This is a genomic window from Marmoricola sp. URHA0025 HA25 (assembly GCF_054059435.1).
Genome location: NZ_JBSSCD010000001.1, coordinates 1,854,659 through 1,967,383, shown reverse-complemented (window position 1 = coordinate 1,967,383; position 112,725 = coordinate 1,854,659). Strand labels below are relative to the sequence as shown.

The following is a 112,725-nucleotide window of genomic DNA, read 5'->3' as shown; positions in this document are numbered from 1 at the left end:
GCTTCATCGGCGCGATCGCGGTCGGGCCGGGGTGGTTCCGCTGGGTGCTGGTCGCCGGAGCCTTCGTGCTGCCCTACGTCGCCGTGGTGATGGCCAACAGCGCCACCCCGCGGATCGAGGGCACGCTGCCGCCCGGACCGCCGCACGGAAACCGGGAGCTGGGTCCCGGGCGGGACTGACTGGCCGGAGACGCCGCCAAGTGAGCACTAACGTGGGAGAATCGGACTCGACCGGCACGCCATCCCCCGGGCAGCCGGTCCAGGTGCCGGGCGATTCACCCCCAAGGTCGTCCGGCACCGCCCTTGTCCGAGCCGAAGACGTGACTCCGGGCGTGCACCCGGACGTGACCCGGACGGGTCGAGACCAAGGAGAGCCGCCGTGAGCGACATCTGCTCGGCGAAGGGGTGCGCGGCCGCGGCGACCTGGGAGCTGCGCTGGAACAACCCCAAGCTGCACACGCCCGACCGTCGCAAGGTCTGGCTCGCCTGTGACGACCACAAGGCCTCACTCGGCGACTTCCTCGCGGCACGGTCGTTCCTCCGCGACGTGGTCCCGCACCCACCACACCCCCAGTAGCGCGAGCGGGAAGAAGAGCTCCGACTCGGTACGCCGAGCGGGCAGAAACGCACCGCACCGGTACGCCGAGCGGGCAGAAACGCACCGCGCCGGTACGCCGAGCGGGCAGAAATGCGCCGGTCGTACGGCGAGCGGACACAGAAGCTGCCCGCCTGGCGATGTCCGGCGACGCGTGCCAGGTAGCGTTTGCGCCCTCTCAGAACCGTGCCAGGCAGCGTTTCTGCCCTCTCAGGACCGTGCCAGGCAGCGTTTCTGCCCTCTCAGGACCGTGCCAGGCAGCGTTTCTGCCCGCTCGGCACCTCTAGAGGCAGCGTTTCTGCCCTTTCGGCGGTTGCGCTCAGCCGCCGATTGCGGACATCGGCCGCGTGGGCTGGAGGAAGGTCGGGTCGTCGATCCCGTGCCCGGGAAGCTTCGCGGCCATCGCCGCGACCCAGCGGCGCGCGATCTCCTCGTCGTCGGCGCCTGCCCGCAGCGGCGTCCGCAGGTCCGACTCGTCGCGGGCGAAGAGGCAGTTGCGCACCTGTCCGTCGGCGGTGAGGCGCACGCGGTCGCAGTCGCCGCAGAACGGACGGGTCACCGACGCGATCACGCCAACGGTGAAGGGGCCCCCGTCGACGACGAACTCCTCAGCCGGCTGGCTGCCTCGTGGTTCGCCGGCCTCGGTGAGCGTGAACGCCTGTCCGAGCGACTCGAGGATCTCGTCGGCCGTCACCATGTCGGAACGCGTCCACCCGTGCTGCGGGTCGAGCGGCATCTGCTCGATGAAGCGCAGGTGGTAGCCGTGGTCGAGGCACCAGCGGAGCAGCTCAGGCGCCTGGTCGTCGTTGATGCCGCGCAGGAGCACCGCGTTGACCTTGACCGGCTCGAGGCCGGCGGCGCGGGCCGCGTCGAGGCCCTTGATCACGTCGTCGAACCGGTCGCGCAGCGTGATCCGCGCGAAGTCCTCACGGCGCACGGTGTCCAGGCTCACGTTCACCCGGTCGAGGCCCGCATCGCGCAGCGCGCCGGCCACGCGGCCCAGCCCCAGCGCGTTGGTCGTCAGCGAGACCTCGGGGGCCGGCGAGAGCTGCTTGGTCCGGCGTACGACGTCGACCAGGCCCTTGCGGAGCAGCGGCTCACCCCCGGTGAAGCGCACGGCCGTGATCCCGAGCCGCTCGACGCCGATGGTGATCAACCGGACCACCTCGTCGTCGGTCAGCACCTCGTCGTTCGGCAGCCAGTCGAGCCCCTCCGCGGGCATGCAGTAGCTGCACCGCAGGTTGCAGCGGTCGATCAGGGACACCCGCAGATCGGTCGCGACGCGACCGTGCCGGTCGGCGAGGGGTTGGGTGCTCACCCTGCACAGCCTACGTCCAGGGAGCGCGACTAGCCTCGGCGCGTGATGTTCCTGCTGAGCCGGCGGTGGCTGCTGTTCGCGCTGACCGTCGCCGCGCTCGCGTGGGGTGCCAACCTGCTGGGGCAGTGGCAGTTCCACCGGCTGGACGAGCGGCGGGCGGAGAACCGCCTGGTCGCGACCAACCTGGACCGTCCGCCGGTGCCTCTCGACGACCTGCTCGCCGTCGGACGTCCGGCACCGAAGCACGACGAGTGGCGCGAGGTGGTCGTCCACGGCACCTGGGACGACGCCCGCACCATCGTGGTCAAGTACCAGACCCGCGACGGCGCACCGGGCGTCGACGTGGTGACTCCCCTGCGCACCGAGAGCGGTGCCGCCGTGCTCGTGGACCGCGGCTGGCTGTCGACGGAGAACTCCGGTGGCACGAGGCCCAAGCTGCCCGCCGCGTCGACCGACCCGGTCACGGTGCTGGGCTGGGTCCGCGTCGACGGGACCGGCGGATCCACCACGGTGACCGACATGGCGGCCAGGGCGATCTCGAGCCGTGCGGCCGCCGAGGTCGTGCCCTACCCGCTGTACGGCGGCTTCGTCGACCTGCACACCGAGAGTCCGTCGCCCGCGAAGCCCCTCCAGCCGATCGAGCTGCCCGACGACACGAGCGAGGGTCCGCACTTCTTCTACGGGCTGCAGTGGTGGTTCTTCGGAGCGCTCGCGGTGATCGGGTTCGGGTACCTCGCCTACGACGAGTGGCGCCGGATCCGCGAGGAGCGTCGGTCGCCGGGTGTGCCCAGGAACGACTCAGAGAGCACGCAGCATGCCGCCGTCGACGGGCAGCATGACTCCGGTCACGAATGAGGAGACCGGGCTGAGCAGGAACACCGCCGCCGCGGCGAACTCCCCCGGTTCGCCGTACCGACCGAGCGGGATCCCCTCGATCGCCTTCGCCTTCGCGGCCGCCGCATCACCGGTGGCGGCGTCGAGCTCGTCCACGCGCTCGGTCCCGATCCGGCCCGGCAGCAACCCGTTGACGCGGATCCCGCGGGGACCGAGCTCGTCGGCCATCGTCTTCGCCGCCATCGCCAAGCCGGGGCGGAGGCCGTTCGAGACGGCGAGGTTGGCCAGCGGCGCTCGCACCGAGCTCGACAGCACGAAGGCGATCGAGCCCGGCCCGTCGATGGCCGCGGCGACCGCACGCGCCACGCGCAGGGCGCCGACGAAGACCGACTCGAAGGCGGCGGACCAGGTCTCGTCCGGGGTCTCGAGCACCGTTCCGGTCGGCGGGCCACCGACGGAGATCAGGGCACCGTCGACGCGGCCCCACCGGTGCACGGCCGCGCGGACCACCGCGTCTGCCGAGCCAGGGTCGGCGTTGTCAGCCGTGACGCCCAGAGCGCTGTCGCCCAGCGCGGCGGCTGCCTCGTCGACGCGCGCCTGGTCGCGCCCAGTCACCACGACCCGCGCTCCCGCGCCCACCAGCAGCTCGGCGGTCGCGCGGCCCAGGCCGCGCGTGGCGCCGGTCAGCACGAAGACCTTGTCCTCGACGCCCCATCCCAGTCGTTCGCTGTCCATCGCTCCAACCTAGGCCACCCGGGATGCCGTTCAATCCGGTGTCCTGGTGCCTCGCGCGCTGGCTACGGTGGGCGACATGTACCTCGAGAACGTCGTGGTCGACGCCGCCGACGCCCAGCGGCTCGGCCGGTTCTGGGAGGCCGTGCTCGGTTCCGAACGCCTGACGGACGCGCCCGGCATCTTCGAGACCCGGCTCGAGGTCGAGGGCGGACCGCTGCTCGACCTGTGCTTCCAGCAGGTCCCGGAGCCGAGGCCGGAGCGGCCGAGGCTCCACCTGGACCTCTTCGGCGGGACCCACCAGGCACAGGACGTCGAGCGGCTGATCGGGCTCGGCGCGCAGTACCTCGACATCGGTCAGGGCGAGGTGCCCTGGGTGGTCCTGGCCGACCCGGAGGGCAACCCCTTCTGCGTCATGGAGGACCGCCCGGCGTACGCCGGCACGGGACCCCTCGCCGCGCTCCCGCTCGACTCCGCCGAACCGGACCGCGATGCCGCGTTCTGGTCGTGGCTGACCGGGTGGACCGAGGTCGCCGGCGTCGCGCCGAGGTCACTGCGGCACCCGTCCCTGCTCGGGCCGCTGCTGGAGCTCTGTCCCGAGGCCGCGCCGAAGGGTGCCACCAAGAACCGGCTGCACCTCGACGTCCGGCTCGAGGCCGGCGAGGATCCCGACGACGTCGCTGCCGGCATCGCCGCGCACGGTGGCCGGGCGGTCGACTTCGGGTGGGGTGAGCTGCCCTGGCGGTCCTACGCCGACCCGTCCGGCAACGAGTTCTGCGTGCTGCCGGCGTCGTCGTGAGCCGTCAGGCCGGGGCTGGTTCCTCGCCCCGTCGTGGCTCGGAGAATTGCGTCGCGTACAGGTCCGCGTAGACCCCGCCCTCGAGGAGCAGCTGGTCGTGGGTCCCGCGCTGCACGATCCGGCCGTCCTCGACGACCAGGATCTGGTCGGCATTGCGAACCGTCGAGAGCCGGTGCGCGATGACCAGGGCGGTGCGACCCTCCAGGGCGCTGTCGAGGGCGCGCTGGACGGCGTACTCGGACTCGGAGTCGAGGTGAGCGGTGGCCTCGTCGAGCACCACGATCCGCGGCGCCTTCAGCAGCAGCCGCGCGATCGCCAGGCGCTGGCGCTCGCCGCCGGAGAGCCGGTAGCCACGGTCGCCGACGACGGTGTCCAGGCCGTCGGGCATCGCGAGCACCAGCGGAGCGATCTGCGCAGAAGCCAGGGCCGCCCAGATCTCCTCGTCGGTGGCGTCCGGGTTGGCGTAGCGGAGGTTCTCGCGGATGGTGTCGTGGAACATGTGCGCGTCCTGCGTGACGTAGCCGACCGCGTCCTCGAGCGACTGGAGCGTGACGTCACGCACGTCGTGCAGGTGAGCACTGTCGCCGACCCGGACGACGCCCGACGTGGCGTCGTAGAGCCGGGCGACCAGGTGCGTGATCGTCGTCTTGCCGGCGCCGGACGGGCCGACGAGGGCGATCATCTGACCGGGCTCGGCAGTGAAGGAGATGTCGTGGAGGACCTGTCCGGAGTCGCGGCTCTCGACCCGGGCAACGGTCTCGAGGCTCGCCAGCGAGACGTCCTCCGCCCGCGGGTAGGTGAAGGCGACGTGGTCGAACTCCAGGCGCGCCGCACCCGGGTGGAGCGTCACTGCGTCGGGCTTCTCCTGGATCGTGGAGGGCAGGTCGAGCACCTCGAAGACCCGGTCGAAGCTGACCAGCGCGGTCATCACGTCGACCCGGACGTTGGAGAGCCCCTGCAGGGGCCCGAGCAGGCGTAGCAGCAGTGTCGCCAGCGCGGTGAGCGTGCCGATCGTGAGCGTGGAGCTGATCACGAGATGGCCGCCGATGCCCCAGACCAGCGCCGTCGCCAGCGCCGGGATCAGCATCATCGTCGCCGCGAAGATCCTCGTGACCAGGGAGATCCGGACACCGAGGTCGCGGACCACGCCGGCCTTCTCGGCGTACCGTGCGTCCTCCTCGGAGCGGCGGCCGAACAGCTTGAGCAGCAGCGCGCCGCCGACGTTGAACCGCTCGGTCATCATGTTGCCGAGGTCGGCGTTGCCGTTCATCTGAGCCCGGGTCAGGCCGCTGATCTGGTGGCCGACCCAGCGGGACGCGAGCAGCAGCAGCGGGAACAGCGCGAGGCACGCCAGGGTGATCTGCCAGGAGAGCACGACCATCGCGACACCGACGACGACCACCGAGATCGTGTTCGACACGGTGCTGGACAGCGTCGAGGTGAACGCGCGCTGGGCGCCGATCACGTCGTTGTTGAGCCGGGAGACCAGGGCACCGGTCTGGGTGCGGGTGAAGAACGCCAGCGACATCCGCTGGACGTGCCCGAAGACCTTCGTGCGAAGGTCGAAGATGAGGTTCTCGCCGATGCGCGAGGACAGGTAGCCGCTGGCCACCCCCAGGGCGGCGTCGAACAGGGCGACGCCGACCATGGCGAACGCCAGCGCGGTGACCAGCCCGCCGTCGCCCTTCCTGATGCCGTCGTCGAGCAGCGCCTTGATCAGCAGCGGGTTGACCACCACCAGGGCCGCGTCGATCACCACCAGCACGATGAACGCGCCGAGCAGCCGCGAGTGGGGCTTGGCGAAGGCCGAGATCCGCCGCAAGGTGCGCCGGGTCAGCTTCTGGTCGACCACGGAGCGGTCGGTGCGCAGGGACCGCATCGCGGCCCCCATGGGGTGCATGCCACTCATCGGCCACTCCCCTTCCTTCGTCGTTCGGCTCTCAGGCGACCAGCTCGCGGAAGCGTCTCAGCTGGGCCTGACGCTCCCGCAGTCTCTGTCCGTCCAGATCGGTCTCGGTCGCGGACTGGAGAAGCGCCTTGGTCTCGCTCACGGCCCCCGCGGCGTTCGCGAGGATCGCCGCGCACAGGTCGGCGGTGGTGGCATCCAGGTCAGCTGCAGGTACGACGGCGGTCGCGAGCCCGACCTCCCGGGCCTCGTCGGCCAGGACGTACCGTGCGGTGGCGCAGATCTCCAGTGCCCGCGAGTAGCCAACAAGCTGGACCAGTGGTTTTGTTCCGGTCAGGTCCGGCACCAGGCCGAGCGCCGGCTCCTTCATGCAGAACCTGACGTCGTCGGCGACGACGCGGAGGTCGCACGCCAGCGCCAGCTGGAAGCCGGCGCCGATCGCGTGACCCTGCACCTGGGCGACGGAGACGAACCGCGGGTCACGGAGCCAGGTGAACCCGCGCTGGTAGTCGTCGATCGTCTGCAGCACCACGTCGTCGGGCCGGCTCATCAGGTCCGAGACGGCCTCCTCGCCGGGCGCGCCCTGGCCGGTGAGGAGGCCGACGTCGACTCCGGCGGAGAACGACGGCCCGGCGCCCTTCACGACGACGATGCGGACGTCGCCGGGCAGGTGGGCTCCGATGTCGGCCAGCGCGCGCCACGTCGCCGGCGTCTGCGAGTTGCGCCGCTCCGGGCAGTCGAGCGTGATCGTGGCGACGGCACCGTCGAGCGCGAGCGAGAGTCGTGCGCGGGCCAGCGTGGCGGAGTCGGGAAGTCCGGTCATGGGCCGAGGCTATCCCCGGCCACCCCCGGCCACAGTCCGCCCTAGGCGAGCGAGACCAGGTCGGCGTACTCCGGGGACCAGAGGTCCTCGACCGCGTCGGGAAGGATCAGCACCCGGTCGGGCTCGAGGGCGTGGACCGCGCCCTCGTCGTGGGTCACCAGCACGATCGCTCCCTGGTAGGAGCGGATCGCACCGAGGACCTCCTCGCGGGAGGCGGGGTCCAGGTTGTTGGTGGGCTCGTCGAGCAGCAGCACGTTGGCCGACGAGACCACCAGGGTCGCCAGCGCCAGACGGGTCTTCTCGCCGCCGGAGAGCACCCCCGCCGGCTTCATGGCGTCGTCGCCGCTGAACAGGAAGGAGCCGAGCACCGACCGGGACTCGGAGTCGGTCAGTTGCGGCGCCGCCGTGCGCATGTTCTCCAGGACGGTGCGGGACACGTCGAGGGTCTCGTGCTCCTGGGCGTAGTAGCCGAGCTTGAGACCGTGGCCCGGGAGCACCCGGCCCGTGTCGGGCTGGTCGATCCCGGAGAGGATCCGCAGCAGGGTCGTCTTGCCGGCACCGTTGAGCCCCAGGATGACCACGCGACTGCCGCGGTCGATCGCGAGGTCCACGTCGGTGAAGACCTCGAGCGATCCGTAGGACTTCGACAGCTCCTCGGCCATCAGGGGTGTCTTGCCGCAGGGCGCCGGCTCGGGGAACTTGATCCGGGCGACCTTGTCGGCCTGGCGCTCACCCTCGAGCCCGCCGAGCATCTTCTCGGCCCGCTTGATCATCGACTGTGCGGCCTTGGCCTTGGTCGCCTTGGCGCGCATCTTGTTGGCCTGGGCGAGCAGGGTCTCCGCGGTCCGCTCGGCGTTCGCCCGCTCACGCTTCCGCCGGTGCTCGTCGTTCTCGCGCTGCTGGAGGTAGTTGCGCCACGTCATGTTGTAGACGTCGACCTCGGCACGGTTCGCGTCGAGGTGGAGCACCTTGTTCACGCACGCCTCGAGCAGCTCCACGTCGTGGCTGATCACGACGAGCCCGCCCCGGAAGGTGCGCAGGAACTCCCGCAGCCACACGACCGAGTCCGCGTCGAGGTGGTTGGTCGGCTCGTCGAGCAGCAGGATGTCGGCACCCGAGAAGATGATCCGGGCCAGCTCGACCCGGCGACGCTGACCACCGGAGAGCGTCCTCAGCGGCTGGGCGAGGAGCCGGTCCTCGATGCCCAGGCCCGACGCGATCTGGGCGGCCTCGGCCTCGGCGGCGTACCCACCGGCGGCGTGCAGGGCTGCGTCTGCCGCCTCGTAGCGCCGCATGCCGCGGTCGCGCACCGCCGGATCCTCGGAAGCCATCTCCTTCTCCGCGGCGCGGAGCCGCTGGACGGCCTCGTCGAGGCCGCGCGCCGAGAGGACCCGGTCGCGGGCGAGCACGTCGGGGTCACCCGTGCGCGGGTCCTGGGGCAGGTAGCCCAGTGAGCCGGAGTTCGTCACCGAACCGGACGCCGGGAGCGCGTCACCGGCCAGGATCTTCGTGAGCGTGGTCTTGCCGGCGCCGTTGCGTCCGACCAGCCCGACCTTGTCGCCCTTTGCGACCCGGAACGACACGTCCTGCATCAGCAGACGGGCGCCGGCGCGGACTTCGAGTCGATGGGCGGTGATCACGGAAGGAATAGTCTACGAGGCGCCGGACACTGCCCTGCACCGAGGAGGAGTTGGCGGGATGCGCTTCAATCCGAAGGCCCGGGTCGACAGCAGCCAGGTCGAGCACCGTGCCGACAGTGGCGGGGGCCTCGGCGGCGGGCTCGGGGGCGGCGGGATGCGGCTGCCGATACCGAGCGGCGGTGGCGGCCGGATCGGCCTCGGCACGATCGTCGTGATCGTGCTGTTCGTCGTCCTGCAGACCTGCACGGGCAACGGCGTGATCCCGGGGGGTGGCAGCGACACCTCGAACAACGCCACCGGTACGACGGGCGACACCTCCTGCAAGACCGGCGCGGATGCCAACGCCTCGCAGGACTGCGCGATCGACCTGATCACGAACTCCGTGCAGAACTACTGGGCCCAGGCCTTCGAGCAGCAGGCCGGCCGGCCCTACGTGGACGCGAAGACCGTGAAGTACTCCGGCCAGACGTCCTCAGGCTGCGGCACCGCCAGCTCGTCGATGGGCCCGTTCTACTGCCCGACCGACACAAGGGTCTACATCGACACCAGCTTCATGAAGGACATGCTCGAGGGGCAGCTCGGAGCCAAGGGCGGCCCGTTCGCGCTGGCCTACGTGATCGCCCACGAGTACGGCCACCACGTCCAGGACATGCTCGGGATCCTGGGCAAGATCCGGACCCAGCAAGGGGCCAAGAGCGACTCGGTGAGGACCGAGCTGATGGCCGACTGCCTCGCCGGGATGTGGGCCAAGAGCGCCCAGCAGACGACCGACGCGAGTGGCAACCGGATCATCGAGGACCTCACCCAGGACGACATCGGCCGGGCGATCGACGCCGCCCAGGCCGTCGGTGACGACCGGATCCAGAAGCAGTCCTCCGGGCGGGTGAATCCTGATGCGTGGACGCACGGGTCATCGGAGCAGCGGGTGCACTGGTTCAATGTGGGCCTGAAGGAGGGCTCGCTCGACGCGTGCAACACCTTCGCGCCGGGCGCCCTGTGAGCCCCCTGACCCCCCGAGGAGACCGATGACTGCCGAGGTTTCGACAGACTCGACCGTGGAGACCGCTTCGACAGGCCCGACCACGGAGCGGGACATCCTCGCCATCGCCCGCGCTCAGGTGCTCGAGCGCGGCGTACCTCTCGACGAGGAGCAGATCCTCGCGGTGATGCGCACCGGCGACGACGTGCTCCCCGACCTCCTGACGCTGGCCCACGAGGTGCGGATGAAGTGGTGCGGACCCGAGGTCGAGGTCGAGGGCATCGTCTCGATCAAGACCGGCGGCTGCCCCGAGGACTGCCACTTCTGCAGCCAGAGCGGCCAGTTCACCTCGCCGGTCCGCTCGGTGTGGCTCAACGTCCCGGAGCTGGTGAAGGCCGCCGAGCAGACCGCGGCCACCGGCGCGAGCGAGTTCTGCATCGTGGCGGCCGTGCGGGGGCCCGACGAGCGGCTGATGGCCCAGATGCGCGAGGGCGTCAAGGCGATCAAGGAGGCCGTCGACATCGAGGTCGCCGCGTCGCTGGGCATGCTCAGCCAGGAGCAGGTCGACGACCTGGTCGACATGGGCGTGCACCGCTACAACCACAACCTCGAGGCGGCGCGCAGCTACTTCCCGCAGGTCGTCACCACGCACTCGTGGGAGGAGCGCTGGGACACGTGCCTGATGGTCCGCGAGTCCGGCATGGAGCTGTGCTGCGGCTGCCTGGTGGGCATGGGTGAGACGGTCGAGCAGCGCGCCGAGCTGGCCGCCCAGCTGGGCGAGCTGCAGCCCGACGAGGTGCCGCTGAACTTCCTCAACCCGCGTCCGGGCACCCCCTTCGGCGACCTGCCGCTCATGGAGAGCTCTGAGGCGCTGCGCACCATCGCGGCATTCCGGCTGGCACTCCCCCGCACGATCCTCCGGTACGCCGGTGGCCGGGAGCTCACCCTGGGCGACCTCGGCACCCGCGACGGCCTCCTGGGCGGGATCAACGCGGTCATCGTCGGCAACTACCTGACCACCCTGGGCCGCGACCCCGCCGAGGACCTCGCGCTCCTCGACGACCTCAAGATGCCGATCAAGGCGCTCAGCAGCACCCTGTGAGTGCCCCCGTGGATGCCCTGACGACCCGGTACTGCGGGCACTGCGGCGTGGCACTCGATGAGGCGGACCACGCCGCCTGCGCCGAGCGCCTGCGGCTCGAGCCGCCCCGCTTCTGCGGGCACTGCAGGCGGCGGATGGTCGTCCAGGTGACGCCGACCTCCTGGACGGCGCGGTGCGTCGAGCACGGCGACCTGTCCTCGTCATGAGCGAGCGAAGCGAGCGACCGGGCCAAGACCGTCGACCCGGTCGCTCAGGCGCGTCCGATGCGAAGCGAGGGCGGGCGTGAGCGACTTGCTGGACTTCGACCGGGACCACCTCTGGCATCCGTACTCGTCGATGACCTCGCCGGGCACCGTGTACCCGGTCGAGTCGGCGTCCGGCGTCCGGCTCCGGCTGCGGCGCGGTGACACGGCGGTCGAGGTCGTCGACGCGATGTCGTCGTGGTGGTGCGCGATCCACGGGTACGCCGTACCGGAGCTGGATGCGGCGGCCCGCGACCAGCTGGGCCGGATGAGCCACGTGATGTTCGGCGGGCTGACCCACGAGCCGGCGGTCCGGCTCGCCGGCCAGCTGCTCGACCTCGCGCCGAGAGGCCCGGCCGGCTCCCCCGTGCTGGACAAGGTGTTCTTCGCAGACTCCGGCTCGGTCTCGGTCGAGGTCGCGATGAAGATGGCCTGGCAGTCCCATGCCGCCGGTGGCCTGACCCGCACGAAGTTCTTCACGATCCGCGGCGGCTACCACGGCGACACGTTCTCGCCGATGAGCGTGACCGACCCCGACGGCGGCATGCACGCGATGTATGCGGGGTTCCTGCCCGAGCACGTGTTCGCGGAGCGCCCGCCCGCGGCCGGCGAGCCGCTGGACGGCTGGCGAGCCGCGACCACCGCTCTGTTCGAGCAGCACGCCTCCGAGATCGCCGCGGTGATCGTCGAGCCGGTCCTGCAGGGCGCCGGTGGCATGCACGTCTACGACCCCGAGGCCGTGCGGCTGCTCGCTGATCTCGCCCGGGCGCACGGAGCGCTGGTCATCTTCGACGAGATCGCGACCGGGCTCTGGCGCACCGGGGAGCCGTGGGCCGCCGATCACTGCGACGTCGTCCCGGACGTCCTCTGCGTCGGCAAGGCGCTGACCGGCGGATACCTCACCCTCGCCGCCGTGCTCACCACCGCCGAGGTGGCCGCAGCCGTCGACGCGAGCCCTGCCGGCGCGATGATGCACGGCCCGACCTTCATGGCCAACCCGCTCGCCTGCGCGATCGCCTCCGCGAGCCTCGACCTGCTCGCGTCGTACGACGCCCGCGGCACCGTCGAGCGGATCAGCCGGGCCCTGCTCAGCGGCCTGGCGGCGGCAGAGGAGCTCGCCTCGGTCCGCCAGGTGCGCAGCATCGGCGCCGTCGGCGTGGTCGAGCTGGCCGGCCCTGTCGACGTGCCCGCTGTGACCGCGGCGGCGCTCGACCGAGGCGTGTGGGTGCGACCGTTCCGCAACCTGGTCTACACGATGCCGCCCTACGTGACGTCCGACGAGGACGTCGCCACGATCACCGCCGCGCTGGTCGGCGCGGTGCAGGAGGTGCACGGATGAGCGAGTTCACCCGCTGGCTGGACGAGAGAGCGGCCGCGCGAGAGGAGGCCGGCCTCACCCGCCGGCTGTTCGCCAGCGACGCCGGCGACCCGATGATCGACCTCGCGGGCAACGACTACCTCGGCCTGTCGCGCCATCCTCGCGTGGTCGCGGGTGCAGTCGACGCCGCGACGCGCCACGGCGCCGGCGCTGGGGCCTCACGCCTGGTCACCGGCACCCTGGGCGTCCACGAGGACCTCGAGCGCGAGCTCGCTGCGTTCACCGGATTCCCGGCTGCCCTTGCCCTGTCGACCGGCTACCACGCCAACCTCGCGGTCGTCTCCGCGCTCGGAGACGCCGACACCCTGATCGTCTCGGACGCCCACGTGCACGCCTCGATGATCGACGCGTGCCGGCTCTCCCGCGGCACGGTGCAGGTGGTGCCGCACAACGACGTGGGCGCCGTCGAACGATTCCTGGCCGGGCGGACCCAGCCCCGCGCCGTCGTGCTGGTCGAGACGATCTACTCCGTGCTCGGTGACGCGGCCCCGGTCGCTGAGCTGGCCGACGTCTGCGCTCGCCACGACGCGTTGCTTGTCGCCGACGAGGCGCACGCGCTCGGCGTCTGCGGCCGTGAAGGACGCGGCCTCCTCCACGAAGCCGGGCTGGCCGGCAATGACCACGTCGTCGCCACGCTCACGCTGAGCAAGTCGCTGGGGTCGCAGGGCGGTGCGGTGCTCGCCACGCCTGCGGTCCGCGAGCACCTGGTCAACACCGCGCGACCGTTCATCTACGACACCGGGCTCGCCCCGGCCGCCGCCGGCGCGGCCCTGGCCGCCCTCGCGGTCATCCGCGACGAGCCGGAGCGGGTCGACCGGGTCCGCACGGTCGCGCGCGCGCTCGCCAAGGCGGGGGGTGTGCCGGAGGCCGACGGCGCCGTCCTGGCGATCGCGATGCCGGGTCCCCGCGAGGCGGTCGAGGCCGTCGCCCAGGCGGCCGACCAGGGGGTGCGGATCGGCTGCTTCCGGCCGCCGTCGACGCCGGACGGCATCTCGAGGCTCCGGCTCACTGCCCACGCCCACCTCACCGACGCCGACCTCGAGCATGCGGTCGGGGTGCTGGAGACCCTGCTCCGGTGACCGCGACGTTCGTCACCGGCACCGACACCGGCGTCGGCAAGACCGTCGTCACCGCGGCACTCGTGCTCGCCCGCCGCGCAGCCGGCGGCTCGCCGTACGTGGTGAAGCCCGCCCAGACCGGCGTGATCGACGACGAGCCCGGCGACCTCGACGAGGTACGCCGACTGGCGGGCGGCGTCCCCGGTCACGAGGGCGTGCGCCTGCGCGAGCCGCTCGCGCCGGACACGGCGGCGCGGCTGCAGGGTGTCGACCTGCCCGGGCTCGCCGAGCAGCGCGACGCGGTCCTCGGGCTGGCCGAGCAGCACGACCTGCTCATCGAGGGCGCCGGGGGCCTGCTGGTGAACCTCGGGGCGCACTGGAACCTGCTCGACCTCGCCCAGTCGGTGATCCATGCCGGGCAGCCGGCCGGGTTCGTGGTGGTCGCGCGGGCCGGGCTCGGGACACTGAACCACACCGCGCTGACGGTGTTCGCGATCCAGCAGCGCGGCCTGCACGTCCATGGCGTGGTGATCGGGTCGTGGCCCGCTGATCCCGACCTCGCAGCGACCCAGAACCTCCTCGACCTGCCCGTGATGACCGGGGTGCCGCTGCTGGGTCGCGTCCCCGAGGGCGCGTCGACCCTGCCGCGCGAGCAGTTCGCGGCCGGCGTACCTGACTGGCTGGTGCTGCCCGAGGACTGACGCCCGCGATCTGGCACCATGCCGCCATGGCGACGATCGCGGAGAGCCCCACCCTCGTCCGGTCCGACAAGACGATCCTGGGCAGCTCCGCGGCACTGTGCGTGCTCGCCGGGGTGGCGCACTACGGCGACTGGAACTCCGTCGTGGCATTCGTCGTGTCCGCGGCGGCGGTGTGCCTGCTCGCAAGCCTCGTCGGCCGGAGTGTCGAGCAGCTCGGCGACCGGTTCGGACCGGGCGCCACCGGCGTGCTCCAGTCGGCACTGGGCAACCTGCCGGAGCTCTTCATCTGCATCTTCGCGCTCCGGTCGGGGCTGGTCGACGTCGTCCGGGCCGCCCTGGTCGGCTCGATCCTCGCCAACCTCCTGCTCGTGCTCGGGCTCGCGTTCCTGGTCGGCGGCCTGAAGCACGGCACCCAGCAGCTCGGATCCGAGCGCGCCCGCACGGTCGTGGTCCTCATGCTGCTCTCGGTGACCGCGATGGCGATCCCATCGATCGCCCACGAGGTGCACAGCCCGGCCGGAGCGCACGAGGTGGCGTTCTCGGTGATCGTCTCGATCGTGCTGCTGGTCCTGTTCGGGCTGTCGCTGCCGTTCTCGCTGCGCAAGGACGACACCCCGGAGGCGTCGACCGAGACCGAGCCCCCTCGATGGCCGCTCGCCCTCGCAGTCGGCCTGCTCGCTGCAGCGGGAGCGCTCGCGGCGTTCGTCTCGGACTGGTTCGTGGCCGCGCTCCAGCCGGCGATGGACTCGATGAACATCTCGCAGGTCTTCGCGGGCCTGGTGATCGTCGCCATCGCGGGCAACGCGATCGAGAACGTCGTCGGGGTCCAGCTCGCCTTCCGCGGGCAGTCCGAGTACGCGTTCTCGGTCATCCTCAACAGCCCGTTGCAGATCGCCCTGGTGCTCGCACCGGTGCTGGTGCTGGTCAGCCAGATCTTCGGCCTGGCCTCCTTCACCCTGGTGTTCGGGCCGATGCTGGTGGTCGCGCTGATCCTCTCGATCCTGCTCGCCGCGCTGATCGCGATCGACGGGGAGTCGACCTGGCTGGAGGGCGCCACCCTGATCGCCCTGTACGCCGTCATCGCCACCAGCTTCTGGTGGGGCTGAGACTTCACCCGAGGAGGGCCTCCACCTGGGCCAGCTGGCGCTGCAGCGCCCGCAGGTACGGCGCGACACTCGGGTGGTTGAACTTCCCGTGCAGCGCCCCCTCGCCCGGCGCCACCCGGGACAGCGCCCACTCAGCCCGGCTGATCGCGGAGTAGATGCAGATGACCGTCGCGGCGACGCGGACCAGGTCGTCCCCGACGTCGGCTCGCACTGCGTGCACGCCGTCCAGGAAGGCGTCGAGCAGCACGTCGAACTCCTCACGGGTGGAGAGCGCGTAGTAGCCGACGTCGCTGCCGATCGGCCCGATCCCGAACCCCTGCCAGTCGACGGCGACCACGTCCTCGCCCCGCCCTGCGGGGAAGTTCGCCGGGACGGCATCCCCGTGGAGCCGGCCCGCGGGTGCGGCGGCGTACTCGGCGAGCCAGTGGGTACGCCGGCTCCAGAGGTGTTCCGCGACGTCGGCGAGCTGTGTCCGGGCGAGCGTCGGCCAGCCGCCTCGCGCCTCGGCCATCGCCAGCCGGTCGACGAGCGTCCGTCGGGCGGCCCACGGCACCTCGTCGTACGGCGAGGCAGCGAACCGCCCGAGCGCGTGCGCGACCTGCAGGGCAGGAGGCGGCTCAGCGAGGACCTCCTCGGACCAGAGGGTCACGCCCTCCTCGTCCTCGTCGACCCGGACGTAGCCTGGCGGCCTCAGCCCGGGACCGTCCACCACCGCGGTCGAGAGCGCCACCTCCGCTTCACGACGCCAGTACCCGGCGTGCGTCGGGTCCGCGAGGACCGCCGGGTCGTCGTCTCCCGGGCGGCGCAGCCGTTTGATCACCACCGAGCGACCGAGGTGCCCGGTCCGCCAGAGCCCGACCGTCGAGGCGCCACCCCCGGGACGCAACGGCGTCCAGCCGGGCTCGGGCTGCCACATGGCGTCTCCGCTCGTCGTTCGGACGCGGTGTCGTCGAGGACGATCCTGACAGACCCCGAGACCCCGCCGACGGCGGTTGGCGTCCACTCCGTGGCCTGCCCTCGCCGAAAAGGTCCGCGCCGCAGCAAAATGAGCCCCAGTCTCGGCGGCCATCCGGCGTGCCCGGATCTACAGGCCCCACTACACGGTGCGCGGCGAGGTGCGGCCTGCCTCAGGCGTTGACGACCTCGATGCTGACCGAGCAGGCGCTCCGGATCGCCCCTTCCAGGACGCCACGACGCGGGTCCGGCACGGTCAGGAACGAGCCCTTGACGGCCTCCACCAGGCGCACCAGCCGGGTGTCCTCCAGAACGGCTGTCACTGCTGCGTGGTCGCCTCCGACGACGAGGAGCGGCACGCCGGCGATGATCCGCGCCGCGTGGTCCGCGGCGGCCTCGTACGCCGCCCGTGCCTGGTTGTCGCGTCGGCGGGCGAAGCGCTGCTGGCTCTGACCGCCGGCCTTGGTGCGTCCCTGCACGTGCCGCTGGCCGACCTTCGACTCGACGGCCTTCTCTCCCGCCAGCCGAGCGACCGCGAACCCGCCCTTGCGGACGAGCAGGATCCCCCAGTCGTCAGGGGGCGAGGACGCAAGCTCGAGTGCCTCGAGCGTCGGTGCGTCGACGAGCCGGTCGAAGGGACCCGCCGCCTCGAAGGCCGACCCGTCCTCGGCCTCGCCACGAAGGTGTCCAGCCGCGATCGTCAGGGAGGTTCGGCCGTGGCTGCCCTCGAAGTTCTCGAGCCATCGCCGCAGGCGCTCGCGGGGAACGAGCACCGTGGACACGCGTCTGACCGTAGCGGACCTCATCCGTTGCTACGCCAGGGCTGGCGAACGGGCTGATCGGGAGCGCTCTCGTCGCATTCGACGGTCGGATGAGGTCTCGACCCGCCGATGCGGGTTCGCAAGCTCACCCGCAGGCTCGCTCGACCTCTTCGCGTCGAGGGTGAGCTCGTTCCTCGCTCACCCTCGGCTCAGACGTTGAAGCCCAGGGCCCGGAGCTGTTCGCGGCCGTCGTCGGTGATCTTGTCCGGGCCCCAGGGCGGCATCCAGACCCAGTTGATCGTGACGTCGCCGACCAGGCCCTCGAGGGCGCTGTTCGTCTGGTCCTCGATCACGTCGGTGAGCGGGCACGCCGCCGACGTCAGGGTCATGTCGAGCACGAGGTTCGAGGACGCGTCCAGGTTGACGCCGTACACCAGGCCCAGGTCGACGACGTTGATGCCCAGCTCGGGGTCGACGACGTCCTTCATCGCCTCGAGGATGTCCTCGTCCGTCGCCGTGGCGGTGCCACCGCCCGCGGGCACGTCCGGAAGGTCGCTGTGATCAGGGCTGCTCATGACTTCACTCCTTGGGCTTGCAGGGCGGCGTCCTTGAACGCCATCCACGACAGCAGCGCGCACTTGATCCGCGCCGGGAACTTCGCGACACCGGCGAAGGCGATGCCGTCCTCGAGCACGTCCTCGTCGGGCTCCACCTGACCCTTGCCCTGCATCAGGGCGAGGAACGTCTCGTGCTTGGTCAGTGCCTCCTCGAGCGACTGCCCGATGACGAGGTCGGTCAGCACCGACGCGGACGCCTGGCTGATCGAGCAGCCCTCCGCGGCGTACGAGACGTCGGAGACGGTGCCGTCGGCGAGGTGCACCCGGAGGGTCACCTCGTCGCCGCACGTCGGGTTCACGTGGTGCACCTCGGCTTCGTACGGCTCCCGAAGCCCCGCGTGGTGGGGGTTGCGGTAGTGGTCCAGGATGATCTCCTGGTACAGGCTGTCCAGATCCATGGTGGTCTAACGTCACCCGACCTTGAAGTAGTTCTTGGTGTGCTCGAGCCCGTCGACGAGCGCGTCGATCTCGGCCGGCGTCGTGTAGAGGTACGACGACGCGCGGGTCGAGCTCTGCACGCCGAAGCGCTTGTGCGCGGGCTTGGCGCAGTGGTGCCCGGCGCGTACGGCGATGCCGCGGCTGTCGAGCAGCTGGGCCACGTCGTGCGGGTGCACCCCGTCGACCTCGAAGGCGACCGCGCCACCGCGGGCCGCCGGGTCGAGCGGGCCGAGGACCTTGACGCCGGAGACCGTGGCGAGGCCGTCGAGCAGGTAGCCGGTGATCGCCTGCTCGTGGGCGTGGATGTTGTCCAGGCCGATGTGGCTGATGTAGTCGATCGCCGCTCCGAGCCCGACCGCCTCGACGATCGGCGGGGGTGCCGGCCTCGAACTTGTGCGGGATGGGGGCCCAGGTCGACTTCTCCATGCTGACGGTCGCGATCATCTCGCCGCCGCCGAGGAACGGCGGGAGCGCGTCCAGCAGCTTCGTACGTCCCCAGAGCACGCCGATGCCGGTCGGGCCGGTCACCTTGTGCCCGGTGAAGGCGAGGAAGTCGGCGTCGACCGCCTGCACGTCGATCGGCAGCTGCGGCGCGGCCTGCGAGGCGTCGAGCACGACCACGGCGCCCACCTCGTGGGCGCGGCGGGCGATCTCGGCGACCGGGTTGATCGTGCCGAGCATGTTCGAGACCCAGGTCAGCGCGACCACCTTCGTCGCCGGCGTGAGCAGCTCGTCGATGTTCGACAGGTCCAGCTGGCCGTCGTCGGTGAGCCCGAACCAGCGCAGCTCTGCTCCGGTGCGCTCGGTGGCCAGCTGCCACGGCACGATGTTGGAGTGGTGCTCCATCTCGGTGATCACCACGCGGTCGCCGGGTCCGAGCGGGAACGTGCGGGCGACCAGGTTCAGCGCCTCGGAAGCGTTCTTGGTGAAGATCACCTCGTCGCGCGACGGCGCATTGAGGAACGCCGCGACCTTGTCGCGCGCGCCCTCGAACGCCTCGGTCGACTCCGCGCCCAGCTGGTGCATCGCGCGGGCGATGTTCGCGTTGTGGCGCTCGAGGTGGTCGACCATCGTGTCGATGACCACCTGCGGCTTCTGCGAGGTGTTGGCGCTGTCGAGGTAGACCAGCCGGTGCCCCCCGGCCATCTCCCGCTCGAGGATCGGGAAGTCCTTGCGGATGACCTCGAGGTCGGTCAGGAGTCCGTCCATGTCAGACCTTCGCTGCCCCGACGTACTTGTCGTAGCCGCTGGCCTCGAGCTCGTCGGCCAGCTCGCGGCCGCCCTCCTCGACCATCCGGCCGTCGACGAAGACGTGCACGAAGTCGGGCGTGATGTAGCGCAGGATGCGCGTGTAGTGGGTGATCAGCAGCACGGCCTTGTCGCCGCCCTCCTTGAACCGGTTGACGCCCTCCGAGACGATCTTCAGCGCGTCGATGTCCAGGCCGGAGTCGGTCTCGTCGAGCACGGCGACCTTCGGGTCGAGCAGCTCGAGCTGGACGATCTCGTGGCGCTTCTTCTCACCACCGGAGAAGCCCTCGTTGACGTTGCGGGTGGCGAAGGCGGTGTCCATCTTGACCCGGTCCATCGCGGCGTTGACGTCCTTGACCCAGGTGCGCAGCTTCGGGGCCTCGCCGTCGACCGCGGTCTTCGCCGTGCGCAGGAAGTTCGAGACGGATACGCCGGGCACCTCGACGGGGTACTGCATCGCGAGGAACAGGCCCGCCCGCGCGCGCTCGTCGACGCTCATCGCCAGGACGTCGGCACCGTCGAGCGTCACCGAGCCGCTGGTCACGTCGTACTTGGGGTGCCCCGCGATCGAGTAGGCGAGCGTCGACTTGCCGGACCCGTTGGGGCCCATGATGGCGTGCGTCTCGCCGTCGCGGATGGTCAGGTTGACGCCCTTCAGGATCTCCTTGGGACCGTCTTCGGTGCTGACCGAGACGTGCAGGTCCTTGATCTCCAGCGTTGCCATGTCAGTTGTCTCCTGTGGTGGACGTCAGGTCGATGAGTACGTCGTCGCCGGTGACCTGCACCGGGAAGACGGGGACCGGCTCCGTGGCCGGGGGTCCGAGGGCCTTGCCGGTGCGAAGGTCGAAGCGCGAGCCGTGCATCCAGCACTCGATCTCGCAGCCCTCGACGTCACCCTCGGACAGGGCGACCGCGGCGTGGCTGCACTCGTCCTCGATGGCGTAGAGGTCCTCGCCGTCGCGGACGATCGCCACGTCGAGGCCGTCGACCTCGACGCGCAGCGCCTGCCCGTCGGCGACCTCGCTGGCCGCACAGGCCCTGACGAACGCCATCAGGCACCCGTGAGGACGGTCTTGGCGAGCTCGGCCTCCACGGTGCCGCGGAGCTGGTCCTCGAGCGCGGGTACGCCGATCCGGCGGATCAGGTCGTTGAAGAAGCCGTGCACGACCAGGCGCCGGGCCTCGGCCTCCTCGATCCCGCGCGAGCGCAGGTAGAACAGCTGCTCGTCGTCGAACCGGCCGGTCGCCGACGCGTGTCCGGCTCCCTCGATCTCACCGGTCTCGATCTCGAGGTTGGGCACCGAGTCGGCCTGGCAGCCGTCGGTGAGCACCAGGTTGCGGTTCTCCTCGAAGGTCTCGATGCCCTCGGCGACCTTGCGGATCAGGACGTTGCCGATCCAGACGGTGTGGGCGCCCTGGCCCTGCAGCGCGCCCTTGTAGACGACGTGGCTCTTGGTCTTCGGCGCCGTGTGGTCGACGAAGAGGCGGTGCTCGATGTGCTGGCCCTCGTCGGCGAAGTAGAGGCCGAGCATCTCGACCTCGCCGCCCGGGCCGGCGTACTCGGCGGTGGTGTCGTGGCGGACCAGGTCGCCGCCGAAGCTGACGTCGACGTGGCGGAAGGTGGCGTCGCGGCCGACCTTCGCGTGCCGATGGCCGACGTGCACAGCGTCGTCGGCCCAGTCGTCGATGCTCACGACGGTGAGCTGCGCCCCGTCGCCGACCACGAACTCCACGTTGTCGGCGAGCGTCGCCGTGCCCACGAAGCGGAGCACCAGGGTGGCCTTGCTGTGCGCGCCGGCGGTCACCACGAGGTGACCCGCGGTCGCGGCGCTGTCGCCGCCCGTGTCCTTGCCGGTGAGCGTGACCTGGACCGGCTCGGACGGAGCCGCCTCGGGGGCGATCGTGACCGCCCACACGCGGCTGGCCTCGGCCCACACGCGCGCGGCGATCCGGTCGGTCGGCACGAAGCCGCTGGACCCGCGCAACGGACTGTCGGTCGGGACCAGCTCCACGGTCACGCCCTCGGGCGCGTCGGCCTCGGCGCCCACGCCGTCGCCGTCGAGCGGCGCGGAGTCGTGGAGCCCACGCAGCCGCTTGAGCGGCGTGAACCTCCAGATCTCCTCGCGGCCGGTCGGGACGGGGTGGTCGGCGACGTCGAAGGAGCCCTCGGGGTGCAGGTGGCTGGAGACCTTCTCGACCTCCAGCGCGTCCGCCACGTGCTTCGCAAGTGCCGACTCGGCAACTGCGGTCATCCGACGGCCCCTTCCATCTGCAGCTCGATGAGGCGGTTCAGCTCGAGGGCGTACTCCATCGGGAGCTCCTTGGCGATCGGCTCGACGAAGCCGCGCACGATCATCGCCATCGCCTCGTCCTCGGCCATGCCGCGCGACATCAGGTAGAACAGCTGGTCCTCGGAGACCTTCGAGACGCTCGCCTCGTGGCCCATGGACACGTCGTCCTCGCGGATGTCGACGTACGGGTAGGTGTCGGAGCGGCTGATCTGGTCGACCAGCAGCGCGTCGCAGAGCACGTTGCTCTTCGAGCCGTGGGCGCCCTCGTTGACCTGGATCAGGCCCCGGTACGACGTACGGCCGCCGCCGCGTGCCACCGACTTCGACAGGATGCTCGAGGAGGTGTGCGGTGCGGCGTGGACCATCTTGGCGCCGGCGTCCTGGTGCTGGCCCTCGCCCGCGAACGCGATCGACAGCGTCTCGCCCTTGGCGTGCTCGCCCATGAGGTAGATCGCGGGGTACTTCATGGTGACCTTGGAGCCGATGTTGCCGTCGACCCACTCCATGGTCGCGCCCGCGTCGCAGGTCGCGCGCTTGGTCACCAGGTTGTAGACGTTGTTGGACCAGTTCTGGATCGTCGTGTAGCGGCAGCGACCGCCCTTCTTCACGATGATCTCCACGACCGCGGAGTGCAGCGAGTCGCTGGAGTAGATCGGCGCCGTGCAGCCCTCGACGTAGTGCACGTAGGCGTCCTCGTCGACGATGATCAGCGTGCGCTCGAACTGTCCCATGTTCTCGGTGTTGATCCGGAAGTAGGCCTGCAGCGGGATGTCCACGTGGACGCCCTTGGGCACGTAGATGAACGAGCCGCCCGACCACACGCTGGTGTTCAGCGCGGCGAACTTGTTGTCGCCGACCGGGATCACGGTGCCGAAGTACTCCTTGAAGAGCTCCTCGTGCTCGCGCAGGGCGGTGTCGGTGTCGACGAAGATCACGCCCTGCTCCTCGAGGTCCTCACGGATCGAGTGGTAGACGACCTCGGACTCGTACTGCGCCGCCACGCCGGACACCAGGCGCTGCTTCTCGGCCTCGGGGATGCCGAGCTTGTCGTAGGTGTTCTTGATGTCGGCCGGGAGGTCGTCCCAGGTCGCCGCCTGCTTCTCGCTGGAGCGGACGAAGTACTTGATGTTCTCGAAGTCGATGCCCGACAGGTCGGAGCCCCAGGTGGGCATCGGCTTGCGGTGGAAGAGCTTGAGCCCCTTCAGCCGCAGGTCGAGCATCCACTGCGGCTCGCTCTTCTTCGAGGAGATGTCGCGCACGACCTCCTCGTTGAGACCGCGTCGGGCGGCTGCGCCCGCCTCGTCGCTGTCGGCCCAGCCGAACTGGTAGCGGCCGATGCCCTTCAGCTCGGGGTTCAGCTCTTCGATGGAGGTCACTTCGCGACCTTCCTCTCGTCGGTGGTGGAGGCGGAAACAGGACCGGTGGTCGACCCTGTCGAAACCTGGTTCGGGATGCAGGTCGTGCAGACGCCGTCGCCGTGCGCGATCGTCGCGAGCCGCTGCACGTGACTGCCGAGCACGCGGCTGATCGCCTCGGTCTCGGCCTCGCACAGCTGCGGGAACTCGTGGGCGACGTGGGAGACCGGGCAGTGCTGCTGGCACAGCTGGGCGCCCATCGGGAGGTCGCGGACCGAGGCTGCGTAGCCCTCGCCGGTGAAGACCTGTGCCAGGGCCTCGGCCGGGGTGAGCTCCGGGTTGTCTGCGACCACGCCGCCGAACTCGTTCTCGATGAACGCGACCCGGCGCTCGGCGAAGGCCCTCACGGCCTCTTCGCCACCGGTCTCCGCGAGGAAGCGGAGGGCCTGGACGGCGAGGTCGTCGTACTGCTGGGTGAAGTAGTCGTGGCCACCCTCGGTCAACGCGAAGACCTTCGCAGGCCTTCCCCGCCCACGCACGGAGGCCGCACGCGGCTCGCGGGCCTCGACGGCGCCCTCCGCCAGCAGGTGGTCGAGGTGCCGGCGTACGGCGGCGGGGGTCAGCGCGAGCCGCTCGGCCAGCGCCGCGGCGGTCGACGGACCGTTCTCGAGGATCGAGCGAGCGACCCGCTGACGGGTCGGCGCGTCGAGCTGCTCGATTTCCACAACACCAGTGTGCCGTTAATGGTTTGCGGGTTTCAACTAAGGCTGGCCTAACCCGCCCTCGGCTGGTGCTGAACGACATCTATGTCCGTTTTGTTCACATATTGGGAGATTTCTGCTTCACTCGTTCCACCCCCGTCCGCGCGGCCGGGGCGGAGAGGGAACGATGTCACTGCGCGCCCTTGTGCAGTCTCGGACCGTGCTGGTGCTCGGCACGGCGATCACCGTCGCCGTGCCCGCGCTCACCGTGCCACACCTGCCGTCGGTCAGCCCGTGGCCGATCCTGCTGGGGCTGATCCCCTGGGTGTTCGGGAAGTACGTGCTGTGCCCCCTGCGCTGGCGAGTGCTCACGGCCGCCTGCCCTGACGGCCGGCGCAGCCGCGGGTGGTTCCTGCGCGCGTCGGCGGAGTCCGAGCTGCTCGGCCTGCTCACACCTGGTCACGTCGGTGCGGACGCGTGGCGCTACCACCGGCTCACCCGTGGTGGCTGGACGCGTGGGGACGCCTTGACGAGCATCGGCGCCGACCGGGTGGTCGGAGCGATCGGACTCGCCGCCTTCGTGCTCTTCGCCGCGAGCTCGCTCCCGTCGCGGATGCTGGTCCTCGCCGGTGTCATCGGCGTCGCGATGCTCCTCACCGGTCTGGTCGTGCGGCGGATGCGGCCAGACCTCCTGCGGTTCGGCCCGATGCCGCGTCCGCGCCAGCTGCTCGCCGCCCTGCTGCTGGCCGCGGCGTACCAGCTGACGATCGCCGGCCTGCTGCTCGGCGCGGTCGACGCGACCGGGCACTCGCTCTCCCCGCTGTCCCTCCTGGGCGCGTTCGGCGCCAGCCAGGTGGCCGCGGTCGTGCCGGGACCGAACGGCGCCAGTCCACGCGACGGTGCGCTCGTGGTGGCACTCGTCGCCCTGGGGCTGCCCTGGGTCGCGGCAGCCGCGGTGGTGACGCTGAAGTCCCTGCTCGCCTGGCTGCCGGCACTGGCTCTCGGAGGCCTCAGCCTGCTGCTGTGGCGACGCCAGTCGCGGGCGGTCGAGCTCGCCGCCTGAGCCATCCCTAGACTTGGCCGGTGCCCGCCCGCCCCGCCGTCGAGGTCTCCGGCCTCGTGATGAGGTACGGCGAGAAGGTGGCCGTCGACCAGCTGGATCTCACCGTCGAGGCGCACACCATCACCGCGGTGCTGGGCCCCAACGGAGCCGGCAAGACGACCACGCTCGAGACCTGTGAGGGCTACCGCAGACCGCGCGCGGGCACGGTGCGCGTCCTCGGTCTCGACCCCGTCGCCGATCGGCGCGAGCTGCTCCCCCGGATCGGCGTGATGCTGCAGGGCTCGGGCGCCTGGTCTGGTGCGCGAGCGATGGAGATGCTGCGGCACATCGCATGGCTGCACGCCCATCCGCTCGACGTGGACATGCTGGCCGACCGGCTCGGGCTGCACGACTGCGGACGGACGCCGTACCGGCGGCTCTCCGGCGGCCAGCAGCAGCGCCTCGGCCTCGCCATGGCAGTGGTGGGGCGTCCGGAGGTCGTCTTCGTCGACGAGCCGACGGCCGGCATGGACCCGCTCGCCCGGCGGACCACGTGGGAGCTGCTCGAGGAGCTGCGCGCGGACGGCGTGACCGTGGTGCTGACCACCCACTACATGGACGAGGCCGAGCGCCTCGCCGACCGGATCCACATCATCGACGGCGGCCGGATGATCGCCTCCGGCACACCGGCCGACCTGACGCGCGGTGGCACCGCAACGATCCGGCTGGTGGTGACCAAGCCGTTCCCCGACGGAGCGCCCGCCTCACTGCAGGCGGAGCTCGGCCCTCAGGTCACGGTGACCCCGATCAGCGACATCAGCCTGCTCATCGCCGGGCCGGCGGACAGCACCACCCTCGCGACGGTCGCGCGCTGGTGCGAGCAGCAGGGCGTGCTGCCCGAGTCGCTGAACCTGGGCCAGCGCAACCTCGAGGACGTGTTCCTCGAGATCACCGGGCGGGGGCTCGGCCATGACTGAGGCAGTTGCCCGACCGGCCGGGGGCACGTTCGCGCCGATGCCCGGCGCTGCGCCGCTCCTGCGGCAGGTGCTCGCGCAGGCCTCGATGGAGGCGCGCCTGATGGTGCGCAACGGCGAGCAGCTGCTGCTGGCCGTCGTCATCCCGGTGCTCGTCCTCGTCGGCGGTGTCGCCGGCGCCGACCGGGTCGGGTTCAAGCTCGACGAGCGCGCGGTCGACGCGCTGACCCCGGGGGTCCTCGCGCTCGCCGTGATGTCCACCGCGTTCACCTCGCTCGCGATCGCGACCGGCTTCGAGCGGCGTTACGGCGTGATCAAGCGGCTCGGCGCCTCCCCCCTGCCCCGGTCCGGGCTGCTCATGGGCAAGGTCGGCGGCCTCCTGGTCGTCGAGGCGATGCAGCTCGTGGTCCTCGTTCCGGTCGGCCTCGCCCTCGACTGGGACCCCCGGTGGTCGCCGGTCGCCCTGCTCGGTGCCCTCCTCGCGTTGTTGCTCGGCACCTTCGCCTTCGCCTCGCTCGGCCTGTTCCTGGCCGGCGCGCTCCGCGCAGAGGCCACGCTCGCGGCGGCGAACCTGGTGTATCTCCTCCTTCTTGCCGGTGGTGCGGTCGTGCTGCCGGCCGATGCCTACGGCGGAGCGGGCCATGCCCTCACCTGGCTGCCGTCCGGTGCCCTCGGCGAGGCGATGCGGTCGGCACTGACCGATGGCAACGTCGCGGTTGGTCGGCTCGCACTGCTCGCCGGCTGGGGTGTCCTGGGCACCGTCCTCACCGCCAGGACCTTCACGTGGGAGTGATCCAGCAGTACCTGCGTCCGCTCGCCTGGGCCACGCTCGTCGCGAACTGCGTCCTGGTCGTGACCGGCGGCGCGGTCCGGCTGACGGCCTCCGGCCTGGGGTGCCCGACCTGGCCGCGGTGCACCGAGGCCGGCTTCACCCCGCACGGCGCGCTCTCGCTGCACTCGGCGATCGAGTTCGGCAACCGCACGCTCACCTTCGTCCTCGCGGTGATCGCGATCGCGACCTTCCTCGCCGCCTGGCCCACGGGGCGAAGGGACCTGCGCGTCCTGGCCCTCCTTCTCGGCCTGTTCATCCCCCTCCAGGCGGTCATCGGCGGCATCACGGTCCTGACCGACCTCAACCCGTGGGTGGTCTCGTTCCACCTGCTGTCCTCGATGGCGATCATCGGGCTGGCGGTGCTCTTCCTGCGACGGCTGGACGGCCCTGGACCCAGACCGCGGACAGGACCCGTGCCGGCGATGGCGTGGGCGATGTTCGGCGTCGGCTGGGCCGTGCTCTACCTCGGCACCGTCGTCACCGGTTCGGGCCCGCACGCAGGCGACATCAAGGCACCCCGCAACGGCCTCGACCCGCTCCAGGTGTCCCAGCTCCACGCCGACCTGGTGTTCCTCTTCGTCGGACTCACTCTCGGCCTCGTCTTCACGCTGCCCGCCGTGCGCGCCTCGGCCGAGGCCATCCGGGCAGCACGCGTGCTGCTCGGCGTCGAGGTGCTGCAGGGCGCGATCGGGTTCGTCCAGTACTTCACCGACCTGCCCGGCGTCCTCGTGGGCTTCCACATGCTCGGGGCTGCCCTCGTCTCGGCCACGATGACCTGGGTCGTGCTCGCGGTGCGCGAGCAGGCCGTGGTCGGTCAGGTCGCTGTCAGCGGGTGAGCAGCGGGTCGAGCGCGACCGCCACGAAGAGCAGCGACAGGTACATGTTCGACCAGTGGAAGAGCCGCATCGGCCTGATCTCGCTCAGCTCGTCGCTGGAGCGGGCGCGGTGCCACATCAGGTGGGCCTCGGCCAGGAAGGCCGCCCCGAGCACCACCGCGGCGATCGGGTAGACCACCCCGGTGCCGGCGACCGGCCACAGCGCGAGCGACACGGCGACCATGGCCCACGAGTAGGCCACGATCTGGCGCGCCACCGCCTCGCCCGAGCGGCGTACGGGCAGCATCGGGACGTCCACCGAGGCGTAGTCCTCGCGGTAGCGCATCGCCAGCGCCCAGGTGTGCGGCGGGGTCCAGAGGAACACGACCAGGAACAGCACGACGGGCGGCCAGGCGAGCTCGCCGGTGACCGCCGTCCAGCCGATGAGCGCCGGGAAGCAGCCGGCAAGGCCACCCCAGACGATGTTCTGCGTCGTACGACGCTTGAGGACCATCGTGTAGACGAACAGGTAGAACGCCGAGGCAGCGAGCGCGAGCCCGGCGGAGAGCCAGTTCACGAAGAACCCGAGCACGAACGTCGACACGACCGCCAGCACGACTCCGAAGACGAAGGCGGCCGTCGGCGAGACCATGTGCCGAGGGAGCGCCCGGCGCCGCGTCCGGCGCATCTGCTCGTCGATGTCCCGGTCGTAGACGCAGTTCAGCGCGTTGGCGCTGCCTGCGGAGAGCGTGCCGCCCAGCACGGTGGCGACCACGAGGCCCAGGGGCGGCACGCCCCGCTGGGCGAAGAACATGACCGGCACCGTGGTGAGCAGCAGCAGCTCGATCACCCGGGGCTTCGTCAGCCCGACGTAGGCGACCACGACGTCACGCAGGGTCGCCGCCCGGGTCTGCGGTCGGGAGACCGAAACCTGGGAGTCGAGCGCGGTCACGCAGGGACCTCGATTCGGGGGACGACGGGTGCACAGCCAGTGCGTGCATGAGGGACCGCACGGGTGGTACTGGCTCGCTGAGTCTAACGGTCCCTGAGTAGTCTCGGTGTCGGTGGCCGAACCGGCCGCAACCGCCGTCTGACCCGAGCAGAGGTCGAGGGAAATCGGCCGAGAGGAAGCGCTGCCTTGAGCGACACCCGCACCCCGTTGGAGTGGACAGATCTCGACAAGCGTGCGGTGGACACCGCGCGGTGTCTGGCGATGGACGCGGTCCAGAAGGTCGGCAACGGTCACCCGGGCACGGCGATGAGCCTGGCCCCCGCGGCGTACCTGCTGTTCCAGAAGCGGATGCGGCACAACCCGTCCGATCCGACCTGGCCGGGCCGCGACCGGTTCGTGCTCTCCTGCGGACACTCGTCCATCACGCTCTACACCGAGCTGTACCTCGGCGGCTTCGGCCTGGAGATCGAGGACCTCAAGGCGCTGCGCACCTGGGGCAGCAAGACGCCCGGGCACCCCGAGCACGGCCACACCGCCGGTGTCGAAACCACGACCGGTCCCCTGGGCCAGGGCGTCGGCAACGCGGTCGGCATGGCGATGGCGGCCCGCCGTGAGCGGGGGCTGTTCGACCCGGACGCCGCAGCCGGCGAGAGCCCGTTCGACCACCACGTGTACGCGATCTGCAGCGACGGCGACCTCGAGGAAGGTGTCAGCGGAGAGGCCTCCAGCATCGCCGGTCACCAGCAGCTCGGGAACCTGACGCTGATCTACGACGACAACCGGGTGAGCATCGAGGGCGACACGAACATCGCGTTCACCGAGGACGTCGCCAAGCGCTACGAGGCCTACGGCTGGCACGTGCAGACCGTCGACTGGACCAACGACGGCGACCACACCGACGGGAAGAACTACCACGAGGACGTCCCGGCACTGTGGGACGCGCTCGACCACGCCGAGGCCGAGACCGCCCGCCCGAGCCTGATCGTGCTGCGCACCATCATCGCGTGGCCAGCGCCGGACGCCCAGAACACCGGAGCTGCGCACGGATCGGCACTCGGCGACGACGAGATCGCGGCCACCAAGAAGATCCTCGGGTTCGACCCTGACAAGACCTTCGAGGTCTCCGACGAGGTCATCCACCACACCCGTGGCCTCGCCGATCGCGGCAAGATCGCGCAGGCCGCCTGGGACGAGCAGTTCGGCGGCTGGGCGACCGCCCATCCCGAGCAGAAGGCGCTGTTCGACCGGATGACCACCCGCACGCTCCCGGCCGGATGGACCGACGCGCTGCCGTCGTTCCCCGCCGATGCCAAGGGGGTGGCCACGCGCAAGGCGTCCGGTGCGGTCCTCAAGGCGATCGCACCGGTCCTGCCGGAGCTTTGGGGCGGCTCCGCCGACCTCGCCGAGTCCAACAACACGACCCCCGAGGGTCAGCCCAGCTTCACTCCCGAGGAGTGGCAGACGAGCTCGTGGAGCGGCAGCAAGTACGGTCGCGTCCTGCACTTCGGCATCCGCGAGCACGCGATGGGCTCGATCATGAACGGGATCACCCTGCACGGCGGTACCCGCGTGTACGGCGGCACCTTCCTGGTGTTCTCCGACTACATGCGTCCGGCCGTCCGGCTCGCCGCGCTGATGGGGATCCCGACGATCTACGTCTGGACGCACGACTCGATCGGCCTCGGTGAGGACGGTCCGACCCACCAGCCCGTCGAGCACCTCGCGGCGCTGCGGGCGATCCCGGGCCTGGACGTCGTACGCCCCGCGGACGCGAACGAGACGGTCGCGGCCTGGCAGGCGATCCTCGAGCAGACCGACCGGCCGGCGGGTCTGGCCCTCACCCGGCAGAACGTCCCGACGTACCCGCGCGGCGAGCAGGGCTTCTCCACGACCGCCCACGTCGCGCGGGGTGCCTACGTCCTCGTCGACAGCGAGGGCCTGCCCGACGTGGTGCTCATCGGCACCGGGTCCGAGGTCCAGCTGGCCGTGACCGCTCGCGACCAGCTCGCGGAGAAGGGCATCAAGGCCCGCGTCGTCTCGATGCCGTGCCGCGAGTGGTTCGATCGCCAGGACCAGGCCTACCGCGACACCGTCATCCCGCCGAACGTCCGTGCTCGCGTCAGCGTCGAGGCCGGCATCGCGCAGGGCTGGCGCGACATCGTGGGCGACTCCGGGCGGATGGTGTCGCTCGAGCACTTCGGCGCCTCCGCCGACTACGACACCATCTACCGCCAGTTCCACATCACCGCCGAGGCGGTCACCCTCGCGGCGGAGGAGAGCCTCCGTGCCCTGGAGGCGACCACCCGCTAACCGAACAAGGCACCACGTCAGCGCGACTGCCCGGCCGGTCGAGCACGCCAACCTCGAAGGGAGATGTCAGCCATGTCCGATCGTCTGAAGAAGCTGTCCGAGGCAGGTGTGTCCATCTGGCTCGACGACCTGTCGCGCGAGCGGCTGGAGACCGGCAACCTCGCCGAGCTGGTCAAGAACTCCTCCGTGGTGGGCGTGACGACGAACCCGTCGATCTTCGCCAGCGCCCTCTCCGAGGGAGAGCGGTACGACGACCAGGTCCGAAGCCTGGCCGCCGACGGCGCCGACATCGACCGGACGGTCTTCGAGCTGACCACCACCGACGTCCGCGACGCGTGCGACGTGATGCGTCCGGTCTGGGAGGCCACCGGCGGCGTCGACGGCCGGGTCTCGATCGAGGTCTCCCCCGAGCTCTCCGACGACACCGAGGCGACGGCGGCCGAGGCCCACCGCCTGTGGGACGCGGTCGATCGCCCGAACCTGTTCGTGAAGATCCCCGCGACTCCCGCCGGGCTGCCGGCCATCACCGAGGCGCTGGCCGCGGGCATCAACGTGAACGTCACCCTGATCTTCGGGCTCGACCAGTACCAGGGCGTCATGGAGGCGTTCATCTCCGGCATCGAGAAGGCGCGGGACAACGGCCACGACATCTCCCGGATCGACTCGGTGGCCTCGTTCTTCGTCTCCCGGGTCGACACCGAGATCGACAAGCGTCTCGAGGCCTCCGGTGCGGACGCGGCGCTGCGCGGCCGGGCCGGGATCGCCAACGCGCGGCTGGCGTTCAAGGCCTACGAGGAGTACTTCGCGTCCGACCGGTGGGCGGCGCTCGAGTCGGCCGGCGCCCGTCGTCAGCGGCCGCTGTGGGCGTCGACCGGTGTGAAGAATCCCGACTACGACGACACCATGTACGTCACCCAGCTCGTCGTCGAGGGCACCGTCAACACGATGCCCGAGAAGACGCTCGACGCGGTCGCCGACCACGGCGAGATCGCCGGCGACCAGGTCCGCCCCAACTACGGCGACGCCGAGGCCACGATGCAGGCCCTGGCCGACGCGGGCATCGAGTACGACGACGTGATCGACGTACTGAACCGGGAGGGCATCGAGAAGTTCGTCGGCGCCTGGCACGAGCTGACCGACACCGTGCAGGCGAGCCTGGAGCAGGCCCAGAAGCAGACGCAGGAGCAGACGCAGGCATGACGGGACCCGACTCGGGTCCTGTCGACGCGACGAGCACCGAGCCCTGGGCCGGGCTGACGGACCTGGCAGCGCGGTTCGAGCCCGACCTGCGCGGGTGGTTCGGCGCCGACCCGGGACGGGCCGAACGCTTCTCCTTCGAGGCCGCGGACCTGCACGTCGACCTCTCCAAGGGCCTGTTCGACGACGCCGTGATCTCCACGCTGGTCGCGCTCGCGGACGACGTGGGTGTGGCCGACCGCCGTGACGCGATGTTCCGCGGAGAGCGGATCAACGTCACCGAGGACCGTCCGGTGCTGCACACCGCGCTGCGGCTGCCCGCAGGCGCCGTGCTCGAGGTCGACGGCCACGACGTGGTGGCGCAGGTGCACGAGGTCCTCCAGCGGGTCTACGACTTCGCCGACCGCGTGCGCTCGGGCGAGTGGACCGGCGCGACCGGCAGGCCCATCCGTACCGTGGTGAACATCGGCATCGGCGGCTCCGACCTCGGACCGGTGATGGCGTACGAGGCGCTGAAGCCGTACGTGGCCGACCACCTCGAGTGCCGGTTCATCAGCAACATCGACCCCACGGACTGCGCGACCACGCTGGCCGGCCTCGACCCGGCCACCACACTGTTCATCGTCTCCAGCAAGACCTTCGGCACCCTCGAGACGCTCACGAACGCGCGGCTGTGCCGGGCGTGGCTCCTCGAGGGGCTCTCCGAGGTCGACCAGAAGGCCGCGGTGGCCAAGCACTTCGTCGCGGTCTCCACGGCCCTCGACAAGGTCGCCGACTTCGGCATCGACCCGGACAACGCCTTCGGGTTCTGGGACTGGGTCGGCGGTCGCTACTCGCTGGACTCGGCCATCGGCACCTCGCTGGTGGTGGCGATCGGGCCGGAGCGGTTCGCGGAGCTCCTGTCCGGGATGCACGCGATGGACGAGCACTTCCGGACCACCCCGACCGCGAGCAACGTGCCGGTCCTGATGGGACTGCTGAACGTCTGGTACACGAACTTCCTCGGTGCCGGCACCCATGCGGTGCTGCCCTACTCCCAGCTGCTGCACCGCTTCCCGGCGTATCTGCAGCAGCTCACGATGGAGTCCAACGGCAAGGGTGTGCGTTGGGACGGCACCGCGGTCGCCACGGACACGGGTGAGGTGTTCTGGGGCGAGCCGGGCACCAACGGGCAGCACGCGTTCTACCAGCTGATCCACCAGGGCACCCGGCTGGTGCCGGCGGACTTCATCGGGTTCGCCAACCCGGCCTACCCGCTGCGCGACACGCACGACGGGCAGAGCACGGACGTGCACGAGCTGTTCCTGGCCAACTTCTTCGCCCAGACCCGGGCGCTGGCATTCGGGAAGACCGCCGACGAGGTCCGGGCGCAGGGCACGGCGGAGGCCGTCGTACCGGCGCGGGTGTTCACCGGCAACCGGCCGACGACGTCGATCATGGCGCCCGCCCTCACGCCGTCGGTGCTCGGCCAGCTGGTCGCGCTCTACGAGCACATCACCTTCACCCAGGGCGTCGTCTGGGGCATCGACAGCTTCGACCAGTGGGGCGTCGAGCTCGGCAAGCAGCTCGCCCTCGAGGTCGGGCCGGCCGTCGCCGGTGACGCCGACGCGGCGGCTGAGCAGGACCCATCGACGCGTTCGTTGATCGACTACTACCGGAGGCACCGAAGGTGAGCCCGCTACTCGACCCTGGACCGCACGGCCCGATCAACCCGCTGCGCGACCCGGAGGACCGCCGCCTGCCCCGAATCGCCGGGCCCTGCGGGATGGTGCTGTTCGGCGTCACCGGCGACCTCTCGCGCAAGAAGATCATGCCGGCGATCTACGACCTGGCGAACCGCGGCCTGCTGCCGCCGGGCTTCAGCCTGGTCGGCTTCGCGCGCCGGGACTGGGCCGACCAGGACTTCGCGCAGATCGTGCACGAGTCGGTGAAGGAGCACGCGCGCACGGAGTTCCGCGAGGAGGTGTGGCGACAGCTCAGCGAGGGCTTCCGGTTCGTCCCCGGCGACTTCAACGACGACCAGGCCTTCGACCAGCTCCGCCGCACGATCGAGGAGCTCGACGAGGCCCGAGGCACCGGTGGCAACCACGCCTTCTACCTGGCCATCCCGCCGTCGTTCTTCGGCGACGTCGCCGACCAGCTCAAGGAGCACGGACTCGCCAAGCCGAAGGAAGGCTCGTGGCGCCGGGTCGTGGTCGAGAAGCCTTTCGGTCACGACCTCGAGTCGGCGCGCCGCCTCAACGACATCCTCGGCCAGGTCTTCGACTCCGGGTCGATCTTCCGGATCGACCACTACCTGGGCAAGGAGACGGTCCAGAACATCCTGGCGATGCGCTTCGCCAACAACCTCTTCGAGCCGGTCTGGAACGCGAACTACGTCGACCACGTGCAGATCACCATGGCCGAGGACGTCGGCATCGGCGGCCGGGCCGGCTACTACGACGGCGTCGGCGCCGCCCGCGACGTCATCCAGAACCACCTCATGCAGCTGATGGCGCTGGTGGCGATGGAGGAGCCGGTCTCCTTCGACGCCGAGAGCCTGCGGATCGAGAAGCTCAAGGTGCTCTCGTCGGTGGAGCTTCCGCGGCGGATCGACCAGTCGACCGCGCGCGGACAGTACGCCGCCGGCTGGGCCGGGGGCCAGAAGGTGATCGGGTTCTGCGAGGAGGACGGCATCGACCCGGACTCGACGACCGAGACCTTCGCCGCGGTGAAGCTCAACGTCGACACCCGCCGGTGGGCCGGGGTGCCGTTCTACCTGCGCACCGGCAAGCGGCTCGGCCGGCGCGTGACGGAGGTCGCTGTCGTGTTCAAGCGGGCGCCGCACCTGCCGTTCTCGGCCACGGCGACCGAGGAGCTCACCCCGAACACCCTGGTCATCAGGGTGCAGCCCGACGAGGGCATGACGATCCGGTTCGGCGCCAAAGTGCCCGGCACGGCGATGGAGATCCGCGACGTCAACATGGACTTCGCGTACGGCGGCTCGTTCACCGAGTCCTCCCCGGAGGCCTACGAGCGGCTGATCCTCGACGTCCTGCTCGGCGACCCGCCGCTGTTCCCGCGCCACGAGGAGGTCGAGCTGTCCTGGAAGATCCTCGACCCGATCCTGGCCCACTGGGCGAAGAAGGGCAGGCCGGACTCGTACGGCCCGGGCACCTGGGGCCCCAGGTCCGCCGACGAGATGCTCGCGCGCGACGGGCGCAGCTGGAGGAGACCCTGATGTCACCCCACGAAGCTGCGGCTCTCCCCCGCTGCGCTCCTCCGACCCACACCTCCGAGGGGACCCCGACATGATCGAGCTCACCGACACCAACTCATCGGAGATCGCCGCCGAGTTCGTCCGGGCCCGCGTGAAGGCCGGCAGCCCCGCGATGGGCATGGTGATGACCCTGATCGTCGTGGTCGACGAGGGCGCTGCCCACGACGCCATGGAGGCGGCCCGCAAGGCCTCCCGGGAGCACCCCGCGCGCGTCCTCGGGGTCATCCCCCGCGACGCCCGGGGCGAGGCCGTCATCAACGCGCAGGTCGGCATCGGCGACTCGTGGAGCGGCGAGACCGCGCTGATCCGGCTCAAGGGCGAGGTGGTCAAGCACGCGGAGTCCGTCGTACTCCCGTTGCTGCTTCCCGACTCGCCGGTGGCGATCTGGTGGCCCGAGAACCCGCCCGCCGATCCGGCCGCCGACCCGCTCGGCTCCCTGGCCCAGCGCCGGATCACCGACGCCGCCGCGGTCACGTCGGGCAAGACCAGGGCCATCCACACGTTCTGCTCGAACTACGCCAAGGGCAACACCGATCTGGCCTGGACCCGGATCACCCCCTGGCGCGCCCTGCTCGCCGCCGCGCTCGACCAGCAGCCGCTCAAGGTGCGCCGGGCCTCCGTCACGGCGGAGCGGATCAGCCCGAGTGCCGATCTCCTCCGCGCCTGGCTCAGTGACCGGCTGCACGTCCCCGTCGACCGCGCCACCTCCAGGGGGCCCGGCATCACCGAGGTGGTGCTCGACACCAAGGAGGGCCCCATCAAGATCAACCGGTCCGACGGCAAGCTCGCCACCTTCAGCTCCCCGGGACGGCCGGACCGCCCGGTCGCGCTCAAGCGGCGTGAGCTGCCCGACCTCCTCGCCGAGGAGCTCCGCCGGCTCGACGAGGACGACATCTACAAGGCCGCCACGATCCGCCTGATGAAGCTCGACGGGGCCTGAGAGACGCCGTGCCCCTCGAGCTGAAGGTGCTCAGCGACCCGACCGAGGTCGCCGCCGTCGTCGCCGACCGGTTCCTGCAGAGGATCGCGGCCGCACAGGGTCGCGGCGAGGAGCCGCACGTCGCCCTCACCGGCGGCACGATCGCGGAGGCGGTCCACCGCCAGATCGCGCTCCGGGCGCGGGAGCACGAGGTCGACTGGACGCGGGTTGCCTTCTGGTGGGGCGACGAGCGCTTCGTCGCTTCGGACAGCACCGACCGGAACGCCGTGGACGCACGTCGGGCGCTCCTCGACCCGGTGGGCGCGACGCAGGTGCACGAGGTGCCCTCGACGGCCGACGCCGAGGACGCAGCGGCAGCGGCAGCGGCGTACGGCGACCTGCTGCGAAGCGCCGGGGCCGGCGAGTTCGACCTGGTCATGCTCGGGATGGGGCCGGACGGGCACGTCGCCTCGTTGTTCCCCGGCTTCGCCCAGCTCGACGTCGACGACCGCGTCGCCGTTCCCGTCACCGGGTCGCCCAAGCCGCCCCCCGAGCGGGTGAGCCTGACCTTCCCGGCACTGAACCGCACCCGCGCCGTGTGGTTCCTGGTCACCGGCGAGGGCAAGGCCGAAGCCGTACGCCGCGCGCTCGCCGACACCGGCGACGTCCACGAGACGCCGGCGCGCGGGATCAACCCCGCGCCGCTCGACCCTCCGGGCGAGACGACCTGGTTCCTCGACCTCGCCGCGGCAAGCAGCCTCTGAGCACGCCGAGCGGGCAGAAACGCACCACCGCGGAGCCGCGAGCGGGCAGAAACGCAGCACCCCGGAGGCGCGAGCGGGCACAAACGCTCAGGGGACCCAGACGCTCATGGACTTCTTCGCTGCGAGGAAACCGGTCCGCAGCCGTCGCGTGATGTCCGTGCGACGGCCGTACACGTCGTCCTTGCGGAAGGTGTCGATCGACCAGTGACGCTCCCTCCGGATCCAGTCGCGTCGCTCCTTGTCGTGAGCAACGTCGACGTCGCTCGAGTGGAACTCTTCGCCGTCGTACTCCGCGGCGTACCTGACCTCAGGCGCCGGTACGTCGAGCCGGTACAGCTCGCTGCCCCAGTCGTCGAGGATCCGGAACTGCGGCTCAGGCTTTGGCAGGCCGGCGTCGTACCAGTGCAGACGCAGCGCCGACTCGCCCGGTGATTCGGCGCGACCGTCACCGAGCGGCGCGATCCAGCGCACCTGGCGCACGCCGCGGTGTCCGCGAAACCGTTCGATCTCCGAGAGGAGCTCGTCGTGGTCGACGCCGATGCGCAGGACACCGTCGATCGCGGCCAACGCGTCGAACCTCCACAGGCTGCGACCGAGATCGAGTCCGGTCCGCAGCGGAGTGGTGACCCGGATCCCGTGCAGCTCCATCACGTCGCGCTCGAGCAGCTGGCGGCGGCGCCCATCCACATCAGGCCGGCGTACTCGACTGTCGACGGTCTGGCACACGCTGATCGGTGGAGCCTGGAGATGCGCACCCCGCTCGAGGATCGGCACGCCGTGCAGCCAGGCGGCGGTCCGGTCGGTCACGACCGCGCAGTCGGGGATCACCAGCTGCAGTGCGGTGGCACGAAACAGCACCGAGTCGGGTGCCTGGCTGGCGGCGTACACGCCGTGGAGCACGCGCCGAACGAGCCCGTGCCGGGCCAGCGCGGCCAGCAGACTGCGGCTCACACCCGCGTCGCACGCCGTCTGGGTCGTGAAAGGCTGGTCTAGCGGCAACGGGAAGTCGGCTCCGAGCAGCTGCGCGTCGGTGAGCCAGTCCGAGATGGGCACGACAACAGGGTCGTCGAAACGGCGCCCTTCGCGCCGTCGCGATCCACAGGCAGCTTTTCTGCCCGCTCGGCGTCCTGCCGCGCAGCTTTTCAGCCCGCTCGGCGTACTCCTGCGCAGCTTTTCTGCCCGCTCGGCGTCCTAGAAGACGACTTCGCCGTTCTTGCGGCGGGTGCGCAGGGTCTGCAGCGCCTCGTCGAGGATGTCCTTGGCCTCGGCGTCGGAGCGGCGCTCCTTCACGTAGGCCAGGTGCGTCTTGTAGGGCTCGATCTTGGTCGGCGGCGGGGGGTTGTCCGAGTCCAGGCTCGCCGGCAGGCCGCAGCGCGGGCAGTCCCACGACTCGGGTACCTGCGCCTCGACCGCGAACGCGATCAGCGTGCGGTGCTCCCGCGAGCAGAAGTACGTGACGTTCTGACGAGGGGCGGCCTCACCGCGCTCCGCCTCGCCCATCGGTCCCGCACCCACACGGCTGCCACGAATGGCATTTCCTCCGCCAGCCACCAGATCTCCTTCTCAGTCCGCACTCAGGGGTCAGTTGCTGGTCTTGAGCAGCAGCCCGAGACCGATGACGCACGCGAACCAGACCAGCCCGATGCCGATCGTGATCCGGTCGAGGTTGCGCTCGGCCACCGAGGATCCACCGAGACCGCTGGACACCCCGCCACCGAACATGTCGGACAGGCCGCCTCCGCGGCCCTTGTGCAAGAGCACGAGCAGGATCATCAGCAGGCTGCTGATGACGAGCAGGATCTCGAAAACGGTGATCACGGCGGGAATCCTAACTGACGCGCTCGTCAAACGGAGAAGGCACCGTCACAGGACGGGCATGTCGTAGAAGCGGCAGATGCCGCCGAACTCCTCCGCCTGCAGGCTCGCTCCGCCGACCAGGGCGCCGTCGACGTCCGTCTCCTGCATGATGCCCGCGACGTTCGAGGCCTTCACCGAACCGCCGTAGAGCACCCGTACGCCTGCCGCGGCGTCGGCGCCGTACACGTCGGCGATGCTGTTGCGAACCGCGGAGCAGACCTCCTGGGCGTCCGCCGGGGTGGCGACCTCGCCGGTGCCGATGGCCCACACCGGCTCGTAGGCGATCACCAGCCCGGAGATCTGCTCGGCGGTGAACCCGGCCAGCGAGCCGTGGACCTGGTCGACGCAGTGGCTGACGTGCCGGCCCTCCTTGCGGATGTCCAGCGCCTCACCGACACAGACGATCGGTGTCATCCCCGCCGCCAGTGCCTTGTGCGCCTTCGCGCTGATCAGGGCGTCGTCCTCCTGGTGGAACTGGCGGCGCTCCGAGTGACCGACCACGACGTAGCTGCAGCCGAGCTTGGCCAGCATCGCCGCGGAGATCTCGCCGGTGTAGGCGCCGTCGTCGTGCACCGAGACGTCCTGCGCGCCGTACCTGATCTGCAGCCGGTCGCCGTCGACGAGCGTCTGCACCGAGCGCAGGTCGGTGTACGGCGGCACCACGACGACCTCGACCCGGGCGTAGTCGTGCTTCTTGTCGGCCAGCGTGAGCGCCAGCTTCTGCACGAGATGCACGGCCTCGAGGTGATTCAGGTTCATCTTCCAGTTGCCCGCCATGAGGGGCGTGCGGGTGGACTTGGGCATCGTGATCCTTCGGTCGGGTGGTGCGGGACGGTCGCCGTCGAGAGGGTCGCTTCCGACCTCTCCCTCGCCGTCAGCTGAGTACGTCGATCCCCGGGAGCGTCTTGCCCTCGAGGTATTCCAGGCTGGCGCCGCCGCCCGTGGAGATGTGCCCGAAGGTGTCCTCGGAGAAGCCCAGCTGGCGCACGGCCGCGGCTGAGTCGCCGCCACCGACGACCGACAGCCCGTCGACCTCGGTCAGCGCCTGGGCGACCGCCCGGGTGCCCCCAGCGAAGGCGGGGAACTCGAAGACGCCCATCGGACCGTTCCAGAAGACCGTCTTCCCGGCCCGGATGGCGGCCGCGAAGGCCGCGCCGGAGTCGGGCCCGATGTCCAGGCCGATCATGTCGTCAGGGATCGCGTCGGCACCGACCACGACCGGCTGCGCATCGGCACTGAACTCGCCGGCCACGACGATGTCGGTCGGCAGCACGATCTCGACGCCGGACTCCTGCGCGCGCCGCAGGTAGTCCTTGCAGCTGTCGACCTGGTCGTCCTCGAGCAGGCTCTTGCCGACGCCGTGGCCCTGTGCCTTGAGGAAGGTGAACACCATCCCGCCTCCGATGAGCAGGCGGTCCGCCTTGCCGAGCAGGTTGTCGATCACTGCCAGCTTGTCGGAGACCTTCGAGCCACCGAGCACCACCACGTAGGGCCGCTCGGGCGACTCGGTCAGCCGCCGCAGGACGTCGATCTCGGCCGCGACCAGGCCGCCCATGGCGTGCGGCAGCCGCTGGGCGACGTCGTACACCGATGCCTGCTTGCGGTGGACGACGCCGAAGCCGTCGCTGACGAACGCGTCGCCGAGCTCTGCGAGCTGGTCGGCGAAGGCGCCGCGCTCCGTCTCGTCCTTGCTGGTCTCGCCCGCGTTGAAGCGAACGTTCTCGAGCACGGCCACCTCGCCGTCGCCGAGTGCGCCGACGGTCGCCCGAGCGGACTCACCGACGGTGTCGGTCGCGAACTGCACGGGCCGGCCGAGCAGCTCGGAGAGTCGCGCCGCCACCGGCGCCAGGGAGTACGCCGTGTCGGGCGATCCCTTCGGCCGGCCCAGGTGCGCCATCACGACCACGCGGGCACCGGCGTCGAGGAGCTGCCGGATCGTGGGCACGCTGGCCCGGATCCGGCCGTCGTCGGTGATCCGCTGTGTCCCATCGTCTTGGCCGTCGAGCGGGACGTTGAGGTCCGAGCGCACCAGGACCCGCTTGCCCTGGACGTCGCCCAGGGTGGAGTAGTCCCCCACGCCGCTCAGAGGGTCTTGCCGACGTGCAGGATGAGGTCCGCGAGGCGGTTGGAGTAGCCCCACTCGTTGTCGTACCAGCCGAGCACCTTGACCTGGTTGCCGATCACCTTGGTCAGCGGTGCGTCGAAGATGCACGAGGCCGGGTCGGTGACGATGTCGGTGGACACCAGCGGGTCGGTGGAGTACTTGAGGAAGCGGCCGTCGGCGACCTTCTCGATCGCCGCGTTGACCTCGGCGACCGTCGTCTCGCGGCCGGCCTCGAAGGTGAGGTCCGTCGCCGAGCCGGTGGGCACGGGCACGCGCATCGCGTAGCCGTCGAGCTTGCCCTTCAGCTCGGGGAGCACCAGGCCGATCGCCTTCGCGGCACCGGTCGAGGTCGGCACCATGTTCAGGGCGGCGGCGCGCGCACGGCGCGGGTCCTTGTGGATGTTGTCCTGGAGGTTCTGGTCGGCGGTGTAGGCGTGGATCGTGGTCATCAGGCCCTTGACGATGCCGAACTCGTCGTTGAGGGCCTTCGCCATCGGCGCAAGACAGTTCGTCGTGCAGGACGCGTTCGAGATCACGGTGTGCGACGCGGGATCGTAGAGCTCGTGGTTGACGCCCATCACGATCGTGATGTCCTCGTTGGACGCAGGTGCGGAGATGATCACCTTCTTGGCGCCGGCATCGACGTGCGCACGTGCCTTGGTCGCGTCGGTGAAGAAGCCGGTCGACTCGACGACGACGTCGACCCCGAGGTCGGCCCACTTCAGCGCCGCCGGGTCGCGCTCGGCGGAGACCGCGATCTCCTGGTCACCGACACGCAGCGACGACTCCGTCGCGGTGACGTCCGCGTCGAGGCGACCGAGGATGGAGTCGAACTTCAGGAGGTTGGCCAGGGCCTTCGGGTCGGTGAGGTCGTTCACGCCGACGATCTCGATGTCGGCGCCCGAGGCGCGCACGGCCCGGAAGAAGTTGCGCCCGATGCGGCCGAAGCCGTTGATTCCCACGCGGACAGTCACTGCGATCCACTCCTGAATTTGATCGTTAACAAAGCCGTCCTTGCGACCCTATCGCGTGACCGACGACACGACGACGCGGAGTCCGGCGTACGTGCGAGTAACCGACGATGGTCCCGAATCAGGCTTCTTCGGCCAGCATCTCGGGCGTCAGGGACGACTCCGTGTCAGGGACGCCGAGCTCCTCGGCGCGCTTGTCGGCCATGGCCAGCAGCCGCCGGATGCGGCCCGCGATCGCGTCCTTGGTGAGCACCGGCTCGTGCAGCTGACCGAGCTCCTCGAGCGAGGCCTGCTTGTGCTCGAGGCGCAGGCTGCCGGCGAGCTGCAGGTGGTCGGGGATCTCCTCCCCGAGGATCTCCAGCGCACGCTCGACGCGGGCGCCCGCGGCGACCGCGGCGCGGGCCGACCGGCGCAGGTTGGCGTCGTCGAAGTTCGCCAGCCGGTTGGCGGTGGCGCGCACCTCGCGGCGCATCCGGCGCTCCTCCCAGGCGAGCAGCGACTCGTGCGCGCCGAGCCTGGTGAGCAGCTGCCCGATGGCGTCGCCGTCACGGATCACGACCCGGTCGACGCCACGGACCTCGCGCGCCTTCGCCGAGATGCCGAGACGGCGAGCAGAGCCGACCAGCGCGAGCGCTGCCTCGGGCCCGGGGCAGGTGACCTCGAGGGAGCTGGACCGGCCGGGCTCGGTGAGCGACCCGTGCGCGAGGAAGGCGCCGCGCCAGGCCGCGACCGCGTCGCAGCCCGAGCCCGACACCACCTGCGGCGGCAGTCCGCGCACCGGACGGTTGCGCTGGTCGATCAGACCGGTCTGTCGTGCCAGTGACTCGCCGTCGCGTGCGATCCGGACGATGTAGTGGGTGCCGCGTCGCAGCCCGTTGCCCTTCAGCAGGACGACCTCGGAGTCGTGGCCGTAGACCTCGGCGATGTCCTTGCGCAGCCGACGAGCGGCGGCCCCGGTGTCGAGCTCGGCCTCGACGACGATGCCGCCGTTGACGAGGTGCAACGAGTCGGCGAAGCGCAGCATCGAGGAGACCTCGGACTTCCGGCAACATGTCTTGGTCACTGCCGTGCTGGCCAGTTCCGCCTTCACCTGTGCCGTCATCGCCATGCGCGCCACCTTAGTTCGCTCCCGTGACGTCCGCATACGCTCGGGCAAGTTTCTCGGGGTCGTGCTGACCCTGTACGCCGTGAAGTGCCACGTCCGCGAGCACCAGCCGCGCGCCGAGCTCGGCCGTCGTCTTCTCCAGGGCTGCGACATCCGGGACCGAACCAGGATCGGCGAGCACCGTGTCGACCCGCAGGTCGGGTGCCGTGCGGTGCAGCACCGCGAGGTGGTCCTGTGGTGTCCAACCGTCCGTCTCGCCCGGCTGGGACTCGAGGTTGAGGGTGACCACCACGCGACCGGGCGTCGTGGTCAGCGCTTGACGCAGCCCGGGCACCAGGAGGTGCGGGACGACCGAGGAGTACCACGAGCCGGGCCCGAGGACGACCCAGTCGGCATCGCGGAGGGCCTGGACCGCCTCGGGACAGGCCGTCGGGTCGGCGGGCTCGAGGCTCACCTCGAGCACGTCGCCGGGTGTCGTCGCCACCTCGACCTGTCCCCGCACGACGGTGATCGCGTCCGGCGCAGCCGGGTCGGCGCCGCGCACCGACGCCATGATGTCGATCGGGGTCACCGCCATCGGGAGCACCCGACCCCGGGCGCCGAGCAGGCTGCCGACCCAGTCGAGCCCGGACACGTGGTCGCCGAGCAGCTGCCACAGCGCGACGATGAGCAGGTTGCCGACGGAGTGCCCGTCCATGTCGCCGTCGGAGTCGAAGCGGTGCTGCAGCACGTGAGCCCAGGTCTGCCCCCAGCGGTCGTCGCCGCAGAGCGCAGCCAGGGCCATCCGCAGGTCGCCCGGCGGCAGCACGCCGAACTCCTCCCGCAGCCGCCCCGAGGAGCCGCCGTTGTCGGCGACCGTCACGACCGCGGTCAGGTCGGAGGTCAGCCGCCGCAGCGCCGCCAGTGACGCCGCCAGGCCGTGGCCGCCACCCAGGGCGACGACGGCGGGCTCGGAGGACCAGGACACTCCTGAGGTCATTCGCGGCCCAGGTCGCGGTGCGTCGCGGTGGCGTCCATGCCCAGGGCGCGCAGCCGGGTCGCGATCTCCTCGGCCATCGCGACGCTGCGGTGCCTGCCGCCGGTGCAGCCGATGGCGACGGTCATGAACCGCTTGCCCTCCCGCAGATAGCCCTCCCCCACGGTCTCGATCACCGGGAGGTAGCGGTCGAGGAACGTCTGCGCATCGGCACGATCGACGACGTAGGCGACCACGTCCGGGTCCTGCCCGCTGAAGGCACGCAGCTCGTCGACCCAGAACGGGTTCGGAAGGAAGCGCATGTCGGCGAGCAGGTCGGCGTCGACCGGTACGCCGTACTTGAAGCCGAAGCTGACCACCGTCACCCTCAGCGCGGTCGTGCCCGGGTCACCGAAGGCCTTGGCGACCTTGGCCTTGAGCTGGTGGAGGTTGAGCTGGGTGGTGTCGATGACCACGTCGGCGTCGCCGCGCAGCTGCGTCATCACGCTGCGCTCGCGGTCGATGCCCTCGAGCAGCCGGCCGCCGGCTTGCAGCGGGTGCGGACGGCGGGCGGCCTCCTGGCGGCGTACGAGGATGTCGTCGTCGGCCTCGAGGAACAACAGGGACGTACGCCGGGTCGGCAGGTGCTGGGCCAGCTGCTCGCGCAACGTGTGGAACGAGGTGCCACCACGCACGTCGACGACGACCGCGATCGGCTGCTCACGACCCTTCTGCTCGTCGACGAGCCGGACCACCTCGGTCACCAGCTCCGGCGGGAGGTTGTCGACGACGAAGTAGCCGAGGTCCTCGAGCTCCTTGGCCGCGGTGCTCCTGCCGGCACCGGTCATGCCGGTCACGACGACGAGCTCGCCGAGCTCGGGGGACGCACCGACGGCCGGCATCTCCCCGGTGTCGTCGTTGCCGGTCTCCACCTCTGCGGACATGTCAGCCTTCCTGGATCTCACCGGTCGCGGTGTTCACGCTGACAGTCTTGCGGCGCTGCTCGTCGGGCGCGACCGCTTCCGCGATCGCCGTGGCGGTGGCCGGACCGATCCCGGGCACCTCGGCGATCTCGTCGACGGTCGCCGCGCGGAGCTTCTTGAGAGACCCGAAGTGCTTGATCAGCGTCTTGCGCCGGACCTCGCCGAGGCCGGGGACGTCGTCGAGCACGCTCTCGACCATCGACTTCGACCGCCGCGACCGGTGGTGGGTGATCGCGAACCGGTGCGCCTCGTCGCGGATCCTCTGGAGCAGGTAGAGCCCTTCGCTGGTGCGGGCGAGGATCACCGGGTCGGGCTCTCCGGGCAGCCACACCTCCTCGAGCCGCTTGGCCAGCCCGCAGACAGGCACGTCGTCGATGCCGAGCTCGTCGAGCGCACGCTGAGCGGCGGCCACCTGTGGCGGGCCGCCGTCGACGACGACCAGGCCCGGCACGTAGGCGAACTTCCGCGGCTTGCCGGTGTCGGGGTCGACCAGCATCGGACCCCGGTCGTCGGGGTCGATCTCGCCGCTGGTGAGGTCACCTCCCTGGAGGGAGCCGTGCTCGATCCGGTCGTCGAGCAGCCGGCGGAAGCGCCGGGAGATCACCTCGTGCATGGACGCCACGTCGTTCTGGCCCTCGACGCCGCGGATCAGGAAGCGGCGGTACTCGCTCTTGCGCGCCAGGCCGTCCTCGAAGACGACCATCGACGCGACGACCTCGGTGCCCTGGAGGTTGGAGATGTCGTAGCACTCGATCCGCAGCGGTGCGGAGGGCAGGTCGAGCGCCCGCTGGATCTCCTCGAGCGCCTGGTTGCGTGCGGTCAGGTCGCTGGCGCGCCGGGTCTTGTGGAGGACGAGCGACTGGCCGGCGTTCTGCGCCACGGTCTGCTGCAGCGCTCGCTTGTCCCCGCGCCTGGGGACCCGGATCTGCACCCGGCTGCCGCGGGCCTCGGACAGCAGCTGCTCGAAGGTGTCCGCGTCCTCGGGCATCGCCGGGACCAGGATCTCCCTTGGGATCGAGTCGCCCTCCTCACCGGCGTACAGCTGCAGCAGGAACTCGCCGACGAGTCCGGCAGTGTCGAGGTCCTCGACCCGATCGGCCACCCAGCCGCGCTGACCGCGGATCCGCCCGGAGCGGACGTGGAAGATCTGCACCGCCACCTCGAGGGGATCCTCCGCCAGCGCGATCACGTCGGCGTCGGTGCCGTCACCGAAGACGACGGCCTGCTTCTCCAGCGCCTTGTTGAGCGCGCCCAGGTCGTCGCGCAGCCGTGCTGCGCGTTCGTACTCCTGCGCCTTGGACGCGGTGTACATCTCGCGCTCGACGCGGCGCACGAACGCATCAGTGCGCCCGCCCATGAAGTCGCAGAAGTCCTCGGCGATCCGGCGGTGCTCCTCGGCGTCGATCCGCCCGACGCAGGGGGCCGCGCACTTGTCGATGTAGCCCAGGAGGCAGGGCCTGCCGATCTGGGAGGAGCGCTTGAACACGCCGTTGCTGCACGACCTCATCGGGAACACCCGGAGCAGCAGGTCGACGGTCTCGCGGATCGCCCAGGCGTGGGAGTAGGGGCCGAAGTACTTCACGCCCTTCTTCTTGGCGCCGCGGCCCACCATCACCCGCGGGAACTCCTCGTCGAGGGTCACCGCGAGCCAGGGATAGGACTTGTCGTCGCGGTACTTGACGTTGAACCGCGGGTCGAACTCCTTGATCCAGGAGTACTCCAGCTGGAGCGCCTCCACCTCGGTGGCGACGACCGTCCACTCGACGCTCGCGGCGGTCGTGACCATCGTCGCCGTGCGCGGGTGCAGGTTGGCGATGTCCTGGAAGTACGACGACAGTCGCGCTCTGAGGCTCTTCGCCTTGCCGACGTAGACGACACGGCCGTCCTTGTCGCGGAACCGGTAGACCCCGGGCCGGGTCGGGATCGACCCGGGCTCCGGCCGGTAGGTCGACGGATCTGCCACGGACCAACCCTACGGGCGGCTGGGGACAGCCCGGGCCAGGATCAGCTGACGGTGAGGCTGTTGCCGGTGACCGTGACGTTCTTCGACGGCAGCGCCTTCGGCGCAGGCCCACCCTTCACCGAGCCGTCCTCGATCGAGAACTGGCTCCCGTGGCACGCGCAGTCGATGGTGCCGCCGGAGATCCGCGACACCGTGCAGCCCTGGTGGGTGCAGATCGCGGAGAACGCCTTGAACTCCCCCGCCGTCGGCTGCGTGACGACGATCCTCTGGTTCGCGAAGATCTTGCCACCACCGACGGGGATCTCCGAGGTCGGGATCCCGCCGCCGCCCGACGTCGCACCTCCGGAGGCACCCGGGCCGGTCGAGGCGCTCGGGTCGCCCGCGGTCGAGCCGGTCGCGTCGTCTCCGCCGCTGCTCCCGCAGGCGGCGAGCAGCGGTACGGCGACCCCTGCGGCAGCCAGCCCCCCGATGAGGTTCCTGCGGCTTGGTTCGTACTGGGTCACGGACTCGGCACCCTTCGTCGACGTCAACACGGCGGTGAGGTGGGCGAGCGTAGTAGTTGAATCTTAGATTTTCCTTTGAGCGCCTGGCTCAGGCCAGCAGCGGCTTCAGGAACTCACCGGTGAAGCTCTCCGGGACCGCCGCGACCTGCTCGGGCGTGCCCTCGGCGACCACGGTGCCGCCCCGGTTGCCGCCCGCCGGACCCATGTCGACGATCCAGTCGGCGGTCTTGATCACGTCGAGGTTGTGCTCGATCACCAGCACGGTGTTGCCCTGGTCGACGAGCCGGCCGAGCACGAGCAGCAGCTTGCGGATGTCCTCGAAGTGCAGGCCGGTCGTCGGCTCGTCCAGCACGTAGACCGTGCGGCCGGTCGAGCGCTTCTGGAGCTCGGAGGCGAGCTTCACCCGCTGCGCCTCGCCCCCGGACAGCGTCGTGGCCGGCTGGCCGAGTCGCACGTAGCCGAGGCCGACCTCGACCAGCGTCTTGAGGTGGCGCGCGATCGCGGGGATGGCCGCGAAGAACTCGACCGCCTCCTCGATCGGCATGTCCAGGACGTCGGCGATCGTCTTGCCCTTGTAGTGCACCTCGAGCGTCTCGCGGTTGTAGCGCGCGCCGTGGCAGACCTCGCACGGCACGTAGACGTCGGGCAGGAAGTTCATCTCGATCTTGATGGTGCCGTCGCCGGCGCACGCCTCGCAGCGGCCGCCCTTGACGTTGAAGGAGAAGCGGCCCTGCAGGTAGCCGCGCATCTTGGCCTCGGGGGTCGAGGCGAACAGCTTGCGCACGTGGTCGAAGACTCCGGTGTAGGTCGCCGGGTTGCTCCTCGGAGTGCGTCCGATCGGCGACTGGTCGACGTGGATGACCTTGTCGACGTGCTCGGTGCCGGTGATCCGCGTGTGCCGTCCGGGCACCGTGCGGGAGTTGTAGATCTGCTTGGCCAGCGACGTGTAGAGGATGTCGTTGACCAGCGTCGACTTGCCGGAGCCGGACACCCCGGTCACCGCGACGAACAGGCCCAGCGGGAAGGCGACGTCGATGTCCTTGAGGTTGTTCTCCTTCGCCCCCTTCACGACGAGCTCGCGGCCCTTCGTGCGCGGACGGCGTACGTCGGGGAGCGGGATCGACTTGCGTCCGGAGAGGTACATGCCGGTCTCGGAGTCGGGGTGCTTCAGCAGCTGCTTGACCGAGCCGGAGTGGACGACCTGGCCGCCGTGCTCCCCGGCACCTGGGCCGATGTCGACCACCCAGTCGGCGGTGCGGATCGTGTCCTCGTCGTGCTCGACCACGATCAGCGTGTTGCCGAGGTCCTTGAGCCGCACGAGGGTCTCGATGAGCCGGTGGTTGTCGCGCTGGTGGAGGCCGATGCTGGGCTCGTCGAGCACGTAGAGCACGCCCACCAGGCCGGCGCCGATCTGGGTCGCGAGCCGGATCCGCTGGGCCTCGCCACCCGAGAGGGTCGCCGAGGGCCGGTCGAGCGACAGGTAGTCGAGCCCGACGTCGAGCAGGAACCGCAGCCGCTCCTGGATCTCCTTGAGGACCCGCTCGGCGATCTGTCGCTCGCGCGCGGACAGCTCCAGGTCGCCGAGGAACTCGGCGGCCTCGTTGATCGGCAGGGCACAGACCTCGGCGATGTTGCGGTCACCGATCGTCACGGCCATCGACACCGGCTTCAGCCGGCTCCCGTGACAGGCCGGGCACGGGACCTCGCGCATGAAGCCCTCGAACCGCTCGCGGCTCGTGTCGGACTCGGCCTCGCGGTGCCGTCGCTCGATGTAGGGACGGACACCCTCGAAGTTCGTGTAGTAGGAGCGCACCCGCCCGTAGCGGTTGGTGTGCCGCACGTGCACCTTGGTGGGGTGTCCCTCGAGGATCGCGGCCTGAGCCTTCTTCGACAGCTTCGACCACGGAGTGTCCAGGTCGAAGCCGAGCTCGTCACCGAGCGCCCCCAGCAGCCGGGTGAAGTAGTCGGCCACGTGGGCACCCGACCAGGGCTGGATCACGCCCTCACCGAGCGTCGCGTCCGGGTCGGAGACCACCAGGTCGGGGTCGACCTCCATGCGGGTGCCGAGGCCGTGGCAGTCCGGACAGGCGCCGAACGGGGAGTTGAAGGAGAACGAGCGGGGCTCGAGCTCGTCGGTCTCGATGTCGTGCTCGTTGGGGCAGGCCATCCGCTCGGAGAACTTGAGCTCGCCGTGAGGGTCCTTGGTGTCGGCGTCGACGAGGTCGAAGATCACCAGCCCGGAGGCCAGGCTCAGCGCCGTCTCCACGGAGTCGGTCAGCCGGCGCTTCGAGGACGCCTTGGCGGACAGCCGGTCGACGACCACCTCGATCGTGTGCTTCTTCTGCTTGTCGAGCTTGGGCGGCTCGGACAGCTGGTAGGTCTCGCCGTTGACCCGGGCGCGGCTGAAGCCCTGGGACTGGAGGCTGCGGAACAGCTCGACGTACTCGCCCTTGCGGCCGCGGATCACCGGGGCGAGCACCTGGAAGCGGGTGCCCTCGGGCAGCTGCATCACCCGGTCGACGATCTGCTGCGGCGTCTGCCGCTCGATCGGGGCGCCGCAGACGGGGCAGTGCGGGCGGCCGGCGCGCGCGTAGAGCAGCCGGAGGTAGTCGTAGACCTCGGTGATCGTGCCGACGGTCGAGCGGGGGTTCTTGGAGGTCGACTTCTGGTCGATCGAGACGGCCGGGCTCAGGCCCTCGATGAAGTCGACGTCGGGCTTGTCCATCTGCCCGAGGAACTGCCGTGCGTACGCCGAGAGCGACTCGACGTACCGGCGCTGGCCCTCGGCGAAGATCGTGTCGAACGCCAGCGAGGACTTGCCCGAGCCGGACAGGCCGGTGAACACGATCAGGGAGTCACGGGGCAGGTCGAGCGAGACGTCCTTGAGGTTGTGCTCCCGCGCGCCGCGGATGATGAGCTGTTCGGTCACTGCTTCCCCTGCTGTCCGGAGGCCCGGACCGTCGCCGTTGGCTGTCGTCGCCGTCGTCTGTCACTGCCGTTGGTTCGAACACATGTTCGCACATCGGTGGGCGCGAACCGCTGCGGCACACACCAGTTCAACGATCTCATGTGCCACCGACAGAATCCGCTGGTGCCCTGGTCCCCCGTTGCCTGCAGACTGGGCCCATGACGCGGCCGCACAGTCTCGGGGACGCCCTCGCGGCACTCCACCAGTCCGAACAACACCTTCTCCTCACCGTCGATTCCCTCCGTCCGGACGCCTACGCAGAGCCCTCCGTGCTGCCGGGTTGGAGCCGTGCCCACGTCGTCGCGCACCTCGCCCTCAATGCCGAAGGCCTCGCGGGCGCGGTCGACGGGGCCGCCCACGATCGTGAAGTGCCCGTCTACGAGTCGGACGAACGTCGTGACGCCGACATCGAGCAGCTCGCCGGCGCCGAGCCGGCGGAGATCCGCGAGCGACTGTTCGGCGCGGGCCAGGCCCTTCGCGACGCCCTGGACCTGCTCGACGAGGAGCAGTGGGACGGCGCGCTCCTCCGGCTGCCGGGCGGTCCGCGGTGGCCCCTCGCGGAGGTCCCGGAGACGCGTCGCCGCGAGGTGGAGATCCACCATGCCGACCTGGACGCAGGCTATGGGCCCGGCGACTGGCCGGAGGACTTCCGGGTCGCGCTGCTCGACCTGGTGGCAGCCGACCGGGCCGCCGACGCGGAGTCGCCGAGCTTCGCGGTGCGGGCCACGGACACGGTGCGGACCTGGAGCACCGGCGCCGAGCAGCCGGTGGTCGAGGGCCGGGCCGCGGACCTCGCCTGGTGGCTCGTCGGGCGCGGTCTCGGGAAGGGCCTGACCTGTGGCACCGCCGAACTCCCTAGGCTGGGCCCATGGCGACGTACACCGGTGAAGTGAGGCCTGGCGGGACCCCGGACGTCCGCGAGCTGAGCAGGCTGATCATCACCAAGGTCGCGGTCGACCCCCAGATGTCGAACAACTGCTACGTGCTGCGCTGCCGGGCGACCGACGAGCAGGCGCTCATCGACGCGGCCGACGACGCGCCCACCTTGATCCAGGTGCTCGGCGAGAGTGGCGCGACCAAGGTGATCACCACCCATCAGCACTGGGACCACCACCGCGCACTGAAGGAGGTCGCCGCCACGACGGGCGCGGTCGTCCTGGCGGGCGAGGCCGACTCCGACGCGATCACCGAGCAGACCGGCGTGGCCGTCGACGACCGGGTCACCGACGGCGACACCATCGAGGTCGGCGACGCGCGACTGCAGGTGATCCACCTCGTCGGGCACACCCCGGGATCGATCGCCCTGCTGTACGACGACCCGGACGGCACCCCGCACCTGTTCACCGGCGACTCCCTGTTCCCCGGGGGCGTGGGCAACACCTTCGGCGACGAGGGTGCCTTCCGCTCACTGATCGCCGACGTCAGCACGAAGATCTTCGATGCCCTGCCCGACGAGACGTGGTTCTACCCGGGCCACCGCAACGACTCCACGCTCGGCGCCGAGCGTCCGCATCTCGCGGAGTGGCGGGCACGGGGCTGGTAGCTCGACGTCCAGGTCAGGCCGGCGACCCGGCGAGCTCGCCGACGATCGACCCGGCGTCGCGGATGTCCCGGATCCGGGAGACCGTCTCGCCCGCGTAGAGCGGTGAGGTCTCCAGCACGCGCTCCGGGACGTCGCCGGTGGGCGGCAGCGGGGCGAAGAACGGGATCCCGACTGCCTGGTGTCCCAGGATCCAGGCCTGCGCCGACTCCGGCGCGCGGGCCATCGCAGGACGAGTCACCCGGTTGGCCAGCCGGACGAGGGCCGGCCCGCGGCGATCGCGCCGCAACCACCGCCGGGTGGCCGCGTTGGGCAGGACCCGGTGCGTGCCCGGCCAGCCGACCCCGAACAGCTCGGTCAGGACGGTCTCGTCACCGGCGAGCAGCCGGCGCTTGTAGCCGGGGGCCGCACCGCTCTCCGCAGCCATCAGGAACCGGGTTCCGCAGACCGCGGCGATGGCCCCGGCGTCCAGGGCGCGCACGACGTCGGCGGACTCCGCGATTCCCCCCGCGAGCATGAGCGGGTAGTCGGGCGGCAGGGCCGCTCGGGCCTCGGCCAGGAGCTCGAGCGCCGGTGTCGTGCCGCGCACGTGTCCCCCGGCCTCGACGCCCTGCACGATCACGGCGTCGGCGCCGGCCGAGCGGGCGGCGAGCGCCTCACCCACGGATCCGGCCTGGTGGATCCACGGCTTCGACGACCACCGCGTCGGAGTCCCCCAGAACGTCACCACCACGTCGGCTTCCGCTGCCGGACCCGCGTGCCCGGAGCGCGCGAACGGGAGCAGCAGGTTGACCGCGACCGGCCGGTCGGTACGCCGACGCACCGCAGCCAGGTGCGCGCTCATCCTCGACGGGCTCACCATCCCGAGCGTCCCGAGCCCGCCCGCGTCGGACACCGCGACAGCGAGGTCGGGACCGGAGATGCCGCCGCCCATGCCGGCCTGGACGATCGGAACGGCCACCCCGATCCGGTGCAGGAACTCGTCCACCAAGCCTCCTCCGTCCGGTCGTGGCGCCGCCCGCCGATGCCAGCATCGCCTGACCTCGGCGATTCGTGATCTGCACCTCAACCAGACCATGAGACGAGCGTCTGCGCGACACCCAGCCGCTAGCGTGAGCCACATGCCGACCACCATCGACCGCGTGGCGTGGCCGACCGCAGCGGTCGGGGCAGTCCCCTCCCTCCTGGCCGCAATGCTCGGCCGCAAGCGTGCCGCCGCGGTGCTCCTGGCACTGCCGGTGGGGATCGTCGCGTTCTTCCGCGACCCGGATCGCCGGATCGACCTGACACCGGTCGACGAGGACACCGTGCTGGCTCCCGCCGACGGCAGGGTCATGCACGCCGGCCCGGGACAGCCGGGAGTCGCGCCCCCCGGCGACTGGCAGCAGGTGAGCATCTTCCTGTCGGTCTTCGACGTGCACATCAACAGGGCGCCGTACGGCGGCCGGGTCACGAGCGTCTCCCACCGGCCCGGAAAGTGGCTCGCGGCGTACAAGTTCGAGAGCGCGACCGAGAACGAGCGCAGCGACATCACGATCGAGCGGACGGTCGGCGGCAGCACCCGCACGGTGCACTTCCGGCAGATCGTGGGCGCCGTCGCCCGCCGGGTGGTCACCCGGATCCAGGCCGGCGACGAGATCGGCACCGGCGAGCGCATCGGGCTGATGAAGTTCGGGTCCCGGATGGACGTCTTCGTGCCGCCCGAGGTCGAGCTCGCGGTGGCCAAGGGCGACCGGACGGTCGGCGGCGAGACAGTGATCGGCCGATGGACCCGCTGACCGAGCCCACGCAGCACCGTCGTCGCCGGCGGCTGCTCCGCCGTCGCCGGTTCCGGATCGCCTCGCACTCCGGCGCCGAGGTCGTCTCGCTGCGCCAGCTCCCCACCAAGGAGAAGCTGCGGGTCACGGCGCCGAGCATGTTCACCGCAGCGAACATGGCCTGCGGGTTCTCGGCGGTCCCGCTGGCGTTCAACCACCACAGCCACTGGGCGGCGGCCCTGATGACGTTCGCGATCGTGATGGACATCGCCGACGGCGCGGTCGCCCGGCTCGTGGGCGCGACCTCGCCCTTCGGCGTGCAGCTGGACTCGCTCGCCGACCTGATCTCCTTCGGACTGGCGCCGGCGGTGCTCGTCTACACGTGGGTGCTGCCCGAGTGGCCGGTGGTCGCGTGGTTCGCGGCGTACCTGTGGCTGGCGTGCGCCGCCTTCCGGCTCGCGCGGTTCAACTTCACCATCGACCCGACGGCCGACAAGCGGTACTTCGTCGGCATGCCGAGCCCGGGCGCCGCCGCGGTGGTGATCGCCACGGTCGTCGCGCTCGACACCCCCGAGGTCAAGGTCGGCCCAGCGATCCTGCTTCCGGCCTGCATCAGCGTGGTGCCCGCCCTGCTGATGGTGAGCACGGTCAGGTTCCGCTCGTTCCGTGACCTGGTCACGCCCCGGACCCGTCAGGCGCAGGTGACCACAGCGCTGGTGGCGGTCGCGTTCTTCGCCGGACTCGCGATAGTGCCCGCGCTCACGCTCCTCGTGGTCGCCTACGCCTACGTCTTGACCGCACCGCTGGGCGCGCTCACCCGGCCGATCCGGTCACGGATGTTCGGGCCAGACTCCGTCGCCCCGCCGCGGCAGCGCCAGCAGTCCGTGTTCCTGCCACTCACCGGCGAGGACGTCGAAGAGGACTAGAGCGGCCCCGTCGGCTCGCGTGTAGGTTCCGGCCATGGACGGACGGGCGCCGTGAAGAGGTGGCTGGCGCGGGGATCGGCGGCCGCCCTCGTCCTGGCGATCACCAGTCTCCTGCGCCAGCTGCCGACTGCCACCGGCGATGAGCACCCGACCCAGCCGCATGCGCCGCTGCCGGTGCGCCTCGGACCGGCGAAGACGGCGAACACGCATGCCCTGCCGCACGTGGCCAGCCGGGTGACACCCGGACCCCGCGCGGCGCTCACCGGCGCCTCCAGCTTCGACGGGCCGGCACTGGAGGCGTCGCCGAACGCCGCCTTCCCCCCGGACACCCAGGGAGACATCGGCCCGACCCAGTTCGTGGTGACCCTCAACTCGAGGTTCGAGAGCTACTCCAGGAGCGGCGTACCCGACGGCGCCCTCAACCTCCTGCCCTATGCCTTCTTCGCGACCGTGATGACGCCGGTGGCCGGGCTCGTGACCTGCAACTTCACCTCCGACCCCCACATCCGGTACGACCGGCGCTCCCAGCGCTGGTTCGTCGTGATGATCGACGTGCCGAACTGCGACGGGTCCCTGTCCAACCGGATCATGGTCGCGGTCTCCGACGGCCCGACGATCAGCTCCGCGACTGCCGGGTGGACCTTCTCCTGGTTCGCTGCGCCGGCGCTCCAGTTCGCCGACTACCCGACCCTCGGGGTCGACGGTGACGCCCTCTACATCGGGATCAACAACTTCTCGTTCGTGGGCGCCCCGCTGCCGTCCGACGGGTACGTCGTGCCGGTGTCGTCGGTCCTCGCCGGCGGACACATCACCCCTGCGCGCCTGGCCAACCTGCCCGTGTTCACGCCGCAGGGCGTCGACGACCCGTACGGAGCGGACCCGGCCGGGTACTTCGTCGGTGTCGACGCCACGAACTTCGGCGAGCTCCAGGTCGTCCGCGTCGCCGATCCGTCGAGCCCGGCCGCCGACGCGAACGCGCTCATCGTCCCTGCCACCAGCACCCCGCTGCCCGTGCCGCACCAGGACAACGCGAAGGGGAACAACGGGCGCCTCGACGGGCTCGACGACCGGCTGCTCGAGGCCACCATGACCGCCGACGGCCACATCTGGACCGCACACGGCATCGGGGTCAACGCCGCCGGCGGCGTGAGCTCCCCTGCGCCCAACCGCGACGGCGCCCGCTGGTACGAGCTCGGCGGTGTCTCCGCCACGCCCCAGCTCGTCCAGAGCGGGACCGTCTTCGACAGCTCCGCGACGAACCCGAGGTTCTACTGGATGCCGACCCTGGCCGTCTCGGGCCAGGGCATCATGGCGCTCGCCGGCAGCGTCGCCGGGGCCGCTCTGCACGCCAACGCGTGGTACGCAGCCAAGCTCCCGGGCGACCCGGTCAGCGCACCCGTGAACTACACGACCAGCACCTTCGCCTACAACCCTCCGGGCGACACCGGCGGCACCGGCGGCCGACGATGGGGCGACTACTCGTTGACCCGCGTCGACCCGACGGACAACCAGACCATCTGGACGATCCAGGAATATGCGTCCGCCGACGACACCTGGGGGGTGCGGATCGCCCGTCTGCAGGCGCCCCGGCCCGGCGACGCCGACCTCCGTGGCCGCTGTGCCCCCGAGTGCTGCGAGCGTCCACGCCGTGCTGACCGGCTCGTCGACCGGTGGATCCGCCTGGTACGACCCGGGACCCGGCTTCGCGAAACGGTTCAGCGTCGGATCCGGGTGCGGCGTGGCGGTCACCTCTGCGACCGTCATCTCGGCGACGAGCGTCGACCTCGACCTGGACACGAGGAACGCGAGCCCCGGCACCTGCGCGCTGACCACGGTCAACCCGGACGGGCAGTCCGCGAGCGCCCCGGTGCTCGTGGTCACGCGGTTCCAGCCCGACGCCCTCGTCCGGCTGGCATCGGGACCGACGTACAAGGGCGGCAACGTCTACAACACGACCGGCGTCGACCAGACGGTCCGGGCGAGGAGCGGACGACGCCACCACGTCAGCTTCTCCGTCCGGGTGCAGAACGACGGCAACGCGGCGGACTCGTTCCGGCTCACCGGCGCCGGTGCGCAACGGGGCTTCGGGGTGCGCTACTTCATCGGGACGACGAACGTGACGGCCGCCGTCGTCAGCGGCACGCTCCTCACTCCGGCCCTCGCGCCCGGAGCCGACCTCGTCGTGCGCGTCGTGGTCCGGGTCAAGAAGGGCGCCCGGATCGGCTCGGTCGGCTCCTGGCTCGTCCGGGCGACCTCCTCGCAGGCTCCCGGCAGGGGCGACGTCGTCAGGGCCAAGGTGAAGGTGCGCGGCTGATCAGCCGTTGTAGGTGATCCGCAGCTTCTCGGAGAGCGGCTTGGCCTGGCAGACGAGCCGGATGCCCTCGTCGAGGTCGTCCTTGTCGAGGACCTCGTTGTGCAGCAGCTTCACCTCGCCCTCGAGCACCAGGCACGCGCACGCGCTGCACTGACCCTCACGGCAGCTGAACGGCGCGTCGATGCCCTTGGACTCGAGGAACTCCAGCAGCACCTCGTCGCCGGACCAGTCGTCGAACGCGTGCTGCTGGCCGTCGAGCTCCACCTCGACCGAGATCGGTCCGGTGAACGCGGGCTCCTGCCTCGCGGAGTCGCCGTCCTCGTCGGCGTCGTCGGCATCGGCCAGCTCCTTCTGCGCGGCGAGCACCTCCTCCACGTCGCCGAAGGGGTTGCCGCCGAGCGACACGAACTTCTCCTGGTGCCGCCGCTCGCGGGGGAACCCGAGCTCCTTGAGCGCGTTGGTCACCGCCTTCATGTACGGCGCCGGACCGCACACGAACGCCGTGTAGGAGGTGAAGTACGACGCGAACAGGGACAGCTGCGTCTCCGAGGGCAGCCCCTGCAGCGCCACCAGCCAGTGCACGACGGTGAACCGGTCGGCGTACTCCTCGACGAGCTCGGCGAGGTGTCGCGCGAAGATCACCGACGACTCGTTCTCATTGGCGTAGAACAGCACCACCTTGCCGGTGCCCTTCTCCAGGGCGGTGCGCGCGATCGACATCACCGGCGTGATCCCGGAGCCACCCGCGAACAGCAGGAAGTCGGCGTCGACGTCCTTGGGGGTGAAGATGCCGCTCGGGGGCAGCACGCGCATCGTGTCGCCGGCCCTGAGGTGCTCGCAGATCCAGTTCGAGGCGTAGCCGTCGACGGTCCGCTTGACGGTGATCTGGTGGCGGCCGCTGTGCGGGGCGCTCGAGAGCGAGTAGCAGCGGGCGACGAGGCCGGTGCGGTCGCTGGGGACGGCCACCGTGAGGAACTGCCCGGGCGTGTAGGCGAACGTCTCCTGGAGCTCCGAGGGAACCTCGAACACCACCGACCTGGCCTCGCCCGTCTCCTCGATGACCTCCGCCACGTTCAGGACGTAGGACTCAGTAGCCATCTTGGGCGCCGACCTCCAGCTCACCTTCACTGACGGCGCGGTCGATCGAGGCCATCAGTCGCGAACACGTCTCGTACACCGGCCGACCGCCCGGTTGCCCGGACAGCCTCGCAAACTCCTGGCAGTGCCCGAGGGCGTCATCCGTCCACTGGACCGCGGTGTGGTGCTCGCTGTTCTTCTTCACCTTCACCTTGGCCAGGCAGTCCAGGCAGGCGATCTCCCGGAGCCGCCCGTCGAGGTAGAGGCGCTGGTCCTCGACGGTCTCCTGACGGGTGGGGGCGAAGAGGGCCATCAAGCCTCCACCGGTGCGGCGGCTTCCTGGTCAGCGCGCCGGCGAAGGTTCTCGGCCACCTCCGCGTGCCAGTACTCGTTGGCCTTGGTGGTGTCGACCTCGAACTCGAACCGGTCCACCATCTCCGGCTTGATCTCGGCCTGGTCCACGTAGAACTGCTCGTACCAGCGGCGCAGCTGGTAGACGGGCCCGTCCTCCTCGCAGAGCAGCGGGTTCTGGACCGGGGCCTTGTTCTCCCAGATCGCGACGTCCTGCAGGAAGCCGGTGCCGAACGACTCGGTGTAGCGCTCGGCGATGTACTGGACGGTCTTCTCGTCGAGGCCCTCGGGCTTCTTGACGGTGATGCCGTACTGCAGGGTGAACGAGCTCGGGCTCGTCGGCAGGTGGCAGTTGATCAGGATCACCTCGGTGACATAGCCCTTGTAGTCCACCTCCAGCCAGTTGACCATGTACGCCGGCCCGAAGTACGTCGCGACCGACTTCAGGGTCGAGTTCTCGTCGCCGTACCCGCCCGAGCCCATGTCGGGACGGCCCTTCGACGACATGTACTGCGTCGCAGTGTGCCCCTCGAAGACGTTGCGGAAGTCGGTCGGGAAGGCGAAGTGCACGTAGTAGAAGTGCGCCATGTCGGCGACGTTGTCGATCAGCTCGCGGCAGTGGGACCCGTTGATCTCCTTGGTGTGCCACGACCAGGCGGTGTACTGGTCGCCGAGGACGTCGGGGAGCTCCGGGGGCAGGATGTCGAGGTCGGCGGCGGAGCCCTCGGGGTCGTGCCAGATGAAGACCTGCCCGTTGCGCTCGGCGGTCTCGTACCGCTGCGTGCGCGCCCGCATCGGCACCCGACGGGCGTACGGGATCTCCTTGCACTTGCCGTCGCCGCCCCAGCGCCAGTCGTGGAACGGGCAGGCGATGTTGTCTCCCTTGACCTCGCCCTGGGTCAGGTCACCCCCCATGTGCCGGCAGTAGCCGTCGAGCACGTTGAGCTTGCCCTGGCTGTCCGACCAGACCACCAGCTTGCGCTCGAAGGCGTTGATGCGGTGCGGCTTGCCGTCGCGGAAGGTCTCCGCGAGACCGAGGCAGTGCCAACCGCGGGCGTACCGCGCCGGCGCGACCCCGGGGTCCAGGGCGCGGGCTTCGGTGGTGGCGGTGCTCATCGTGCCTCCCAGGGGTGTCTGTCAAAACAAGAACAGGTTATAGTTTTGGGGCGGAGAAATCCAGCACGGCCCGTCACTCCGCCACCTCCGACCGGGCCTGTCCCCGGCCCCATCACTGCGTGAGGATGACCCCATGAGGATCGCACTGACCGAAGAGCAGGAACAGCTCCGCAGTGAGCTGCGCGCGTACTTCGCCGAGCTGGTCACCCCCGAGGTCCGCACCGGTCTGGCGGCTGCCACGGGCGACAACCTGGAGGAGGGCGGCGAGTTCGGGAAGGCCAGCGTCTACAAGGACGTGATCCGCCAGATCGGGCAGGACGGCTGGCTCGGCATCGGCTGGCCGAAGGAGTACGGCGGCCAGGCGCGCTCGATGATGGAGCAGCTCATCTTCACCGACGAGGCCGCCATCGCGGGGGTCCCGATCCCCTACCTCACGCTCAACACGGTCGGTCCGACGATCATGCGCTACGGCACCGACGCGCAGCGCGAGGAGATCCTCCCGAAGATCCTCAAGGGCGAGATGCACTTCTCGATCGGCTACTCCGAGCCCGGCTCGGGCACCGACCTCGCCAGCCTGCAGACGCGGGCGGTGGTCGAAGGAGACGAGTGGGTGATCAACGGCCAGAAGATGTGGACCTCGCTGATCCAGTACGCCGACTACGTCTGGCTCGCCTGCCGGACCGATCCCGACCTGCCACGGCACAAGGGCCTCTCGATGATCCTGGTGCCGACGTCTGCCGAGGGCTTCTCCTACACCCCCGTGCACACGGTGGCGGGAGTGAGCACCAGCGCGACGTACTACGACAACGTGCGCGTGCCGCGGGAGAACCTCGTCGGCGAGCTCAACGGCGGCTGGGCACTGATGACCAACCAGCTCAACCACGAGCGGGTCGCGCTCACCTCGGCCGCACCGACCGAGCAGTCCATCCGGCTGGTCCGCGAGTGGGCGCAGCAGACCAAGAACCCCGACGGCAGCAGGGTCATCGACGCCGAGTGGGTCCAGGTCCTGCTCGGCCGGGCGCACGCGCGCGCCGACATGCTCAAGCTGCTGAACTGGAAGCTCGCCTCCGCCACCGACGACCTCTCCCCCGCACACGCGTCCGCGACGAAGGTCTACGGCTCGGAGCTCGCCACCGAGGTCTACCGGGCGCTGATGGAGATCGTCGGGCCGGAGGCCGTCGTGAGCGGCGACGCCGAGGGAGCGGTGCTCCGCGGGCGGCTCGAGCGCTTCTACCGCTCCGCGCTGGTGATGACCTTCGGCGGCGGCACCAACGAGATCCAGCGGGACATCATCGGGTACGTCGGCCTCGGCCTGCCCGCCGCCAAGCGATAGGGACTGACATGGACTTCTCCTTCTCCGAGACCCAGAACGACGCCTCGGCACTCGCCTCGATGGTGTTCAAGAACGAGTGCACTCCCGAGCGGCTCAAGGCGGCGGTCACCAAGGACGGCCGCTTCGACGCCGGCCTCTGGGCCAGGCTCGGCGACGCCGGCCTGCTCGGCCTCTGCCTGCCGGAGAACCTCGCCGGCTCGGGCCTTGGCCTGCTCGAGCTGTGCAGCGTGCTCGTCGAGGCCGGCCGGCACGTCGCGCCGGTGCCGTTGGCCACCCACGTGCCGACGGCGATGGCGGTCGCCCGCTTCGGCGACCCGGCCACCCAGGGCATGTGGATCGAGGGCGCCAGCACCGGCCAGGCGATCCTGACCACAGCGGTGGCCGAGGAGCGTGAGTACGTGCCGGCAACCCCGACGACCACGGCGGACTTCGACGGCGAGCACTGGCTGCTGACGGGCATCAAGGTGGTGGTCCCGGCCGGCACGATCGCCGAGCTGTTCGTCGTACCGGCGCAGACTGCAGAGGGGGTGACCGCCTTCCTGGTCCACCCCGACGATCCCGGTGTGGCGATCACCGCCCAGCGGATCAGTGACGGCGACGTGGTCGCCCGCCTCGACCTCAACCGGGCCGCGGTGCCCGCCGCCCGGATCCTCGGTGCCATCGGCAGCGGCACCGAGGTCGTCGACTGGCTCCAGCAGCGGCTGACCGTGGCGGCGTGCGCGATGCAGCTGGGCATCGTCAAGGGCGCACTCGACCTGACCGCGGAGTACGCCAGGACCCGCGAGCAGTTCGGCCGACCGATCGGCACCTTCCAGGCCGTGTCGCAGCGGCTCGCCGACGGCTACATCGACGTCCTCGGCGCCGAGCTCACCCTCTGGCAGGCGGCCTGGCGGCTCGAGGAGGGCCTGCCCGCCGAGAAGGAGATCGCCACCGCCAAGCTCTGGGCCGCCGACACCGGCCACAAGCTCGCCCACACCACGGTCCACGTCCACGGCGGCGTGGGGATCGATCTCGACGGCGAGGCGCACCGCTACTTCACCGCCGCGAAGCTCCACGAGTTCCTGCTCGGCGGCACCACCGACCAGGCCCGCAAGGTGGGCCAGATCCTGGCTGCCGAACCGGTGTGACCACGCTCAGGCACCTGCTCCTGGAGAGGGAGGGCGACGACCACCCGGCGCTGCTCGCCGGCGACCGGCGCTGGTCCTGGCGGGAGTACGTCGAGATCGCGGCCGGGCGCGCGGCGACGCTCCTGGGTCTGCTCGACCCGACCCGCCCACCGCACGTCGGTGTCCTGCTGGACAACACCCCCGAGATGGCGTTCCAGCTGGCAGCGGCCGGGCTCGGCGGCCACGTCCTGGTGGGCCTGAACACCACCCGGCGCGGCGAGGCGCTGCTGGCCGACATCCGCAAGGCCGACGTCCAGGTGATCGTCGTCGAGAAGACGCACGCGGCCCTGCTCGACGGGCTCGACCTGGCGGGTGTGCGCGTGGTCGCTGCCTCCGACCTTCCGGTGGTTGAGCCTGTCGAAACCCGGTCGCTGGTCTCGACAGGCTCAACCACCGCGGAGTCGCTCTTCATGCTGATCTTCACCAGCGGGACCAGCGGCGAGCCGAAGGCCGTGCGGATCACGCACGAGAAGGTGTCCCACCCCGGCCAGTACCTCAACGAGCGCCTCGGCCTGGGACGCGACGACGTCCACTACGTCTCGATGCCGCTGTTCCACTCCAACGCCGTGATGGCCGGCTGGGGTCCCGCGCTGGTGTCGGGGGCGACGATCGCGCTCGCGGAGCGGTTCAGCGCGTCGGGCTTCCTCGCGGACGTCCGGAGGTACGGCGCGACGTACGCCAACTACGTGGGCAAGCCGCTGGCCTACGTCCTCGCGACTCCCGAGCAGCCCGACGACGCCGACAACCCGCTGCGGATCGTCTTCGGCAACGAGGCGGGCGAGCGGGACACGCACGAGTTCGCCCGCCGCTTCGGGTGCGTGGTCGTCGACGGCTTCGGCTCGACCGAGAACGCGGTGATCGTCAGCCGGGTCCCGGGCACGCCTCCGGGATCACTGGGCCAGCCGTTCCCCGGTGTCGCCGTGCTCGACCCGGAGACCGGCGAGGAGTGCCCGCGCGCGACGTTCGACGAGCACGGGAGGGTGACCAACCTCGACGCGTGCGTCGGCGAGCTCGTGAACACCCGGGGCATGGGCCAGTTCGCCGGCTACTACAACGACGAGGCGGCCACGACCGAGCGGATGCGCGGCGGGATGTACTGGAGCGGCGACCTCGCCTACCGCGACGCCGACGGCTGGGTCTACTACGCGGGGCGCACGGCCGACTGGCTGCGCGTCGACGGGGAGAACCTCGCGGCGGCACCGGTCGAGCGGATCATCCTGCGCCACCCGGCGGTCAGCGAGGCCGCGGTGTACGCCGTCCCCGACCCGCACGCCGGCGACCAGCTGGCCGCGGCTCTCGTGACCACGGCCCCGATCAGTCCGCAGGAGTGGGAGTCGTTCCTCGCCTCGCAGCCGGACCTCGGGACCAAGGGCTGGCCCCGGTTCGTTCGGGTGGTCGAGCAGCTCCCGCGGACGGCCACCAACAAGGTGCTCAAGCGCGAGCTCCAGCGGGCGGGGCTCGAGGGCGTCACCTGGACACGGGAGGAGCGCGGGACGGCGTACCGCTGACCCGTCTGGCACCATCGCCCCATGACGCAGATCCCGGCCGGCTGGTACCCCGACCCCGACGCGCAGGCGCTGCCCGGGCGGCTGCGCTACTGGGACGGCGCGGCGTGGACCGCCCACACCCATGACCCGCAGCCGGTCGTGCCGACCTATCCCCCGGCGTACCCGGCCCCCTATGGCCAGGCGTCCGCGCAGGCGCCCTACCCTCATGCCGGCTACGAGCAGATCGGCTACGCGCCCCCCGCGCCGAAGCCTCACCCGACCACCCCGGACGGGCAGCCGCTCTCGGGCTGGTGGCGCCGGGTGCTCGCGGTGGTCCTCGACGGGTTCATCCAGGCTCCGTTGTACGCGCTCGCTGCGATCCCGGTCGTGACCTGGCAGTGGGACGAGCTCTCCAGCTGGTTCTCCGGCCTCTCCGACTCGATCGAGAACGACGCCGCGAGCCCGCCCGACCCCGCGATCCTCGACCCGACGTCCGCGCCCGGGCTCGTGCTGGTCCTCTCGCTCCTGGTGGCCACGACGTTGTACACGGTGGTGTTCCTGCGCTGGAAGCAGGCGACACCCGGGAAGCTCATCGTCGGTGTGCGCGTGCGTCGGCGCGACACCCCCGGGCCTCTCCCCTGGTCGACGATCACCCTGCGGGTCGGGTTCGTCACGGCCATCTCGCTGTTCGCGCAGGTGCCGCTGATCGGCGCCGTCTTCGCACTGGGCGCCCTCGTCGACTACCTGTGGCCGCTGTGGGACGACAAGAACCAGGCGCTGCACGACAAGGTCGCCCGGACCAACGTCGTCCTGGCCCGTGGTGACACCGTCCAGACGGTCCACGCGGACCACCCGGGCCGGCCCGGCAACGAGGTGCAGGTCAGCGCGGAAGCAGGTCTTCCACCCCGTTGGTGAGCCGGACCACGTAGAACCCGGAGTTCGTGTCGGTGTACCAGACCGAGTCGTTCGCCGGGTCCCACGCCGGCTGCGACATCGCGTAGGCACCGGTGCCGAACACCGTGAGCTTCGTGGGGTTCACCACGGGCTTGTTGAAGTACGCGACCTCGCGCGGGTGGCGCACGTCGCGGATGTCGAAGAGCCGCAGGCCCGAGAGGATCATCGAGCAGCCCGCGATGTCGGGGTTGTCGCGGGTCGGGACGCCGCAGTAGTGCGCGGCGTACCCCTGGGCGGGGAACGAGGCGCCCGGGTCCTGCAGCTGCTCACCCGCGTGCACGTCCGGCTGGTGCACCGCGAGCCGGACGTCGGAGACGATCTCGGGGTGCTGCGGGTCGTCGACATCGATGATCCGGGCGGCACCGACCGGCGAGTGCGCCAGGTCGGTCAGGCCCGTCAGCGAGAACAGGTCCACGAACTCGTCGACCTCGAAGAGGTAGTGGTGGCCGTCGCGGGTGAACGGCTCGGCGACCTGCGGGATCGAGACACCGTGCCAGGTGATCGTGGACAGGACCGGAACCGACGGGTTCGGCACCCGGTCCTGGATCTGGCTGACGTCGAGGATGCGCAGCCCGGCTCCGGTCAGGCCGGTGGGGCCGACCGTGCCGAGGTGGGCGGCGTAGAGCGTCCGGCCGTCGTCGGAGAGCCGCATGCCGTGGTACTGGACGCCGAGCTGCTGGAAGATCGTCCGCGGGTGGCTCGCGTCCGAGACGTCGACGGCTGCGAACCCGGCAACGGCGCCCGACGCGTACCAGGTGCGGCCGTCGGGTGAGAACCCGCTCTCGTGGCCGAAGAGGCTCGACAGGGTGGTCGACAGGTGTCGGGGGTGCCGGCAGTCGGTCTTCACGTCGTACAGGTCGAGCACGCCGGGAAGGGTCACGGCCGTGCCCAGCTCGGCCGCGAGCAGGCCGCGCCGATCGTTGACGAGCAACGACTCGTGCGGGCTGAGCATCGCCAGCGAGGTCAGGTTCGCGGTGCGCACCGGACGTGCCGGATCGGTCATGTCGAGCACCACCACGCCCTGTCCGTCACCGGAGAGCAGGTTGGAGACGACGTCGCGCCCGATGAGCAGCGTGGAGTCGTAGAACGCGCAGGTGTGGCCCTGCGAGTCGGTGTAGCGCAGGGTCTTGAACCCGCCCGAGCTGCCCTGGTGCGCCACCTGCTCGGTGTTGCACGTGTAGCCCTGCGCGGCCCGCCCGGAGTCGTAGTCCGCGGTCGGGACGCGGCCCTGGATCGAGGTCTCGGGCAGCGAGCCCGGACCGCAGTCAGCGGCCGGCACCGCCGGGGCGGGGTCCCGGATCGGTGGCTCCGAAGCTGCCGCTGCCGACCCAACCGAGGCCGAGCGTCAGGAGAGCCGTGAGGACGAGGACGAGGCGGCGCGCCGCAGCGACGCGGCTGGGAGGGGTGCCGAGCATGGCGTGACCCTACTCACGCGGGACGGTTACTGCTACCGCTGGTTCCGGTAAGTGGGCCGGCGCTCACTCGGTGGCGAGCCGCACTCCGAACGCGACCAGCACGGCAGCGGTCGCGGTGTCGAGCCGCCGCCGGATCCTGGGCGTGCTCATCCACGTCGTCACGCGGGTCGCCAGGCCCAGCAGCAGCACCCAGTACGCCGCCGTCAGCGCGATGAAGATCGCTCCGAACAGCAGCGTCATCCCGAGCACCGAGGAGCCGGCGGGGACGAATCCCGGCAGGAAGGTCACGAAGAACACGCCGACCTTGGGGTTCAGCAGGTTGGTCAGCACGCCGGCGCGGAACCCCGTGCCGAGGACGCCCCGCCGGCCCTCGCCGACCTGGTCCACACGCCCCCGGGAACGCCACGCCTGGACGCCGAGCAGGACCAGGTAGCAGGCGCCGACGATCCGCAGGACGGCGTAGCCGACCTCGCTGGCCTCGAGCATCGCGGCCAGCCCGAGCGCTGCGCCGACCACCCACACGGTCAGGCCGCACAGGTTGCCCAGCGCGGTGAGCGTGCCCTGGCGCCGGCCGCCCCGCAGGATGCTGCGGACCACGACGAGCGTGTCGGGTCCGGGCAGCAAGACGATCAGCGTCGCGGCGCCGACGAAGGCCAGGAGGGTGAGGAGCACCGACCCAGCCTAGGCCCGCCACCGGTGGTTGAGCCTGTCGAAACCCTTCGCGGGCTATCCCCGGATCTTCTCGAGCCGCGCGACGGTCTCCTCGTACTCCGAGATCAGCTCGGCCATCACCTGGGCGACCGGCCGGACCTCGTTGGTGCGACCGATGATCTGGCCGGCGGGCATCGCGACCGTGTCGGGGTCGTCGCCCATGTTCATCCGGTTGTGCGCGTCGGAGACCAGGAGGTTCTGCAGCGGCATCGGGAGCGGTGCGGGTGCGCCCTCCTCCTCCCACGCGGCGGTCCACTTGTTCTTGAGCAGACGGGCCGGCTTGCCGGTGTACACGCGGCTGCGGACGGTGTCGCCCGAGCCGGCCTTGAGCAGAGCTCGCTGGATGGTGTCGGTCTGGCCGAGGTCGTACTCGGCGACGGTCAGCCACAGCGACCCCGTCCAGACGCCTTGGGCTCCGAGAGCGAGCGAAGCCGCGACCTGCCGACCGCAGCCGATGCCGCCGGCGGCGAGCACGGTGACGTCGGGGCCGACTGCGTCGACGATCTCCGGGGTGAGCACCATGCTGGCGATCTCGCCGGTGTGCCCGCCGGCCTCGTAGCCCTGCGAGACGATGATGTCGACCCCGTTGGCCACATGGGACGCCGCGTGCTTCGCGGCGCCGGCCAGGGCGGCGACCAGGACACCCTTCGCGTGCGCCTGCTCGATGACGTCGTTCGGCGGGGTGCCCAGCGCGTTGGCGATCAGCACGGGGCGGTGCTTGAGTGCGACGTCGACGTGCGAGCGCGCCATCGAGTGCAGCCAGCCGAGGACGCCCTCGCGACCTTCGCCCTCGGGCAGCGGCGGGACGCCGAGCTTCCTCAGCGTCTCCTCGACGAAGGAGATGTGCTCGCCTGGGATGAGGTCCTTGAGGTCGACCGACGTGCCCTCGGTCGGGATCTTCATGGGCATCACGACGTCGACGCCGTACGGCTTGCCGTCGGTGTTCCCGTCCAGCCAGGTCAACGTCTCGTCAAGCTCGCCGGCGTCGTTGAAACGAACGGCTCCCAGGACCCCCAGGCCACCGGCGCGGGAAACGGCCGCGGCGACCTTCTCCGACGGCGTGAACGCGAAGATCGGGTACTCGATGCCGAGCCGTTCGCAGATCTCGGTGCGCATCAGGCGAGCGCCCCTTCCTCGTTCTTGGTGGCACCGGTGGCCTGGGCGGCGAGGAGCATCTCCTTGGCCCGTGGGTACTGCGCCTTGCCGGTCGCGTTGCGCGGGATCTCCGGCACGACGGTCATCGCGCGCGGGAGCTTGTAGCCGGACAGCGAGGAGCGCAGGAAGTCGCGCAGCTCGTCCAGCTCGAGCGTCGCGCCTTCGCGCAGCTCGACGACCACGGCGACGGCCTGGCCGTACTTCTCGTCGGGGACGCCCACGACCAGGCAGTCGTACACCGCGGGATGGCTCTTGATGGCCATCTCCACCTCTTCGGGGTAGACCTTCTCACCGCCGGTGTTGACGCAGTTCGAGCCCCGCCCCAGCAGGGTGACCTTGCCGCCCTCCTCGATGCGGGCGAAGTCGCCCGGCACGGAGTAGCGCTGGCCGTCGACCTCCAGGAAGGTGGCCGCCGACTTCTCGGGGTCCTTGTAGTAGCCGACCGGCACCGAGCCGCCGCGTGCGAGGCGGCCGATCCTGCCGACGCTCGTCGCCAGGTCCATCGGCACGTTGTGGTCGTCGAGGACGACGCTGTTCGGGCCGAGCCCGACGAGGGGCCCGTCCGTGCTGATCTGCTTGTCCTTCTCCTGCATGCCCATGCCCTGGAAGCCGGTCTCGGAGGCACCGACCGAGTCGGAGAAGATCGCGTCGGGGAAGGTCGCCATCCAGCGCTCCTTCACCTGCGGGCTGAAGATCGCCGCGCTGCTGGCCACCACGAACAGGCTCGAGGCGTCGTACGGCGTGTCGGTGGCCGCCTTGCGCTCGAACTCCTCGATCAGCGGGCGCGCCATCGCGTCACCGGTCATGAAGATCATCTGGACCTTGTCCTGCTCTATGACCTCCCACGTGCGAGCCGGGTCGAACTTCGGCTCGAGGATCGTCAGGTGGCCGGCGAACAGGTGCATGAGCAGGCCGGCCTGCGCGCCGCCGTGCATCAGCGGGCTGAGCGGGAAGGTGATCATCCGGCCGTCCTGCTTGGCCTGCTCGGACTGGTCATACTCGGACAGCGGGTCGCCGGTGTAGAAGTCGATGCCTCCGCCGAGCACCCGCCAGAAGTCCTCGTGGCGCCACATCACGCCCTTGGGGAACCCGGTGGTGCCGCCGGTGTAGATGATGTGCAGGTCGTCGGGGCTGCGCTCCTCGAAGTCGCGCTCGGCGCTCTGGTCGGCCACCGCGTCGGCGAGCAGCACGCCGCCGTACGAGGTGACGTCCTCCCCTGAGTCGGGCGTCACGACGTCGGGGATCGCCACGAAGGTCTTGAGCCTGGGGTGGTTCGGCGCGCACTTGGCGACCAGCGGGGCGTACGAGCGCTCGTGGATCAGCGCGACGACGTCGGCGTTGTCGAAGAGGTAGTTCAGCTCGCCCTCGACGTAGCGGTAGTTCACGTTGATGTTCACGGCGCGGATCTTGACGATCGCCAGCACCGCCACCACGTGGTCGATGTTGTTCTTCGCATAGATCGCCACGTGGTCGCCCGCGGTGACACCCTGCGCCTGCAGGTAGTGGGCCAGGCGGTTGGCGTCGGCCTCGAGCTCGGCGTACGTCACGACCGTGTCGCCGACCTTCACTGCGGGGTTGTCGGGCGCGGCGTCCACGGCATGCTCGAAGAGGTCAGCGATGTTGATGGCCATGCGGCCGAGACTAGAACACGTTCTCGTTCTTGGCTAGCATTCAACACATGACGGACACCGCCCCGCAGACGGGCACCGAACCGCACGCCCTGGTCGAGCTCGACGGTCACAAGCTGGTCGTGACGATGAACCGGCCGGAGGCACGCAACGCCCTGTCCGGGGACATGCTCGCGCTGATGGAGCAGGCCTGGGAGCGCGCGGACAGCGACCCCGAGGTCCGGGTCGTGATCCTCACCGGGGCGGGCGGCTACTTCTGCGCCGGCGCGGACCTGAAGTCGATGAACAAGCGGCCGCCCTCGGAGTCGTTCGAGTCCGGCGCCTACGACCCGACCGTGATCAAGTCGCTGCTCAAGGGCTACCGGCTCACCAAGCCGCTGATCGCCGCCGTCGAGGGCCCGGCGATCGCGGGAGGGACAGAGATCCTCACGGCCACCGACATCCGGGTGGCCGGCGAGTCGGCGAAGTTCGGCATCTCGGAGGCGCGCTGGAGCCTCTACCCGCTCGGGGGCTCGGTGGTGCGGCTCCCCCGGCAGATCCCGCAGACGGTCGCGATGGACCTGCTCCTCACCGGGCGGCACATCACCGCGGCCGAGGCGAAGGAGCTCGGCCTCATCGGGCACGTCGTACCGGACGGACAGGCGCTGGCGAAGGCACACGAGATCGCCGACCTCATCTGCGCCAACGGCCCGCTCGCGGTCCAGGCGATCCTCAAGACCGTGCGCGACTCCGAGGGCCGGCACGAGAACGACTGCTGGGCGGACGACGCCAAGGTCGGCGCCGCGGTCTTCAGGTCCGCGGATGCCAAGGAAGGTCCCCGCGCCTTCGCCGAGAAGAGGAAGCCGAACTTCACCGGCTCCTGAGGGCCTGCGCGTCGACGCTGTCCGCCACCGGTGGCTGAGCCAGTCGAAACCCTCACTACCGTCGGTCGCATGGACACCGAGACTCGTTCCTACACGACCGGAGACCGCGACACGGTCCTCGACCTCACCAGCGACGCCGCCTCGTACGTCGCGGACAAGGGCGACGGGCTGCTCCACCTCTTCGTCCCGCACGCGACCGCAGGGATCGCGATCATCGAGACCGGCGCCGGCAGCGACGAAGACCTGCTCACCGCGCTCGGCGACCTCCTGCCGGCCGACGACCGCTGGCGCCACCGGCACGGCACCCCCGGGCACGGACGTTCCCACGTGATGCCCGCCTTCGTGCCGCCGTACGCGACCGTCCCCGTGGCCGGCGGCAGGCTCCTGCTCGGCACCTGGCAGAGCATCTGCCTGGTCGACCTGAACGTGGACAACGCCGAGCGGGAGGTCAGGTTCTCCTTCCTGGCCGGGTGACCCGAACTGACTAGTGCGATCGGGCCGCCAGCCACTTAGCCTGATCCGGGGAGTCAATCCACAAGGGGGAAGTGCCATGCCGCTGTTCATGGATGTCCACAACGTCCCGGGCGTGAAGGCCGAGGACGTCGCCAAGGCCCACGAGGAAGACCTGAAGATCCAGGGCGACCACGGGGTCGACTACCGGCAGTACTGGGTGGACGAGGCGAACGGGAAGATCTTCTGCCTCGTCGACGCCCCGGACGCCGAGGCTGCCAACACCGTCCACCGGATGTCGCACGGACTCGTGGCCGACGACGTGTTCCCGGTCGTCGAAGGCGCCTGAGCGCCCGGACGTCCTACACTCGACCGATGGAGCTGCTCGAACGTGAGCTGTTCCTCGATGCTCTCGGCGACTACGCCGCAGACGCCGCCTCGGGCAACGGTCGCCTGGTCCTGGTCACCGGTGAGGCGGGGATCGGCAAGACCGCGCTGATCGACGCGTTCCGCGCGTCGCGCCCTGACCTGCGCTGGCTGTGGGGTGCCTGCGACGGTGGTTTCACGCCACGTCCTTTGGGGCCGCTGCACGACATCGCCACCGAAGTCGGCGGCCGGCTGCGCGAGCTCTGCTCCCCTGCTGCCGACCGCAACGAGCTCTTCGCCGCGTTCGCGGAGCTCCTCGAGGGCCGCGACGGTCCGGTGGGCGTCGTCCTCGAGGACCTGCACTGGGCCGACGAGGCGACGCTCGACTGGCTCTCCTACGTGTCCCGGCGCTTGGGCCGTGCCCGCGCGCTCGTGGTCGTCAGCTACCGCGACGCCGAGCCGGGCGCCGACGACCTCCTCCCCGCGGTGATCGGCAAGCTCGCAGGGCACGCCTCGACGCGCCGGATGGCCCTCCCGCCGCTCGGCCTGGATGCGGTGCGCAGCCTGAGCGGCGAGCGTGACGCGAACGAGGTGCTCATGGTCACCGGCGGCAACCCGTTCCTCGTCACCGAGGTGCTCGCCTCCAGCTCGGGGACCATCCCTCCCTCGGTCGCCGACGTCGTACGCAGCCGCGTGCTCGACCACTCCGCGGCCGCCCGGCGCATGCTGGCCTCCGCGGCCGTCCTGGGCCGTCCGGCGCCGGCCTCGATGCTGGCCGCTGTCGCCGGGGTCTCGCCCACCGCCCTGGACGAGTGCATCGCCTCCGGCACCCTGGTAGCCCGCGACGGGACGTTCGCCTTCCGCCACGAGCTCACGCGGCGGGCCGTCGAGCAGGGCGTGCCTCCCATGCAGGCCACCGAGCTGCACCGGATCGCCCTGATGGCCCTCGAACGCGACGGCAGGGACCCTGCGGAGCTGGCGCACCACGCCGCGGCGTGCTCGGACGTCGACGCCGTGCTGCGGCACGCCCCCCGAGCGGGCCATGCCGCCGCCCGGGCCAGCGCCCACCGCGAGGCGATCGTCCAGTTCCGCCGGGCACTCCAGCACGCGGATCAGCTCGAACCGGACGAGCACGCCGATCTCGTGGAGGCTCTCGCCCAGTCCCTCTCCGCCCGTGACCAGTGGGCCGAGGCCGAGGAGCCGTGGCGAGAGGTGGTGGCGCGCCGCAGACAGCTCGACGACCCGGTTGCGCTGAGCCGGTGCCTGCGCTTCTACGGCATCTGCGCGTGGCGGCTCTGCCGCAACGACGAGTTCCTCGCAGCCCGGGACGAGTCCTTCGCGCTGATGCGCGACGCCGACGACTCCGCCGAACGGGCGCTCTCCCTGTACTTCCGCGCCAACTCCTTCGACCTGCCGACCGAAGAACGACGATCACTGCTCGACGACTGCGCCCGGATCGCCAAGGACCTCGACGACCACGCATTGATGGCGCGGGCCCTGACCGGAAAGGCGAGCCTCGACGGACTGTCCGGCATCATCGACTACGACCTGCTCGAGCAGGCGCTCGACCACGCCCTGCGCGCTGGGGACCCTTACCTCGCTGCCAGCGGCTACGTGAACCTGTACGAGAACTCCATCGACCAGCTCAGGCTCGACGCCTACTCAGACCGCTACCAGGAGGGCCTGAGCTACTGCCTCGACCACGAGCAGCACACGTACAGCCTGTGCATGCGGGGTGCTCACGTGGCGGAGCTGGTGCGTCGCGGCCGGAACCGGGAGGCCGTCGAGCTGGCTCTCGCCACGATGCAGGAGACCGTGTCCCCGGTGAACCGGATGTACCTGCTCCTCGGCGTCTGCCGCGCCGGGTTCAGGCTCGGGCGCCCCGAGGCCCAGGAGTGGCTCGACGAGCTGTGGCCCTTGGTGAGGGGCAACGACGAGACGTTCTGGCTGGTCCAGGTCGCGACGGTCGCCGCGGAAGCGGCGTGGCTGACCGGCGATCCCGCCCTGGTGACCGAAGAGGTCGTGGACGTCTATCGACGGGGGCTCGTCGACGACCCCTGGGTCCACGGAGACCTGACCAGCTGGTTGAGCCGCCTGGGACATCCGGTCGATCCCGATCGCGCCGTCAGCCCGCCGTACTCGCTCGAGCTCGCCGGCCGGTACGCCGAGGCAGCCCAGGCCTGGCACGAGATCGGCTGTCCCTTCGAGGAGGCCGTCGCGCTCATGTCGGCGGGCGACCCGGACTCGATGACGAGCGCCCTGGAGATCTTCACCCATCTCGAGGCAGCACCCGCGGCCGCGAACGTCCGCCGACTGCTCCAGGCAAAGGGCATCAGGGTCCCGTCGCCGCGCGGACCACGGGCCGCGACCGCAGCCCACCCGGCCGGCCTCACCGCCCGGGAGGCGGAGGTGCTCGACGAGCTGCGGGAAGGGATGACGAACGCAGAGATCGCCCAGCGGCTGTTCCTCTCGCCCCGGACGGTCGACCACCACGTCTCCTCGATCCTCGCCAAGCTGGGCGTGAGCAGCAGGGTCGAGGCCGCGAGCGCGGCCCCGAAGAGAGCATGACCACGGCTGGGACGACGCTGCTCGAACGCGAGCCGTTCCTCGATGCGCTCGGTGACTACGCGACGGATGCCGCCTCGGGCAACGGCCGGCTCGTCCTGGTCACCGGCGAGGCGGGGATCGGCAAGACCTCGTTGGTCGACGAGTTCTGCAGGACGCGGAGTGACCTGCGATGGCTCTGGGGTGCCTGCGACGGCGGGTTCACGCCCCGACCGCTGGGCCCGCTGCACGAGATCGCCACCGCGGCCGGTGGTCGGCTGCGCGAGCTGTTCTCGACCGACGCCGACCGCAACGAGCTGTTCTCCGCCTTCGTGGAGCTCCTCACCGGCGACGAGGGTCCGGTCGGGATCGTGGTGGAGGACCTGCACTGGGCCGACGGGGCGACGCTGGACTGGCTCGCGTACGTCGCGCGCCGCGTCGGGCGGGCACGCGCCCTGGTGATCGCGACCTACCGCGACGCAGAGCCGGGCTCGGACAACGACCTGGCGAGCGTGATCGGCAAGGTGGTCGCCCACGGCTCCACCCGCCGGATGGCGCTCGCGCCCCTCGGCCTCGACGCGGTGCGCAGCCTCAGCGGCGAGCGCGACGCCGCCGAGGTGCTCTCGCTCACGGGGGGCAACCCGTTCCTGGTCACCGAGCTGCTCGCGAACACCTCGGACGTCGTGCCGCCGTCGGTCGCCGACGTCGTGCGCAGCCGCGTCCTCGACCACTCCGCACCGGCCCAGCGCATGCTCGCCGCCGCGGCGATCCTCGGGCGCCCGTCATCGGCCGGCCTCGTGGCTGCAGTTGCCGGAGTGGTGCCGGGGGCGCTCGACGAGTGCACGGCCTCGGGCACGCTCGTCGCCGGCCCTGACGGGTCCTTCACGTTCCGCCACGAGCTGACGCGCCGGGCAGTCGAGCACGGCGTACCCCAGGTGCAGGCCAGGGAGCTGCACCGGATCGCGCTGCTCGCGCTCGAGCGCGACGGCGCTGACGCGGCCGAGCTCGCACACCACGCCGTCGCGTGCGACGACGCCGAGGCCGTGCTCCGGCACGCCCCGGTCGCCGGTCGCGCCGCGGCCGAGGCGAACTCCCATCGTGAGGCGATCGTCCAGTTCCGCCGGGCACTGCACCACGCCGACCGGCTCACCCCCGAGGACCACGCCGATCTCCTGGAGGCGCTCGCCGAGTCGCTCTCCGCACGGGACGAGTCGGCCGAGGCCGCCCAGCTGTGGCACCAGGTGGTCAGCCTGCGCAGGACCTTCGACGACCGGGTGTCGTTGAGCCACTGCCTGCGCCGGTACGGACTCTGCCTGGCGCGCCTGTGCCGCTCGGAGGAGCGTCGGGCTGCCGAGGACGAGGTCTACGAGCTCATGCGCGAAGCCGACGACTGCGAGGAACGCGCGTGGGCCTTCTATATCCGGGGCTTCGCCGACCACGTCGCGGCCGAGGACCGGCGGGCAGCGATGGAAGAGTGCACGCGGATCAGCAAGGACCTGGGCGACGACGCGCTGGTCGGTCGTGCACTCATGGGCAAGGCGTGCCTCGACTTCGCCCTCGGAGAGGACCCGTTCGACGACCTCGCGGCAGCGCTCGAGCTCGGCCTGCGCTCGGGCAACGCGACTCTCGCGGCCTGCGTGTACGCGAACCTTCACGAGTGCATGGTCGAGATGCTCCGGTTGGACGAGTTCTCCGACCTGTACGACGAGGCGCTCACCTTCGCGCTCGACCACGAGCAGCACACCTACAGCGCGTACCTCCGCGCGTGGAAGGTCGCCGAGCTGCTCCGCCGGGGCCAGAACCTCCAGGCGATGGAGCGGGCCCAGCAGACCATGGCGGAGACCACCTCGCCGGTCACCCGGATGGTCCTCGGCATCGGTCTGACCCGCGCCGGCTTCCGGCTCGGGCAGGCGGGGGCCCGGGCGTGGTTGGCGGAGATCTGGCAGCTCGGTGAGGCCAATGACGAGACCCTCTTGCTCGTCCAGATCGCGACGGCCGCGGTGGAGGCCGCTTGGCTCACGGGCGACTCGACCCTCGTCACACCCAAGGTGCACGAGGTCTACCAGCGCGGTCTCACCGACAATCCGTGCGCGCACGGCGAGCTGAGCGCCTGGCTCGCGCGCCTGGGCCATCGCGTCGACCTGGATCGGAAGCTGGCTGCGCCGTACTCACTCGAGCTCGCCGGCCGGTACGCCGAGGCAGCGGACGCCTGGCGGGAGATCGGCTGTCCCTTCGAGGAGGCCGTGGCGCTGACCTGGACCGGCGAGCCGGAGCCCATGAAGCGAGCACTCGAGATCTTCACGGCACTCGGAGCAGCGCCCGCGGTGAGGAACGTCCGGCAGCTGCTCCAGGACCGCGGCATCCGCCTGCCCGCCCAGCGAGGGCCACGCTCGACCACGGCGGCCCATCCGGCAGGCCTCACCGCCCGGGAGGCGGAGGTCCTCGACGAGCTGCGTGAAGGGATGACGAACGCGGAGATCGCCGAGCGGCTCTTCCTGTCGACGCGCACCGTCGACCACCACGTCTCGTCGATCCTTGCCAAATTGGGTGTATCAAACCGGGCCGAGGCCGCCGCCCACGGCGTCGCCTCCGGAACCTAGGCAGGGCTCGGGCCAACCTGGGCATGTCGTCACGGATCTCGACAACCCGTCGCGGCTCCTAACGTCGAAAGCACCACCCCGACAAAGGAGCCCATCATGGAAACCATCGCCCACACCCAGCGCAGCTTCGCCGTCGCAGCCGCCGGCCTGTTCGCCCTGACCGCTCTCCTGCTGGCGAGCCCGGCGCAGGCCACCAAGCTGCCGGCCGACCCGATGACGTTCGTCGGCACGCCGATCGCCCTCGCCCAGCTCGTCAACGACTCCCACGCGACGAACGTCTGGGCAGCTCTCGCGGACCTGCGCTCCGGCCGGTGACGATCCACCGACGACGCGATCCCGTGCAGCGGTTCCGGAGCACTCCGGAACCGCTGCGTGCTTCCCGACGTAGGTAGTCCGCGCGGCCAACCTGGGCATCCGTCACGGATCCGGTGCCGCACCCACCGGACCTAGCGTCCAGACATCACCTCAACCAAGGAGCACGACATGCCACTCTTCATGGACATCCACCACATGGAAGGCGGCGTCGGCATCGACGACGTAGCCAAGGCCCACCAGGCCGACCTGGCCCAGCAGGGCGACCACGACGTGCAGTACCTGCGCTACTGGGTCGACGAGGGCCAGGGCAAGATCTTCTGCCTCGTCGACGCGCCCGACGCGGAGGCCGCCAACACGGTCCACCGCGACGCCCACGGCCTCGTCGCCGACGAGATCTACCAGGTCCAGGAAGGGGTCTGACCATGGCGCGCACCGCACTCAAGGCGCTCCGCTGGGTTCTCCCGCTGGGGCTGCTGGTCACCGCGATCTCGGTCGGCTCCGCGCAGGCGCACGGCAACCGGCTCGAGGACGTCCGGGTCGCCACCGCGAAGTACCACTCCGTCGCCGCGGCCAACCAGGACGGGTACGCCGACCCGGGACTGCCCTGCTTCGACAGCCCGAGCACCGGTCAGGGCATGGGCACCCACCTGGTCAACGGCACCCTCCTGAACGACGGCGGCGCCCTCGACCGCAAGCACCCGGAGGCGCTCGTCTACGAGGTCCGCAGCGGGTCGATCAAGCTGGTCGCCGTCGAGTACCTCGTGAAGATGTCCGACTCGGCCACAGCCCCGGTGTTCCTGGGCCAGAGGATGATCCCGAACCCGGACCTGGGCCTGTGGACCCTGCACGCCTGGATCTGGCGGGACAACCCGATCAACCTCTTCGAGACGTACAACTCGAACGTGCCGCTCTGCCCGACCAGCTGACGGGGTGACGGGGGAACGTGACCGCGGTGTCCAGCTAGCCGGACACCGCGGTTGCGTGCGTCGCGACCCGGGCGCGCACGCGGGCCGGGATCGGTCCGGCCGCGGTCATCGTGAAGGGCAGCGCCAGCGGGAACTCGGGCTCGACAGAGTCGAACCGCGCCGCCCGGACCATCGTCGCCAGTCCCAGTGTCGCCTCGAGCATCGCGAAGTGGTCCGCAATGCACGACCGGGGGCCGGCCCCGAACGGCAGGTACTGCCAGCGGTCGACCGACTTCATCCGGTCGGCACTGAACCGGTCCGGGTCGAACCGGGACGGCTCGGCCCACAGCGCCGGGTCGTGATGGAGCGCGTAGGCGCCCACCACCACATTGGTGCCCGCGGGGACGAGATAGCCGTCCACCACGGCGTCGGTCATCGCCAGCCGGCCGATCGCGGGTGCCGGCGGACAGATCCGCAGGGTCTCGTGCAGCACCTGGACGGTGTACGGCAGGAGCGCAACGTCCTCCACGGTGAGCGGTCGGTCGCCCAGTGCTGCGGCTTCGGCAGCGACGCGGTCCTGGAGCTCCGGGCGCCGCCCGAGAGCCCACAGAGCGTAGGCAAGCGTCGTCGCGGTCGTGTCGTGACCGGCGAGCAGGAACACGATCAGCTCGTCGCGGATCGCCTCGCGGTCGAGTGGCCGGCCTGTCTCGGGGTCGGTCGCGTCGAGGAGAAGCCGGACGAGCTGGGCGTCCTTGTCCGGGTCCGAGAGCGCACTGTCTATCGCCTGGTCGACCACGGCACGGATCGCGGCCAGTGAACGATGCAGGCGCCACCGCGCGGGCGTCGGGAGCCACGCCGGAGAACGGACCGGCCGGAGCGACCGGTTGGTCACCCACTGCAACGCCCGACGGACATGTGGCCCGAGATCGTGGGAGTGCTCCCCGAGGTCCAGGCCGAACACCGACCTGCCGACGACGTGGAGGGTCAGGCGACGCATCTCCTCGTCGAGGTCGACCAGTCCCTGCCCGATCAGCGCCGTGGCGCGTTCGTCGGCCACTTGGGCCATGTGGCCGGCGTACTCCGAGACACGCTTCTTGGTGAACGCCGGCTGGAGCGCCCGTCGCCGCGCCTTCCAGGGTTCGTGCGGGAGGTCGAACACGTTGGTCCCGAGCCAACGGGTCTGGACGTGGACGATCATCTCCTTGTCGAAGGTCCCGTCCGAGCCGGCGAGCACGTCGTGCGCGCCCTGCGGAGAGGTGACCACCGCGAAGGGAGGCACGAAGCGCCGCGGCCCGAGGCGCACCGTCGTGACCGGCCCACCGGCAGCGGCGATCTCCACGATGCCGGTGTGGAAGGTGCGGACGGCACGGAGCCGCGCCCGCAGGGACATCGGGACGTCAGGGGCGGCCGGGTGGCCCGAGAGGTCCCGGGGTGCAGTCGCGACCATCTCGCCACCGTCCCACCCGGCGCTCACCGGGGCCATAGCCCGGACGGGTCAGCCGACGCTGCGCTCCTGACCGGCCCAGTACTGCGCGCGCAACGCCTTCTTGTCCGGCTTGCCGAGCCCGGTGAGCGGTAGGGCGTCGGTCGCGATCACCTGCTTGGGTGACTGGACGGCGCCCTTGCGCTCCTTCACCGAGGCCTGGATCTCGGCGACGACCTGGTCGGTCAGCTCGTGTCCTTCACGGAGTACGACGATCGCCGTGACCGCCTCGCCCCACTTCTCGTCCGGCGTACCGATGACGCCCACCTGGGCGATCGCCGGGTGCTCGGCGATGACGTCCTCCACCTCGCGCGGGAACACGTTGAAGCCACCGGTGACGATCATGTCCTTGGTCCGGTCGACGATGTACCAGAAGCCGTCCTCGTCCTCACGAGCCACGTCGCCGGTGTGCATCCAGCCGTCGCGGAACGTCGCTGCGGTCTCGTCGGGCAGGTTCCAGTAGCCGCCGGCCAGCAGTGGGCCGGCGACGCAGATCTCCCCCGGCTCACCCTGCGGCACGGGGTTCCCCTCCTCGTCGAGGAGTGCCGTGCGCAGGAAGACCGACGGACGCCCGCAGGAGGACAGTCGTTGCGGAACGCCTGCGAGGTCGGCCGTCGTGCCGCTTGGGACGTGGTCGGCCTTGGCGAGGTAGCTGATCACCATCGGCGCCTCGGACTGCCCGTAGTACTGGGCGAAGATCGGCCCCAGCCGCTCGATCGCCTCCTTGAGCCGCACCGGGTTGATCGCGGACGCGCCGTAGTAGACGGTCTCGAGCGACGACAGGTCGCGGGTGTGGGAGTCGGGGTGGTCGAGCAGCGCGTACAGCATCGACGGCACCAGCATCGTCGCGGTGATCCGCTCCCGCTCGATGGTCTCGAGCACCTCGGCCGGGTCGAACCTCGACAGCACGTACAGGCAGCCGCCCTTGATCACCGTCGGGACGAAGAAGGCAGCGCCGGCGTGCGACAGCGGCGTGCACATCAGGAAGCGGGGGCTCTCCGGCCACTCCCACTCGGCGAGCTGGATCTGCGCCATGGTGTTCATCGCCTGCGACGTACCGATCACGCCCTTGGGCTTCCCGGTGGTGCCGCCGGTGTAGGTGATCGACACGATGTGGTCGGGCGGGAGCAGCCTGGCTGTGAGCGGCTGTGGCGCGAACGTCGCGGCCGTCGCAACCAGGTCGGCCGTCGTCCGGCCGCTGTCGGCGGCCGCTTTCGCGACCTCGTCCGGCACCGGTCCGATGGTGAGCACCTGGGTGAGGCCCGGGCACTTCTCGAGCAGCGCCAGCGCCCGCTCGGCGAAGTACGGGTCGATGATCAGGGTCGTGATGCCGGCGTCGTTGATGACGTAGGCGTGGTCGTCGGCGGAGCCGAGCGGGTGCAGCGACGTACGCCGGTAGCCCTGGGTCTGGCCGGCGCCGAGGATGAAGAGCACCTCCGGGCGGTTCAGCGCGAGCAGCGCACCCGGCGGCATCTCGTCGGTCGGGGCCGTTCGCGGCGCAAGCGCCTCGAACGCCTGGATGTACTGGCTGATCCGGGCGGCGACCTCACCACCGGTCAGCGTGGTGTCGCCCAGGTACATCACCGGCTTCTGCCGGTGACGCTTGAGCGCCGCCACCATCAGATGCCCGTTGTGCGTGCCCGTGCGCAGGTTCTCGTCAGCCGCCGTCTCCATGCGAGCACACTAGAACGTGTTCTAGGTTTCGGGCAACGGCCGCGCGGGCGGTGGTGGTCAAGCGTGCGAGCGGGCGAGCGATCGGACGAGACCCGGTGAGAGCGGGCAGGGACCGGGCCCCAGGTGGTCGAGCAGCGATCAGACGAGACCTCACCTCCCAGCGTGGCTGGGTTCTCGGCAGCGAGGAGGAGTACGCCGCGTGACTGGGTTCTGCGGTCGGGTGCGGTCCCAAGCCCCAGGTGGTCGAGCAGCGAGCCTGCGAGCGATCAGACGAGACCCGGCGAGATGGGGCAGGAACTCAGCCCCAGGTGGTCGAGCAGCGAGCTCGCGAGCGATCAGACGAGACCTCACCTCCCCGCGTGGCTGGGTTCTTGGCAGCAAGGAGGAGTACGCCGCGGGGCTGGGTTCTGCGGTCGGGTGCGCGCCCAGCCACTGGTGGTCGAGCAGCGAGCTCGCGAACGATCAGACGAGACCTCACCTCCCAGCGTGGCTGGGTTCTTGGCAGCGAGGAGGAGTACGCCGCCGGGCTGGGTTCTGCGGTCGGGTGCAGTCCGGACCCCAGCTGGTCGAGCAGCGAGCTCGCGCGCGATCAGACGAGACCCCGTGAGATGGTGCAGGGACCCGACCCCGGTGGTTGAGGAGGTCGCGCAGCGACCGTCTCGAAACCTCGGCCGGCCAGCCAGAAATCGGCGAAGAAACTTGGCCGATCCGATTGACGGTTCGAACATATGTTCGATAGACTGTCGCCATGATCTCGGGCACCGGCGACGCAGCCACCGCTGACCGCGCCCTGCCGCCCGCACCGACCACCGCCGACCTGCGGGACGCACTGGACCGGCTCGCCGCCCACAACGGCACCGGGCTGACCGAGGCGCAGCTGATCGACCACATCGGGCTGATGGAGCAGCTCAAGTCCGCACTGGCCGCGGCCCAAGCCAGGTGCAGCGTCACCCTGGCCGAGCAGCGTGCCGCCCGTGAAGCCGCTGCCGGGATCCCGGCCGAGCAACGTGGGCGCGGCCTGGCCGCCGAGATCGCGCTGGCCCGCCAGGAGTCCCCGGTCCGCGGCGCCCAACACCTCGGCCTGGCCAAGGCCCTGGTCGGCGAGCTCCCCCACACCCTGGCCGCGTTGACCGCCGGGCAGATCAGTGAGTGGCGGGCCACCCTGATCGCCCGCGAGACCGCCGTCCTGGCCAGAGCCGACCGGATCCAGGTCGACCACCAACTGGCCGGGAAACTGCACACCGCCGGGGACCGCAAGGTCGCCAACCTCGCCCGCGCGATCGGCTACCGCCTCGACCCCGGCTCCGCAATCCGCCGAATCCGCGGAGCCCACGCCGACCGGCGGACCGGGCTCCGCCCCGCCCCGGACACGATGACCTACCTGACCGCGTTCCTGCCCGTCGCCCACGGAGTCGCCTGCCACGCAGCCCTGACCCGCGAAGCCGACCACAAACGCGCCCAAGGCGATCCCAGGACCCGGGGCCAGATCATGGCCGACACCCTCGTCGAACGCATCACCGGCCAAACCCACGCGGTCGGCACCCCGGTCGAGATCCAGCTGATCATCACCGACCACACCCTCCTGACCAGCGACCACAACAACCACAACCAGGAGCCGGCCCACCTGACCGGCTACGGACCCATCCCCGCCACCCTGGCCCGCCAACTCACCCGCCAAGCCGACAAAGCCTGGATCCGACGCCTCTTCACCCACCCCAAGACCGGTGACCTGGTCGGCATCGAGACCCGACGCCGCCTCTTCGACGGCCCCCGCCGCCAACTCCTCATCGCCCGCGACCAGACCTGCCGCACCCCCTGGTGCGACGCCCCCATCCGACACACCGACCACATCACCCCAGCCGCCCAAGGCGGCCCCACCAGCACCAACAACGGCCAAGGCCTCTGCGAAGCCTGCAACCACACCAAGGAACACCCCGACTGGCGTGCCAAAACCATTCCCAACCCACGCCACACCGTCCAGACCACCACCCCGACCGGACACACCTACACCAGCCAACCCCCCGACCCACCCGGCCCACCCGGCCGACCACGACCAGCCCGGCCACAAAGACCGCCCCAGCTGACCCTCATCAAGAGCCCCGTCCAGATCAACTGGGCCCCACAAGCCTCCTAGGTTGTCCCCACCCGCTCCTAGCGTGGGCACATGGTGTTCTTCCAGCTGACCATCGACGCGCGCGACCCGGTGCTGCTCGCGCGGTTCTGGGCCCAGGCTCTCGGTTACGTGCCGGTGCCGCCCACCGAGCCAGAGACGACCTGGTGGGCGCACTACCGGCGCCGACTCGGCGACGACGATGCCTTCGGCGACCGGCTGTTCGACCCCGACGGCCTGCGGCCCCCGCTCTGGTTCCAGGAGGTGCCGGAGGAGAAGGCCGGGAAGAACCGACTGCACCTCGACCTCTACGCGTCCAGGCGCGACGACAGCCTGGACTTCCGCGACCGGGTGGCTCTGGTGGACGCCAAGGTCGACGAGCTCGTGGCGCACGGAGCGTCGGTGATGCAGCGGTTCCGCGACGACGATCCGGACGACGCCTACTACTTCGTCGTGATGAACGACCCCGAGGGCAACGAGTTCTGCATCGCGTGATGCAGCCGGGCGATCAGGCCAGCGCTTCCGCGATCCGGCGGATCTCGTCGGCCGACCCGAGGCTGAGTAGCAAGGTGGTGACCCCGGTCGCCTCCCACTCTGCGGCGCGCTCCTTCACGTAGCCGGCGTCCCCGATGATGTGCATGTCGTCGACCAGCTCGTCGGGGATGAGCGCCGTGGCCTTGTCCTTCTCGCCGGAGAGATAGAGCTCCTGGACCTCGTCGGCGAGGGCGCCGTACCCCATCCGCTCGAAGACCTGCTTGTGGAAGTTCTGCTCCTTGGCTCCCATGCCGCCCATGTACAGCGACACGTAGGGCTTCATCGCGTCGATGACGGCCTGCTTCGACTCGCCGTTGTCCTCGGTGATCTGCAGGTGGCAGGTCGCGGCGATCTCGAAGTCCGCCCTCGTACGCCGCGCGCCCGGCCGAGCGAACCCCTCGTCCAGCCACGGCTGGTACATCCCCGCCGACTTCGGCGTGTAGAAGATCGGGATCCAGCCGTCTGCGATCTCGGCGGTCTGGGCGACGTTCTTCGGGCCCTCGGCACCGAGCCAGATCGGGATGTCGGCACGGAGCGGGTGCACGATCGGCTTCAGCGCCTTGCCCAGCCCCACCGACCCCTCGCCGGCGTACGGCAGCGGGTAGTGCGGGCCGTCGTTCGTCACCGCTTCCTCGCGGGCGAGCACCTTGCGGATGATCTCCACCACCTCGCGGGTGCGGGCGAGCGGCTTCGAGAAGGGCTGCCCGTACCAGCCCTCCACGACCTGGGGACCCGAGACGCCCATGCCCAGCACGACGCGCCCCCCGGACAGGTGGTCGAGGGTCAGCGCGTGCATCGCGATGCTGGTCGGCGTACGCCCCGACATCTGCACGATGGAGGTGCCGAGCCGGACCCGGGAGGTCTCCCGGCCCCACCAGGCGAGCGGGGTGAAGGCGTCCGACCCCCAGGCCTCGGCCGTGAAGATGGCGTCGAACCCGGCCTCCTCGGCCGCGACCACCAATTCGCCGACGCCCTGCGGCGGCTGCGCGCCCCAGTAGCCCAGTTGCAGTCCCAGTTTCATGGCGCCGAACCTACCGGTCCTTGATCTCGATAACTAGAACATGTTTCACTTCTGACCGTGACCGGAACCCTGCACGCACCGATGAAGGTCGAGTTCGACTACACCCGCTCCCTCGGGCCGGTGCTCTCCCGCTTCATGTCTGCCCTGCGACAGCGCCAGATCCTCGGCGGCGTGCTCGCGGACGGCCGCGTCGTCGTGCCGCCTCCGGAGTACGACCCGGTGACCCACGCACCGGTGACCGACCTCGTCCCCGTCTCCGAGCTCGGGGTCGTGACGAGCTGGTCCTGGGTCTCCGAGCCGGTCGCCCAGCAGCCGCTCGACCGCCCGTTCGCGTTCGCCCAGGTGCTCCTCGACGGCGCCGATGCACCGCTGCTGCACGCGGTCGCGGTCGACTCCCCCGCCGACATCTCGACCGGGATGCGGGTGCGCGTCCGCTGGGCCGAGGAGACGGTGGGCAGCATCCGGGACATCGCCTGGTTCGAACCGGCCGGAGACGCCGTCTCGGCCGGGTCCGTCTCCATGGAGTTCGACGCCCCTGAGGTGACCGGCATCGTGAGCCCGGTCAACCTCGCCTACGACTACGCGGCGTCACCGGAGGAGACCAAATTCTTCCGCGGCCTGGCCGAGGGCAAGCTGTTCGGCCAGCGCTGCCCGAAGTGCGAGAAGGTCTACATCCCCCCGCGTGGCGCCTGCCCGGTCGACGGGGTCCCGACGACCGACGAGGTCGAGCTCCCGGACCGCGGGACCGTGACGACGTACTGCATCGTCAACGTGCCGTTCCTCGGCCAGAAGATCGAGCCGCCCTACGTCTCGGCGTACGTCCTGCTCGACGGTGCCGACATCGCCTTCCTGCACCTGATCCTCGAGATCGACGCCGCCGACGTCCGGATGGGCATGCGCGTCGAGGCCGTGTGGAAGCCCCGCGAGGAGTGGACCACCAACCTCGACAACGTCAGGTACTTCCGCCCGACCGGCGAGCCCGACGCCGACTACGACACCTACAAGCAGCACCTCTGACGAGGGCTGCTCGAGAGAGGTATGACGCATGCGTGACGTTGCGGTCGTGGGGTTCTCCCAGCGACAGATGAAGGAGCTCGACGGGTCGCCGACCTGTCTGGAGATCCTGGTCCCGGTCATCGCGGACCTGTACGAGCAGACCGGCTGGACCAAGAGCGACATCGGTTTCTGGTGCTCCGGCTCCAGCGACTACCTGGCCGGGCGGTCGTTCTCGTTCGTCTCGGCGGTCGACGCCATCGGCACGCTGCCGCCGGTGATGGAGTCACACGTCGAGATGGACGCCGCGTGGGCACTGTACGAGGCGTGGATCAAGATCCAGACCGGTGAGGTCGACACTGCCCTCGTCTACGGCTTCGGCAAGTCCTCGGCCGGCATCCTGCGGCGCATCCTGGCGCTCCAGCTCGACCCGTACACCGCGCAACCACTGTGGCCCGACACGGTCTCGCTCGCCGGCATCCAGGCCCGCGAGGGCATCGAGAAGGGCCTCTGGGACGAGAAGGCCATGGCCGAGGTCGTCGCTCGCTCGATGAGCGACGCCGCGAGCAACGAGTGGGCCATCCGCAAGGGCGCCACCTCCATCGACGACGTCCTCGACCAGCCGTTGTACGCCGACCCGCTCCGCCGCTGGGACTGCGCCCCGGTCTCCGACGGCGCCGCGGGCATCGTGATCGCCGCCGGCGACAGGGCGAACGAGGCGAGGCAGCGTCCCGCGTGGATCACCGGGTTCGAGCACCGGATCGAGCCGATCGCCCTCAACGCTCGTGACCTGACGGTGTCGACCGGCACCGCGGCCGCCGGTGCGGCTGCCGGCGTCGAGGGTGTCGACCTGGCAGAGCTGCACGCGCCGTTCTCGCACCAGGAGCTGATCCTCCGCGAGGCGCTCGGCCTGCCCGGCGATGTGACCGTGAATCCCTCCGGCGGAGCACTCACCGCGAACCCCATGTTCACCGCCGGCCTCAACCGGATCGGCGAGGCCGCCAAGAAGATCTGGGCCGGCGAGAGCGACAAGGCACTGGCCCACGCGACTGCGGGGCCGGTGCTCCAGCAGAACCTCGTCTGCACGATGGGCTCCACCAGGAAGGGCAGCTGACCATGAGCAAGGTTCCTGCAGCCGTCATCGGCGTCGGGCAGACCCACTACCGGGCCAAGCGTGAGGACGTGTCGATCGCGGGCCTGCTCCGCGAGGCCGTCGACCGCGCGCTCGAGGACGCCGGCGTGACCTTCGCCGACATCGACGCGGTCGTGGTCGGCAAGGCGCCGGACCTCTTCGAAGGCGTGATGATGCCCGAGCTGTACCTCGCCGACGCCCTCGGCGCTGCCGGCAAGCCGCTGCTCCGGGTGCACACCGCGGGCTCGGTCGGCGGGTCGACGGCGATCGTCGCCGCCTCGCTGGTCCAGGCGGGCGTGCACGAGCGCGTCCTCACGGTCGCCTTCGAGAAGCAGTCGGAGTCCAACGCCATGTGGGCGCTGTCGATCCCGGTGCCGTTCATCATGCCTGTGCACGCCGGCGCCGGCGGGTACTTCGCGCCACACGTGCGGTCCTACATCCGGCGCTCCGGCGCCCCGACGCACGTCGGGGCGATGGTGGCCGCGAAGGACCGGCAGAACGCGCTGAAGAACCCGTACGCGCACCTGCGCAACGAGGGCACGACCGTCGAGTCGGTGCTCGCCTCCACGATGCTCTGGGACCCGATCCGGTACGACGAGACCTGCCCGTCCTCCGACGGGGCCTGCGCCATGGTGATCGCCTCGGAGGACGCGGTCGCCAGGTCCGGCGTCGCCAACCCGGCCTGGATCCACGGCACCCAGATGCGCTCCGAGCCGACGACGGCTGCCGAGCGCGACCAGGTCAACCCGCTCGCCGGCCGCCACGCGTCGGCGGCGCTCTGGAAGCAGGCCGGGATCACCAGCCCGATCGACGAGATCGACTGCGCGGAGATCTACGTGCCCTTCTCCTGGTTCGAGCCGATGTGGCTGGAGAACCTCGGCTTCGTGCCCGAAGGCGACGGCTGGAAGCTCACCGAGGCCGGTGGGACGGCGCTCGGCGGCCGGCTCCCGGTCAACATGAGCGGCGGAGTGCTGTCCTCCAACCCGATCGGGGCGAGCGGCATGATCCGGTTCGCCGAAGCCTCCCTGCAGGTGATGGGCGAGGCCGGCGAGCACCAGGTCGACGGAGCCCGCAAGGCCCTCGGCCACGCGTACGGCGGGGGCTCGCAGTTCTTCGCGATGTGGGTCGTGGGAGCCGAGAAGCCGACCAACTGACGCGGACCGACCGGCCGGACCTAGGCTCGACCGGGTGATCGAGCTCTTCAACCCTTCCGAGATCGCCCGCCTTCGCGTCGCCGGTGCCTTCGTCGCGGAGGTGCTGACCGCACTGCGCGACGCCGCGGCGGTGGGAGTCAACCTCCTCGAGCTCGACGCGCTGGCAGCCCGGATGATCGCGGACCGCGGGGCGGTGTCCTGCTACGTCGACTACCACCCCTCCTTCGGTGCGATGCCGTTCGGCAAGGTGCTCTGCACGTCGGTGAATGACGCGGTGCTGCACGGCCTCCCCCACGACTACGTCCTGGCCGAGAGCGACCTGCTGAGCCTCGACTTCGCGGCTTCCGTCGACGGGTGGGTCGCCGACTCGGCGCTCTCGCTCGTGGTCGGTGAGCCCTATCGGGCCGACCTGGCGCTGATCACGGCGACCGAGCGCGCCCTGGAGGCCGGCATCGCGGCCGCCGTACCGGGCAACCGCCTCGGGGACATCAGCCACGCCATCGGCAACGTCGCCCGGCAGGCCGGCTACCCGGTCAACCTGCAGTTCGGTGGTCACGGCGTCGGCCGGACGATGCACGGTGACCCGCACATCCCCAACGACGGCCGACCCGGGCGCGGCCTGCCGATCCGCGAGGGCCTGGTGATCGCGATCGAGCCCTGGTTCATGCACGGCACCGACGAGATCCGCACGGACCCCGACGGCTGGACGCTGCGCAGCACCGACGGGTCCCGCGGCGCGCACAGCGAGCACACGATCGCCGTCACCGCCGACGGACCGGAGGTGCTCACCGCGCGCTCATGAAACCCCTTGACCGGTGTGATTACATGATTACATCGTTATAGGAGGCGCCATGAACGCGACAGAGCACGAGCAGATCACCGGATGGCTGCAGGGTCGGCTGCCGGACGACTGGTTCACCGAGCCGGCCGAGGTCAGCGTGGACCGCGACGAGATCGTGATCGTCGGCCGGATCGCCCTGCCCGACGGCGTCGGAGACGCCGAGGCGGACTCCGAGGAGACGAAGGAAGCAGCGGTCGGCCGGATCAGCCGGTTCCGCGAGGACACGCGCGACCAGCGCATCCGGATCGCCCGCGAGGCGGAGCGCCGCTTCGAGCGGAAGGTCTCGTGGGGTGCACGCTGCGGGACCACCAGGGCGCTGTTCACCCACGTGGCGGCACCGGTGATGACCCGGCTGCGCCAGCCGGAGCGGCAGGTGCTGGACACACTCGTCGAGGCGGGCGTCGCCCGCAGCCGGGCCGACGCACTCGGCTGGTGCGTGCGACTGGTCGGCGAGCACACCGAGGACTGGCTCGAGCAGCTGCGCGAGGCGATGACAAGTGTGCAGCGGCTGCGCAGCGAGGGTCCCGGTCTCTGAGCACACCCGTCCCTAGAGTGGGCGGGTGAGCCGAGGCCCTGGTTGGATCCCGAACCAGCACGGCGCCTGGGCGATGCTCGCCTCTCCCCTGCTCGTCGGCGTGCTCGCCGGCGGCGTTGCGTGGGTGCAGCTGCCGCTCACGGCGCTGTGGTTCGCCGGCTACTTCGCCTTCTTCGCGACCTCGCTGTGGCTCAAGGCGGGGCGCCGGCCGAAGTGGTTCCCGCCCGTGCGCGCCTACGGCCTGCTCTGCCTGGCGCTCGCGGCGGTCGTCGTGGTGATGCAGCCCGGACTCGTCCGGTGGGCACCCCTCTTCGTGGTGCCCCTCGCTGTCGGCCTCTACTCAGCAGCGCATCGACAGGATCGCGCGCTCGTGTCCGGGCTCCCGACCACCGCCGGGTCTGCGCTCATGACCGTCGTCGCGTACGACGCGGGCCCGGGCTCGGACCTGTCGCGGGCCTGGCAGCTGGCGCTCGTCCAGCTCCTCTACTTCGCCGGCACCGTCCTCTACGTCAAGACGGTGATCCGGGAGCGCGACAACCAGGCGTACCTCTGGCTGAGCGCCGGCTACCACGCCGTGGCGCTCGGCATCGTGGAGCTCGTCTTCGGCATCCACGCCGGTTCCCAGCTGCCGCTGATCGTCGCCTTCGGCCTCCTGCTCGGACGTGCGGTGCTCGTGCCGCCGTACCGGCCGACGCCGAAGCGGGTCGGAATCGGTGAGGTCGCCGCCACCGTTGCCGTGGCCGTCACTTCGTTGCTCGCCTGACCGGCGTTCCGGAGCGTTCAGGCCGACGAGGGGCCGCTCAGGAGCCGGGCCTTGGCTGCCGCGAACTCGTCGAGTGTCAACGCCCCGCTCTCGTGCAGCGGCAGCGAGCTGGGTGAGGGAAGCCACGAGGTGATGTGCACTGCGCGGATCGGCAGCCGCCTTCTGCTCTCCTGCAGGCGGACTCGGAACCGCTGCACGCACCGCCTCGATGCGCTCCCGGCAGACCGAGAACCAATTGGCGCTCAGGTCAGGCAAGGCAAACGGATAGAGGATCTCGAGGAGGCCGCTCTCCCACCGGAGCTCAACGAGGGAAGGTCTGACGTCGTGCGGGCCGAGCTTGTTCTCCATGGGCACATTCATCGGCTTGAACTCGAGCGACGTGACTTTGGAGTACGGGACCAGGAACTCTGCGCCAAGCGGTCCACCAAGCGTGAGGAGCGCTTTCGACCGCTCGAAGACGGCGTCGACGCGACCTGAGGCGACGCCATTCAGACCCTCCACGCGATGGACGACGCCCGAGATGATCCTCCGGTCCGGGTCCTTGACGGAGTCCACGAGCGCGAGGCCATGGCGAAGGTACCGGCGGAGCATCAATGGATTCAGCGCGCCGCTCAGCTCGCGGTTGGGCCTTTCGCGCCAGCGCCACTTTGCGGTCGACCGCCCACAGCCCTTGCAGTTGAACTCCTGAAACGATGGGGCGCTCTCCATCAGCGGGTTGAACCGGACGAGTCGCTTGCAGCCTGGACAGCGACGAACCGTTGACGTCGAGGCGCACACCGCGCACGTGAAACCACTCGCGTCCAGCGCACGAACACCGCCAGCCCCGCAGATCGCGCACGACATCGCAAACCCGCCGTCGACGAACAGGTTCTCCGCCGGGCCCACTTCGACGTGTTCGGCATCCACCACAATGACCTCCCGAAAGCGTCGCCACACTAGGCGAGAGGCGGGCCTCCGCGATCGAAATCGCAAAAACTCGACAGCGCGCCTCGACGCTCACGGTCGGTCACTTCGGTCCAGTGGTTACGCCTACGCGTACTTGACCGGGAGCTCCTTGATGCCGTTGATCCAGGCGTGGCGGAGCCGGCGCGGCTCGCCGGGTCTTGGTGATGTCGGGCATCCGGTCGGCGATCACGTTGAAGATCACCTCGACCTCGAGTCGGGCGAGGTTCGCGCCGATGCAGTAGTGCGCTCCGTGGCCGCCGAAGGCCAGGTGCGGGTTGGGGTCGCGGAGGATGTCGAACTTGTCAGGGTTCTCGAAGACGTCCTCGTCGTGGTTGCCGCTGGCGTAGTAGAGGCCGACGCGGTCGCCCTTCTTGATCGCCTGACCGCCGATCTCCACGTCGTTGAGCGCGGTCCGCTGGAACACCGTCACGGGGGTCGCCCAGCGGATCACCTCGTCGACCATCGTGGAGGGTCGCTCCCGCTTCCAGAGGTCCCACTGGTCGGGGTTCTCGAGGAACGCGTTCATCCCGTGCGTGATCGCGTTCCGCGTCGTCTCGTTGCCCGCGACGGCGAGCAGGATCACGAAGTAGCCGAACTCGTCGTCGCCCAGCTTGTGGCCGTCGACGTCCGCCGTCACCAGCTTGCTGATGATGTCGTCCTTGGGGTCCTGCGCGCGCTCGGCGGCAAGGGTCATCGCGTAGCCGAGGATCTCGGCGGCAGCGACGTCCGGCTGCGCGTTGTACTCCGGGTCGTCGTAGGCGAGCATCTGGTTGGACCAGTCGAAGAGCTTGCGCCGGTCCTCGAACGGTACGCCGAGCAGCTCCGCGATCGCCTGCAGCGGCAGCTCGGCCGCCACCTCGAAGACGAAGTCACCCTCGCCGCGGGCCAGCGCGTCGTCGACGATCGAGTTGGCACGCTCGACCAGCACCTCGTGGAGGGCGCCGATCGCCCGAGGGGTGAATCCGCGGCTGATGATCTGCCGGGTCTTGGTGTGGTCCGGCGGGTCCTGGTTGACCAGCATCACGCCCTGCAGCTCGATCTGCTCGCGCGTCATGTCCTCCTGGAAGCGGATGATGACGCCGTTCTCGTTGGCCGAGAAGTCCTTGCTGTTCTTCGAGATCGCCGCGATGTCGGCATGCTTGCTGATCGCCCAGAAGCCGGTGTCGAGGAAGCCTGCGCGCGCCTCGGGCGCCTGCTCCACCCACCAGACCGGGGCCGTCTTGCGGAGCTCCAGGAACTCCTGGAGCGGGATCCGCTCCTCGCACAGACCGGGGTCGGTGGGGTCGAAGCCGGTGGGCACTACGGGTACTGCGGTCACGGATGTCCTCCAGGTTTCTGTAACACGTTCTAGTATCGTGACATACTCGCCGTATGTTCGGAAGTCCCCGGGCAGCATTGCGTCGTCAGGAACTCCAGGAGGAAAACCATGGGCAACCCGGTCATCGTCGAAGCCGTGCGCACGGCCCAGGGCAAGCGCCGCGGCTGGCTGGCCGGCGTACACCCCGCGGTGCTGCTCGGCGCCGCCCAGGTCGAGGTGCTCAAGCGGTCGGGCATCGACCCGGAGCTGGTCGACCAGGTCATCGGGGGCTGCGTGACCCAGGCCGGCGAGCAGTCCAACAACATGGTCCGGCGCGCGTGGATGCACGCCGGCCTCCCGAACCACACCGCCTCGACGGTCATCGACGCGCAGTGCTCCTCGGCGCAGCAGTCGGTGCACCTGGTCAACGCGATGATCGCCGCCGGCGTCATCCGGGCCGGCGTCGCGTGCGGCATCGAGTCGATGTCGCGGATCCCGCTCGGAGGCAACGTGCCCAAGGGGCTGGGCGACCCGCGCCCGGACGGGTGGAGCATCGACCTGCCCAACCAGTTCGAGGGCGCCGACCGGATCGTGGAGAACCGGGGCTTCAGCCGCGCGGACGTCGACGAGTTCGGCCTGTGGTCCCAGCAGAAGGCACGCGCCGCGGCGGACGAGGGCCGGTTCGACAGGGAGATCTTCGGCGTCGAGGCGCCCGTGCTCGACGACGAGGGCAACCCCACCGGGGAGACGCGCGTCGTCAGCACCGACCAGGGCATCCGGGACACCTCTCTCGAGGCGCTCGCCGCCCTCTCCCCCGTGCTCGAGGGCGGCATCCACACGGCCGGCACCTCCTCGCAGATCTCCGACGGCGCGTCCGCGATGCTGCTCATGGACTCCGACCTGGCCGCCTCCCTGGGCCTGAAGGCCAGGGCCCGCGTCGTGTCGTCCTGCCTGATCGGCGCCGACCCCTACTACCACCTCGACGGCCCGGTGCAGGCGACCGAGAAGCTGTTCGCCGACACCGGCATGACGATCGCCGACATCGACGTCTGCGAGGTGAACGAGGCCTTCGCCGGCGTGGTGATGTCGTGGGCGAAGGTGCACAAGGTGCCAGAGGAGAAGATCAACGTGAACGGCGGCGCGATCGCGCTGGGCCACCCCGTCGGGTCGACCGGGACCCGGCTGCTCACCACCGCGCTGCACGAGCTGGAGCGTCGCGACGCGACGACCGCCCTGGTCTCGATGTGTGCGGGAGGCGCGCAGGCGTCCGGCACGATCATCGAGCGCCTCTGAGGCCACCCCGTACGCCGCGAAGGGGCGCCACCCGCAACGGGTGACGCCCCTTCGGCTGTCTGGCGTCCTCAGGCCGGCTGGAGCGACGGCGCCGTCGACGTGACCGGCACCGCCTCGGCCAGGTCCTCGGCGTCGAGCATGGTGGTCTCGTCGAACGGCTCCCGGCCGGCGAGCACGCGGTCCAGCCGAGCCCGGTCGAGGCTCCCGGTCCAGTGCCCGACCAGGACCGTCGCGACCGCGTTGCCGGCGAAGTTCGTCACCGCGCGAGCCTCGGACATGAACCGGTCGATGCCGACGATCAGGCCGACACCGTCGACGAGGTCCGGGCGGTGCGAGGCCAGGCCGCCGGCCAGCGTCGCCATCCCCGCCCCGGTCACGCCGGCGGCGCCCTTCGAGGCGACGATCATGAAGAGCAGCAAGGAGATCTGCTCACCGATGGAGAGCGGGTTGCCCATGGCGTTGGCGATGAACAGCGAGGCCATCGTCAGGTAGATCGCGGTCCCGTCCAGGTTGAACGAGTAGCCGGTCGGGACCACCACGCCGACGGTCGGCTTGTCGACGCCGGCGTGCTCCATCTTGGCGATCAGCCGCGGCAGCGCCGACTCCGACGACGAGGTGGAGACGATCAGCAGGAACTCGCGCGCCAGGTAGCGCAGCAGCGAGAAGAGGTTGACCCCGGTCGCCAGCTTGAGGATGGTGCCGAGCACGACGAAGACGAACAGCGCACAGGTGATGTAGAAGCCGACCATCAGGATGGCCAGGCTCTTCAGCGCATCGATGCCGGTCTCACCGACCACGGCGGCCATCGCTCCGAAGGCACCGACCGGCGCGGCCCACATGATCATCGCGAGCACGCGGAACACCAGCCTCTGGGCGTGACCGACGCCGCGCAGCACCGGCTCACCGGCACGGCCCATCGACTGCAGCGCGAAGCCGACGAGGAGCGCCACGACGAGCGTCTGCAGGACGTCGCCCGACGTCAGCGAGGAGAGCAGCGAGACCGGCACGATGCCGAGAAGGAAGTCGGTCGTCGACCCGCTCGCCCCGGCGGCCTGGGCGTGGCCCGCGCTGGCGGCGGCGTCGGTGAGGTGCAGGCTGGACCCCGGGTGGAGCACGTTGCCGACCACGAGCCCGATGGCGAGCGCGGCCGTGGACATCACCAGGAAGTAGCCGAGCGCCAGGCCGCCGACCTTCCCGACTCGCGCCGCGCTGCGCACCGAGCCGACGCCGAGCACGATGGTGCAGAAGATCACCGGCTGGATCATCATCTTGATCAGGCCGACGAACGCCGTCCCGATCGGCTTGAGCTGCACCGCGAAGTCCGGCGCCGCGAGCCCGGTGACGATGCCGAGGCCGACGGCGGCGATCACGGCCAGGTACAGGTAGTGGGTCCGGTCGCGGCGCGGCGTCGCTGCCTTCCGTCCGGGCATCTCAGCTGTCGTGGTCATCGTTCCTCCAGTGGGGATCCGGGAGCCTCCCGGTCCCCTCACTCTCGGATCGGATGTGACCGGCGTCACCGTTGTGTTCGTTGAGTTCGCGGGACGAGCACGGACGAGCGGGTGCGGCACAATGCGCACATGCGGCTGCCAGGGCTCCTGCCGGCCCGTGGGCGCGAGAGCCCCGTGGCCCGCCAGATCCTGCTGCTGCAGGTCCTGGTGGTGCTCGTCGTCGTGGTGGTGGCGGTGGGCTTCGCGACGTACGAGGCCCGGCACACGACCCGCGTGCACGCCCGTGACCAGGCCGTCGCCGTCGCGGAGTCCGTGGCCGACTCCCCTCTCGTGCGCGCCGCCTTCCGCACCAACGAGCCGTGCGACGCGCTCCAGCCGTACGCCGAGGCGGTGCGCAAGGACACCGACGTGGACTTCGTGGTGGTGATGAGGCTCGACCGCACCCGGTGCACGCACCCGGACCCGAATCAGATCGGCGGGCACTTCATCGGTGACCTCGGTGACGCGCCGCTGGGAGGGATCTTCACCCAGGAGAAGACCGGCACCCTCGGTCCGTCCGAGCGTGCCGTCGTGCCGGTGCGGGCGTCGGACACCGACGACACCGTGGTCGCGCTGGTCTCGGTCGGCATCAAGATCGACAAGATCGACAGCCAGCTGCGTCGCAACCTGCTCGGGGTGGGTCTCGCCGCGCTGGCCGTCCTGGCAGTCGGGGTGGGCGGGGCGTGGCTGATCAGCCGGCGCCTGCGCCGGCAGACGCACGGGATGGGCGAGCGGGAGATCACCCGGATGTACGAGTACTACCGAGCGGTCCTGCACGCCGTTCGCGAAGGTCTGATGCTGCTCGACTCCGAGGGCCGGGTGCAGCTGGTCAACGACGAGGCCCGGCGACTGCTCGGCCTCCCCGACGAGGTCGTCGGGCGCGCGATCACCGACCTGGGCCTGCCACCCGGGCTGGTGGCCGCAGCGATCGGCGACACCGCCGAGGCGGACGACATCTACGTGGCCGGTGAGCACGTGCTGGTCGTCAGCACGTCGCCGGCCTCGTGGGACGGCCGCGAGGTCGGCGCGGTCGTCACGCTGCGCGACCGCACGGAGCTCGTCGACGTGACCGGCGAGCTGGACGTCGTACGCGGCCTCTCGGAGTCACTGCGCTCGCAGAACCACGAGGCTGCCAACCGCCTGCACACGGTGGTGTCGCTGATCGAGATGGGCCGAGCAGGTGACGCGGTCGCCTTCGCCACCGACGAGCTGGAGGCCGCGCAGCAGCTCACCGACCGGGTGGTCGCCTCCGTCGAGGAGCCGGTGCTGGCCGCGCTGCTGCTCGGCAAGACGGCGCAGGCATCCGAGCGCGGCATCGAGCTGGGGGTCTCGGGTGACCTCCGCGAGGGTGCCGCGCCGGTCGAGGCGCGCGACCTGGTCACCGTGGTCGGCAACCTGGTCGACAACGCGATGGACGCGGTCGGCGGGCAGGAGCATCGCCGGGTGGAGGTGCACCTGGAGGCCGACGACCGGCAGCTGAAGGTCGTGGTCGGCGACAGCGGGCCCGGCGTACCGGTCGAGGACCGTGAGCACGTGCTCGAGCGAGGCTGGTCGACGAAGGCGACCGGCTCCGGCATCGGGCTCGCCCTCGTCGGCCAGGTGGCCCGCCGCTCCGGGGGCACGGTGTCGGTCGGGAGCTCGCCGCTCGGCGGCGCGGAGTTCATCGTGACCCTCGGGAGACCCTCGTGACGGTCCGCGTCCTCGTCGTCGAGGACGAGCAGCTGGCCGCAGAGGCGCACGCCACCTACACGAACCGGGTCGACGGCTTCGAGGTCGCTGGCGTGGCGCGGTCGGCGGGCGAGGCGATGCGCCAGCTCGCTGCGGACCCGAGCATCGACCTGCTGCTCCTCGACATGCACCTGCCCGACGGCCACGGCCTCGGGCTCCTGCAGCGGCTGCGGGCGGCCGGGCACCTCTGCGACGTGATCGCGGTGACCTCGGCCCGGGACGCCGAGGTGGTCAGGCACGCCGTGGCGCAGGGCGTCGTCCTCTACCTGCTCAAGCCGTTCTCGTTCGCGACGTTCCGCACCAAGCTCGAGCAGTACGCCGACTACCGCGCCCGGCTCGCCAGCACGGCTGCCGACGTCGTGCAGGACGACGTCGACCAGCTCATCGGCACGCTGCGCACGCGGGGCGCCGCAGCACCGACCCCCAAGGGCATGAGCACGGAGTCACTGCGCCAGGTCACCGACGCGCTCCGCCGAGCGGACAGCGGGCTCTCGGCCAGCGAGGTCGCCGAGGCGATCGGCGCCTCCCGGGTGACGGCGCGCCGCTACCTCGAGCACCTCGCGGACGAGGGTCTGGTCGAGCGCGCGCCGCGCTACGGCGGCAGCGGCCGCCCCGAGGTGGAGTACCGCTGGCGGCGCTGATCTCAGCTGAGCTGCAACCCGGGGTAGAGCGGGTGCTTCTCGAGGAGCTCGGCCGACTGTGCCTTGACCCGGTCGGCGACACCGTCGGCCAGCGTGTACGTCGCCTTCGAGGGCGCGCCGGCCGCGGTGTTGTTCGGCGTGGTGTGGGAGAGCACCTCGACGATGAGCTCGGCGACCTTGTCGAACTCGTCGTGGCCGAAGCCCCGCGTGGTCAGGGCAGGAGTGCCGAGCCGGACGCCCGAGGTGTACCAGGCGCCGTTGGGGTCGTGCGGCACGGAGTTCCGGTTGGTGACGACGCCGGCGTCGAGGAGCGCGGACTCGGCCTGCCGGCCGGTCAGGCCGAACGAGGTCACGTCGAGCAGCACGATGTGGTTGTCGGTGCCGCCGGTGACGAGCCTCGCGTCGCGCGAGAGGAAGCCCTCGGCCAGCGACTTCGCGTTGTCGGCGATGTCCTGCGCGTAGACCTGGAAGGACGGCTGCCGCGCCTCCGCCAGCGCGACCGCCTTGGCGGCCATCACGTGGGAGAGGGGACCGCCCAGGACCATCGGGCAGCCGCGGTCGACGTCGGCGGCGAACTCCTCCTGCGCCAGCACCAGGCCACCGCGCGGACCGCGCAGCGACTTGTGCGTCGTGGTGGTGGTGATGTGCGCGAAGGGCACTGGGTCTTCGTCGCCGGTGAACACCTTGCCGGCCACGAGACCGGCGAAGTGCGCCATGTCGACCATCAGGGTGGCGCCGACCTCGTCGGCGATCTCGCGCATCTTCGCGAAGTTCACCCGGCGCGGGTAGGCGGAGTAGCCGGCGACGAGCACCAGCGGCCGGAACTCGCGCGCCTTGGCCGCAACCACGTCGTAGTCGAGCAGGCCGGTCTCGGGATCGGTGCCGTACTGCTGCTGGTGGAACATCTTGCCGCTGATGTTCGGGCGGAAGCCGTGGGTGAGGTGGCCGCCGGAGTCGAGCGACATGCCGAGCAGGCGCTGGTTGCCGAACTCGTGGCGCAGCTGCTCCCAGTCCGCCTCGGAGAGCTCGTTGACGTTCTTCGCGCCCAGGCGCTCGAGCGCGGGCGTCTCGACGCGGTGGGCCAGGATCGACCAGAACGCCACCAGGTTGGCGTCGATGCCCGAGTGCGGCTGCGCGTAGGCGTACGGCGCACCGAACAGCTCGCGCGCGTGCTCGGCGGCGAGGGACTCCACCGTGTCGACGTTCTGGCAGCCGGCGTAGAAGCGGTGGCCGATCGTGCCCTCGGCGTACTTGTCGGAGAACCAGGTGCCCATGGTCAGCAGCACGGCCGCTGAGGCGTAGTTCTCCGAGGCGATCAGCTTCAGCGACGCCCGCTGGTCGGTCAGCTCCTGGCGTGTGGCCTGCGCCACACGCGGCTCTACCGTGGCGATCACCTCGAGCGCAGCGTCGTAGGCGGTGGAGGCGGCTTTTGCGAGGGATTCTGCGCTCATGGCGACAGCCTAGGGCCGGGCGCTGACGGTGTCCGGGGCACCACGACGTGTACCAAATCGCGGACACCCGTCTCATGACATGAGATTCCGGTTTGTGGAAGCAGTGTCCGGAACCTGAGACTTGCTCCCATGATCAGTGCTGCCACCTCGACCTGGCTCGTGACGCGACGTCACGTGGACCTCGGTCGTACCCGCAGCATGATGTGTTGGCCCCGCTGAACGCGTCACGACCCGTTCCCCTTGCGCGCAGCGTCGCGCGCGATTCCCTTCAGCGAAGGACCACCCGCATGCCTGACCTGCGATTCCAGTCTTCACCTCCGCGCCACACCGAGGTCCCCCGACCCAAGCGCGCCGAGGGCCAGTGGTCGTTCGGCTACACCGAGCCGCTGAACAAGAACGAGCAGTCCAAGAAGGACGACGACCCGCTGAACGTCCGGGCGCGGATCCTCAACATCTACTCCCGTCGCGGGTTCGACTCGATCGACCCCGCAGACCTCCGCGGGCGGTTCCGCTGGATGGGCCTCTACACCCAGCGCCGTCCCGGCATCGACGGCGGCAAGACCGGTGCCCTCGAGGAGGAGGAGCTCGACGACCGCTACTTCATGATGCGGATCCGCACCGACGGCCAGGTCCTCACCGCCGACGCCGTGCGGACCCTCGGACAGCTCAGCACCGAGTTCGCCCGCGACACCGCGGACATCACCGATCGCAACAACATCCAGTACCACTGGATCGACATCGCATCGGTGCCCGAGATCTGGGAGCGTCTCGAGGCGGTCGGGCTGACCACGCTGGAGGCGTGCGGCGACGGTCCGCGACCCTTCCTCGGGTCCCCCGTCGCCGGCATCGCGAAGGACGAGCTGATCGACGGCTCGTCGGCACTCGCCGAGATCAAGCGGCGCGCACTCGACAACCCGGAGTTCTCCAACCTCCCGCGCAAGTACAAGACGGCGCTGACCGGACACCCGAGCCACGACGTGGCCCCGGAGATCAACGACATCGCCTTCGTGGCCACGGTGCACCCCGAGCACGGCGTCGGGTTCGACGTGTGGGTCGGCGGCGGCCTGTCGACCAACCCGATGCTCGCCCAGAAGCTCGGCGTGTGGGTGTCCCTCGAGGACGTGCCCGACATCTGGGAAGGCGTCACCTCGATCTTCCGCGACTACGGCTACCGACGGCTGCGCTCCCGTGCGCGGCTGAAGTTCCTGGTCGCGGACTGGGGCGTCGCGAAGTTCCGAGAGGTGCTCGAGAACGAGTACCTGGGCCGGAAGCTGGTCGACTGCGAGTCGCCCGCGGTGCCCGAGCGCCAGGGTGACCACATCGGCGTGCACGAGCAGAAGGACGGCAAGTTCTACGTCGGAGCCGCGCCGGTCGTCGGCCGGGTCAGCGGAGCCATGCTGACCGGCCTCGGTGACCTCGTCGAGCGGTACGGCGCGACCGGCGTCCGGCTCACGGCGTACCAGAAGCTCGTGGTGATCGGCGTCGACGGCGCTGACACCGACGCCTTCGTCGCCGACCTGGAGACGATCGGCCTCACGGCGCGACCGAGCAACTGGCGGCGCACCACGATGGCGTGCACCGGCATCGAGTTCTGCAAGCTGGCAATCGTGGACACCAAGCAGCGCGCGACCGACCTGATCGCCTCGCTCGAGCTGCGGTTCCCCGACCTCGACACGCCGATCACGGTCAACGTCAACGGCTGCCCCAACGCCTGCGCCCGCACCCAGGTGGCCGACATCGGCCTCAAGGGTCAGCTCGTGCTCGACGACGACGGCAACCAGGTCGAGGGCTTCCAGGTCCACCTGGGCGGCGGCCTCGGGCTGGTCAGTGCCTTCGGCAAGAAGCTCCGGGCGCACAAGGTCACCAGCGCCGGGCTCGACGACTACATCACCACCGTGGTGAGCAACTACCTGGCCGACCGCACTGTCGGCGAGAGCTTCGCCGCCTGGACGGTGCGAGCCGACGAGGTGCTGCTGCGCGGCGAGAAGACTCTCGACGCGGTGCTGGAGCCGGTCTCATGAGTGAGCGTGCCGTGCCGTTCCACTGCCCCTACTGCGGCGACGAGAACCTGTGGCCCCACGAGCCGGCTGCTGGTGATCGCGCCGAGTCGACCTCCGGGCACGGCGCCTGGGAGTGCCGCTCGTGCCTGCGCGCGTTCAAGGTCTCGATGATCGGCCAGCTCACGCGGCCGCCGATCACCGGAGGCCGGTCATGACCGCCCCGGGCACGATCGCCGCCCGCAACCGGCGCGGCTCGGAGACCGAGGGCCGGAGCACCGAGGAGCTCAAGGCGATGGTGTCCCACGTGGGCGCCGAGCTGGAGCTCGCGCCGGCCGAGGACATCATCGAGTGGGCCGTTGCCACCTTCGGTGCGCGCTTCTGCATCACCTCCTCCATGGGTGATGCCGTCCTGTCCCACCTGGCGTCCAAGGTCGCCCCGGGCATCGACGTCGTCTTCCTCGACACCGGCTACCACTTCGTCGAGACGATCGGCACCCGCGACGCCGTGGCGGCGACGCTCCCGGTCAACCTGCTGACGATCACCCCGGTGCAGTCGGTCGCGGAGCAGGACGCGGAGTACGGGCCCGAGCTGTACGAGCGTGATCCGGACCTGTGCTGCGCACTTCGCAAGGTGGCGCCGCTGCAGGAGTCGCTGGCCAACTACGACGCCTGGGCCACGGGCCTGCGGCGTGCCGAGACCCACAACCGGGTCATCGCGCCGGTCGTCGGCTGGGACGACAAGAAGCAGAAGGTCAAGGTCTCGCCGCTCGCGCGCTGGAGCGACGACGAGGTCGAGCGCTACATCGCCGAGAACGGCGTACTCGTGAACCCCCTGCAGTACGACGGCTACCCGTCCATCGGGTGCTGGCCGTGCACCCAGCGGGTCGCGCCCGGCGAGGACGCCCGGAGCGGGCGCTGGGCCGGCACGAGCAAGACCGAGTGCGGCATCAACCAGTAGCAGGCAGCACCAGATCCACCACCGCGACATCAACCCATCGCAACGACAGCGTCGTCAAAGCGAGATCGAAGAGAAGGGAGGCCGGTCCCATGACCGCCCCAGCCCTCATCGCCCTTGCCCACGGCAGCCGCGATCCGCGATCCAAGGCGACCATCGAGGCACTCGTCGCCGAGACCCGGACGATGCGCCCCGACCTGCGGATCGAGGTCGCCTTCCTCGACCATGTACGGCCGTCCTTCGAGACCGCCGTCAACAAGCTCGTGCGCGCGCACTTCGACGAGATCGTGGTGGTGCCGCTGCTGCTCAGCGAGGCGTTCCACGCCAAGGTGGACGTGCCCGAGGTGATCGCGCAGGCCACGGCGCGACACGCCGGCCTGCAGATCCGCGCGACCAAGGTGCTCGGCCTCGAGCACGCGTTCCTCGGCGTGCTCGACAAGCGTCTGCGCGAGGCCCTCAGTGCCGCCCGGGTGCGTGAGCTCGACGCGCTCGTGCTCGCGGCGGCAGGGTCCTCCGACCCGCTCGCCAACCAAGCCGTCGCCCGCCTCGCCCGCGTCTGGGGCGCCCACCACCGGCTGCCCGTGACCGCAGCGTTCGCCTCCACCACTCCCCCGGCGACCGGCGAGGCCGTCCGTGCGTTCCGCGCCGAGGGCCGCCGGCACGTGGCGGTCGCCTCGATGTTCCTCGCACCCGGCTTCCTGCCCGACCGGGCCGCGGAGCTCGCCTTCGAGGCGGGCGCCGTCGCGGTCTCCGAGCCCCTGGGCGCGGACCCCGAGGTCGCGCGCACGATCCTGGCTCGGTACGCCGTGGGTGCGGTCGAGCTCGTTCCCGTCTGAGACCTCAGCCCTTCGTCGCCAGCGTCAGCGCGAAGTCGCCGGCATCGTCGGTCCAGACCCGGGTGACGCCCAGGCCGGCCCCCTCGAGCTCGGCGGCGATCTTGCTGACCCGGAACTTCGTCGAGATCTCCACGCGGATCTCCTCGCCGCTGGCGAGGTCGAGGACCACGCCGGCCCCCGGGATGGTGACCCGTTGCGGCATCTCGGAGCGGAGCCGCAGGTCCATCCGCTCCATGTGGGCGTCCCAGAACGGGATGTAGGAGAACCCCTCCAGGTCGAAGTCAGCCCCGAGCTCGCGGTTGAGCACGCGCAGCGAGTTGAGCACGAACTGCTCGGTGACGCCCGCGTCGTCGTGGTAGGCCGCGATCAGCCGGTCGGCGCTCTTGACCAGGTCGGTGCCCAGTAGCAACGAGTCCCCCGGCTGCAGCACGTCGGCGAGTGCGCCGAGGAAGGCCCGGCGCTCCTCGAGGTAGAGGTTGCCGATCGTGCCGCCGAGGAACGCCACCATCCGGCGTCCGCCTTGCGGGAGCTGGCCGAGGTGGAGGGTGAAGTCTCCGACCACGGCTTCCACCTCCAGGCCCGGGTAGCTCTGGGCGATCCGGGCCGCGGCATCGCGCAGCGTGCGCTCGGAGACGTCGACCGGTCCGAACCGGGTCAGCTGATCCGTGCTCGTGAACGCGTCCAGCAGCAGCCGGGTCTTGTCACTGGTGCCGCTGCCGAGCTCGATCAGCGTGGTGGCGCCACTGGCCGAGGCGATCTCGGCCGCGTGGGCCTCGAGGATGGAGTGCTCGGCCGCGAACGGGTAGTACTCCGGCAGTCGCGTGATCTCGTCGAACAGGACCGACCCGGCGTCGTCGTAGAGCCACTTCGGCGGCAAGGTGCGCGGATGCGCGGCGAACCCGCGCCGCACGTCGTCGACCAGGCTGCCGCTCGCCCAGTCGGGGTCGAGCAGGACCGCGACCTGCGGCTCCTTGGCGGCGGTCACCGGCCGGCTCCGAAGTCGGCGAGGCGGACACCCGACAAGGCCCAGCGTGCGCCCGGCGGGAAGAAGTTGCGGTAGGTCGCGCGGGCGTGATCCGGCGGGGTCAAGGCACAGCCGCCACGCAGCACCATCTGGTTGGACATGAACTTGCCGTTGTACTCCCCGATCGCGCCCTCGGCGGGATGGAAGCCGGGATAGGCGTGGTAGGCCGAGGACGTCCACTCCCAGCAGTCGCCGTAGACCTGGCGCAGGCGACCGGTCGCGGGCCCCGCGGCCCGGGGGTGGTAGGTCTCGGTGTCGGTCAGGTTGCCGAGCACCCGGGGCGCCTGGCCGTCAGCGACGACAGCGTGCTCCCACTCCGCCTCGCTGGGCAGCCGCTTGCCGGCCCAGGTGGCGTAGGCATCAGCCTCGTAGTGGCTGACGTGGCTGACCGGGAGGCCCGGGTTGACCGGGAACGTGCCGTGCAGCGTGTGCTCGAACCAGACGCCGTCCAGCTCGATCCAGTAGTACGGCGCCTGCCAGTCCTCGCCCGTGACCTTCGCCCAGCCGTCGGAGAGCCAGAGCTCGTGGCGCCGGTAGCCGCCGTCGGCCATGAACTCCAGCCACTCGCCGTTGGTGACCAGCCGGTCGGCGAGCCGGTAGGGCTGCAGGTAGGTCTGGTGGCGCGGCAGCTCGTTGTCGAAGGAGAAGCCGGCGCCGTCGTGGCCGATCTCCACGAGACCGCCCTCGAAGTCGACCCACCCGAGCGTGTCGGGCTCGGACTGCGGGCTCGGCATCCCGGCGTACGCCGGCCGGAGGGGGTTGAGCGAGAGCACGTGCTTGATGTCCATCAGCAGCAGCTCCTGGTGCTGCTGCTCGTGGTGGAAGCCGAGCTCGATCGTGCCGGTGAGCTTGTCGAGGGTGCCCTCGTCGAGCGAGCCGATCAGGTCGCGCATCCGGGCGTCGACGTTGCCGCGGTAGACGCCGACGTCGTGCGCCCCGGGCCGGCTGATCACTCCGCGTTGAGGTCGCGAGAACCGCGGGCCGACTGCCTCGTAGTAGCTGTTGAACAGGAACCAGTACTTGTCCTGGAACGGCGCGAACGCCTGCTCCTGCTCGGCCAGCACGAAGGTCTCGAAGAACCAGGTGACGTGTGCCCGGTGCCACTTCGTGGGCGAGACGTCCGGCATCGACTGGACGGTCTGGTCCTCGGGCGAGAGGGGCGTGGCGAGCGTCTCGGTGTGGGCCCGGACCTCGTCGTACCGGTCGATCAGTGACTGCGCATCCCAGGGGGTGTCCGACGTTGTGACGGTCATCCCGCGAGCCTAGGGACTGTCGCCGACAGTTCCGAGGCCCGGGGCCGGACGTCAGTGAATGTTCACATTCCCCTCGGCCACCCGTACGGCACCATGGGGTCGTGATCGACCTGGACGCGGAGCGAGCGCGCACGCCGGGCTGCCGCGACCGGGTCTTCCTCGACAGTGCCGGCTCGTCACTTCCGACGACAGCCGTCACGGACGTGATGACCGCCCACCTGCGACGCGAGGCCGAGGTCGGCGGGTACGCAGCGGCGGCCGAGCGGGCCGAGGATCTCGCTGCCCTCCCCGCCGCCCTCGGCCGGCTCCTCGGCTGCGAGCCGGACCTGGTGGCGCTCACCGACAGCGCGACCAGGGCCTGGAACCTGTTCGTCACCGCGATCCGCTGGTCGCCGGGCGACCGCATCCTCGTCTGCGGGACCGAGTACGCCAGCAACGCGATCGCGCTGCTGCAGCGCGCCCGGCTCGACGGGTGCTCGATCGAGGTCGTGCCGAACGACGCCGCGGGCCTGCTCGACCTGGATGCGCTCTCCGCGATGCTCGACGAACGGGTGCGGCTGGTCTCGCTCGTGCACGTCCCGACCAACTCCGGCCAGGTGGCGCCGATCCACGAGGTCGTCGAGCGCGCGCACGAGGTCGGCGCCCTGGTCCTGCTGGACGCCTGCCAGTCCGTGGGTCAGCTCCGTGTCGACGTCGCAGACCTCGGCGTCGACGCCCTCACGGCGTCCGGCAGGAAGTGGCTGCGCGGCCCGCGCGGCACCGGCTTCCTCTACGTGCGGCGTGCGGTCCTCGACGACCTGGAGCCCGCTGCCGCAGACATGCGTGGCGCCACGTGGACCGGGCCGAAGACGTACGAGCTGGAGGCCGGCGCCCGACGCTTCGAGCTCTGGGAGTACGACGTGGCCGCGCGGCTCGGACTGAAGGAGGCCGTCGAGCACCTCCTCGCGCTCGGGGTCGACGAGGTCGAGAAGGCGGTCCGGTCGCGAGCCGCCGACCTGCGCGCCGCGCTCTCCGACGTGCCGGGCGTCGTCCTGCGCGACGTCGGCCCGGACGTGTGCGGCATCGTCTCGTTCACGGTCGACGGCGTCGAGCCGACCGAGGTCCGTGACCGGCTCGCGGCCGAGGAGGTCACCGTGGCGGTCAGCGGCCTGGCCTCGACGCGCCTCGACATGTCCGAGCGCGGGCTCGCGGCCGTCGTACGCGCGTCGCCGCACTACTTCGTCAGCCCTGACGACCTCTCGGCGGCCGTAGCTGCGGTGGCCGGGGCGCGCTGAGGTCAGCCCGGACTCTGCGAGAGACCGACCACGCGGTCGATGACGCGGGTCGCCACGGGGTGGTAGCCCGGCCTGGCGACCGCGTAGATCTCCCGCGCCCGCAGCGCGCCGCGCTCGGTCCGCATCAGCGCCTCGTAGAGCGGCCGGAGGAACTTCACCCGCCCCTGCCGTACCAGGAACGCCTCGAGTGCTGTGTCCACCTGCGCCACCTCGAGGACGTAGCCGGACTCCAACGCGACCACGAGCCAGGTCACCAGGATCTCGTCGTTGCGCGAGTCGGTCAGCCCGAAGGCCCGGTCGAGCTCGGCGAGCAGCGTGGTCCCCTCGACCGGCAGGGCACGGATGAGGTGGATCCACTCGTACGTGCTCCAGCCGCCTGTCCGGAGGTCGGCGACGGCGCCGCCCGCCACGAGTGACTCGACCTGCCGGTCCACCTGCACGAAGGCGGTCGAGGCCCACACGGGAGCGTTGTCCGGCAGGCCGGGCCCGTGCACCCAGGCGTCCAGGAAGATCTCCTCCGGGGACACCCCGGCCGGCTCGAGCAGCTCGCTCCGCAGCCGGGCCAGGAACATCGGGGTGTCCACCGGCTGGAAGGCGAAGTGATCGAAGTACGCGCGCAGGAACGGGTCGAACCGTTCGCGTCCGACGGCGCGCTCCAGCATCCGCAGGAACAGTGAGCCCTTGTCGTAGGCGATCCGGGTCGCGCCCTCGTCCGGGTCCCTGCCCGAGAGGTCCTGGGCCAGCACGGTCGCGGACGCGTCCAGGCGCGGGAGCAACCGGGTGAGGTCCTGGCGGTAGAGCTGCAGGAGCATCGTCGCGTACTCGGCGCCGTACACCTCCTCGACGATGCGGGTCTCCAGGTACGTCGTGAAGCCCTCGTTGAGCCACACGTCGCTCCAGGTGGAGTTGGTGACCAGGTTGCCCGACCACGAGTGCGCGAGCTCGTGGGCGACGAGCGACATCAGCGAGCGGTCGCCGGCCAGCAGCGTCGGCGTCACGAACGTGATCCGCGGGTTCTCCATGCCCCCGTAGGGGAAGCTCGGCGGCGTGACGAGGAGGTCGTAGCGGTCCCAGCGGTACGGACCGTAGAGCCTCTCGACCGCGGCCATCATGTCCTCGGTCTCGGCGAACTCGTACGCCGCCGCCTCGAGGACCGTGGGCTCGGCGTAGACGCCGCTGCGGTCGCCGAGGGGGCGGAACTCGAGGTCTCCGACGGCGAGCGCCATCAGGTACGACGGGACGCGCTGGGGCATCGAGAACCGGTAGACGCCGTCGCTGGTGCGTTGGGTCGGGTTCGACGCGCTCATCAGGGCGAGCAGGTCGGCCGGCACCCGCACGGTCGCGTCGTAGCTGAACCTGACCGACGGAGTGTCCTGCAACGGGACCCAGGAGCGGGCGAGGATCGCCTGGGACTGGGTGAAGAGGAACTGCTTGCCCGAGCTCGTCTGCGCCGGGCCCAGCCACTGCAGCGCCCTCGCGGCCGCGTGCGTGCGGTAGCGCACGACGACCGAGTCGGCGCCGCCGACCGCCACGGCGAGCCGGCTGCCGAAGACGGGGTCGTGGGGACCGAGGTGGAACGCCGCGGGCGTGCCGTCGCCCAGCGTCACCTCGCTGATCTCGAGCTGCCACGTGTCGAGCACCAGCTCGGTCGCACCCTCGGTGTGCCGCTCGAGGTCGATGCGGACCGAGCCACCGAGGCAGCGCTCGTCGAAGTCCACCTCGAGGTCGAGCGCGAGGTGGCGGACCGCGATCCGGCCGGGCTCGGCGTGCGAGTGCGGGTCGTCGGCGAAGGAAGGGGCGTCCACGACGTACCTCAGCGGACGAGCACGTCGAGCAGCCGCTCGAGCTCGCGGGCGGGATCATCGGTCAGGCCACCGTGGACCGGTCCGGGCTGGACGACCGTCGAGCGCGGCGCCTTGAGGAACCCGAAGCGGGTGCCCAGGTCACCGGCCGCCGCGTCGCCGAGAGCGGCGTCACCCCGGCAGACACCCTCGACGAACGCGAGCGCGTGCCGGACGGCGTCCAGGTCGATGCCGGGAGCAAGGCCGCGGAGGCGCGCGTCGTCGACGTGGCAGGCCGCAGCGAGGAACTCCGCCTGCTGGCAGTAGACGACCACCCCGACGTTCACGAACTCCTCGCGGTCCACGCGGGGGACGCAGCGCAGGACGACGTACTGGTAGGGGCTCATGCAGCACCCCGTCTCGGGAGCCAGCTGCGCGAGCCGTCGAGCCGCGCGCGCAGGAAGGCGACGTACGCCGCCCGCAGCTCGGCCGGTGGCACCGGTCCGGCCAGCCACTCGTCGGGGACCAGGCCGGTCACCTCGTCGAGGACGTCGTCGGTGACCAGCGCCGCGAGCTCGTCGGAGATCCCCGCAACGGAGTCCACGTGTGCGCGGAGCACGTGGTCGTCGGCGGACCACGGCTGCTCGGCGAAGCGGGCCGGGTCGGTGAGGCCGCCGCTCCACGCGTGGTGGAAGTAGAGCGAGGCGCCGTGGTCGATCGCCCAGAGATCGCCGTGCCAGACCAGCAGGTTCGGGTTGCGCCAGCTCCGGTCGACGTTCGCGACGTACGCGTCGAGCCAGAGGATCCTCGCGGCCACGTCAGCGGCGACCGGTACGCCGCCGTCGAACCCGAACGACCCGGGCAGGAAGTCGACGCCGAGGTTGAGCCCGAGGCTGGCATTGAGGAGGTCCTGGACCTCCTCGTCGGCCTCGTAGCGGGCGATGCCCTCGCTCAGCTCGATCGCCACCAGCTCGGGCGTGCGGATGCCCAGCCGGCGTGCCAGCTCGCCGACGATCACCTCCGCGACCAGCACGCCGAGCCCCTGACCGGCGCCACGGAACTTGCAGACGTACGTGCCGAGGTCGTCGGCCTCCACGATGCCAGGCAGCGAGCCGCCCTCGCGCAGCGGCGCGACGTACCGGGTGGCCGTGACGGTGGTCAGCGCGGTCACGAAGCGGAGCCAGGTCGTGCGGGCTCGAGCCGGGCACGCTGCTCGGCGACGTCGTAGTCCGGGGCGGGCCAGTCGACGTCGAGCGCGCGGAGCGTCTCGACCAGGAGCTGCGCGATCGCCCAGTTGCGGTACCACTTCCGGTCGCTCGGCACGACGTACCACGGCGCCGCGGCGACGTTGCAGCGCTCCAGCGCGGTCGCGTACGCCGCCTGGTAGTCGTCCCAGCGCGCACGCTCGTCGACGTCGCCGGGCTTGAACTTCCACTGCTTGGTCGAGTCGTCGAGCCGTGCGACCAGGCGCTCGCGCTGCTTGTCCGAGGAGATGTGCAGCATGCACTTGACCAGCGTGGTGCCGGTGTCCGCGAGCCGCTGCTCGAAGGCGTTGATGGCGGTGTAGCGGCGCTCGATCTCCTCCGGCGCGGCCAGCTCGTGGACCTTGACGACGAGCACGTCCTCGTAGTGCGACCGGTCGAAGATCCCGATCTCGCCCGCGGCCGGCAGCGCGTTCTCGACCCGCCACAGGAAGTCGTGCGCGAGCTCCTCGTCGGTCGGCTTCTTGAACGACTTCAGGGCGATGCCCGACGGGTCGAGCATCCCCACCGTGTGACTGAGCACGCCGCCCTTGCCCGAGGTGTCCATGCCCTGGAGCACCAGCAGGACACGCTGACGGGACCCGGTGTAGCCCTCGGCGAACAGCTTCTCCTGGAGATCGGCGAGCTCGGCGCCCAGCTCCTGCAGAGCCTTCTTGCCCGCCGACTTGCCGCGGTCGAACCCCGGCGTCGCGCGCGGGTCGAGTGCGGCGAGGTCCACCGGTCCCGCCGGCAGCTGCAGCAGGTGGCTGATCCGAGGCTCGTCACGTCGGTCGCTGCGCTTGCTCATGGCCCGACTCTAGGGTGTCCACCATGGACCTGCCCGTCATGCCGCCCGTCCAGCCGATGCTCGCGAAGTCGGTGAAGGGCATCCCCGATCCGGGGAAGTTCGACGGCGGGCTCAGCTTCGAGCCGAAGTGGGACGGGTTCCGGGCCATCGTGTTCCGCGACGGCGACGACGTCGAGATCACCTCGCGCAACACCAAGCCGCTGACCCGCTATTTCCCCGAGGTCGTCGCCGCGATCAGGGAGCAGCTGCCGGAGCGCTGCGTCCTCGACGGCGAGCTGTTCGTCGCGCTGGACACGTCGGGTCGACCTCGGCTGGAGTTCGAGACATTGCAGGAGCGCATCCATCCCGCCGCGTCGCGGATCAACCTGCTCGCCGAGCAGACCCCCGCCAGCTTCGTCGCCTTCGACGCGCTCGCCCTCGGTGACGACGACCTGACCACGCTGCCCTTCGCCGCGCGGCGGGCGCGACTCGAGGAAGGGCTGACCGACCTGCCGGCGCTGGACGAGCTCACCGGCCGGGTGCACCTGACGCGGACGACCACCGACCCGGCCGTCGCCGAGGAGTGGTTCCACCAGTTCGAGGGCGCGGGGCTCGACGGCGTGGTGGCCAAGCCGCTCGGTGCGCCGTACCAGCAGAACGCGCGCACGATGCTGAAGATCAAGCACGCGCGCACCGCCGACGTGGTGCTCGCCGGATACCGGCTGCACAAGACGTCGACGCCCGAGCGCCCGCTGCTCGGGTCGATGCTGCTGGGCCTGTACGACGGCGGCAAGCTCCAGCACGTCGGCGTCGCGGCGTCGTTCACCGAGGCCAGACGCGCCGAGCTGATGGACGAGCTGCGGCCGCTGGAGACCGACATCGAGAACCACCCCTGGGGCGAGTGGCAGGAATGGGCCGTCGCGAACCCGGACCGGGTCCCCGGCACCCAGAGCCGCTGGAGCGCCGGCAAGGACCTCTCCTTCACGCCGTTGCGGCCCGAGCGCGTGCTCGAGGTCGGCTACGAGCACATGGAGGGCCGGCGGTTCCGGCACACCGCGCAGTTCAAGCGCTGGCGGCCCGACCGCGACCCCGAGTCGTGCGGCTACGAGCAGCTCGAGGAGCCGGTGAGCTACGACCTCACTAGAGTGTTGGACGTGGAGCCGGACGGGCGTTCACAGGCGCGAGACGGGCAGGAGGCCTGATGGCCGAGTACGACGTGGTCCTGCTGGTCGAGCAGGCGCTGACCGCGCAGGACGCACAACAGGTCCGGGGGCTGCACGAGGAGATCGACGAGCCGGTGACCTATCACCTGCTGGTGCCGGTCGAGGACAGCGCGACCCAGATCGAGAGCGGCATGGGCGCGCTGGCCGGCGGGGAGGTGCTCGCGACCCCGACGATGTTCATGGATCCCGACGACATCGAGGAGATCCGGCACGAGGTCCTCGACGAGGCACGGGCGGCGGTCCGCGACTCGGTGGCGAACCTCGAGGCGGCTGGCGGCAAGGCGGTCGGTGACGTGGTCAGCGTCGACCCGATCCAGGCGCTGGCGAAGAAGGTCGCCGACGTCGACGCCCGCGAGGCGATCATCCTCACTCGCCCGCACGTGGTCAGCGAGTTCTTCCACCTCGACTGGACCTCGCGGGCCCGCCGCAAGCTCGGCGTACCGGTGCTGCACCTGCTCGAGCACGAGACCTTCGACGAGCAGGCCGGCGAGGGCGAGGGCATCAGCGGGTTCTGACCTACGTCGTTTCTGCCCGCTCGGCGCTCCCTGGCGCAGCTTTTCTGCCCGCTCGGCGCTCCCTGGCGCAGCTTTTCTGCCCGCTCGGCGTCTCCCGCGCGCCTTCAGGCGCGGAGCGCCGGGCTCTCGCTCAGTGGCTGGATCCGCTCGCCGAGTGACTCGGCGAGCTTCTTGTGCGCGTGGCCGACGACGAGGATGCGGGTGCTCCCGCTGTCACCGGTGACCGAGATCGTCAGGAGCAACGTCTCCCGGACGAAGAGCAGCACCAGCAACCCGACCGGGAGGCTCAGGATCGCCAGCAGCACGGCATACCGCGGATGGTGCCGGTAGGACACGGTCCAGGTGCCGGGCAGGTCCATGCGCACCTGCACGCCGCGCAGGTCGGCCAGCGCTCCGGCCACTACGGCCCGCACCTCGTCCGCGGATCTGGCGGTGGTGGTCTCGTCCGCGACGTCGACGACGGGGTTCGCCCAGGAGACAGCCACCGCCAGTGCGACCACGGCGAGGACGACCACGATCACGCAGAGCGTGACGATGTCGGAGAGACCGATCATCCACCGACGGTAGCGTCCGCTGACTCGACGTGTCCCCTGTTCGCGTCCGGTCGCAGCTGCCGGCTACTCCCCCGTCGGGCCTCCCGCCAGCTCGACCGCGATGTCGAGGTGGCCGACGTGCCGGGCGTACTCCTGGAGCACGTGGAAGCAGATCCACGACAGCGGCGCCGTGGGGCCCGGGTAGTCCGCAGGTGGCTGGCTCGTCTCGTCGAGGCGGTGAGAGGCAAGGATCTCGTCGGTGACGGCGCCCCCTTCGCGCAGCAGCCCGGCGACGTCCTCGGCCTGCAGGTCGTCGGCGGCGTACCAGGTGTCGTCCCGCCGGTCGCCCCACGGCTCCTCGACCTGCTCGCCGAGGAAGTTCCAGCGGAACCAGCGGCGCTCCATGTAGGCCAGGTGCTGCAGCAGCTCGAGCGGCGTCCAGCCGGTCGGGAGCCGCGAGGACCGTTGCTCGGAGACCGGCAGCGCCGACACCTTCGCGATCGCGGCCTCGCGGTAGTAGCGCAGGTACCCGGCGAACAGCTCGGCCGGGTCGGCCGTCTCCGGCGGCGGCTCCTCGTGGTTCATCCGTCCTCCTCGGTGTCGATGCCGTCCAGGTAGACCCAGCGCCCTGCCCGCCGGGTGAACCGGCTGCGCTCGTGCTGCTCGCCGCCGGCGTGCACAGCACGGAACTCCACGATCCCGTGGTCGTCGCCCGGCCCGCCGTCGACCACGTCGAGGACCTCGAGACCGCGCCAGTCCACCTGCGGGAGCGCTGCGAGGTCGTCCGGCCGGGTCGAGGGGTGCCAGCTGCGGAAGACGTGGTCGACGTCGCCGAGCGCGAACGCCGAGTAGCGCGAGCGCATCAGCTCCTCCGCGGTGTCGGCCGCCCGTTCGTTGCGGACGATCGGGCCGCAGCAGGCGTCGAACGACTCACCAGATCCGCACGGGCACCGCCTGGTCACGACTCGACCCTGTTGCCGTCCTCGTCCCAGTGCGCCGCCACCTTCTTCGAGGGCTGCACGCGCGGCGGCTCTCCCGGCATCTTGGGGTAGTCCGGCGGGTAGTTCATCTCGACGGCTCCCTGCTCCTCGAACAGCGCGAGCAGCGGCTCGATCGAGCACGCACGGTCGTCGATCGTCGCCCACGGGTCGCCGTCGGCGAGGCGGTCGGGCACGGTGAACAGGTTGTGCTCGCGGGGG

At 70.6% G+C, this 112,725-nt stretch carries 108 protein-coding genes and 1 pseudogene (2 of these 109 only partly in view); 56 read left to right on the top strand and 53 right to left on the bottom strand.

Annotated features, from left to right (window positions below):
• Together ACVW00_RS09600 and ACVW00_RS09595 are read left to right on the top strand one after the other, a co-directional pair.
• Positions 1-179, top strand: partial view of a DUF3099 domain-containing protein gene (locus ACVW00_RS09600; RefSeq protein ID WP_457110674.1) — the 3' portion only. Its footprint begins 127 nt before the window's first position; the window shows 179 of its 306 coding nt (coding positions 128-306); its start codon lies beyond the left edge, outside the window; the stop codon is at positions 177-179.
• A 199-nt stretch (positions 180-378) separates the two neighbouring features.
• Positions 379-576 (top strand): acetone carboxylase, encoded by a 198-nt coding sequence (locus ACVW00_RS09595; protein WP_457110673.1) that lies wholly within the window; start codon positions 379-381, stop codon positions 574-576.
• A 337-nt stretch (positions 577-913) separates the two neighbouring features.
• On the opposite strand, the gene moaA is transcribed toward ACVW00_RS09595, so the two are convergent.
• Positions 914-1,921: a GTP 3',8-cyclase MoaA gene (gene moaA / locus ACVW00_RS09590; RefSeq protein WP_457113095.1), complete on the bottom strand. Its 1,008-nt coding sequence runs from the start codon at positions 1,919-1,921 to the stop codon at positions 914-916.
• Positions 1,922-1,957: 36 nt separating this feature from the next.
• Here moaA and ACVW00_RS09585 point away from each other — a divergent pair, with 36 nt between their 5' ends.
• Complete coding sequence (locus ACVW00_RS09585) at positions 1,958-2,767, top strand: SURF1 family cytochrome oxidase biogenesis protein (protein ID WP_457113094.1); 810 nt, start codon at positions 1,958-1,960, stop codon at positions 2,765-2,767.
• Here the strand turns inward: ACVW00_RS09585 and ACVW00_RS09580 are convergent.
• Positions 2,711-3,481, bottom strand: a complete 771-nt coding sequence (locus tag ACVW00_RS09580) for an SDR family oxidoreductase (protein WP_457110672.1) — start codon at positions 3,479-3,481, stop codon at positions 2,711-2,713. The genes ACVW00_RS09585 and ACVW00_RS09580 overlap by 57 nt on opposite strands.
• A gap of 76 nt (positions 3,482-3,557) precedes the next feature.
• Here ACVW00_RS09580 and ACVW00_RS09575 point away from each other — a divergent pair, with 76 nt between their 5' ends.
• A complete protein-coding gene (locus ACVW00_RS09575; protein ID WP_457110671.1) occupies positions 3,558-4,277 on the top strand; it encodes a VOC family protein in 720 nt (239 codons plus the stop codon).
• Between the two features lie 4 nt (positions 4,278-4,281).
• Here ACVW00_RS09575 and ACVW00_RS09570 read toward each other — a convergent pair whose 3' ends face one another.
• The 3 genes from ACVW00_RS09570 to ACVW00_RS09560 are packed head-to-tail and all read right to left on the bottom strand — an operon-like array spanning position 4,282 to position 8,598.
• Positions 4,282-6,186, bottom strand: coding sequence for an ABC transporter ATP-binding protein (locus tag ACVW00_RS09570; RefSeq protein ID WP_457110670.1), 1,905 nt, complete (start codon positions 6,184-6,186; stop codon positions 4,282-4,284).
• Between the two features lie 31 nt (positions 6,187-6,217).
• On the bottom strand, positions 6,218-7,006 hold the full coding sequence (locus ACVW00_RS09565) for an enoyl-CoA hydratase/isomerase family protein (protein ID WP_457110669.1): 789 nt from the start codon (positions 7,004-7,006) through the stop codon (positions 6,218-6,220).
• A gap of 41 nt (positions 7,007-7,047) precedes the next feature.
• Positions 7,048-8,598: an ABC-F family ATP-binding cassette domain-containing protein gene (locus tag ACVW00_RS09560; RefSeq protein ID WP_457113093.1), complete on the bottom strand. Its 1,551-nt coding sequence runs from the start codon at positions 8,596-8,598 to the stop codon at positions 7,048-7,050.
• 106 nt (positions 8,599-8,704) lie between these two features.
• Here ACVW00_RS09560 and ypfJ point away from each other — a divergent pair, with 106 nt between their 5' ends.
• The 7 genes from ypfJ to cax all read left to right on the top strand — a co-directional run bounded on the left by ypfJ (position 8,705) and on the right by cax (position 15,212).
• Positions 8,705-9,646 (top strand): KPN_02809 family neutral zinc metallopeptidase, encoded by a 942-nt coding sequence (gene ypfJ / locus ACVW00_RS09555; RefSeq protein WP_457110668.1) that lies wholly within the window; start codon positions 8,705-8,707, stop codon positions 9,644-9,646.
• Between the two features lie 25 nt (positions 9,647-9,671).
• On the top strand, positions 9,672-10,727 hold the full coding sequence (bioB, locus tag ACVW00_RS09550; RefSeq protein WP_457110667.1) for a biotin synthase BioB: 1,056 nt from the start codon (positions 9,672-9,674) through the stop codon (positions 10,725-10,727).
• Positions 10,724-10,933, top strand: a complete 210-nt coding sequence (gene bsaP / locus ACVW00_RS09545) for a biotin synthase auxiliary protein BsaP (RefSeq protein ID WP_457110666.1) — start codon at positions 10,724-10,726, stop codon at positions 10,931-10,933. The genes bioB and bsaP overlap by 4 nt, the downstream gene beginning before the upstream one ends.
• A 76-nt stretch (positions 10,934-11,009) precedes the next feature.
• Positions 11,010-12,308 (top strand): adenosylmethionine--8-amino-7-oxononanoate transaminase, encoded by a 1,299-nt coding sequence (locus ACVW00_RS09540; protein WP_457110665.1) that lies wholly within the window; start codon positions 11,010-11,012, stop codon positions 12,306-12,308.
• A complete protein-coding gene (locus ACVW00_RS09535; protein WP_457110664.1) occupies positions 12,305-13,426 on the top strand; it encodes an 8-amino-7-oxononanoate synthase in 1,122 nt (373 codons plus the stop codon). Before ACVW00_RS09540 ends, ACVW00_RS09535 begins: the two co-directional genes overlap by 4 nt.
• Positions 13,423-14,106 carry a dethiobiotin synthase gene (bioD, locus tag ACVW00_RS09530; RefSeq protein WP_457110663.1) on the top strand — a complete coding sequence of 228 codons (684 nt, stop codon included), beginning with the start codon at positions 13,423-13,425 and terminating at the stop codon, positions 14,104-14,106. The genes ACVW00_RS09535 and bioD overlap by 4 nt, the downstream gene beginning before the upstream one ends.
• Before the next feature lie 26 nt (positions 14,107-14,132).
• Entirely contained in the window at positions 14,133-15,212 is a 1,080-nt protein-coding gene (gene cax / locus ACVW00_RS09525; protein WP_457110662.1) for a calcium/proton exchanger, read from the top strand.
• A 4-nt stretch (positions 15,213-15,216) separates the two neighbouring features.
• Here the strand turns inward: cax and ACVW00_RS09520 are convergent, their stop codons facing one another.
• The 10 genes and pseudogenes from ACVW00_RS09520 to ACVW00_RS09475 all read right to left on the bottom strand — a co-directional run bounded on the left by ACVW00_RS09520 (position 15,217) and on the right by ACVW00_RS09475 (position 23,594).
• Entirely contained in the window at positions 15,217-16,128 is a 912-nt protein-coding gene (locus ACVW00_RS09520) for a phosphotransferase (protein ID WP_457110661.1), read from the bottom strand.
• Positions 16,129-16,339: 211 nt separating this feature from the next.
• Entirely contained in the window at positions 16,340-16,948 is a 609-nt protein-coding gene (locus ACVW00_RS09515) for an acVLRF1 family peptidyl-tRNA hydrolase (protein ID WP_457110660.1), read from the bottom strand.
• 188 nt (positions 16,949-17,136) lie between these two features.
• Positions 17,137-17,502, bottom strand: coding sequence for a metal-sulfur cluster assembly factor (locus ACVW00_RS09510; protein ID WP_457110659.1), 366 nt, complete (start codon positions 17,500-17,502; stop codon positions 17,137-17,139).
• Positions 17,499-17,942: a Fe-S cluster assembly sulfur transfer protein SufU gene (gene sufU / locus ACVW00_RS09505; protein WP_457110658.1), complete on the bottom strand. Its 444-nt coding sequence runs from the start codon at positions 17,940-17,942 to the stop codon at positions 17,499-17,501. Before sufU ends, ACVW00_RS09510 begins: the two co-directional genes overlap by 4 nt.
• Positions 17,943-17,954: 12 nt before the next feature.
• Positions 17,955-19,191: pseudogene (locus tag ACVW00_RS09500) on the bottom strand (aminotransferase class V-fold PLP-dependent enzyme).
• 1 nt (position 19,192) lies between these two features.
• Entirely contained in the window at positions 19,193-19,954 is a 762-nt protein-coding gene (sufC, locus tag ACVW00_RS09495; RefSeq protein WP_457110657.1) for a Fe-S cluster assembly ATPase SufC, read from the bottom strand.
• Between the two features lies 1 nt (position 19,955).
• Positions 19,956-20,282, bottom strand: coding sequence for a non-heme iron oxygenase ferredoxin subunit (locus ACVW00_RS09490; protein WP_457110656.1), 327 nt, complete (start codon positions 20,280-20,282; stop codon positions 19,956-19,958).
• Positions 20,282-21,481, bottom strand: coding sequence for a Fe-S cluster assembly protein SufD (gene sufD, locus ACVW00_RS09485; RefSeq protein WP_457110655.1), 1,200 nt, complete (start codon positions 21,479-21,481; stop codon positions 20,282-20,284). Before sufD ends, ACVW00_RS09490 begins: the two co-directional genes overlap by 1 nt.
• On the bottom strand, positions 21,478-22,896 hold the full coding sequence (gene sufB, locus ACVW00_RS09480; protein WP_457110654.1) for a Fe-S cluster assembly protein SufB: 1,419 nt from the start codon (positions 22,894-22,896) through the stop codon (positions 21,478-21,480). The genes sufD and sufB overlap by 4 nt, the downstream gene beginning before the upstream one ends.
• Positions 22,893-23,594: a helix-turn-helix transcriptional regulator gene (locus ACVW00_RS09475; RefSeq protein WP_457113092.1), complete on the bottom strand. Its 702-nt coding sequence runs from the start codon at positions 23,592-23,594 to the stop codon at positions 22,893-22,895. Before ACVW00_RS09475 ends, sufB begins: the two co-directional genes overlap by 4 nt.
• Positions 23,595-23,796: 202 nt before the next feature.
• Between ACVW00_RS09475 and ACVW00_RS09470 the strand changes: the two genes are divergently transcribed.
• Genes ACVW00_RS09470 through ACVW00_RS09455 form a run of 4 tightly spaced genes read left to right on the top strand, consistent with a single transcriptional unit; the run spans position 23,797 to position 27,260 of the window.
• Entirely contained in the window at positions 23,797-24,639 is an 843-nt protein-coding gene (locus ACVW00_RS09470; RefSeq protein WP_457110653.1) for a lysylphosphatidylglycerol synthase domain-containing protein, read from the top strand.
• 20 nt (positions 24,640-24,659) lie between these two features.
• Entirely contained in the window at positions 24,660-25,595 is a 936-nt protein-coding gene (locus ACVW00_RS09465; RefSeq protein ID WP_457110652.1) for an ABC transporter ATP-binding protein, read from the top strand.
• Positions 25,588-26,385 carry an ABC transporter permease gene (locus ACVW00_RS09460; RefSeq protein WP_457110651.1) on the top strand — a complete coding sequence of 266 codons (798 nt, stop codon included), beginning with the start codon at positions 25,588-25,590 and terminating at the stop codon, positions 26,383-26,385. The genes ACVW00_RS09465 and ACVW00_RS09460 overlap by 8 nt, the downstream gene beginning before the upstream one ends.
• Positions 26,376-27,260: a COX15/CtaA family protein gene (locus tag ACVW00_RS09455; protein ID WP_457110650.1), complete on the top strand. Its 885-nt coding sequence runs from the start codon at positions 26,376-26,378 to the stop codon at positions 27,258-27,260. The genes ACVW00_RS09460 and ACVW00_RS09455 overlap by 10 nt, the downstream gene beginning before the upstream one ends.
• Here ACVW00_RS09455 and ACVW00_RS09450 read toward each other — a convergent pair.
• Entirely contained in the window at positions 27,250-28,191 is a 942-nt protein-coding gene (locus ACVW00_RS09450) for a heme o synthase (protein ID WP_457110649.1), read from the bottom strand. The genes ACVW00_RS09455 and ACVW00_RS09450 overlap by 11 nt on opposite strands.
• A gap of 186 nt (positions 28,192-28,377) precedes the next feature.
• Here ACVW00_RS09450 and tkt point away from each other — a divergent pair, with 186 nt between their 5' ends.
• From tkt to pgl, 6 genes are all read left to right on the top strand, one after another.
• Positions 28,378-30,501: a transketolase gene (gene tkt / locus ACVW00_RS09445; protein WP_457110648.1), complete on the top strand. Its 2,124-nt coding sequence runs from the start codon at positions 28,378-28,380 to the stop codon at positions 30,499-30,501.
• A gap of 72 nt (positions 30,502-30,573) precedes the next feature.
• Positions 30,574-31,701: a transaldolase gene (gene tal, locus ACVW00_RS09440; protein ID WP_457110647.1), complete on the top strand. Its 1,128-nt coding sequence runs from the start codon at positions 30,574-30,576 to the stop codon at positions 31,699-31,701.
• Positions 31,698-33,371: a glucose-6-phosphate isomerase gene (gene pgi / locus ACVW00_RS09435; RefSeq protein WP_457110646.1), complete on the top strand. Its 1,674-nt coding sequence runs from the start codon at positions 31,698-31,700 to the stop codon at positions 33,369-33,371. The genes tal and pgi overlap by 4 nt, the downstream gene beginning before the upstream one ends.
• Positions 33,368-34,918, top strand: coding sequence for a glucose-6-phosphate dehydrogenase (gene zwf / locus ACVW00_RS09430; RefSeq protein ID WP_457110645.1), 1,551 nt, complete (start codon positions 33,368-33,370; stop codon positions 34,916-34,918). Before pgi ends, zwf begins: the two co-directional genes overlap by 4 nt.
• 70 nt (positions 34,919-34,988) lie before the next feature.
• The gene (locus tag ACVW00_RS09425) at positions 34,989-35,897 is read left to right on the top strand and encodes a glucose-6-phosphate dehydrogenase assembly protein OpcA (RefSeq protein WP_457110644.1); all 909 of its coding nucleotides are present in this window, start codon (positions 34,989-34,991) and stop codon (positions 35,895-35,897) included.
• Between the two features lie 8 nt (positions 35,898-35,905).
• The gene (pgl, locus tag ACVW00_RS09420) at positions 35,906-36,640 is read left to right on the top strand and encodes a 6-phosphogluconolactonase (RefSeq protein WP_457110643.1); all 735 of its coding nucleotides are present in this window, start codon (positions 35,906-35,908) and stop codon (positions 36,638-36,640) included.
• A gap of 87 nt (positions 36,641-36,727) precedes the next feature.
• Here pgl and ACVW00_RS09415 read toward each other — a convergent pair whose 3' ends face one another.
• From ACVW00_RS09415 to uvrA, 12 genes are all read right to left on the bottom strand, one after another.
• Positions 36,728-37,693 carry a hypothetical protein gene (locus tag ACVW00_RS09415; RefSeq protein WP_457110642.1) on the bottom strand — a complete coding sequence of 322 codons (966 nt, stop codon included), beginning with the start codon at positions 37,691-37,693 and terminating at the stop codon, positions 36,728-36,730.
• Between the two features lie 138 nt (positions 37,694-37,831).
• On the bottom strand, positions 37,832-38,191 hold the full coding sequence (locus ACVW00_RS09410; protein WP_457110641.1) for an RNA polymerase-binding protein RbpA: 360 nt from the start codon (positions 38,189-38,191) through the stop codon (positions 37,832-37,834).
• A 30-nt stretch (positions 38,192-38,221) separates the two neighbouring features.
• Positions 38,222-38,458 carry a preprotein translocase subunit SecG gene (gene secG, locus ACVW00_RS09405; protein ID WP_123223641.1) on the bottom strand — a complete coding sequence of 79 codons (237 nt, stop codon included), beginning with the start codon at positions 38,456-38,458 and terminating at the stop codon, positions 38,222-38,224.
• Positions 38,459-38,503: 45 nt separating this feature from the next.
• Entirely contained in the window at positions 38,504-39,301 is a 798-nt protein-coding gene (gene tpiA, locus ACVW00_RS09400; RefSeq protein WP_457110640.1) for a triose-phosphate isomerase, read from the bottom strand.
• A gap of 70 nt (positions 39,302-39,371) precedes the next feature.
• Entirely contained in the window at positions 39,372-40,574 is a 1,203-nt protein-coding gene (locus ACVW00_RS09395) for a phosphoglycerate kinase (RefSeq protein ID WP_457110639.1), read from the bottom strand.
• Positions 40,575-40,579: 5 nt separating this feature from the next.
• A complete protein-coding gene (gene gap, locus ACVW00_RS09390) occupies positions 40,580-41,575 on the bottom strand; it encodes a type I glyceraldehyde-3-phosphate dehydrogenase (protein ID WP_457110638.1) in 996 nt (331 codons plus the stop codon).
• 118 nt (positions 41,576-41,693) lie between these two features.
• A complete protein-coding gene (gene whiA / locus ACVW00_RS09385) occupies positions 41,694-42,680 on the bottom strand; it encodes a DNA-binding protein WhiA (protein ID WP_457110637.1) in 987 nt (328 codons plus the stop codon).
• A gap of 10 nt (positions 42,681-42,690) precedes the next feature.
• Positions 42,691-43,656 (bottom strand): gluconeogenesis factor YvcK family protein, encoded by a 966-nt coding sequence (locus ACVW00_RS09380; protein ID WP_457110636.1) that lies wholly within the window; start codon positions 43,654-43,656, stop codon positions 42,691-42,693.
• Positions 43,653-44,534, bottom strand: coding sequence for an RNase adapter RapZ (gene rapZ / locus ACVW00_RS09375; RefSeq protein ID WP_457113091.1), 882 nt, complete (start codon positions 44,532-44,534; stop codon positions 43,653-43,655). Before rapZ ends, ACVW00_RS09380 begins: the two co-directional genes overlap by 4 nt.
• Before the next feature lie 43 nt (positions 44,535-44,577).
• Positions 44,578-46,578, bottom strand: a complete 2,001-nt coding sequence (uvrC, locus tag ACVW00_RS09370; RefSeq protein WP_457110635.1) for an excinuclease ABC subunit UvrC — start codon at positions 46,576-46,578, stop codon at positions 44,578-44,580.
• 41 nt (positions 46,579-46,619) lie between these two features.
• Positions 46,620-47,081: a Rieske 2Fe-2S domain-containing protein gene (locus tag ACVW00_RS09365; RefSeq protein ID WP_457110634.1), complete on the bottom strand. Its 462-nt coding sequence runs from the start codon at positions 47,079-47,081 to the stop codon at positions 46,620-46,622.
• A gap of 88 nt (positions 47,082-47,169) precedes the next feature.
• The gene (gene uvrA, locus ACVW00_RS09360) at positions 47,170-50,010 is read right to left on the bottom strand and encodes an excinuclease ABC subunit UvrA (protein ID WP_457110633.1); all 2,841 of its coding nucleotides are present in this window, start codon (positions 50,008-50,010) and stop codon (positions 47,170-47,172) included.
• A gap of 197 nt (positions 50,011-50,207) precedes the next feature.
• On the opposite strand from uvrA, the gene ACVW00_RS09355 reads away from it, so the two are divergent.
• Positions 50,208-50,942 carry a maleylpyruvate isomerase family mycothiol-dependent enzyme gene (locus ACVW00_RS09355; protein ID WP_457110632.1) on the top strand — a complete coding sequence of 245 codons (735 nt, stop codon included), beginning with the start codon at positions 50,208-50,210 and terminating at the stop codon, positions 50,940-50,942.
• On the top strand, positions 50,918-51,592 hold the full coding sequence (locus tag ACVW00_RS09350) for an MBL fold metallo-hydrolase (protein WP_457110631.1): 675 nt from the start codon (positions 50,918-50,920) through the stop codon (positions 51,590-51,592). The genes ACVW00_RS09355 and ACVW00_RS09350 overlap by 25 nt, the downstream gene beginning before the upstream one ends.
• 13 nt (positions 51,593-51,605) lie before the next feature.
• Here the strand turns inward: ACVW00_RS09350 and ACVW00_RS09345 are convergent, their stop codons facing one another.
• The gene (locus tag ACVW00_RS09345) at positions 51,606-52,577 is read right to left on the bottom strand and encodes an NAD(P)H-dependent flavin oxidoreductase (protein ID WP_457110630.1); all 972 of its coding nucleotides are present in this window, start codon (positions 52,575-52,577) and stop codon (positions 51,606-51,608) included.
• Between the two features lie 133 nt (positions 52,578-52,710).
• Between ACVW00_RS09345 and ACVW00_RS09340 the strand changes: the two genes are divergently transcribed.
• Genes ACVW00_RS09340 through ACVW00_RS09330 form a run of 3 tightly spaced genes read left to right on the top strand, consistent with a single transcriptional unit; the run spans position 52,711 to position 56,603 of the window.
• Entirely contained in the window at positions 52,711-53,367 is a 657-nt protein-coding gene (locus ACVW00_RS09340; protein WP_457110629.1) for a phosphatidylserine decarboxylase, read from the top strand.
• A complete protein-coding gene (gene pssA, locus ACVW00_RS09335; protein WP_457110628.1) occupies positions 53,355-54,272 on the top strand; it encodes a CDP-diacylglycerol--serine O-phosphatidyltransferase in 918 nt (305 codons plus the stop codon). Before ACVW00_RS09340 ends, pssA begins: the two co-directional genes overlap by 13 nt.
• 51 nt (positions 54,273-54,323) lie before the next feature.
• Entirely contained in the window at positions 54,324-56,603 is a 2,280-nt protein-coding gene (locus ACVW00_RS09330; protein WP_457110627.1) for a hypothetical protein, read from the top strand.
• Here ACVW00_RS09330 and ACVW00_RS09325 read toward each other — a convergent pair.
• The 3 genes from ACVW00_RS09325 to ACVW00_RS09315 are packed head-to-tail and all read right to left on the bottom strand — an operon-like array spanning position 56,587 to position 59,130.
• Positions 56,587-57,684, bottom strand: coding sequence for a 2Fe-2S iron-sulfur cluster-binding protein (locus ACVW00_RS09325; RefSeq protein WP_457110626.1), 1,098 nt, complete (start codon positions 57,682-57,684; stop codon positions 56,587-56,589). The genes ACVW00_RS09330 and ACVW00_RS09325 overlap by 17 nt on opposite strands.
• Complete coding sequence (locus ACVW00_RS09320) at positions 57,674-57,976, bottom strand: hypothetical protein (protein WP_457110625.1); 303 nt, start codon at positions 57,974-57,976, stop codon at positions 57,674-57,676. The genes ACVW00_RS09325 and ACVW00_RS09320 overlap by 11 nt, the downstream gene beginning before the upstream one ends.
• Entirely contained in the window at positions 57,976-59,130 is a 1,155-nt protein-coding gene (locus ACVW00_RS09315; RefSeq protein WP_457110624.1) for a Rieske 2Fe-2S domain-containing protein, read from the bottom strand. Before ACVW00_RS09315 ends, ACVW00_RS09320 begins: the two co-directional genes overlap by 1 nt.
• 133 nt (positions 59,131-59,263) lie before the next feature.
• Between ACVW00_RS09315 and ACVW00_RS09310 the strand changes: the two genes are divergently transcribed.
• From ACVW00_RS09310 to ACVW00_RS09295, 4 genes are read left to right on the top strand one after another with little or no spacing between them, the layout of a single operon-like run.
• The gene (locus ACVW00_RS09310; RefSeq protein ID WP_457110623.1) at positions 59,264-60,463 is read left to right on the top strand and encodes an acyl-CoA dehydrogenase family protein; all 1,200 of its coding nucleotides are present in this window, start codon (positions 59,264-59,266) and stop codon (positions 60,461-60,463) included.
• An 8-nt stretch (positions 60,464-60,471) separates the two neighbouring features.
• Positions 60,472-61,590: an acyl-CoA dehydrogenase family protein gene (locus ACVW00_RS09305; RefSeq protein ID WP_457110622.1), complete on the top strand. Its 1,119-nt coding sequence runs from the start codon at positions 60,472-60,474 to the stop codon at positions 61,588-61,590.
• Positions 61,587-63,137: an AMP-binding protein gene (locus tag ACVW00_RS09300; protein WP_457110621.1), complete on the top strand. Its 1,551-nt coding sequence runs from the start codon at positions 61,587-61,589 to the stop codon at positions 63,135-63,137. Before ACVW00_RS09305 ends, ACVW00_RS09300 begins: the two co-directional genes overlap by 4 nt.
• A 21-nt stretch (positions 63,138-63,158) precedes the next feature.
• Positions 63,159-64,031 carry an RDD family protein gene (locus tag ACVW00_RS09295; RefSeq protein WP_457110620.1) on the top strand — a complete coding sequence of 291 codons (873 nt, stop codon included), beginning with the start codon at positions 63,159-63,161 and terminating at the stop codon, positions 64,029-64,031.
• Here the strand turns inward: ACVW00_RS09295 and ACVW00_RS09290 are convergent.
• The 5 genes from ACVW00_RS09290 to ACVW00_RS09270 form a co-directional block, all read right to left on the bottom strand.
• The gene (locus ACVW00_RS09290) at positions 63,997-65,349 is read right to left on the bottom strand and encodes a hypothetical protein (RefSeq protein WP_457110619.1); all 1,353 of its coding nucleotides are present in this window, start codon (positions 65,347-65,349) and stop codon (positions 63,997-63,999) included. The two genes, ACVW00_RS09295 and ACVW00_RS09290, sit on opposite strands and share 35 nt — an antisense overlap.
• Positions 65,336-65,485, bottom strand: a complete 150-nt coding sequence (locus ACVW00_RS09285) for a hypothetical protein (protein WP_457110618.1) — start codon at positions 65,483-65,485, stop codon at positions 65,336-65,338. Before ACVW00_RS09285 ends, ACVW00_RS09290 begins: the two co-directional genes overlap by 14 nt.
• Positions 65,486-65,548: 63 nt before the next feature.
• The gene (locus ACVW00_RS09280; protein ID WP_457110617.1) at positions 65,549-66,157 is read right to left on the bottom strand and encodes a LysE family translocator; all 609 of its coding nucleotides are present in this window, start codon (positions 66,155-66,157) and stop codon (positions 65,549-65,551) included.
• A 54-nt stretch (positions 66,158-66,211) separates the two neighbouring features.
• On the bottom strand, positions 66,212-67,312 hold the full coding sequence (locus ACVW00_RS09275) for an NAD(P)H-dependent flavin oxidoreductase (RefSeq protein ID WP_457110616.1): 1,101 nt from the start codon (positions 67,310-67,312) through the stop codon (positions 66,212-66,214).
• Positions 67,312-68,982, bottom strand: coding sequence for an acyl-CoA synthetase (locus ACVW00_RS09270; protein WP_457110615.1), 1,671 nt, complete (start codon positions 68,980-68,982; stop codon positions 67,312-67,314). Before ACVW00_RS09270 ends, ACVW00_RS09275 begins: the two co-directional genes overlap by 1 nt.
• A gap of 47 nt (positions 68,983-69,029) precedes the next feature.
• Here ACVW00_RS09270 and ACVW00_RS09265 point away from each other — a divergent pair, with 47 nt between their 5' ends.
• The 8 genes from ACVW00_RS09265 (at position 69,030) to ACVW00_RS09230 (ending at position 77,043) form a co-directional block, all read left to right on the top strand.
• Positions 69,030-69,842, top strand: coding sequence for a crotonase/enoyl-CoA hydratase family protein (locus ACVW00_RS09265; protein WP_457110614.1), 813 nt, complete (start codon positions 69,030-69,032; stop codon positions 69,840-69,842).
• A gap of 69 nt (positions 69,843-69,911) precedes the next feature.
• Positions 69,912-70,316, top strand: a complete 405-nt coding sequence (locus ACVW00_RS09260; RefSeq protein ID WP_457110613.1) for a YjbQ family protein — start codon at positions 69,912-69,914, stop codon at positions 70,314-70,316.
• A gap of 76 nt (positions 70,317-70,392) precedes the next feature.
• A complete protein-coding gene (locus ACVW00_RS09255) occupies positions 70,393-70,641 on the top strand; it encodes a DUF4242 domain-containing protein (protein ID WP_457110612.1) in 249 nt (82 codons plus the stop codon).
• Positions 70,642-70,667: 26 nt separating this feature from the next.
• Positions 70,668-73,226, top strand: a complete 2,559-nt coding sequence (locus ACVW00_RS09250) for an ATP-binding protein (RefSeq protein ID WP_457110611.1) — start codon at positions 70,668-70,670, stop codon at positions 73,224-73,226.
• Positions 73,223-75,802 carry an ATP-binding protein gene (locus ACVW00_RS09245; protein WP_457110610.1) on the top strand — a complete coding sequence of 860 codons (2,580 nt, stop codon included), beginning with the start codon at positions 73,223-73,225 and terminating at the stop codon, positions 75,800-75,802. Before ACVW00_RS09250 ends, ACVW00_RS09245 begins: the two co-directional genes overlap by 4 nt.
• A gap of 96 nt (positions 75,803-75,898) precedes the next feature.
• Positions 75,899-76,117 carry a hypothetical protein gene (locus ACVW00_RS09240; RefSeq protein ID WP_457110609.1) on the top strand — a complete coding sequence of 73 codons (219 nt, stop codon included), beginning with the start codon at positions 75,899-75,901 and terminating at the stop codon, positions 76,115-76,117.
• A gap of 168 nt (positions 76,118-76,285) precedes the next feature.
• Positions 76,286-76,537 (top strand): DUF4242 domain-containing protein, encoded by a 252-nt coding sequence (locus ACVW00_RS09235; RefSeq protein WP_457110608.1) that lies wholly within the window; start codon positions 76,286-76,288, stop codon positions 76,535-76,537.
• A 2-nt stretch (positions 76,538-76,539) separates the two neighbouring features.
• Positions 76,540-77,043 carry a hypothetical protein gene (locus tag ACVW00_RS09230; RefSeq protein WP_457110607.1) on the top strand — a complete coding sequence of 168 codons (504 nt, stop codon included), beginning with the start codon at positions 76,540-76,542 and terminating at the stop codon, positions 77,041-77,043.
• Between the two features lie 34 nt (positions 77,044-77,077).
• Here ACVW00_RS09230 and ACVW00_RS09225 read toward each other — a convergent pair whose 3' ends face one another.
• Both ACVW00_RS09225 and fadD8 read right to left on the bottom strand, forming a co-directional pair.
• Positions 77,078-78,469 carry a cytochrome P450 gene (locus tag ACVW00_RS09225; RefSeq protein WP_457110606.1) on the bottom strand — a complete coding sequence of 464 codons (1,392 nt, stop codon included), beginning with the start codon at positions 78,467-78,469 and terminating at the stop codon, positions 77,078-77,080.
• Positions 78,470-78,517: 48 nt separating this feature from the next.
• Complete coding sequence (fadD8, locus tag ACVW00_RS09220) at positions 78,518-80,179, bottom strand: fatty-acid--CoA ligase FadD8 (protein WP_457110605.1); 1,662 nt, start codon at positions 80,177-80,179, stop codon at positions 78,518-78,520.
• Between the two features lie 748 nt (positions 80,180-80,927).
• On the opposite strand from fadD8, the gene ACVW00_RS09215 reads away from it, so the two are divergent.
• Together ACVW00_RS09215 and ACVW00_RS09210 are read left to right on the top strand one after the other, a co-directional pair.
• Entirely contained in the window at positions 80,928-82,313 is a 1,386-nt protein-coding gene (locus tag ACVW00_RS09215) for a DUF222 domain-containing protein (RefSeq protein ID WP_457110604.1), read from the top strand.
• Positions 82,314-82,343: 30 nt separating this feature from the next.
• Positions 82,344-82,784: a VOC family protein gene (locus ACVW00_RS09210; protein ID WP_457110603.1), complete on the top strand. Its 441-nt coding sequence runs from the start codon at positions 82,344-82,346 to the stop codon at positions 82,782-82,784.
• Positions 82,785-82,797: 13 nt separating this feature from the next.
• Here the strand turns inward: ACVW00_RS09210 and ACVW00_RS09205 are convergent, their stop codons facing one another.
• On the bottom strand, positions 82,798-83,844 hold the full coding sequence (locus ACVW00_RS09205; protein WP_457110602.1) for an LLM class F420-dependent oxidoreductase: 1,047 nt from the start codon (positions 83,842-83,844) through the stop codon (positions 82,798-82,800).
• 57 nt (positions 83,845-83,901) lie between these two features.
• On the opposite strand from ACVW00_RS09205, the gene ACVW00_RS09200 reads away from it, so the two are divergent.
• Genes ACVW00_RS09200 through ACVW00_RS09175 form a run of 6 tightly spaced genes read left to right on the top strand, consistent with a single transcriptional unit; the run spans position 83,902 to position 89,262 of the window.
• Positions 83,902-84,861, top strand: coding sequence for a Zn-ribbon domain-containing OB-fold protein (locus ACVW00_RS09200; protein ID WP_457110601.1), 960 nt, complete (start codon positions 83,902-83,904; stop codon positions 84,859-84,861).
• Between the two features lie 28 nt (positions 84,862-84,889).
• A complete protein-coding gene (locus ACVW00_RS09195) occupies positions 84,890-85,951 on the top strand; it encodes a thiolase domain-containing protein (RefSeq protein WP_457110600.1) in 1,062 nt (353 codons plus the stop codon).
• Positions 85,952-85,953: 2 nt separating this feature from the next.
• Positions 85,954-87,123, top strand: coding sequence for a thiolase domain-containing protein (locus tag ACVW00_RS09190; RefSeq protein ID WP_457110599.1), 1,170 nt, complete (start codon positions 85,954-85,956; stop codon positions 87,121-87,123).
• A 34-nt stretch (positions 87,124-87,157) separates the two neighbouring features.
• Positions 87,158-87,925 carry a type I methionyl aminopeptidase gene (gene map, locus ACVW00_RS09185; protein ID WP_457110598.1) on the top strand — a complete coding sequence of 256 codons (768 nt, stop codon included), beginning with the start codon at positions 87,158-87,160 and terminating at the stop codon, positions 87,923-87,925.
• A gap of 49 nt (positions 87,926-87,974) precedes the next feature.
• The gene (locus ACVW00_RS09180) at positions 87,975-88,499 is read left to right on the top strand and encodes a hypothetical protein (protein WP_457110597.1); all 525 of its coding nucleotides are present in this window, start codon (positions 87,975-87,977) and stop codon (positions 88,497-88,499) included.
• 25 nt (positions 88,500-88,524) lie between these two features.
• Complete coding sequence (locus ACVW00_RS09175; RefSeq protein WP_457110596.1) at positions 88,525-89,262, top strand: YwiC-like family protein; 738 nt, start codon at positions 88,525-88,527, stop codon at positions 89,260-89,262.
• Positions 89,263-90,268: 1,006 nt separating this feature from the next.
• Here ACVW00_RS09175 and ACVW00_RS09170 read toward each other — a convergent pair.
• Positions 90,269-91,525, bottom strand: a complete 1,257-nt coding sequence (locus tag ACVW00_RS09170) for a cytochrome P450 (RefSeq protein WP_457110595.1) — start codon at positions 91,523-91,525, stop codon at positions 90,269-90,271.
• Positions 91,526-91,633: 108 nt separating this feature from the next.
• On the opposite strand from ACVW00_RS09170, the gene ACVW00_RS09165 reads away from it, so the two are divergent.
• Positions 91,634-92,797, top strand: a complete 1,164-nt coding sequence (locus tag ACVW00_RS09165) for a steroid 3-ketoacyl-CoA thiolase (protein ID WP_457110594.1) — start codon at positions 91,634-91,636, stop codon at positions 92,795-92,797.
• A gap of 68 nt (positions 92,798-92,865) precedes the next feature.
• Here ACVW00_RS09165 and ACVW00_RS09160 read toward each other — a convergent pair whose 3' ends face one another.
• Positions 92,866-94,245, bottom strand: coding sequence for a cation:dicarboxylate symporter family transporter (locus tag ACVW00_RS09160; protein ID WP_457110593.1), 1,380 nt, complete (start codon positions 94,243-94,245; stop codon positions 92,866-92,868).
• A gap of 129 nt (positions 94,246-94,374) precedes the next feature.
• Here ACVW00_RS09160 and ACVW00_RS09155 point away from each other — a divergent pair, with 129 nt between their 5' ends.
• Positions 94,375-95,973, top strand: a complete 1,599-nt coding sequence (locus ACVW00_RS09155) for a sensor histidine kinase (RefSeq protein ID WP_457110592.1) — start codon at positions 94,375-94,377, stop codon at positions 95,971-95,973.
• On the top strand, positions 95,970-96,653 hold the full coding sequence (locus ACVW00_RS09150) for a response regulator (RefSeq protein ID WP_457110591.1): 684 nt from the start codon (positions 95,970-95,972) through the stop codon (positions 96,651-96,653). The genes ACVW00_RS09155 and ACVW00_RS09150 overlap by 4 nt, the downstream gene beginning before the upstream one ends.
• Before the next feature lie 2 nt (positions 96,654-96,655).
• Here the strand turns inward: ACVW00_RS09150 and ACVW00_RS09145 are convergent, their stop codons facing one another.
• Positions 96,656-98,104 (bottom strand): glycine hydroxymethyltransferase, encoded by a 1,449-nt coding sequence (locus ACVW00_RS09145; RefSeq protein ID WP_457110590.1) that lies wholly within the window; start codon positions 98,102-98,104, stop codon positions 96,656-96,658.
• Positions 98,105-98,391: 287 nt separating this feature from the next.
• Here ACVW00_RS09145 and ACVW00_RS09140 point away from each other — a divergent pair, with 287 nt between their 5' ends.
• The 4 genes from ACVW00_RS09140 to ACVW00_RS09125 all read left to right on the top strand — a co-directional run bounded on the left by ACVW00_RS09140 (position 98,392) and on the right by ACVW00_RS09125 (position 101,895).
• Positions 98,392-100,125: a nitrite/sulfite reductase gene (locus ACVW00_RS09140; RefSeq protein ID WP_457110589.1), complete on the top strand. Its 1,734-nt coding sequence runs from the start codon at positions 98,392-98,394 to the stop codon at positions 100,123-100,125.
• A complete protein-coding gene (locus ACVW00_RS09135; protein WP_457110588.1) occupies positions 100,122-100,319 on the top strand; it encodes a hypothetical protein in 198 nt (65 codons plus the stop codon). Before ACVW00_RS09140 ends, ACVW00_RS09135 begins: the two co-directional genes overlap by 4 nt.
• Entirely contained in the window at positions 100,316-101,062 is a 747-nt protein-coding gene (locus ACVW00_RS09130) for a phosphoadenylyl-sulfate reductase (protein ID WP_457110587.1), read from the top strand. Before ACVW00_RS09135 ends, ACVW00_RS09130 begins: the two co-directional genes overlap by 4 nt.
• An 89-nt stretch (positions 101,063-101,151) precedes the next feature.
• The gene (locus tag ACVW00_RS09125; RefSeq protein ID WP_457110586.1) at positions 101,152-101,895 is read left to right on the top strand and encodes a sirohydrochlorin chelatase; all 744 of its coding nucleotides are present in this window, start codon (positions 101,152-101,154) and stop codon (positions 101,893-101,895) included.
• Between the two features lie 4 nt (positions 101,896-101,899).
• Here ACVW00_RS09125 and egtD read toward each other — a convergent pair whose 3' ends face one another.
• Positions 101,900-102,880 carry an L-histidine N(alpha)-methyltransferase gene (gene egtD / locus ACVW00_RS09120; protein ID WP_457110585.1) on the bottom strand — a complete coding sequence of 327 codons (981 nt, stop codon included), beginning with the start codon at positions 102,878-102,880 and terminating at the stop codon, positions 101,900-101,902.
• The gene (gene egtB, locus ACVW00_RS09115) at positions 102,877-104,172 is read right to left on the bottom strand and encodes an ergothioneine biosynthesis protein EgtB (protein WP_457110584.1); all 1,296 of its coding nucleotides are present in this window, start codon (positions 104,170-104,172) and stop codon (positions 102,877-102,879) included. Before egtB ends, egtD begins: the two co-directional genes overlap by 4 nt.
• 101 nt (positions 104,173-104,273) lie before the next feature.
• On the opposite strand from egtB, the gene ACVW00_RS09110 reads away from it, so the two are divergent.
• Positions 104,274-105,446 (top strand): aminotransferase class V-fold PLP-dependent enzyme, encoded by a 1,173-nt coding sequence (locus tag ACVW00_RS09110; RefSeq protein WP_457110583.1) that lies wholly within the window; start codon positions 104,274-104,276, stop codon positions 105,444-105,446.
• Positions 105,447-105,448: 2 nt separating this feature from the next.
• Here the strand turns inward: ACVW00_RS09110 and ACVW00_RS09105 are convergent, their stop codons facing one another.
• From ACVW00_RS09105 to ACVW00_RS09090, 4 genes are read right to left on the bottom strand one after another with little or no spacing between them, the layout of a single operon-like run.
• The gene (locus ACVW00_RS09105) at positions 105,449-107,251 is read right to left on the bottom strand and encodes a M1 family metallopeptidase (protein ID WP_457110582.1); all 1,803 of its coding nucleotides are present in this window, start codon (positions 107,249-107,251) and stop codon (positions 105,449-105,451) included.
• An 8-nt stretch (positions 107,252-107,259) separates the two neighbouring features.
• The gene (locus tag ACVW00_RS09100; protein WP_457110581.1) at positions 107,260-107,634 is read right to left on the bottom strand and encodes a DUF3037 domain-containing protein; all 375 of its coding nucleotides are present in this window, start codon (positions 107,632-107,634) and stop codon (positions 107,260-107,262) included.
• Positions 107,631-108,398, bottom strand: a complete 768-nt coding sequence (locus ACVW00_RS09095) for a HipA family kinase (protein ID WP_457110580.1) — start codon at positions 108,396-108,398, stop codon at positions 107,631-107,633. Before ACVW00_RS09095 ends, ACVW00_RS09100 begins: the two co-directional genes overlap by 4 nt.
• Entirely contained in the window at positions 108,395-109,276 is an 882-nt protein-coding gene (locus ACVW00_RS09090; protein ID WP_457110579.1) for a PPK2 family polyphosphate kinase, read from the bottom strand. The genes ACVW00_RS09095 and ACVW00_RS09090 overlap by 4 nt, the downstream gene beginning before the upstream one ends.
• A 23-nt stretch (positions 109,277-109,299) precedes the next feature.
• Between ACVW00_RS09090 and ACVW00_RS09085 the strand changes: the two genes are divergently transcribed.
• Together ACVW00_RS09085 and ACVW00_RS09080 are read left to right on the top strand one after the other, a co-directional pair.
• The gene (locus ACVW00_RS09085) at positions 109,300-110,457 is read left to right on the top strand and encodes an ATP-dependent DNA ligase (protein ID WP_457110578.1); all 1,158 of its coding nucleotides are present in this window, start codon (positions 109,300-109,302) and stop codon (positions 110,455-110,457) included.
• Positions 110,457-110,993: a hypothetical protein gene (locus ACVW00_RS09080; protein WP_457110577.1), complete on the top strand. Its 537-nt coding sequence runs from the start codon at positions 110,457-110,459 to the stop codon at positions 110,991-110,993. Before ACVW00_RS09085 ends, ACVW00_RS09080 begins: the two co-directional genes overlap by 1 nt.
• Positions 110,994-111,097: 104 nt before the next feature.
• Here ACVW00_RS09080 and ACVW00_RS09075 read toward each other — a convergent pair whose 3' ends face one another.
• The 4 genes from ACVW00_RS09075 to ACVW00_RS09060 all read right to left on the bottom strand — a co-directional run.
• A complete protein-coding gene (locus tag ACVW00_RS09075; RefSeq protein WP_457110576.1) occupies positions 111,098-111,547 on the bottom strand; it encodes a hypothetical protein in 450 nt (149 codons plus the stop codon).
• A gap of 63 nt (positions 111,548-111,610) precedes the next feature.
• A complete protein-coding gene (locus ACVW00_RS09070; protein ID WP_457110575.1) occupies positions 111,611-112,111 on the bottom strand; it encodes a mycothiol transferase in 501 nt (166 codons plus the stop codon).
• A complete protein-coding gene (locus ACVW00_RS09065) occupies positions 112,108-112,488 on the bottom strand; it encodes a YchJ family protein (protein WP_457110574.1) in 381 nt (126 codons plus the stop codon). The genes ACVW00_RS09070 and ACVW00_RS09065 overlap by 4 nt, the downstream gene beginning before the upstream one ends.
• A protein-coding gene (locus tag ACVW00_RS09060) for a DNA polymerase domain-containing protein (RefSeq protein WP_457110573.1) crosses the window boundary here: on the bottom strand, positions 112,485-112,725 show its 3' end. The gene runs 842 nt beyond the window's last position; the window shows 241 of its 1,083 coding nt (coding positions 843-1,083); its start codon lies off the right edge, out of view; it ends in the stop codon at positions 112,485-112,487. Before ACVW00_RS09060 ends, ACVW00_RS09065 begins: the two co-directional genes overlap by 4 nt.

Bases quoted from the DNA above. Each gene is read 5' to 3' on its own strand.
- ACVW00_RS09585 (WP_457113094.1), top strand. From the start codon at position 1,958: ATGTTCCTGCTGAGCCGGCGGTGGCTGCTGTTCGCGCTGACCGTCGCC.
- ACVW00_RS09580 (WP_457110672.1), bottom strand. From the start codon at position 3,481: ATGGACAGCGAACGACTGGGATGGGGCGTCGAGGACAAGGTCTTCGTG.
- ACVW00_RS09575 (WP_457110671.1), top strand. From the start codon at position 3,558: ATGTACCTCGAGAACGTCGTGGTCGACGCCGCCGACGCCCAGCGGCTC.
- ACVW00_RS09570 (WP_457110670.1), bottom strand. From the start codon at position 6,186: ATGAGTGGCATGCACCCCATGGGGGCCGCGATGCGGTCCCTGCGCACC.
- ACVW00_RS09565 (WP_457110669.1), bottom strand. From the start codon at position 7,006: ATGACCGGACTTCCCGACTCCGCCACGCTGGCCCGCGCACGACTCTCG.
- ACVW00_RS09560 (WP_457113093.1), bottom strand. From the start codon at position 8,598: ATGCAGGACGTGTCGTTCCGGGTCGCAAAGGGCGACAAGGTCGGGCTG.
- ypfJ (WP_457110668.1), top strand. From the start codon at position 8,705: ATGCGCTTCAATCCGAAGGCCCGGGTCGACAGCAGCCAGGTCGAGCAC.
- bioB (WP_457110667.1), top strand. From the start codon at position 9,672: ATGACTGCCGAGGTTTCGACAGACTCGACCGTGGAGACCGCTTCGACA.
- ACVW00_RS09535 (WP_457110664.1), top strand. From the start codon at position 12,305: ATGAGCGAGTTCACCCGCTGGCTGGACGAGAGAGCGGCCGCGCGAGAG.
- cax (WP_457110662.1), top strand. From the start codon at position 14,133: ATGGCGACGATCGCGGAGAGCCCCACCCTCGTCCGGTCCGACAAGACG.
- ACVW00_RS09520 (WP_457110661.1), bottom strand. From the start codon at position 16,128: ATGTGGCAGCCCGAGCCCGGCTGGACGCCGTTGCGTCCCGGGGGTGGC.
- ACVW00_RS09510 (WP_457110659.1), bottom strand. From the start codon at position 17,502: ATGAGCAGCCCTGATCACAGCGACCTTCCGGACGTGCCCGCGGGCGGT.
- sufU (WP_457110658.1), bottom strand. From the start codon at position 17,942: ATGGATCTGGACAGCCTGTACCAGGAGATCATCCTGGACCACTACCGC.
- sufC (WP_457110657.1), bottom strand. From the start codon at position 19,954: ATGGCAACGCTGGAGATCAAGGACCTGCACGTCTCGGTCAGCACCGAA.
- ACVW00_RS09490 (WP_457110656.1), bottom strand. From the start codon at position 20,282: ATGGCGTTCGTCAGGGCCTGTGCGGCCAGCGAGGTCGCCGACGGGCAG.
- sufD (WP_457110655.1), bottom strand. From the start codon at position 21,481: ATGACCGCAGTTGCCGAGTCGGCACTTGCGAAGCACGTGGCGGACGCG.
- ACVW00_RS09460 (WP_457110651.1), top strand. From the start codon at position 25,588: ATGACTGAGGCAGTTGCCCGACCGGCCGGGGGCACGTTCGCGCCGATG.
- tal (WP_457110647.1), top strand. From the start codon at position 30,574: ATGTCCGATCGTCTGAAGAAGCTGTCCGAGGCAGGTGTGTCCATCTGG.
- pgi (WP_457110646.1), top strand. From the start codon at position 31,698: ATGACGGGACCCGACTCGGGTCCTGTCGACGCGACGAGCACCGAGCCC.
- ACVW00_RS09425 (WP_457110644.1), top strand. From the start codon at position 34,989: ATGATCGAGCTCACCGACACCAACTCATCGGAGATCGCCGCCGAGTTC.
- tpiA (WP_457110640.1), bottom strand. From the start codon at position 39,301: ATGCCCAAGTCCACCCGCACGCCCCTCATGGCGGGCAACTGGAAGATG.
- whiA (WP_457110637.1), bottom strand. From the start codon at position 42,680: ATGGCGATGACGGCACAGGTGAAGGCGGAACTGGCCAGCACGGCAGTG.
- ACVW00_RS09380 (WP_457110636.1), bottom strand. From the start codon at position 43,656: ATGACCTCAGGAGTGTCCTGGTCCTCCGAGCCCGCCGTCGTCGCCCTG.
- rapZ (WP_457113091.1), bottom strand. From the start codon at position 44,534: ATGCCGGCCGTCGGTGCGTCCCCCGAGCTCGGCGAGCTCGTCGTCGTG.
- ACVW00_RS09355 (WP_457110632.1), top strand. From the start codon at position 50,208: ATGACGCGGCCGCACAGTCTCGGGGACGCCCTCGCGGCACTCCACCAG.
- ACVW00_RS09350 (WP_457110631.1), top strand. From the start codon at position 50,918: ATGGCGACGTACACCGGTGAAGTGAGGCCTGGCGGGACCCCGGACGTC.
- ACVW00_RS09340 (WP_457110629.1), top strand. From the start codon at position 52,711: ATGCCGACCACCATCGACCGCGTGGCGTGGCCGACCGCAGCGGTCGGG.
- pssA (WP_457110628.1), top strand. From the start codon at position 53,355: ATGGACCCGCTGACCGAGCCCACGCAGCACCGTCGTCGCCGGCGGCTG.
- ACVW00_RS09325 (WP_457110626.1), bottom strand. From the start codon at position 57,684: ATGGCTACTGAGTCCTACGTCCTGAACGTGGCGGAGGTCATCGAGGAG.
- ACVW00_RS09320 (WP_457110625.1), bottom strand. From the start codon at position 57,976: ATGGCCCTCTTCGCCCCCACCCGTCAGGAGACCGTCGAGGACCAGCGC.
- ACVW00_RS09315 (WP_457110624.1), bottom strand. From the start codon at position 59,130: ATGAGCACCGCCACCACCGAAGCCCGCGCCCTGGACCCCGGGGTCGCG.
- ACVW00_RS09310 (WP_457110623.1), top strand. From the start codon at position 59,264: ATGAGGATCGCACTGACCGAAGAGCAGGAACAGCTCCGCAGTGAGCTG.
- ACVW00_RS09305 (WP_457110622.1), top strand. From the start codon at position 60,472: ATGGACTTCTCCTTCTCCGAGACCCAGAACGACGCCTCGGCACTCGCC.
- ACVW00_RS09295 (WP_457110620.1), top strand. From the start codon at position 63,159: ATGACGCAGATCCCGGCCGGCTGGTACCCCGACCCCGACGCGCAGGCG.
- ACVW00_RS09285 (WP_457110618.1), bottom strand. From the start codon at position 65,485: ATGCTCGGCACCCCTCCCAGCCGCGTCGCTGCGGCGCGCCGCCTCGTC.
- ACVW00_RS09275 (WP_457110616.1), bottom strand. From the start codon at position 67,312: ATGCGCACCGAGATCTGCGAACGGCTCGGCATCGAGTACCCGATCTTC.
- ACVW00_RS09270 (WP_457110615.1), bottom strand. From the start codon at position 68,982: ATGGCCATCAACATCGCTGACCTCTTCGAGCATGCCGTGGACGCCGCG.
- ACVW00_RS09265 (WP_457110614.1), top strand. From the start codon at position 69,030: ATGACGGACACCGCCCCGCAGACGGGCACCGAACCGCACGCCCTGGTC.
- ACVW00_RS09260 (WP_457110613.1), top strand. From the start codon at position 69,912: ATGGACACCGAGACTCGTTCCTACACGACCGGAGACCGCGACACGGTC.
- ACVW00_RS09255 (WP_457110612.1), top strand. From the start codon at position 70,393: ATGCCGCTGTTCATGGATGTCCACAACGTCCCGGGCGTGAAGGCCGAG.
- ACVW00_RS09250 (WP_457110611.1), top strand. From the start codon at position 70,668: ATGGAGCTGCTCGAACGTGAGCTGTTCCTCGATGCTCTCGGCGACTAC.
- ACVW00_RS09245 (WP_457110610.1), top strand. From the start codon at position 73,223: ATGACCACGGCTGGGACGACGCTGCTCGAACGCGAGCCGTTCCTCGAT.
- ACVW00_RS09240 (WP_457110609.1), top strand. From the start codon at position 75,899: ATGGAAACCATCGCCCACACCCAGCGCAGCTTCGCCGTCGCAGCCGCC.
- ACVW00_RS09235 (WP_457110608.1), top strand. From the start codon at position 76,286: ATGCCACTCTTCATGGACATCCACCACATGGAAGGCGGCGTCGGCATC.
- ACVW00_RS09230 (WP_457110607.1), top strand. From the start codon at position 76,540: ATGGCGCGCACCGCACTCAAGGCGCTCCGCTGGGTTCTCCCGCTGGGG.
- ACVW00_RS09225 (WP_457110606.1), bottom strand. From the start codon at position 78,469: ATGGTCGCGACTGCACCCCGGGACCTCTCGGGCCACCCGGCCGCCCCT.
- fadD8 (WP_457110605.1), bottom strand. From the start codon at position 80,179: ATGGAGACGGCGGCTGACGAGAACCTGCGCACGGGCACGCACAACGGG.
- ACVW00_RS09215 (WP_457110604.1), top strand. From the start codon at position 80,928: ATGATCTCGGGCACCGGCGACGCAGCCACCGCTGACCGCGCCCTGCCG.
- ACVW00_RS09210 (WP_457110603.1), top strand. From the start codon at position 82,344: ATGGTGTTCTTCCAGCTGACCATCGACGCGCGCGACCCGGTGCTGCTC.
- ACVW00_RS09205 (WP_457110602.1), bottom strand. From the start codon at position 83,844: ATGAAACTGGGACTGCAACTGGGCTACTGGGGCGCGCAGCCGCCGCAG.
- ACVW00_RS09195 (WP_457110600.1), top strand. From the start codon at position 84,890: ATGCGTGACGTTGCGGTCGTGGGGTTCTCCCAGCGACAGATGAAGGAG.
- ACVW00_RS09190 (WP_457110599.1), top strand. From the start codon at position 85,954: ATGAGCAAGGTTCCTGCAGCCGTCATCGGCGTCGGGCAGACCCACTAC.
- ACVW00_RS09180 (WP_457110597.1), top strand. From the start codon at position 87,975: ATGAACGCGACAGAGCACGAGCAGATCACCGGATGGCTGCAGGGTCGG.
- ACVW00_RS09165 (WP_457110594.1), top strand. From the start codon at position 91,634: ATGGGCAACCCGGTCATCGTCGAAGCCGTGCGCACGGCCCAGGGCAAG.
- ACVW00_RS09160 (WP_457110593.1), bottom strand. From the start codon at position 94,245: ATGACCACGACAGCTGAGATGCCCGGACGGAAGGCAGCGACGCCGCGC.
- ACVW00_RS09155 (WP_457110592.1), top strand. From the start codon at position 94,375: ATGCGGCTGCCAGGGCTCCTGCCGGCCCGTGGGCGCGAGAGCCCCGTG.
- ACVW00_RS09145 (WP_457110590.1), bottom strand. From the start codon at position 98,104: ATGAGCGCAGAATCCCTCGCAAAAGCCGCCTCCACCGCCTACGACGCT.
- ACVW00_RS09140 (WP_457110589.1), top strand. From the start codon at position 98,392: ATGCCTGACCTGCGATTCCAGTCTTCACCTCCGCGCCACACCGAGGTC.
- ACVW00_RS09135 (WP_457110588.1), top strand. From the start codon at position 100,122: ATGAGTGAGCGTGCCGTGCCGTTCCACTGCCCCTACTGCGGCGACGAG.
- ACVW00_RS09130 (WP_457110587.1), top strand. From the start codon at position 100,316: ATGACCGCCCCGGGCACGATCGCCGCCCGCAACCGGCGCGGCTCGGAG.
- ACVW00_RS09125 (WP_457110586.1), top strand. From the start codon at position 101,152: ATGACCGCCCCAGCCCTCATCGCCCTTGCCCACGGCAGCCGCGATCCG.
- egtB (WP_457110584.1), bottom strand. From the start codon at position 104,172: ATGACCGTCACAACGTCGGACACCCCCTGGGATGCGCAGTCACTGATC.
- ACVW00_RS09100 (WP_457110581.1), bottom strand. From the start codon at position 107,634: ATGAGCCCCTACCAGTACGTCGTCCTGCGCTGCGTCCCCCGCGTGGAC.
- ACVW00_RS09090 (WP_457110579.1), bottom strand. From the start codon at position 109,276: ATGAGCAAGCGCAGCGACCGACGTGACGAGCCTCGGATCAGCCACCTG.
- ACVW00_RS09085 (WP_457110578.1), top strand. From the start codon at position 109,300: ATGGACCTGCCCGTCATGCCGCCCGTCCAGCCGATGCTCGCGAAGTCG.
- ACVW00_RS09080 (WP_457110577.1), top strand. From the start codon at position 110,457: ATGGCCGAGTACGACGTGGTCCTGCTGGTCGAGCAGGCGCTGACCGCG.
- ACVW00_RS09075 (WP_457110576.1), bottom strand. From the start codon at position 111,547: ATGATCGGTCTCTCCGACATCGTCACGCTCTGCGTGATCGTGGTCGTC.
- ACVW00_RS09070 (WP_457110575.1), bottom strand. From the start codon at position 112,111: ATGAACCACGAGGAGCCGCCGCCGGAGACGGCCGACCCGGCCGAGCTG.